Source organism: Sphaerotilus mobilis, from assembly GCF_004216565.1.
Lineage (GTDB): Bacteria > Pseudomonadota > Gammaproteobacteria > Burkholderiales > Burkholderiaceae_C > Sphaerotilus > Sphaerotilus mobilis.
This window is the reverse complement of the sequence record NZ_SGWV01000007.1, coordinates 508879-624221: the sequence shown is the minus strand read 5'-3', so window position 1 is coordinate 624221 and position 115343 is coordinate 508879. Positions and strand designations below refer to the sequence as shown.

The following is a 115343-nucleotide window of genomic DNA, read 5'->3' as shown; positions in this document are numbered from 1 at the left end:
AGCGTCCCTACACGCTGGACTACGTCAACGAGGTTTTCACCGACTTTCAGGAACTGCACGGCGACCGCCACTACGCCGACGACCTGTCCATCGTGGGCGGCCTGGCCCGGTTCAATGGCCAGCCCTGCATGGTGCTGGGCCACCAGAAGGGCCGTGACACCAAGGAGCGCGCCGCGCGCAACTTCGGCATGTCGCGCCCCGAGGGCTACCGCAAGGCCCTGCGCCTGATGAAGCTGGCCGAGAAGTTCGGCCTGCCGGTCTTCACCTTCGTCGACACGCCCGGCGCCTACCCCGGCATCGGTGCCGAAGAGCGCGGCCAGTCCGAGGCCATCGGCCGCAACATCTTCGAGATGGCGCAACTGGAAGTGCCCATCATCACGACCATCATCGGCGAGGGCGGCTCCGGTGGGGCGCTGGCCATCAGCGTGGCCGACCAGGTGCTGATGCTGCAGTTCTCGGTCTACTCGGTGATCTCGCCCGAGGGCTGTGCGTCCATCCTCTGGAAGACCTCCGAGCGCGCCAGCGATGCGGCCGAGGCCCTGGGCATCACCGCGCACCGCCTGAAGGCGCTGTCGCTGGTCGACAAGATCGTCAGCGAGCCGGTCGGGGGCGCACACCGCGACCCGAAGGCCATGGCCGCATCGCTCAAGCGTGCGCTCAACGATGCGCTGCGCCAGGTCTCCGACCTGAAGACCCGCGATCTGCTCAATCAGCGCTATGCGCGCCTGCAGTCCTACGGCCGCTACAACGACACCAAAGCCTGAGCCGCTCGCGCCTCAGCCCACGACGGCCGTCCCGGCATGACCGGGCCGGCCGTTCTGCTTTCCGAGGCCTGCCGCGATGACTGACGCGATGCCCGCCGCGATGCCAGCTGCGCTTGAGCTTGACGACCTGCCGGCGCTGGCGGGCTTGCGGCATGTGGCTGTCGCGTACAGCGGCGGGCGCGACTCCAGCGTGTTGCTGCACATGGCCTGCTGGTGGGCCGCGCGCAGCGGTGTGCAGGTGCATGCGCTGCACGTCCAACACGGCTTGAGCGCCCACGCAGCGGCGTGGGAGGCCCATTGCGCCGCGCAGGTGCAGGCCTGGTCCGACCTCTGTCACGTCGATCTGCGCGTGCGCCGACTGGCCCTGGTCGTGCCACCCGGTGCCAGCCTGGAGGCGCATGCCCGGACGGCGCGCTACCAAGCCCTGGCAGAGATGGCCCGCGAGGCCGGCTGCGACACCGTGCTGCTGGCCCATCACCGCGACGACCAGGTCGAGACCTTCTTGCTGCAGGCGCTGCGTGGCGCCGGTCCGTCAGGCTTGTCGGCCATGCCCGGTGACATCGTGCGTGACGGCTTGCGCTGGGTCCGACCTTGGCTGGATCGGCCACGTGCCGAGCTGGAGGCCCATCGAGTGGCTCATCGCCTGAGCCACGTGGAGGACGACAGCAACGCCGATCCACGCATGGCCCGCAACCGGCTGCGCCTGAAAGTCCTGCCGGCCTTGCGAAGCGCCTTCGCGCAGGCCGACGAGGCTCTTTTGACCAGCGTGCGCATGGCCCAGGACGCCCGGGTCTGCCTGGATGCTTTGGCCCAGGTCGACCTGAGCGCGGTGCGAGATCCGGACGATCCGCAGGCGCTGTCCATCGCCCGCCTGGCGGGACTGGACCCCGCCCGGCGCCGCAACCTGCTGCGGCGTTGGTTGCTCGACCAGGGCGAGCGTGCGCCGGGGCAGTCGCAGCTGATGCGGCTGTCGACCGAACCGTTGCAGGCGCCCGACGGGCGCTGGGCCACGCCAGGCGGTGTGGTCCATGCCTACCGCGCCCGCCTTCGCTGGGTGGCCCAGGGCGATGCCGTGCCGCGTGGCGCGCCGATCTGCCGGGTTCCGCTGCAGGCGGGACGGTATGAGGTACCCGAATGGCTGGGCTCGGTGGTGATCGAGTCGGCCGACACCGGTGGCATCGCGCTGGCCGGCGTCGACGCGGTCGAGTTGCGAGCGCGGCGAGGCGGTGAGCAATTCCAGTCCCACACCGGCGGACCGCCCCGGTCGTTGAAGAAGCAGTTCCAGGCGGCCGGTGTGCCGCCATGGGCGCGCCAGGCGCCCTTGCTGTGGCGAGGCGATGCGCTGGTGCTGGTGCCTGGCCTGGGCGTGGATGCGCGGGCACGCGCGCCGGACGGTCAAGCGCAGTGGAGCTTGAGTTGGGAGCCGTGGCCGGCAGCAGGTCGTTAAAATGTCGGGTTTCCCGCGCGGCAGTCGCGCGGCAGATCTTTATCAGCAACCGACATGGCCTTGATCGTTCACAAGTACGGCGGCACCTCGATGGGCTCACCCGAGCGCATCCGCAACGTCGCCAAGCGCGTCGCCAAGTGGGCGCGTGCCGGCCACCAGATGGTGGTCGTGCCCTCCGCGATGAGCGGTGAAACCAACCGCCTGCTGGGCCTGGCCAAGGAGGTCTCGCCGGCCGTCCAGACGCCGGCCGTGCTGCGCGAACTCGACATGATCGCCTGCACCGGCGAGCAGGTCTCCGTGGGTCTGCTGGCGCTGGCGCTGCAGGCCGAGGGCATGGAGGCCATCAGCTACAACGGCTGGCAGGTGCCCATCAAGACCGACCAGGCCTACACCAAGGCCCGCATCGAGAGCATCGACGACGCTCGTGTGCGCGCCGATCTGGCCGCTGGCCGGGTGGTTGTCATCACCGGCTTCCAGGGCATCGACGGCGACGGCAACGTGACGACGCTGGGCCGTGGCGGCTCGGACACGTCAGCGGTGGCCGTGGCGGCGGCGATGAAGGCCGCCGAGTGCCTGATCTACACCGACGTCGACGGCGTCTACACCACCGACCCGCGCGTTGTGCCTGAGGCGCGTCGGCTGCACACCGTCTCCTTCGAGGAGATGCTGGAGATGGCCAGTCTGGGCTCCAAGGTGCTGCAGATCCGGTCAGTTGAGTTTGCGGGCAAGTACCGCGTGCCGATGCGGGTCCTGTCGAGCTTCACGCCGTGGGACATCGCCATCGAGGAAGAAGCCAAGTCGGGCACGCTGATCACTTTCGAGGAAGACGAGAAGATGGAACAAGCCGTTGTGTCGGGCATCGCGTTCAACCGCGACGAAGCCAAGATCACCGTGATGGGTGTGCCGGACAAGCCGGGCATCGCCTACAGCATCCTGGGCAAGGTCGCGGATGCCAACATCGATGTGGACGTGATCATCCAGAACGTCTCGCACGACGGCCGCACCGATTTTTCGTTCACGGTCCATCGCAACGATTACCAGCGCACCGTTGACTTGCTCAACAAGGATGTCGTGCCGGCACTGGGCGCCAAGGAAGTCCTGGGCGACACGAAGATCTGTAAGGTCTCGATCGTCGGCATCGGCATGCGCTCGCACGCCGGTGTGGCCAGCACGATGTTCCGCGCGCTCAGCGAGGAAGGCATCAACATCCAGATGATCACCACCAGCGAGATCAAGACCTCCGTCGTGATCGACGAGAAGTACATGGAGCTGGCGGTGCGCGCCCTGCACAAGGCTTTTGACCTCGACCAGCCCAACACTTGATGGACGGATCGGGTGGTGCCGCCGAGCGGCGCTGCCTGTGGTTTGAAGCGGCCGGGGCTGGAGCCTGAAGAGATTCAGGCTATACTCTTCCTTCTTCGGAGACGTGACCGAGTGGCCGAAGGTGCTCCCCTGCTAAGGGAGTATGCGCCAAAAGCGCATCGAGGGTTCGAATCCCTCCGTCTCCGCCAAGATCGAAGCCCAAGTGATGGATTCACTTGGGCTTTTTTCTTGCCCGTTATGCCGCCACGGCCCGCAACGCCAAGGCCTTGCTGGCGATGTCCTGCAGGTCCAGGACCGGGACCAGGCGGCGGGGGCCGGTGGCGGGGTTGACCTGGGCCAAGCGGGACGCCGTGATCGGGCTGGGGCTGCGGTGGCGGAGCATGCCGGCGACGGCGGGTTGCCAGCCGGCCGACTCGATGGTCAGCAGGCGTGGGACGACAAAGCCCATGCGGTGGACGCCGCTGCGCACCACGAGGATGCTGGCCTCTGGATCGATCGGGCCGGCGTCGACGCCGCTCCAGCGGCGCAGGCACAGCAGCACGACCGGTCGGTCGCGGTGCATCACCAGACCGAGCCACGGGTTGCAGCCGTCGTCGTCCAGACCGGCACGGTCGGCCCGCCAGGGCAGCACCTCGTCGATCTGGTCGATGGGCGTGCCGGCTTCTGCCGGCAATGCGTAGGTGATCAACGTCAGTGCCGATGTGGCCGCCTCACGCGTGGCGAGCGCGCTGTCCGCATGGCGTGCTTGGCCATGCAGGCTGGCTAAGTTCGACAGCTCCGCGTGCGCCGTCCAGCGCTGCGCATCAAGGGCCAGCACGGGGCTGGCGTCCCGGTCGTCGGACGGTTGTTCCAGCGTCAGCACGCCGGCGAACCATTGCGCTTGTGTGACCCGCCCGCCCGGCATTGCTTGCAGTGCCGTGGCGGGCAGTTGGCGCACGTCCAGCACCGCGCCGATGGCAAGACCCAGCAGGCCGCCGTCGGTGTCGAGCAGCAGGGCCTGACGGGCCTGGCCTTCGGCCAGCGCACCCAGGCCGCTGCGGGCCAGCGGGTCGATGACCGTGATCGGGTGGCTCGGGTGCGGCCACTCGCCCAGGCAGTCGGTGTTGCCGGGCATGCGGCTGAGCACGCTGGGGCGCAGGCCGTCCAGAGGGACGGCCATGCGCACGCGGGCTGAATCGATCGCCAGACGCCAATCGCCGGCCTGGACCAGCAGCCAATGGATCCCGCCCGGGATCGTCGAGCGGCCCGGCCTCGCGCCTTCGGCGGTATCGTCAGGCGGGGTCGCCGTCCGGGGATCGCGACAGCGTGGCACCTGGGGCAGGGCCATCAGGGCCGGGGGATGCAGCACGCTGAGCAGCTCGCCATGGTCCGGTCGGACCAGCGAGCCCCGCACGCAGGGCTCGCTGCCATCGGCCAGCGTGACGGCCTGCACGCGCTCGGCCGAGGCCTGGAAGATGCCGGTGACCGCGTCGGCGCACAGGCCCAGCAGGTGGCCGGCGTGGGCGATGACGATGACCAGCGGGGCGACGTCCTCGGGCCTGTCAGCGGCGGCGGCAGCCGCACCGGCGAGTCGGCGCAGGTCGACCACCGGCAGCATCAGACCGCGCAACTCGATGGCACCGGTGACGCAGGCGGCCGTGCCCGGCCAGACCGACAGGCGACCCGCTGGCACGGCCTCGCGCAGGTGCTCCAGTGGCACCGCGTAGGAGGCGCCGCCGAGGGTGAAGCTGCCCCAGTGGCTCGGCTCAGTCGACGGCGACACGGCTCAGGTCTTCGATCAGCACCGAGACCTCGGCGGCCACCTGGCGCTGCCGTTCGGTCGACAGGGCAATGGCGCTGACATTGCGTCCGGCCTTCTCGATGGCGGCCAGCACGGCCTCGAAGCTGTGCGCCGCCTCGTGGCTGACGGTCGCGCCGTGGGCGATCTGCTGGACCGACTGCTGGATCAAGCGGGTGATCTCGGCGGCGGCCTGGGCGCTGCGCTCGGCGAGCTTGCGGACCTCGATGGCGACGACCGAAAAGCCCACGCCCTGTTCCCCAGCCCGCGCCGCCTCGATCGCGGCGTTGAAGGCCAGCAGATTGGTCTGGGCGGCGATCTCGCTGATCACGCGCACGATCTGCGACATCTGGTCCGAGCTGGTCTCGATCACGCCGATGGCCTGGATCGACTTGGTCAGCGCCTCGTGCCCGGCGGTCGCCGCCCGCACCGCTTCCTGCGAGATTTCCTCGGCCACGCCGGAGTTGGCGGCGATCTGGGTGATGGAGTCCAGCAGCCCGCGCACGCTGCCCGACATCTCGTGGGACTTGCTTTGCACGCGCTGCTCAAGCTGCACCTCGTGGGTGACGTCGTAGGCGTACTTGACGATCTTCATGACCCGGCCGTTGAGGTCCAGCACCGGGTTGTAGGCGGCCTGGATCCAGACATCGCGGCCGAACTTGCCGCGCCGGTGGAAGCGCCCGCTGATGAACTTGCCTTCGCCCAGCTGCAGCCAGAAGTCGCGGTACTCGCGGCTGCGGGTGTAGTCGGGCGGACAGAACAGGCTGTGGTGCTGGCCCTGGATCTCGCGCAGCGTGTAGCCCATGGCGGCCAGGAAGTTGCGATTGGCCGTCAGCACATGGCCGTCGAGGTCGAACTCGATGACGGCCTGGGCCCGGTCGATCGCCGCCACCTTGGCCTCGAACTCGGCGTTGTGCAGCTTGCTGACGGTCACGTCCTGGGCGAACTTGACGACCTTCCACGGCTTGCCGGTGAGGTCGAAAACCGGGTTGTAGGTGGCCTGGATCCAGACCTCACGACCGTCGCGGCCGATGCGCCGGTACTCGCCACTCATGAAGTCGCCCTGGGCGAGCCGGTCCCAGAACACGGTGTAGGCCGTGCTGGCGGCTTCGGCCGGATCGACGAACAGCCGATGGTGCTGGCCCAGCACCTCGCCAGCCTGGTAGCCCAGCAGGCGCAGGAAGTTGTCGTTGGCACGCAGCACGCGCCCGCTCAGGTCGAACTCGATGACGGCCTGCGAGCGCGAGATCGCCGTCGACCAGGCGCGCGACTCGTGCGCCGCCTGGCGCTGCTCGGACACGTCGGCCGCGACCTGGATGACCTTGCGGACCTGGCCCTGGGCATCGGTCAGTGGCAGGTAGGACGACTGGATGTAGAGCGAACGCCCGTCACGGTGCAGGCGGTGGTAGTCGCCGCGCTGGATCAGGCCGGCTCGCAGGCGGGTCCACATGACGATGTCGTCCGAATGCGAGGGCATGCCGACCTCGCACAACACGCTGTGGTGTTGGTCGAGCAGTTCGCCTTCGGGGTAGCCGAACAGGGTCAGGTAGGGCTCGTTGGCCCACAGCAGCACACCGTCGGGCGTGTAGTGCGCCATCGCGTGGCTGGCACCCAGCGCCGCGAAGAAGGCACCGGCATCGTCTTGCGGGTCTGCGACGACGTGGTCGCGGTCGGCAGCGGCCAGCGTGGCGGGATTGAGGGGGACGTTCAAGGGCACAACTCCAGGGCGGTCAGGCGGTGACTGCGCGGAACTGCCGCAGTTCAGGTGATCCAGACCTTAATGGCCGGCGCCGCCCTGGCATCGAAGGAGAAGAGCCCCTGAAGTCGCGCTTCTTGCGCCGTTGTTCAGATCGGCGCGATTGGCGCGATTGGCGCGATCGGCAGCTGCACGTCGCCGCACTGGGCCCGGTGGCGCAGCGCATGGTCCATGACGACCAGGGCCAGCATGGCTTCTGCGATCGGCGTGGCGCGGATGCCCACACACGGGTCGTGACGACCGAAGGTCTCGACGACGGTGGGCTCGCCGGCCCGGTTGATCGACGGCTTGGGACTGCGGATCGAGCTGGTCGGCTTGATCGCCAGCGACACGACCAGCTCCTGCCCGGTCGAGATGCCGCCCAGCACGCCGCCGGCATGGTTGCTGGCGAATCCGGCCGGCGTCAGACCATCACCATGTTCGCTGCCGCGCTGGGCCACGCTGGCAAAGCCGGCGCCGATCTCCACGCCCTTGACCGCGTTGATGCCCATCATCGCGTGGGCGATGTCGGCGTCGAGCTTGTCGTAGAGCGGCTCGCCCAGGCCGACCGGCACGCCGCGCGCGCGCACCTCGATGCGTGCGCCGACCGAGTCGCCAGCCTTGCGCAGCGCGTCCATGTAGGCCTCCAGCCGCTCGACGATGCCGGCGTTGGGGGCGAAGAAGGGGTTGAGCGGGATCTGGGTCTCGTCCTCGTGCGGGATGTCGATCTCGCCGAGTGCGCTCATCCAGCCGGTGAAGGTGGTGCCGTGGGCCTCGTGCAGCCACTTCTTGGCGACCGCACCGGCGGCCACCATCGGCGCGGTCATGCGGGCCGACGACCGGCCGCCGCCGCGCGGGTCGCGCAGGCCGTACTTGCGCCAGTAGGTGTAGTCGGCATGGCCCGGTCGGAAGGTGTCGAGGATGTTGCCGTAGTCCTTGCTGCGCTGGTCGGTGTTGCGGATCAGCAGGGCGATCGGCGTGCCGGTGGTCAGACCCTCGTAGACACCCGACAGGATCTCGACCTGATCGGGCTCGTTGCGCTGGGTGACATGGCGGCTGGTGCCGGGGCGGCGGCGGTCCAGGTCGGGCTGGATGTCGGCCTCGGACAGGGCCATGCCCGGGGGGCAGCCGTCGATCACGCAGCCGATCGCGGGGCCGTGGCTCTCGCCGAAGTTGGTGACGCAGAACAGGTGACCGAAGGTGCTGCCGGACATCGCGCGGACCTGCCAGTGCAGGCGTGGGAAACAGGGGCCGCGATTGTAGGGGGGGCACCCCTGGCCGAACGGGCTCGCAGCCCGGCGGTGGACGGCTTTGCCAGTCCCGGTTGCAGCCCCGGAGAAGGCCGGCAAAACGCCTGTTGCTCAGCGCTTCGGACTGGGGCACGACGCGAACAATCCATCTCCAGCACCCCGCCTTCGGTTCCACCTTCACGGGTCTTCCGGATGGCCAGGGACGGGGTCATGTCAACCCGACCGACCCGCGAACGCACACCGAGGTAACCCATGAGCATGGTTCTTGACTCTCTCCCGGCCACCAGCAGCAATCACGCCAGCAGCGGCGGCAAGGCCGGCCGGTCCGTCAGCGGGGCGGCCCATGGCGCGTCCGGCTCCAACCACCTGGGTGGGGAGTTCCTGACCTTCCGCCTTGGCAGCGAGGAATACGGCATCGAGATCCTGAAGGTTCAGGAGATCCGCTCCTACGAGCCGCCGACCCGCATCGCCAATGCCGCGCCCTTCTTCAAGGGTGTCGTCAACCTGCGCGGCGTGATTGTCCCGATCGTCGACCTGCGCCTGAAGTTCGGCTGCGACAACGCCGACTACAACGGCTTCACCGTCGTGATCGTGCTGAACATCCGCGGCCGCGTCGTTGGTGCGGTGGTCGACTCGGTCTCCGACGTGCTGGAACTGCCCGGCGAGGCCGTGCGTCCCGCACCGGACATCAGCGCCGCCGTCGACACCAGCTACATCACCGGCATCGCCAACGTCGCCGACCGCATGCTGATCCTGATGGACATCGAGGCCCTGATGAGCGGCGCCGAGATGGGCCTGATCGAAGCCGCGATGCACTGACACGGCGCGACGCCACCGGCGCTCGACCCAAACGACGAAGGGCACCTTGCGGTGCCCTTCTTGCGTTGCGAGCCGCGAACCGCGTCAGCCGCCGGTCGCCTGCGCAGCCTTGGCCTGATCGGCCGCCTCTTCCTCGACCGGCCAGTCGCGGATGTAGGCCTTGAGCATGCGGTTCTCGAAGTCCTGGCTGTCGACCACCGCCTTGGCGACGTCGTAGAAGGAGATCACGCCCATCAGCGTGCGCTCGGTCAGCACGGGCATGTAGCGGGCATGGCGCTCCAGCATCATGCGGCGGACTTCATCGATCTCGGTGCCGGGGGTGCAGGTCAGCGGGTGGTCGTCCATCACGCCGCGCACGGTCGACTGGCCGACGCTGCCACCGTTCTTGACCACCGCCTGAATGACCTCGCGGAAGGTCAGCATGCCGACCAGGTCGCCGTGGTGCATGACCACCAGCGAACCGATGTCGTTTTCGCTCATGGCAAGGATGGCGTCCGACAGCGGCTGGTCCGGCGAAACCGTGAACAGCGTGTTGCCCTTGACGCGCAGGATGTCGCTGACTTTCATGGGAACTCTCCTCGTCCTGGATGGCGGGTGCGCAGTGGGCGCTCTGGAATCAATATAGCCCACAATCCCGGCCGCCCCGACACGAGGAGAACCCCATGGCAGGCGTCTCGGACCCTGGTTTTGACACCCTCGCGCTCCATGCTGGCGCAGGCCCTGACAGCGCCACCGGCGCGCGTGCGGTGCCGCTCTACCTGAGCACGTCCTTCGTCTTCGAATCGACCGAACACGCGGCCTCGCTGTTCAACCTGGAACGGCCCGGCCACGTCTACAGCCGGCTGTCCAACCCGACCACCGCCGTGTTCGAGGAACGCATGGCCGCGCTCGACGGCGGCGTTGGCGCGCTGGCCACCGCCAGCGGTCAGGCGGCCCTGACCCTTGCGATCACGACGCTGGCGGGCGCCGGCCACCACATCGTCGCCAGCAGCGCCTTGTACGGCGGCTCGCACAACCTGCTCGCCTACACGCTGCCGCGACTGGGCATCCACACCACCTTCGTGCCGCCGGGCGACCTCGATGCCTGGCGCGCCGCGATCCGGCCCGAGACCCGGCTGCTGTTCGGCGAGACGCTCGGCAACCCCGGCCTGAACGTGCTGGACATCCCCGCGCTGGCCCAGCTCGGCCGTGACCACGGCCTGCCACTGCTGGTCGATGCCACCTTCGCGACGCCCTGGCTGCAGCGTCCGGCCGAACTGGGCGCCGCGCTGGTGATGCATTCGGCGACCAAGTTCCTTTGCGGCCACGGCACGGTGGTGGGCGGCGTGCTGGTCGACGGCGGCAACTTCGACTGGCAGGGCGCGCACGACACACACGGCCGCTGCCCCGAGTTGTGCGAGCCCTACGCCGGCTTCCACGGCATGGTGTTCACGGAGGAAAGCCCCGTCGCTGCCTTTGGCCTGCGGGCCCGCCGCGAAGGCCTGCGCGACTTCGGCGCCTGCATGAGCCCGCACACCGCCTGGCTGATGTTGCAGGGCATCGAGACCCTGTCGCTGCGCATGCAGCGCCACATCGACAACACCCGCCGCGTGGTCGACTTCCTGGCCGGCCATGCGGGCGTCGAACGGGTCGCCTACCCGGAGCTGCCGGGCCACCCGGACCACGCACTGGCGCAGCGGCTGTTGCCACGGGGCTGTGGCGCCGTCTTCAGCTTTGACCTCAAAGGCGGCCGCGCAGCCGGACGCGCCTTCATCGAGGCGCTGGAGATCTTCAGCCACCTGGCCAATGTCGGTGATGCGCGTTCGCTGGTGATCCATCCGGCCTCGACGACCCACTTCCGCATGGACGACGCCGCGCTGGCCGCCGCCGGCATCGGGCCCGGCACGGTGCGCCTGTCGATTGGGCTGGAAAGCGCCGACGACCTGGTCGATGACCTGAAGCGGGCGCTGAAGACCGCTGAGAAGACCGCCGAGAAGGTCGCCGGGAATGCCGCTGCAACACCCGTCGGGAGCCGCTGATGCAGATCATCGACCTTGCCACCCCCGCCGGTCCGGTCGGCCTGTATGCCTACACCGGCGGCAAGCCGTGGTCGGACGACGACAGCCGCCCGGTCGTCGTCTTTGTGCACGGCGCCCTCAACGACCACAGCGTCTGGACCCTGCCGGCGCGCTGGTTCGCACACCATGGCTGGCGCGTGCTGGCGGTCGACCTGCCCGGCCATGGCCGCAGCACCGGCCCGGCGCAGGCCAGCGTGGCCGATCTGGCCGAGACCTTGCTGGCGCTGTTGGCGCGTCTGGGCGTGAACCGCGCCGCGCTGGTCGGCCACAGCATGGGTTCGCTGATCGGACTGGAAGCCGCCGCCCGCTGCGCCGGTGCGGACAGCGCGCGGCAGATCGACCACCTGGTGCTGGTTGGCACCGCCGTGCCGATGCCGGTCTCGCCGGCCTTGCTGCAGACCGCTGCGACCGAGCCACAGAAGGCCATCGACATGGTGGTCAGCTTCGCCCACAGCAGCCTGGCCGCCAAGCCCGGCAACCCCGGTCCGGGCACCTGGCACCACGGCGCCAGCCGGATGTTGATGCGGCGGGTGCTGGCCCGATCCGCCGGCCTGGCGGGCATCGAGCACAACCTCTTTCACCACGACTTCGGCCTGTGCAATGGCTACACCGTCGGGCTCGATGCGGCAGATCGCATCGCCGCGGGTGGCCGCACCCGTTGCGCGGCCATCCTGGGCGAGCGCGACCGCATGACCTTGCCGCGTGCCGCGCGCGACGTCTGCGCCCGGCTGGACGCGGTCGTGCACAGCCTGCCCCACGCGGGCCACGAGTTGATGCAGGAAGACCCAGAGGGCCTGCTCAAGGCACTCAGGGCCGCACTGCAGGCGGGCTGATCGGGCTGCGTCAGCCGCCGGCCCGCACGCCCTTCATCTCGCGCCGCAAGGCCACCGCGTCGGACGCGGGGCGGTGTTCCGAGGCGTTCAGCCGGAACACGTTGACGATCTCGGCGACCGCCTCGCTCTCGCTGCGCACCGCCATCGCGGCGGCGGCCAGTTGCTCGACCAGCGCGGCGTTCTGCTGCGTCAGCGCGTCCATGTGGGCGACCGCCTCGTTGACCTGCGAGATGCCGCTGAGCTGCTCGCCCGCGCCGGTGTCGATCTCGCCGACCAGCGCGGCCATGCGTCGCACCGACTCGAGCGCTTCCTCCATCGAGCTGCGGGCCTGTTCGGTCTGCTGCGCGCCGGCACCGACCTTGGCGGTCGAGTCCTGGATCAGCTGCTTGACCTCGCGTGCCGCGCCGGTCGTGCGCTGGGCCAGCGAGCGCACTTCGGCGGCCACGACCGCAAAGCCACGACCTTGCTCGCCGGCGCGTGCCGCTTCGACGGCCGCGTTCAAGGCCAGGATGTTGGTCTGGAAGGCGATGCCGTCGATCACGCCGATGATCTCGTTGATGCGGGCCGACGAGCGGTTGATCTCCTGCATGGTCTGGCTGACGCCGTCGACCGCCTGCGCCGTGCGCTGCGTCACCGCATTGACCTGGTCGGCAAAGGCGGCGGCCCCACGGGCCGATTCGGCGCTCTGGCGCACCGTGCCGGTGATCTGCTCCATCGAGGCTGCCGTCTGTTCCAGGCTGGAGGCTTGCGACTCCGTGCGGCCCGACAGGTCCTGGTTGCCCTGGGCCAGCTCTCCGGCCGTGTTGCGCAGGTGGTGAACGCCGGAACGGGCATCACCGACGATGGCCAGCAGGTTCACGCCCAGCTGGTTCAAGGCCCGCTCGCACTGGCCGACGACGCCGCGGCTGCGCACGTCCAGGCGCTGCGTCAGGTCACCGGCGGCGATGCGGTTGGCGTAGTCGGTCAGGCGTGCGATCGGGTTGAAGGCCACCCGCCGCGTCCACGCACCATTGGCCAGCGCGATCGGCAACAGCAGCAGCCAGGGCCACATGCCGGCGTCCAGCAACAGAGATAGCTCGATCACGCCAAAGGTCGCGGCGGCGGTCAGCAGGTGCAGGGCCACCACCTGGTGCGCCGCATCGAGCTGGAACAGCCGCCGCAGCCGGCCCGCTGGGCCCTTGCGGCGCAACTCGCCACCGTTGAGCACATGGACCTCGCGGCCGCTGGCCTTCTCCTCGCGCATGGCCGCGTAGAGCGCCTCGGCGGCCTGGATCTGTTCGCGCGTGGCCTCGGTGCGCACGCTCATGTAGCCGACCGGGCGATCGCCCTCCATCAGCGGCGTGACATTGGCCAGCACCCAGTAGTGATCGCCGTCCTTGCGTCGGTTCTTGACCGCGGCTGACCACGGCAGGCCGGCCTGCACGGTGGCCCACAGGTCGCGGTAGGCCTCCTCGGGCATGTCGGGGTGGCGCACCAGGTTGTGCGGCTGGCCGAGCAGTTCCTCGCGTTCATAGCCGCTGACGGTGATGAAGCTCGGGTTGCAGTAGGTGATGCGGCCTTGCAGGTCCGTCGTCGAGACCAACGTGGCACCGCTCGGGAAGGGGAATTCGCGTTGGCTGACAGGCAGGTTGGTGCGCATGTGGGTGGCGTGTTCCAGTTCCGGGTCGGCGGGCTGCCGGGCGATCCGTTGATGCACCCAAGCGTAGGAAATCGCCGGTTCACGAAATTCCGGAAAAAGACCCTCGTCGCCACCCAGTTATGCGGTCAACCGGAACTGTCCAGGACGTCCGCCAGACGCCGCTCCTGCCAGCCAAGCGCGGCAGCCACCGCCCTGTTTTGCCGCTGCGGCGCCAGCAGCAAGGTGTCGCACAAGGGTGCGAGCGACGTGGTTGCCGGGTCGGTCAGCAGCACGATGCGACCGGCGCCTTCCTCGTCCAGCCGGCCGATCCAGTCGAGCGCGGCCAGCTGCTCCAGCACCGGCTCGATCTGCAGGGGGTCGACGTGCAGCTGCTCGGCCAGCTCGGCCAGACTCAGGCCGCGCCGGGGCGATTCGCGCACCTGGGCCAGCGCCCGCAGCAGCGACAGTGCCAGCGTGAAGCGCCAGCCGGGCAGGGCGGCCGAGCGCACCACCCGCATCTGCAGGCTGGGTGCATAGGCGGCAATGACCGCGCCCATCAGCACGATCACCCAGCTGACATAGATCCAGACCAGCAAGATGGGCACGGCCGCAAAGGCGCCATAGATGGTCGAATAAATCGGCGTGGTCTTGAGGTAGACGGCCAGCAGGCGCTTGGCCAGGTCGAAGCCCAACGCCACGAAGACACCGCCCGCCCAGGCATGGGTCCAGCGCACCTGCGTGGCTGGCACGAAGCGGTAGAGCGCGGCCATGCCGCTGGCCATCAGGCTGAACTCGACCACGTCCAGCAGCAAGGCCACACCGCCCGGCAGGTCGTCGACGAAGCCCTTGGAGGCCGACAGCGCATAGGACGTCAGCGACAGGCTGACCCCCGCGATCAGCGGCCCCAGCGTCGCGATCGCCCAGTACACCAGCACCCGCTGGGCGATCGGGCGCTGGCGGCGCACGCGCCAGATGGCGTTGAGCGCGCGGTCGATGGTCAGCAGCAGCGCGATCGCGGTGAAACCCAGGAAGACCAGGCCGACCGAGCCGACCCGGTGGGCCTTGGTCGCGAAGCTGGTCAACTGCAACAGCACCGGCTTGGCGATCTGGTCGGGCACCAGGTTCTGCAGGAAATAGACCTCCAGCGCCTTGCGGAAACTGCCGAACATCGGAAAGGCGGTGAAGACCGCGAACATCACCGTGGCCAGCGGCACCAGCGCGATCAGCGTGGTGAAGGTCAGGCTGCTGGCGGCGACGCCGAGGCGGTCTTCGCGGAAGCGTTGCCGCAGCGTGCGCAGCGTGTCCAGCCAGGGCCAGTTCTGCAACGATCGCCAGGCCAGCCGGGTCGACGCGCGCAGGCGACGCCAGCGCGTGAGGGTCGGATGCGGGTCGGGACGATCGGTCTGATCAAGGCTCAAGGACATGCTGGCTATGATGCCAGCCGCCTTCTGGCACCCTTGCAAGTCACCGGCCTCTGGCCCCAGCTTCTGCCCCTTCCACGACCCATGTCCGACCGCCTGCCCACCGCCCCAGACACGACCGCTGCCGCACCGACGCCGGGCGTGTCGGCCAGCCGCTGGGCCGCGCTGCTGACGGCCCTCGCGCTGGCCGTGCTGGCGCTGGGCTGGGAGCTGGTCTGGGCCCCGACCGGTCGGGGCACGCTCGCGATCAAGGCCTTGCCCTTGCTGCTGGCCTTGCCCGGCCTGTGGCGCATGCGGCTCTACACCTACCGCTGGCTCAGCCTGGCCGTCTGGCTCTATGTGACCGAAGGCTTGGTGCGCGCCACCAGCGAGTCCGGCACCGGCGCCATGCTGGCGCTGGGCGAGGTCCTGCTCGGCGTGGCGTTGTTCACCGCCTGTGCGATGCATGTGCGGCTGCGATTGGCCGCCGGACGCGCCGCCGCGACCGCGGCTGCCCGCGCAGCCTGACCACGCCGGCTTGCCCGTGGCGGCCAACGCCTTGCCCGCCAGCGCGCTGGCCGACTTGCGCGCGGCGATCGGCGCTGACCATGTCCTGACGGGCGACGCGCTCGCCGGCCGTGACGCCGATGGCTGGCAAGTTGACCGCCGTGGCCGCTACCTCGGCCGAGCCGCCGCCGTGCTGCGCCCGGCCAGCACGGCCGAGGTGGCAGCGGTCCTGCGCATCGCCCATGCGCACCGCCTGCCTGTCGTCCCGCAAGGCGGCAACACCGGCCTGGTGGGCGGCTCGACACCCGATGGCAGCGGGCGCGAACTCGTGCTGTCGCTGCGCCGGATCGATCGCATCCGTGCGGTCGACGCCGCCAACCTCACGCTGACGCTCGAAGCCGGCTGCATCCTGCAGACCGCCCAGGACATTGCCGCCGAGCAGGGGCTGCTGCTGCCGCTGAGCCTCGCCGCCGAAGGCAGTTGCACCATCGGCGGCAACCTCGCCAGCAACGCCGGTGGCGTGCAGGTCTTGCGCCACGGCAATGCCCGCGCGCTGTGCCTGGGGCTGGAGGTGGTGACACCTGCCGGCGAGGTCTGGGACGGCCTGCGTGGCCTGCGCAAGGACAACACCGGCTACGACCTGCGCGACCTCTACATCGGCAGCGAAGGCACGCTGGGCGTCATCACCGCCGCCGTCCTGCGCCTGCACCCACAACCCCGCAGCACCGCCACCGCGCTGGCCCGCTGCGCCAGCGCCGAGGCGGCCATCGCGCTGCTGCAGGCCGCCCTTGCTGGAAGCGGCGGGGCGCTGGCGGCGTTCGAGGTCATGAACGCCGCCTCGATCGCCCTGGTCGGCAAGCACCTGCCACAGGCCGTGCCAGCCGACCTTCCGGGCGATCTGGATGCCAGCCAGGCCTGGACCGTCCTGCTCGAAAGCGCCGACGCCAGCGACCCGGACCGTGCCCAGGCCACGCTCGAAGTCGTGCTGGCCGCGGCCATCGACGACGGCATCGTCGACACCGCCTGGGTGGCTCAGTCCTTGAGCCAGTCCGCCGCCTTCTGGCGCCTGCGCGAATCGATCCCCTTGGCCCAGGCGCGCGACGGCCTGAACATCAAGCATGACATCGCCCTGCCGACCTCGCGCATCCCGGCCTTCATCAGTCAAGCCGATGCCGCCGTGCAGGCCCTGGTGCCCGGCGCCCGACACATCGACTTCGGCCACTGGGGCGACGGCAACCTGCACTACAACGTCATGGCCCCCGAAGGCGTTGCGCCTGCCGACTTCCTGGCCCGCTGGGAAGGGCCGATCAACACACGCATCTTCGACCTGCTGGGCAGCCACGGCGGCACGATCTCGGCCGAACATGGCATCGGCCGTCTCAAGCGCGACGAACTCGCCCGCCGCCACGACCCGGTCGCGCTGGCCCTGATGCGGCGACTCAAGCAGGCGCTGGATCCGCTGGGGATCATGAATCCAGGGCGGGTGTTGCCAATGTGACGGGGGCTGCCCGCTGGCACGCGGGGTGGATGCACGGCGATCAGCGGGCTCAGCCATGGGCTCGATCGCCTCGGTCGGCTCGATCGGCTCGGTGATGCCAGCGGTCTGGCGCCATGCAAGGCCGACGAGCGGGTCTGCGCTGCGGATGTGGCGGCAGCCTTCGTGCTGCGCGAAGGCACAATTGACGACCTTCGATGGGCCCGGCGGAGCCTGCGTGCGACCATGACGGTCTCGCCGCCGCCCGGGTCTCGGGCGGCCCCCCATGCGCTTTGATCTCGTCACGCTCAACCTCGTGCTGGCCATCGCCGAAACCCGCAGCATCACGCGCGGCGCGCAACGCGAACACCTCGCGCTGGCCGCCGCCAGCAAGCGCCTGAGCGACCTGGAGTCCCGCCTGGGTGTGCAGCTGTTCGAGCGGCGCGCGCGGGGCATCGAGCCCACGCCGGCGGGTCAGGCGCTGGTGCGCCACATCCGTTCCCTGCACGCCAGCTTGCATGCGCTGGAGGACGAGGTGGCCGACTACGCCCACGGCGTGCGCGGCACCTTGCGGGTGGTGGCGAATTCCTCAGCCATCGCCGAGTGCCTCCCGCCCGATCTTGCGGCCTTCTCAAAGGCCCATCCGGGCGTGCAGATCAGCCTGGAGGACGAGACCAGCACGCAGGTTCAGCGCGCGGTGCTGCAGGGCCAGGCCGATGTCGGCATCTTTGTGCCGCCGGTGATCGAGCCGGGTCTGCGCACCTGGCTCTACCGCCACGGCGAGCTGACCGTGATCGCGCCGGCCGCCCATCCATTGGCCCGCCGCGCCTCGCTCAAGCTGGCCGATCTGCTCGACGTCGACTTCGTGGGCCTGCACGTTGGCGCAGCCGCGCAGGACATCATCTTGGCCGAGGCCGCCGCGCAGGGCCGCAGCCTGAAGGCCAGGCTGCAGGTGCGCGGCTTCGATGCCATCGCGCAGCTCGTCGCCGCCGGCCTGGGCGTGGCGATCCTGCCCACCGGCGTGGCGCAGCGGCTGTCGCAGGCCTACGCCATCGGCCTGGTCGGGCTCGCCGAACCCTGGGCGCGGCGCGACTACCTTGTCGCGGTGCGGGCGCAAGAGGTGCTGCCGGCCGTGACCCGCCGCTTCGTCGAGTTGTTGCGCCAGGACGCACCCACGCCCGTCGAACCGAACCCCTCCGATGACGTGGCGAGCGCCTCGTCGACCCCGATCCAACCTGATTGATCCGCCACCAGGAGTCGCCATGACCGGACGCACCCTCTACGACAAGCTCTGGGACGAACACGTCGTCCACACCGAGGAAGACGGCACCGCCGTGCTCTACATCGACCGCCACCTGGTCCACGAGGTGACCAGCCCGCAGGCCTTCGAGGGACTGCGGTTGGCCGGCCGCAAGGTCTGGCGCGTCAGCTCGGTGGTCGCCACCGCCGACCACAACACGCCGACGACCGGCTGGGAGCAGGGCTACGACGGCATCGCCGACCCGATCAGCAAGCTGCAGATCCAGACCCTGGACAGCAACATCCGCGAGTTCGGCGCGGCGGCTTACTTCCCCTTCATGGACCAGCGCCAGGGCATCGTGCACGTCATCGGCCCGGAGAACGGCGCGACGCTGCCGGGCATGACCGTCGTCTGCGGCGACAGCCACACCAGCACGCACGGCGCGTTTGGGGCACTGGCGCATGGCATCGGCACCAGCGAGGTCGAGCACGTCATGGCGACCCAGACGCTGCTGGCCAAGAAGGCGAAGAACATGCTGGTCAAGGTCGAGGGCAAGCTCACGCCGGGCCTGACCGCCAAGGACATCGTGCTGGCCATCATCGGCCGCATCGGCACCGCCGGCGGCACCGGCTACACGATCGAGTTCGGCGGCAGCGCCATCCGTGCGCTGAGCATGGAAGGCCGCATGACGGTCTGCAACATGGCGATCGAGGCGGGCGCACGCGCCGGCCTGGTTGCCGTCGACGAGACCACGCTGGGCTATGTGAAGGGCCGTCCGTTCGCGCCCAAGGGCGTCGAGTGGGATCAGGCCGTGAGCCACTGGCGCACGCTGCACAGCGATGCCGGTGCGCATTTCGATGCGGTGGTCGAACTCGACGCGAGCCAGATCCGCCCGCAGGTCACCTGGGGCACCAGCCCGGAGATGGTGCTGGCGATCGATGAGCGTGTGCCCGATCCCGACAAGGAGAAGGACGACGTCAAGCGCTCGGCCATCGAGCGCGCGCTGACCTACATGGGCCTGGAGCCGAACAAGGCGATCGCCGATGTGCGCATCGACAAGGTCTTCATCGGTTCGTGCACCAACAGCCGCATCGAGGACATCCGCGAAGCCGCCGCCGTGGTGCGTCGCATCGGCGGGCGCGTGGCCAGCAACGTCAAGCTGGCGCTGGTCGTGCCGGGTTCGGGCCTGGTCAAGGCGCAGGCCGAGGCCGAGGGCCTGCACGAGGTCTTCCGCGCCGCCGGCTTCGAATGGCGCGAGCCGGGCTGCTCGATGTGCCTGGCGATGAACGCCGACCGGCTCGAACCGGGCGAGCGCTGCGCATCGACCAGCAACCGCAACTTTGAAGGCCGTCAGGGCGCCGGTGGTCGCACCCACCTGGTCAGTCCGGCCATGGCCGCCGCCGCCGCCATGAACGGCCACTTCGTCGACATCCGTCGCATCGCTTGACCCAGGGAACCGAGGGAATCACGTCATGCAAGCCTTCACCGTGCTCAAGGGCCTGGTCGCCCCGATGGACCGCGCCAACGTCGACACCGACGCCATCATCCCCAAGCAATTCCTGAAGTCGATCGCCCGCACCGGCTTTGGACCCAACCTGTTCGACGAGTGGCGCTACCTCGACAAGGGCGAGCCCGGCCAGGACCCGGCCAGCCGCAAGCCCAACCCCGACTTCGTGCTGAACCAGCCGCGCTACCAGGGTGCCTCGGTGCTGCTGGCGCGCGAGAACTTCGGCTGCGGTTCGAGCCGCGAACACGCGCCGTGGGCGCTCGACCAGTACGGCTTCCGCGCCGTCATCGCGCCGAGCTATGCCGACATCTTCTTCAACAACTGCTTCAAGAACGGCCTGCTGCCCATCGTGCTGCCGGAGTCGGTCGTCGCACGCCTGTTCGACGAGGTGCATGGCTTCGTCGGCTACCAGCTGACGGTGGACCTGCCGCGCCAGGTGGTGGTCAAGCCCGATGGCACCGAGATCCCCTTCGACGTCCAGCCCTTCCGCAAGTACTGCCTGGTCAACGGCTACGACGACATCGGCCTGACGCTGCGTCACGCCGACAAGATCCGCAGCTACGAGGCCGAGCGGCTGGCGCGCATGCCCTGGCTGGCGCAGCGCTCGCTGTGAACGAACGCGTCCTCATATCCCACGTCTGAAAGCATGCCCATGAAGATTGCCATCCTGCCCGGTGACGGCATCGGCACCGAGATCGTCGCCGAGGCCGTCAAGGTCCTCAACGTGCTCGACCTGTCCTTCGAGACCGAGACCGCGCTGGTCGGCGGCGCCGCCTACGAGGCGCACGGCCATCCGCTGCCCGAGTCGACGCTGAACCTCGCCAAGGCGGCAGATGCCGTGCTGTTCGGCGCGGTCGGCGACTGGAAGTACGACAAGTTGGAGCGCGCGCTCCGTCCTGAGCAGGCCATCCTGGGCCTGCGCAAGAACCTCGGCCTGTTCGCCAACTTCCGTCCGGCGATCTGCTACGAGCAACTCACCCACGCGTCGAGCCTGAAGCCCGAGCTGGTCGCGGGGCTGGACATCCTGATCATCCGCGAGCTGACCGGCGACATCTACTTCGGCCAGCCGCGTGGGCGCCGCACGGCGGTCGACGGCCTGTTTCCGGGTGCCGAAGAAGCCTTCGACACGATGCGCTATAGCCGCCCCGAGGTCGAGCGCATCGCCCACGTCGCCTTCCAGGCCGCACGGCGCCGCAACAAGCGCGTGACCAGCGTCGACAAGGCCAACGTGCTCGAGACCTTCCAGTTCTGGAAGGACATCATGATCGAGGTCGGCCAGCAGTACCCGGACGTGGCGCTGGACCACATGTATGTCGACAACGCGGCGATGCAGCTGGTCAAGGCGCCAAAGAAGTTCGACGTGGTCGTCACCGGCAACATGTTCGGCGACATCCTGTCGGACGAGGCGGCGATGTTGACGGGCTCGATCGGCATGCTGCCGTCGGCCTCGCTGAACGATCGCAACCAGGGCCTGTACGAGCCCAGCCACGGCAGCGCGCCGGACATCGCTGGTCAGGGTGTTGCAAACCCGCTGGCTACAATCCTGTCCGTTGCCATGATGCTGCGCTACTCCCTCAACCAGACCGAAGCCGCCGACCGGATCGAATCCGCCGTCAGCGCGGTGCTGTCTGCCGGTCTGCGCACCGGCGACATCTGGTCCGAGGGCACGAAGCGGGTCGGCACGCGCGAGATGGGTGACGCCGTCGTCGCAGCCCTGGTCGCACAGACCGGCGGCAAAACCATCACCTCGATTACCACGAGCTAGTCAGCTCCGGATCGTCTCGCCCCCAACACCTGGACCCCGGCGAAGCGAGCCGGGGAACACGGGGTCCGGAACACCACTGAAAGGCTGAGGAAATGGCACTCGTAGGATTGGTCGGCTGGCGCGGCATGGTCGGCTCCGTGCTGATGGACCGCATGCAGGCAGAAGGGGATTTCGACCTCTTCGAGCCGATGTTCTTCTCGACCAGCAACGCCGGCGGCGCTGCCCCGGCGATGGCGAAGAACGAGACGAAGCTGCAGGACGCATTCGACATCGCCGCGCTCCAGCGCTGCGACATCATCATCACGGCGCAAGGCGGTGACTACACCTCCGAGGTCTTCCCCAAGCTGCGCGCTGCCGGCTGGAACGGCCACTGGATCGACGCCGCGTCGACCCTGCGCATGAAGGACGACGCCGTCATCATCCTGGACCCGGTCAACCTGCCGGTGATCAAGGACGCGCTGGGCAAGGGTGGCCGCAACTGGGTCGGCGGCAACTGCACCGTCAGCTGCATGCTGATGGGCGTGGGCGCGCTCTACAAGGCCGGGCTGGTCGAGTGGATGAGCACGCAGACCTACCAGGCTGCCTCGGGCGGCGGCGCGCAGCACATGCGCGAGCTGCTGACTCAGTTCGGCACGCTCAATGCCGAGGTCCGTTCGCTGCTGGATGATCCGAAGAGCGCGATCCTCGAGATCGATCGCAAGATCATCGCCAAGCAGCGCGCGCTGAGCGAGGCCGAGACCGCCAACTTCGGCGTGCCGCTGGGCGGTTCGCTGATCCCTTGGATCGACAAGGACCTGGGCAACGGCACCTCCCGCGAAGAGTGGAAGGGCATGGCCGAGACCAACAAGATCCTCGGCCAGGGCGAAGGCTTCAGCGCGCCGGCCGTGCCGGTCGACGGCTTCTGCGTGCGCATCGGCGCGATGCGCTGCCACAGCCAGGCGCTGACCTTCAAGCTCAAGCGTGACGTGCCGCTGGCCGACATCGAGGCCATGATCGCCGCCGACAACGCCTGGGTAAAGGTCGTGCCCAACACCCGCGAGGCCAGCGTCCGTGACCTGACCCCCGTGGCCGTGACCGGCACCCTGACGATTCCGGTGGGCCGTCTGCGCAAGATGGCGATGGGTCCGGAGTATCTCGGTGCCTTCACCATTGGCGACCAGTTGCTCTGGGGCGCCGCCGAACCGCTGCGCCGCATGCTGCGCATCCTGCTGGATGCCTGAGCCCGGGGCTTCGTCGCGGATATACCCGGCCGCTGCAATGGCGCGCCGGTTCCCGAGATTCACCTGAGCTGACGGGATAGAACCGTCGTTGTCGACCGGCAACGACGGTTACAACAACCTTCACATTCCTCGATACCCCGCAGAACATCAGGCAGTGCATGAGCTTGTCTTTGTATCTGCTTGATGTTATTGTGATTTCAGGATTTTTTGAGTGGTTGCGCAGCGTGGCTGGAACCGGGTTGTCGAGGGCATGCCCCCGCGTTGGTCCTGACACCGGATACCGCAGCAATGACGCCGCAGGGCTGCTCGAATCCTGAAACTACGTTCGTTTGACGCACTTTTGCTCGACCTGAAGCGTCGGTTTGTGCGCAAGCCAAGCTGGGGCATGGGAGAAGCCTTGAAAACCGATATGTCTGGCGCTGGTCGCATGGCTCTGAAGCAAGTGGCGGCTGCGGTCGCCTTGTCCGCGTTGCTCGCGGGTGCCCCTTCGGCCTGGGCCCTGAGCCTCGGTCGCCTGACGGTGCAGTCCGCCTTGGGCGAGTCGCTGCGGGCGGAGATTGACGTCACCAGCCTGACGCCGGAAGAGGCGGCCAACCTGCGGGTGCGCATCGCCCCGCCGGACGCTTATCGCATCGCGGGCGTTGACTACAACCCGGTGTTGCCGCAGACCTCGGTCGCGGTGCAGCGTCGTCCCGACGGCTCGGCCTTCTTGCGCATTTCGAGCAACCAGTCCGTGCAGGAACCGTTTGTCGACGTGATCCTGGAACTGTCCTGGTCCAGCGGTCGCCTGCTGCGTGAGTACACGCTGCTTTTCGATCCCCCCGCCACCGCCAAGGCGCCGTCAGCGCCCGCTCCGGCCGTCGCGGCAGCGCCGCCGGTACCTGCTGCGCCGCCCGTGGCCGCTGCGCCGGCGGTTCCGGCTGCGCCGCCCGCCCCCGCGCCGCTGACCGCGGCCGCTTCGGCGCCCGATGTGGCGCCGGCCCCCGCCGCGCAAGTCGCCGAAGCCGCGCCCACCGCGCCAGCCGCTGCGCTCGGCAAGGGTGAACTCGCCGTGCGCGGCAAGGGCAAGGCCCGCGTGGACGCGCCTGCAGCACCTGCTGCACCGGCACCGGCCGAGGCCGCCTCCGATGCGGCAGCGAGCGAGGTGAAGGTCCGCGCTGGCGACACCCTGTCATCGATCGCCCGCAAGGCGCAACCCTCGGGCGTGTCGCTCGACCAGATGCTGGTCGGTCTCTATCAGGGCAACCCGCAGGCCTTCATCGGCAACAACATGAACCGGCTGCGTTCGGGCGTGATCCTGAACGTGCCCGCTGGCGAGCAGCTCTCGGCCATCGATGCGCAGGAAGCCCGTCGCGTCATCGTCGCCCAGAGTGCCGACTTCAATGCCTACCGTCAGCGTCTGGCCAGCGTCGTGCCGGCGCCCGTCAACGATGCTGCACCGGCCCGTCAGGGCGGTGGCAAGGTGACGGCCGAGGTGCAGGATCAGAAGCAACCGGCTGCCACCGCGCAGGACCGCCTGAAGCTCGACAAGGGCAAGCCGGCGGCCGGCAAGACCCAGGTCGCTTCCGCAGAAGACAAGATCGCGGCCGACCGTGCGGCCAAGGAAGCCAGTGATCGTGCCAGCGAGATGGCGCGCAACGTCGAGGAACTGAAGAAGCTCCAGGCGGCTTCCGCATCGACGCCGGCCGCGCCTGCGCCGACCCCGGCCGTGGCCTCCGCGCCTGCCTTGCCTGCACCGACCTTGCCGGTGGCCAAGCCGGCCGAAGCGATGGCTTCTGACGTCGTCGCAGCAGCGTCCGCGCCGATGGTCGACACCGCTGCATCGGCTGCCTCTGCGGCCGACGCAGCGCTCGCTGCCGCCTCGGCCGCGATGTCCGGCGGCGTCGATGCGGCCAGTGCGCCGGCTTCCGCACCGGTGCCGCCGGCACCGGTCGTGGCCGAAGAGCCCTCGCTGCTGGATGGCCTGGCAGAGAACCCCTGGGTGCTGCCCGGCGCGGGCGTGATCCTTGCGCTGCTGGCGGGTCTCGGCTACTACCGTTTGCGTGGCCGCAGCAAGGAAGACGCCGGTGTGACGTCCTTCCTGGAAAGCCGCCTGCAGCCCGACTCGTTCTTCGGTGCCAGCGGTGGCCAGCGCGTCGACACGCGGGACGCCTCCGGCGCGCCGTCGTCGATGAGCTATTCGCTGAGCCAGATCGATGCGATCGGCGATGTCGACCCGGTCGCTGAAGCCGATGTCTACCTGGCCTATGGCCGCGACCTGCAGGCCGAGGAGATCCTGAAGGAGGCGATGCGCGCCAACCCTGATCGCCTGGCCATCCGCACCAAGCTGCTGGAGGTCTACGCCAAGCGCCGCGACACCAAGGGCTATGAGCTGCTGGCGGGCGAACTGTATGGCCTGACCGGCGGTCAAGGCGAGGACTGGATCCGTGCGCAGGAGCTGGGCCGGTCGATCGATCCGGACAATCCCCTGTACGAGCCGGGCGGTCAGCCGGGCTTCGGCAGCACCGCGGAAGCAGGCGGTGGCGAGGCGCTGGGTGCCAGCACCATGCCGCAGTCCATCGTGCCTTCGCCGTCGCGTTTCGAGCACAGTGTTCCGGACCTCGACCTGAGCGCCGACCCGATGGGCACGCCCAGCGCGGCGGTTGATCTCGACATCTCGGTGCCTGCCGTGATGGACGATCCCATGCCTTCGTCGGTGTCCAACACCTTCCCGAGCGTGCCTTCGGGCTTCGGCAGCGCCCCATCGGCCTTCGACAGCCGCCCGTCCAACGGTGACTTCCGGGGCAGCGCCAGCCTTGACTTCGAGCTCGACGACCTGCCGCGGTCTTCATCGGCTTCGGCATCGACGCCGTCGATCGATCTGGCCGACCTGTCGCTGGACCTCGACACGCCGCTGAGCCGCCCGGGCTCGATCCCGGCACCGCTGAACGTCGAGGCCTACGACAGTGGCCTCGGTGACGACGGCTCCGACCCGCTGGCGCGCAAGCTGGAGCTGGCCGAGGAGTTCAACCAGATTGGCGACTTCGAGGGCGCTCGCGACCTGCTGCAGGAAGTGATCGACAACGCCGACGGCACGCTGCGGGCCAAGGCCCAGGCGATGCTCGACAAGCTGGGTTGATTCGCTGATGAGGTCGCCCACGCGATGATCGTCTTCACCAGGGGCTCGGTGCCGTGCGTCTCGCGCTCGGCCTGAGCTACCGGGGCACCGCCTACAAGGGCTGGCAGAGCCAGCCGGGCGGTGGCACGGTGCAGGATGCGCTCGAAGCGGCCCTGGGCCGCTTCGCCGCTTGTGAGGTGCGCACGGTCTGTGCGGGCCGCACCGATGCGGGCGTGCACGCGCTCAACCAGGTCGTGCACCTCGACATCGACCGCGAGCGCGAGAACTACTCCTGGGTGCGCGGCACCAACACCTTCCTGCCCGACGACATCGCGGTGCAGTGGTGCCAGCGTGTGCCTGACCATTTCCATGCCCGCAACGGTGCCAGGGGCCGGCGCTATGCCTACCTGCTGCTGGAGTCGCCGGTGCGTCCGGCACTTGAGTCTGGCCAGCTGGGCTGGACCTTCCGGCCGCTCGACGGCGCGCGGCTGCGGGCCGCCGCCAACGTGCTGATCGGTGAACACGACTACTCGGCCTTCCGCTCCTCCGAATGCCAGGCGCTGTCGCCGGTCAAGCAACTGCGCGAGATCTCGATCCGTCGTCAAGGCGCCGTCTGGCGACTGGAGTTCGAGGGCTCGGCCTTCCTGCACCACATGGTCCGCAACATCATGGGCTGCCTGATCATGGTGGCCAGCGGCCGGCGCGAAAGTGCCTGGTTGGCCGACGTGCTGGCGTCGCGCGACCGCAAGCTTGCGGCGCCGACCTTCATGCCCGACGGGCTGCACTTCCTGGGCCCGCGATACGATGCCGAATGGGCCCTGCCCGAGCGCACGCCGCCCTTCGACGCGCTGCCCGCCGACACCGCTGTCCTCGCCTTCTGATCGATGCCGCCGACGCGGTCGATGCCCATGAACAAGCCCCTTCAAGCCCGCACCCGCATCAAGATCTGCGGCCTGACCCGGCCCGAGGACGTCGATGCCGCCGTGGCCGCTGGCGCTGACGCGATCGGCTTTGTCTTCTATGCCCGCAGCCCGCGTGCGGTGACGCCCTTGCAGGCCGCCGAACTGGCGCGCCGCCTGCCACCTTTCGTGACGCCTGTGGGCCTGTTCGTCAACGCGACGCCGGCCGAAATCGAGGCCGCCTGCGCATGCATTCCCACGTTGCTGCTGCAGTTCCACGGCGACGAGACGGCGGCCCAGTGCGACGCGGCCGGACGCCCCTATCTGCGCGCTGCGCGGGTCGATGCAGACATCGACTTGTTAAACTTCGCACGCGCTTTTCCCGCCGCCCAGGCCCTGCTCCTGGACGCCCATGTCGAGGGCTACGGGGGAGGCGGAAAGGTCTTCGATTGGTCGCTCATTCCCGCCGACGTCCCCGCTCCGGTCGTTTTGTCTGGTGGGTTGAATCCTGCAAACGTGACCGATGGGATCGCACGCGTCCGGCCTGTGGCCGTTGACGTCAGCTCAGGCGTCGAGCTTGCCAAGGGCATCAAGGACGCCGGGCTGATGCGCCGCTTCTGCGACGCCGTCCGAGAGGCTGACGACCGGCTTGCCGCCGGCCTCTGATCGACCCTTCCGGGGATGCGGTTCCACTTCCAGCATCCGACCCCATGCACCTTCGGACCGTGAGCTTCGCGGTCCGGCCGTCTTCGAGAGACACACCATGTTCGACTACCAGCAACCCGATGCCCGCGGGCACTTCGGCATCTACGGCGGCAGCTTTGTCGCCGAGACGCTCAGCCAGGCCATCGAGGAGCTTCGTGCGGCCTACGAGCACTACAAGAACGACCCCGAGTTCCAGGCCGAATACCGGCGCGAGCTGGCCCACTTCGTCGGTCGTCCGAGCCCGGTCTACCACGCCGACCGCCTGAGCCGCGAGATCGGTGGTGCGCAGATCTTCCTGAAGCGCGAGGACCTCAACCACACCGGCGCACACAAGGTCAACAACACCATCGGCCAGGCCCTGCTGGCCAAGCGCATGGGCAAGCCGCGCGTGATCGCCGAGACGGGTGCCGGCCAGCACGGCGTGGCCACCGCGACGATCTGCGCCCGCTATGGCCTCGAATGTGTCGTGTACATGGGCAGCGAGGACGTCAAGCGCCAGAGCCCCAACGTCTACCGCATGCACCTGCTGGGCGCGCGGGTCGTACCGGTCGAGTCGGGCAGCAAGACGCTCAAGGACGCGCTCAACGAGGCCATGCGCGACTGGGTCACGAACGTCGAGAACACGTTCTACATCATCGGCACCGTGGCGGGTCCACACCCGTATCCGGCGATGGTGCGCGACTTTCAGCGCGTCATCGGCGACGAGTGCCTGGTGCAGATGCCCGAGATGATCGGCCGCCAGCCCGATGCCGTGATCGCCTGCGTCGGCGGGGGCAGCAACGCGATGGGCATCTTCTATCCCTACATCCCGCACGAACAGGTCCGCCTGATCGGCGTGGAGGCGGCAGGGGAGGGTCTCGAGTCGGGCAAGCACTCGGCCTCGCTGCAGCGTGGCTCGCCGGGCGTGCTGCATGGCAACCGCACCTATGTGCTTCAGGACGCCGACGGTCAGATCACCGAAACCCACTCGGTCTCGGCCGGTCTGGACTACCCGGGGGTGGGTCCGGAGCACGCCTTCCTCAAGGACATCGGCCGCGCCGAGTACGTTGGCATCACCGACGCCGAGGCGCTTGCCGCCTTCCACCGCCTGTGCCGCACCGAGGGGATCATTCCCGCGCTTGAATCCAGCCACGCCGTCGCCCACGCGATGAAGCTGGCCGCGACGATGCGGCCCGATCAGCATGTGCTGGTCAACCTGTCCGGTCGCGGCGACAAGGACATCGGCACCGTCGCTGACTTGTCCGGCGCCGACTTCTACTGTCGACCCTCGTGTCGCGGCCAGGCCGTCAAGGGCCAGGTGCAGGCCGATCAGGTCATCGAGATCACCCGTGCCACCCAGGGAGCAGCCCGTTGAACCGCATCGCCGCCACCTTCGAGCGCCTGCGCGCGCAAGGCCGCAAGGCCCTGATCCCCTACGTCACCGCCGGTGACCCGTATGCCGACGTGACCGTCGACCTGATGCACGGCATGGCCGCCGCCGGCGCCGACGTGATCGAGCTGGGTGTGCCCTTTTCGGACCCGATGGCCGACGGCCCGGTGATCCAGCGCGCCAGCGAACGGGCGCTGGCCCGTGGCATCACGACGGCCCGGGTGCTGGACATGGTGCGCGAGTTCCGGCGCCGCGACGCCGTCACTCCGGTCGTGCTGATGGGCTATGCCAACCCGATCGAGCGTTATGGCCAAGACCGCTTCGTCGACGACGCCCAGGCTGCAGGTGTCGACGGCGTGCTGGTGGTGGACTACCCGCCGCAGGAGTGCGAGGCCTTCGCGACCCGTCTGCGTGCCGCCGGCATGGACCCGATCTTCCTGCTGGCACCGACCTCGACCGACGCCCGCATGGCCGACGTTGGCCGCATCGCCACCGGCTACGTCTACTACGTCTCGCTCAAGGGCGTGACCGGTGCTGGCAACCTCGACACCGACGCGGTCGCCGCGATGGTGCCGCGCATCCGCCAGCACGTGGGCGTGCCGGTGGGGGTCGGCTTCGGCATCCGCGACGCCCAGACGGCGATCGCCGTCGCCCGGGTTTCGGACGCCGTCGTGATCGGCTCCCGTATCATTCAGCTCATCCAGGACGGCCCGCGCGAGCAGGTCGTGCCAGCCGCCTCCGGCTTCATCGCCGAGATCCGCGCGGCGCTGGACACCCTCCAAACGCCGCAAGGAGCAAGCGCATGAGTTGGCTCGACAAGCTGCTGCCGCCCAAGATCCAGCAGACCAATCCGACCGAGCGCCGCTCGGTTCCCGAAGGCCTCTGGGTCAAGTGCCCGTCCTGCGAGACGGTGCTCTACAACACCGATCTGGAGCAGAACGTCAACGTCTGCCCAAAGTGCTCGCACCACCACCGCATCGACGCCCGGGCTCGCCTGGATGCCTTCCTCGATGCCGAGGGCCGCTACGAGGTTGGCCAGGAGGTCGTGCCGGTCGACCCGCTGAAGTTCAAGGACAGCAAAAAGTACCCCGAGCGCCTCAAGGAGGCGATGGAAGCCACCGGTGAGACCGATGCGCTGATCGTCATGGGTGGCTCGGTCATGAGCATCCCGCTGGTCGTCGCCTGCTTCGAGTTCGACTTCATGGGCGGCTCGATGGGTTCGGTGGTTGGCGAGCGCTTCGTGCGTGGCGTCGAGACCGCGATCGAGCAGAAGGTTCCCTTCGTCTGCTTCACCGCCACCGGCGGTGCACGCATGCAGGAAGGCCTGCTGTCGCTGATGCAGATGGCGAAGACCAATGCCGCGCTGACGCGTCTGGCCAAGGCGAAGCTGCCCTATGTCAGCGTGCTGACCGACCCGACCATGGGCGGTGTCTCGGCCAGCTTCGCCTTCGTGGGCGACGTGGTGATGGCCGAGCCCAAGGCGCTGATCGGATTCGCGGGTCCCCGCGTGATCGAGAACACCGTGCGCGAGAAGCTGCCTGAGGGCTTCCAGCGCAGCGAGTTCTTGGTCGAGAAGGGCGCGCTGGACATGATCGTCGACCGTCGCCAGCTGCGTTCGACCATCGCCCGTGTGCTGGCGATGCTGCAGCGCCAGAGCGCCGACGCGGTCGCCTGAATCTTGCCGAGCCGGCCTCGGCCGGCGCGTACTGGGGGCGTCGCAAGGCGCCCCTGTCCTTTTGGGGCGGCGTGGGCCTGTGCCACCGACCCGGAGTTGCCGTCCTGATGTACCGCACCCTCGCCGAGTGGCTGTCGCACTGCGAACGCCTGCACCCGCGCACCATCGACCTGACGCTCGAACGCGTGGCCACCGTGGCGCGTCGGCTCGACCTGCGCTTCGACGTGCCGGTCTTCACCGTCGCCGGCACCAACGGCAAGGGCTCGACCTGCGCGATGCTCGAAGCCATCCTGACGCAGGCGGGCTACCGGGTCGGTGTCTACACCTCGCCGCACCTGGTGCACTTCGAGGAGCGTCTGCGCGTCAATGGCGACATCGTCCGTGCCGACGCGCTGTTGCCGGATTTCGAGGCCGTCGAGGCCGCCCGCGACGGCGGCGCGCTGACCTACTTCGAGTTCACGACGCTGGCGCTGCTGCGCCACCTGTCGGCCCTGCCGCTTGATGCGGTTGTGCTGGAGGTCGGCCTCGGCGGCCGGCTGGATGCGGTCAACGTGATCGACGCCGACTGCGCCGTCATCACCAGCATCGACCTCGACCACATGGACTTCCTCGGGCCGGACCGCGAGTCCATCGGCCGCGAGAAGGCTGGCGTGATGCGCGCCGGTCGCCCGGCCATCGTGTCAGACCCGCAGCCGCCGGCCAGCCTGCTGGCCCATGCCGCCGACCTGGGGGTCGACCTGTGGTGCTTCGGCCGCGACTTCAACTACGCCGGCGACCGCCAGCAGTGGTCCTGGAGCGGACGCGGCCGGCGCTACAACGCCATGGCCTACCCGGCGCTGCGGGGCGCCAATCAACTGCTGAACGCCACCGGCGTGCTGGCCGCACTGGACGCCATGCGTCAGCAGCTGCCGGTGCCCGCGCAGGCCGTGCGAAACGGCCTGGCCATGGTCGAACTGCCCGGGCGCTTCCAGATCGTGCCGGGCCAGCCGACCCTGGTGCTGGACGTGGCACACAACCCCCACGCTGCCGCCGTGCTGGCGCGCAACCTCGATCAGATGGCCTACCACCCGCGCACCCACGTCGTGCTCGGCGCCATGGCCGACAAGGACATCGCCGGTCTGCTGCAGCCGTTGCTGCCGCTGGTCGACAGCTGGCATTGCACCGACCTGCCGACCGCGCGGGCCGCCCGAGCGGTCCATGTGGCGGCGGCGGTCGAGGCGGCGCGTGCCGCGCATCCGGCCAGCTCCGCGCCGCTGCCGGTGGCCACGATCACCTGCCATCCGGACCCGTCCACCGCGCTGGCTGCGGCCATCGCCGCCGCAGACCCGGTGGATAGAATCGTGGTCTTTGGCTCGTTCTACACCGTTGGTGGCGTGATCGAGGCCGGAGTGCCGCGGCTGGGCAGCGCGCACCTCGGGTGAAACCTCGGTTTTCCCCGTGCCGATCGGCCGACGCGTCGATGCGGCTGACCGCCGCAACGTGGCCGCCCAGCGGTCGCCCATGACGATCAACGCCAGCTCGACGCCAGCCCGTCGCGTCGCCCCACCCGGATCTCCCGCCTGATGCGTCTGCCTTCTTTCCTCCAGCGCCAGCAAGCCGCCCGCTCGGGTGCCACGTCGTCGCGCGGTGCCGTGCCGCAGGACGATGCCGCCATCGAGCAACTCCGCGTGCGGGCGCGCCGCCGCCTGATCGGCGCGGCGGTGCTGGTGGTGCTGGCGGTGGTGGTGCTGCCGATGGTGTTCGAGTCCAAGCCCCGGCCGGTGGGTGGCCCCATCACGATCGAGGGCGTTCGCCCGGACGGCACGTCTGCCGCGCCGATCGCAGCAGCCCCAACGCCGGTTCCCGCTCCAGTCTCGCCGCCCGCGGCCTCGGCGGCGCCCGTCATGTCGTCGCCGGTGGCCGTTGTGCCGCCCGCGGCTGCGGCGCGTCCCGCGTCGGCGGCCGATCCTGTTGCAGCCGATCCTGTGGCTGCGTTGAGCGAGCCCGATCCGCCCAAGGTCGCGCCCAAACCGGCCGAAAAACCGGTCGAAAAACCGGCTGAAAAACCCGCCGCCAAGCCTGTGGTCAAGCCCGAGGCGCCGAAGTCTGAACCGGCCACTGCGACTGTGGGCAAGCCCGACGGCGTCAAGTTCGCCGTCCAGGTTGGCGCCTACGCCGAGGCCAACGCCGTGCGCGAGACCCGGGCGCGGCTGGACAAGCTGGGCCTGCGCTCCAGCGTCCAGCCGGTCACCACCAACGAGGGCACGCGCACCCGCGTCCGGATCGGCCCGTTTGCCACGCGGGAGGAGGCCGAGAAGGCCGCCGCCCAGCTGCGCGCCGCCGGCCTGCCCGGCATGATCGTGCCGCAGTGAGGCGGGCACGATGACGCTCGATGCTTCCTGGGTCGACATCGGCGCGGCGGTGATCCTGCTGCTGTCGGTGGTGCTGGGCCTGCTGCGCGGCCTCGTCCACGAGGTGCTGTCGGTGCTCGGCTGGCTGGTGGCCTGGCTGCTCGCCCGCTCAGCCGCCTTGCCCGTCGGTGACTGGCTGGGTTGGGCGCCGCCCGGATCAAGCCTGCGGGTGGGGATCGGCTTTGTGCTGACCTTTGCGCTGGCGATGCTGGTCTGGCGCATCTTCGCTTGGCTGCTGTCGCAGATCATCAAGGCCAGCGTGCTGGCGCCGGTCGACCGTGTGCTCGGTGGCCTGTTCGGCTTGCTGCGCGGGGCGTTGATCGTCGTGTTGGCCGTGACGTTGGCTGGCTTCACGCCGCTGGCGCGCAAGCCGTTCTGGCGCGAATCGGTCTCGGTGACGGCCGCGCAGGCGGCGCTGGCGCAGCTCGCGCCGGTCTTGCCGGCCGATTGGACACAAAGGTCGAACGGGCGCGTCGTGCCCTGAGCGTGGACAATACGGGTTGTCCCGCAGCAACCGGCCGTCGGCCCTCGACGGTGGTGCGCGGGATCCCTTTTTTCGGAGTGAACGATGTGTGGCATCGTCGGGGTGACGTCGAACTCGCCCGTCAATCAACAGATCTACGACGCCCTGCTGCTGCTGCAGCACCGCGGCCAGGATGCCGCAGGCATCGTGACGGCGGTGGGCACCAAGTTCTTCATGCACAAAGCGCGCGGCATGGTGCGCGACGTCTTCCGCACCCGCAACATGCGGGCGCTGCCCGGCACGATGGGCCTGGGCCAGGTTCGTTACCCGACCGCTGGCAACGCCTACAGCGAGGAAGAGGCCCAGCCCTTCTACGTCAACGCGCCCTTCGGCGTCGTGCTGGTCCACAACGGCAACCTGACCAACGCGCATGCGCTCAAGCAGGAGCTGTTCGACATCGACCGTCGCCACATCAACACCGAGAGCGACACCGAGGTCCTGATCAACATCCTTGCGCACGAGCTGGAGCTGGCCGCGCGTGACCTGCCGCTGTCGCCGGTGGAGGTCTTCAAGGCGGTGGCCGAGGTGCACCGGCGCGTCAAGGGCTCCTATGCCGTGGTCGCGCTGATCGCGGGTTACGGCCTGCTGGCGTTCCGCGATCCCTACGGCATCCGGCCGTTGTGCCTGGGCTCGCAGGACGGCGCCAAGGGCATCGAATGGATGGTGGCCAGCGAGTCGGTCGCACTCGAGGGCTCGGGCTTCAAGATGCTGCGCGACGTCGCGCCCGGCGAGGCCGTGTTCATCGACATGAACGGCCAGATGCACGCCCAGCAGTGCGCCACGTCGCCGTCGCTCAACCCCTGTGTGTTCGAGTTCGTCTACCTCGCGCGGCCGGACTCGGTGATCGACGGCGTGTCGGTCTACCACGCCCGTCTCAACATGGGCGAGACGCTGGCCCAGCGCGTCATCAGCACCATGCCGCCGTCGGACATCGACGTCGTCATCCCGATCCCGGAATCGAGCCGTCCATCGGCCATGCAGCTGGCGCAGAAGCTGGGCAAGCCCTACCGCGAAGGTTTCGTCAAGAACCGCTACGTGGGCCGCACCTTCATCATGCCGGGCCAATCGGTGCGCAAGAAGAGCGTGCGCCAGAAGCTCAACGCGATCGGCATGGAGTTCAAGGGCCGCAACGTGCTGCTGGTCGATGACTCGATCGTGCGCGGCACGACCTCCAAGGAGATCGTGCAGATGGCCCGCGAGGCCGGCGCCAACAAGGTCTACATGGCCTCGGCCGCGCCGCCGGTGCGCTACCCCAACGTCTACGGCATCGACATGCCGACCAGCGAGGAGCTGATCGCGCACAACCGCTCGATGGAGGAGATCCGCGCCTACATCGGTTGCGACGCGCTGATCTACCAAGACGTCGACGCGATGAAGCGTGCGGTCGGGGCGCTGAACCCGAAGCTGGCCGGCTTCGAGGCGTCCTGCTTCGACGGCCGCTACATCACGGGCGACGTCAGCGCGGCCGACTTCGAGGCCATGCAGACCCAGCGCAGCAACCAGCCGCAGGACGAGGAAAGCGCCGCTGATCGCGGCCGGCTCGCCCTCCAGAACGCCAGCGAATAACGCCTGGCCTGACGCCCGGACCGAACACCGCATGACGACCGACACGAACCGATCCAAGACCGAGCCGAAGCGCCTGCCGCGCGTCGACCTGCCCGCCGACGCCCGGCTGGACACGCTGGCCGTGCGCGAGGGCCTGCCAGCGTCGCCCTGGGGCGAGAACTCCGAGGCACTCTTCCTGACCAGCAGCTTCGTGCACCCCGACGCTGCCACCGCCGCTGCACGCTTCGCCAACGAGGAAGAGGCCTTCGTCTACAGCCGCTTCACCAATCCGACCACGATGATGATGGAGCGCCGGCTGGCCGCGCTCGAAGGCACCGAGGCTTGCATCGCCACGTCCAGCGGCATGTCCGCGATCATGCTGCTGGTGATGGGGCTGCTGAAGGCTGGCGACCACGTGGTCTGCTCGCGCAGCGTCTTCGGCTCGACCATCAAGCTGCTGCAGGGCGAGTTCGGCAAGTTCGGCGTGCTGACCACCTTCGTCTCTCAGACCGATGTGGCCGAGTGGCGCGCCGCGATCCGGCCGGAGACAAAGCTGCTGTTCGCCGAGACGCCCAGCAACCCGCTGACCGAGGTCTGCGACATCCGCGCGCTGGCCGACATCGCCCACGCAGCCGGTGCGCTGCTGGCGGTCGACAACTGCTTCTGTTCGCCGGCCCTGCAGCAGCCCGCCAAGCTGGGTGCCGACCTGATCATCCATTCCGGCACCAAGTACCTCGACGGTCAGGGCCGCGTGGTTGCCGGAGCGATCTGCGGACCGGAGGCCATCGTCGAAGGCAAGTTCGTGCCGGTGATGCGCTCGGCTGGCATGTGCCTGTCGCCGTTCAACGCCTGGGTCGTGCTCAAGGGTCTGGAGACGCTGGCCATCCGCATGCGCGCACAGAGCGAATCGGCGCTGGCGCTGGCGCGCTGGCTGGAACAGCAGCCGCAGGTGGCCGCCGTCTGGTACCCGGGCCTGCCGTCGCACCCCCAGCACGAGTTGGCGATGGCGCAGCAAGGCGGTTGTGGCGGCGCGGTCGTCAGCTTCGTCGTGCGCGGCGAGGGCGCATCGGCGGGGCGGACCCACGCCTTCGCGGTGATCGACGCGACGCGCATCTGCTCGATCACAGCCAACCTGGGCGACACCAAGACCACCATCACCCACCCGGCCAGCACCTCGCACGGGCGCCTGAGCGAAGAGCAGCGCCTGGCGGCCGGCATCACGCAGGGCATGATCCGCGTGGCCGTCGGCCTCGAACACATCGACGATCTCAAGGCCGACCTCGCGCGCGGTCTGGCGCTGATCTGAAGACCACGAACGCAAGCCATGACCCAAGTCCGCACCCGCTTCGCGCCGTCACCGACGGGCTTCATCCACCTGGGCAACATCCGTTCGGCGCTCTACCCGTGGGCCTTTGCCCGCGCGACGAAGGGCGTGTTCGTGCTGCGCATCGAGGACACCGATGTCGAGCGTTCGTCGCAGGAGGCGGTCGACGTGATCGTCGAAGGCATGCGCTGGCTGGGACTGGGCCATGACGAAGGTCCGTTCTATCAAATGCAGCGCATGGACCGCTACAAGGAGGTCCTCTCGAACATGCGGTCGCAAGGCCTGGTCTATCCCTGCTACATGAGCACCGCCGAACTGGACGCCCTGCGCGAGCGCCAGATGGCCGCCAAGGAAAAGCCGCGGTATGACGGCACCTGGCGCCCGGAGGACGGCAAGGTCCTGCCGCCGGTGCCCGAGGGCGTTCTGCCGGTGCTGCGCTTTCGGACGCCCAAGGGCGGCTCGGTGGTCTGGGACGACAAGGTCAAGGGCCGCATCGAGATCAGCAACGACGAGCTCGATGACCTGGTCGTTGCAAGACCGGATGGCACGCCGACCTACAACTTCTGCGTCGTGGTCGACGACATCGACATGAAGATCACCCACGTGATCCGCGGCGACGACCATGTCAACAACACGCCGCGCCAGATCCACGTCTTCCGCGCGCTGGGCCAGGAGCCGCCGGTGTACGCCCACCTGCCGACCGTGCTCAACGAGCAGGGCGAGAAGATGAGCAAGCGCCACGGTGCCAAGCCGGTGACGCAGTACCGCGACGAGGGCTACCTCGCCGATGCGGTCGTCAACTACCTGGCCCGACTGGGCTGGAGTCACGGCGACGACGAGATCTTCAGCCGTGAGCAGCTGGTCGAGTGGTTCGATCTCGATCACCTGGGCCGCAGCGCCGGGCAGTTCGACGAGGCCAAGCTGCGCTGGGTCAACGCCCAGCACATGAAGCGTTGCGACAACGCCGAGCTGGCGGGATTGGTGGCCGAGCAACTGGCGCGCATCGGCATCACTGCGGAAGCTGACGGACGTTTGGCGGCACTGTGTGCGCTGTTCAAGGACCGCTGCAGCACGACGGTCGAGCTGGCGGACTGGCTCTCCATCTATTTCCGCGACGTTCAGCCCACTGACGAGGACCGCGCCGCTCACCTGGGTGACGCCGTGCGTCCGGCCTTGGCGTCGCTGGCGCAACGTCTCGAAAGACTGGCGGCCTGGGACACGGCGTCGATCGCGCAGGCACTCAAGGACACGCTGGCCGAGTTCAAGCTCAAGATGCCACAACTGGCGGTGCCGGTCCGTGTCGCGGTGTGCGGTCGTGCACAGACACCGTCGGTCGACGCCGTGTTGTCGCTGTTCGACAAAAAAAGTGCGATCGAACGCTTGCGTCGCGTTTGATTCCACTCCATAATTGCATTCTCGCTTGAACAAGGCGGCGCTTGATGAAGCAAGCAGCAGCGGAAAACAAAAGTCAATTGACTTTGAGTGTTCCAAAGCAGTTTGCGACGTCACCAACGGGGGTATAGCTCAGCTGGGAGAGCGCTTGCATGGCATGCAAGAGGTCAGCGGTTCGATCCCGCTTACCTCCACCAATAGGGTGCCGCCAAGTTTGAACGAAAGGTCTTGACCCCTTCGTCTAGAGGCCTAGGACACGACCCTTTCACGGTTGTAACAGGGGTTCGAATCCCCTAGGGGTCGCCAAGTTTGACGAGACTTGGCGGGAGCTGCCAAAAGCAGTTCTGCTGATCGTCACCGACGCGGAGTGGTAGTTCAGTTGGTTAGAATACCGGCCTGTCACGCCGGGGGTCGCGGGTTCGAGTCCCGTCCACTCCGCCAAGTATTTCGCGGGTCATGCGTCAAACATGGCCCGTTTGTTTTTCAGCGGCTGATTCCGTCGGCCGTGGTTTGATTTCGGTTTTCGACTGTTTCATTTCTGACCCCTTCGTCTAGAGGCCTAGGACACGACCCTTTCACGGTTGTAACAGGGGTTCGAATCCCCTAGGGGTCGCCAAGCTGAGAAGCCTGGCGAAGAATTTGGCGAGAACTGGCCAAGTTCTTTCAGAGTTTGTACGGACGTCGTCCGTTGGTTTGCCACTGCGGAGTGGTAGTTCAGTTGGTTAGAATACCGGCCTGTCACGCCGGGGGTCGCGGGTTCGAGTCCCGTCCACTCCGCCACTCGGTTTGTGCAGCCGGGAACAAAATGCCTTCAAGCCGCTACAGGGTCACCTGCAGCGGCTTTGTTGTTTCTGGTGTGCTGCGGGATTCAGGGGTCAGTCTTCGCCCAGCGCCCTTGCGGCGCCAGCCAGGGCAGGGGACACGCTGGCGTCAATGACGAACACGGGTATCGCGGCGAGGTAGCTTTCGAAGCGTCCCTTGGACTCGAAACGCTGGCGAAACTTCGATCGATCGAAGAAGGCGCCCAGGCGCGGGACGATCCCCCCGCCCAGGTAGACGCCACCGAGCGAGCCCAGCGTCAGCGCCAGGTTGCCGGCGACGTTGCCGAGGAAGGCGCAGAAATGCTCGACCGCCTCGACGCAGGCCGCGTCGCTGCCGTCCAGAGCACGCTGAGTCACGTCGGCCGGACTGAGCGGCTGGGCGGCCGCAGCGTGCAGGTGACAGACCGCGTTGTAGAGGTTGACCAGCCCACTGCCCGACAGCGCCCGCTCAGCCGATACGTGCCCAAAGGCGCGGCGCATCTGTTCGAGCACTGCGGCCTCGCGATCGTCGGTGGCGGCCAGCGTGACGTGACCGCCTTCACCGGCCAGTGCAGTCCAGCCGGCGGCACTGTGGATCAGCCCTGACACGCCCAGCCCGGTGCCGGCCCCCAGCAGCGCGATCGGTGCTTGCGCGCGAGCCATGCCGCCACCCAGCTGGCGGATGTCGTGTGCCTTCAGAGACGGCAAAGCCAGTGCCAGCGCGGTGAAGTCGTTGATGACGACCAGGCGCTGCAGTCCGAGTTCCGTTTGCAGGCCCGACAGCGAGAAGCTCCAGTGGTGATTGGTCATGCGGACCTCGTCACCGGTGATCGGGTTGGCGATGCCAAAGGCCATCGAGCCCGGCTGGCCACGACCGATCCGGGCGAGGTAGGCGCGCGCCGCGTCGGCGAGCTGGGCATGGTCAGCGGTGGGGAGGGTGTGGACGTCGCTGATGAGCGGTTCCTCGCCTGGGGCAGGGGCACTGGCGATCCAGCCGAAGCGGGCATTGGTACCACCGATATCGCCGACGAGTCGGGGATAGGGGGCGTGCGGGGCGGAGGGCTTCATCGGCGTTTTCTGGCAGGGGGCGGTGGGGCTGCGCGCGTGAAGTGCAGGAGTCTCGGCGCAGGCGCCGCGCATCGTAGCGCGGCACCAGCCCGCATCGGCTCTGGGCCAGTTACAAGCGGGGCACCAGGCTGAATGACCGTGGCCGCCGCTTCGTCGGTGCCGGTCCCATGCCTAAGGCGTCTTGGCAGCCATCGCGATCCTGCTGGCCGCTTCTTCGACCGACATCTTGTCGCTGTTCCAGAACAGGCTGACGACGTCCTGGATCGCCACTTGTGCGGCCGGAGCGACGGCCATGCCATGTGCGATCGACGGCACCAGCGCGCCCCCTTTGGCGGTCGAGACGAAGTCGTTGCTGGACAGCTTGGCGCAGTCGTCGAACTTGGCCATGTTCATGTTCAGGCGCACGGGGATCGAGCCCTTGTTGAGGTTGAAAACCTCCTGAAACTCCGTTGACAAGATCGCGGCAGCCAGAACCTTCTGGGCCTTGACCTTGTCAGCGCCCTTGACCTGGAACATCGCGAACGAGTCGACGTTGAAGGTGAAGGCCTTGGCCGTACCCGGCGCAGCGGCGCACAGGAAGTCCTTGCCGGGTGCCTTGCCAGCGGCGACGAACTCGCCCTTGGCCCAGTCGCCCATCAGTTGCATGCCAGCCTCCCCCTTGATGACCATCGCGGTGGCGAGGTTCCAGTCACGGCCCGGGGCGTTCTTGTCGGTGTAGGGCTTGATCTTCTTGAAGGTGGCGAGCACCTTCTTCATCGTGTCGCCCGCCAGCGCGGCCGGATCAAGCTGTACCAGCGCCTTCTTGTAGAAATCGGCGCCACCGACCCCCAGCGCAACGCTCTCGAAGGTGGTGAAGTCCTGCCAGGCCTGGCCACCGTGGGCGACCGGGATGATGCCGGCGGCCTTGAGCTTGTCGGCCACGACAAAGAACTCATCCCAGCTGGACGGCAGCTTGGCACCGGCCTTCTTCAGGGCTTCAGGATTGGCCCACAGCCAATTGACGCGGTGCACGTTGACCGGCACGGCGACGTACTTGCCCTTGTGCTTCATGACATCGGCGACGACCGGCGGCAACAGGCTGTCCCACTTCTCCTGCGCAGCGACCTCGTCGAGGTTGCTCAGCACGCCCTTACGGGCCCATTCCTGGATGGTTGGGCCCTTGATCTGCGCGGCGGCCGGGGCGTTGCCCGACTTCACGCGCGACGTGAGCACCGTCATCGCCGATTCGCCACCGCCGCCCATGACGACAAAGTCCCGCCAGCTGTGGCCCTGCTTCTCCAGCTGCTCCTTCAGCGCAGCGGCCGATCGGGCCTCGCCGCCCGAGGTCCAGTAGTGCAGCACCTCGACTTCGCCCGCCTGGCCTGGGCTGTGTAGCAGCACAGCCGCAGCGGCCAGCAAGGTTCGGGCATGGGTCCGTTGGATCCTGATCACGGTCTCCTCGGCAGGGTGATGCGTACACGCAAACCGCGCGGCTGGAGCGCCTGCATCGCGACCCGCCCATGGTGGCGCTCGACGATTTCCTTGACGATGGCCAGCCCAAGTCCGCAGCCGCTGCCCTCGGTGGTGGCGCGGAAAAAGCGGTCGAAGACCTGGCCCTGCAATGGCGCCGGCACGCCCGGGCCGTTGTCGTCGACCTCGACGGCGATGTCGTGCGGTCCTTCGGCATGACAGCGTACGCTCACTTCCGCGCCCTCGCCAGCGTAGCGGATCGCGTTGTCGATGACGTTGCTGAGCGCCTCGCGGATCAGCAGCGCATTGCCTTCGACCCAGAGCGGCGTGGCGCGTTCGGTGGGCCCGTCCGGCGCGGCACCGGCCTCGTCCACGCCCAGGTCGATGCGGGCCTTGAGCGCGCGCGGCACCAGCTCGGCGGTCAGCTCGTGCGTAAGCCGGCGCAGGTCGAAGCGGCTGCGTGCCTGGGCGGCGGCGGACTCCGGTTCTGCACGGGCGAGCGTCAGCAGCTGTGTCACCAGGTGGGCGCTGCGTGTGGCGCTTTCATGCACCCGGGACAGGCGGGCGTGCAGCGCCGGATCGGTCGCCTCCTTCAAGGCCAGTTCGGTCTGGCTCTTCAGACCGGCCAAGGGCGTTCGCAATTGATGAGCGGCGTCGCTGATGAAGCGGCGTTGGTGCACGACGTTGTCGCGCACGGCCGTCAGCAGGGAATTCAGCGCGGCGGCGAGGTCACGGACCTCTTCGGGTGCGGACTCCAGCTCAACGGGCGCAAGGTCGTCAGGACCGCGTCCGCTGACCGCATCACGCAGACGGGCCAGCGGAGCCAGGCCGGTGCGGATGCCCATCCAGACCAGCGCCCACATCGTCGCCATCAGCAACGACAACGGCAGCGCCGTGTCGGCCAGGATGTTGCGGGTCAGGGCCTCATGGCTGATGCGGCTCTTGGCCACCTGCACCAGCATGCGTTGCGGCTCGCGCGTGTCGCCCCAGTTCAGCGTGATCGCGGCAACCCGCACGGCGGTCTGGATCGGCTGGTCGCTCGGTCCGGTCTCGATCACGGCGTCGTAGAAGACCGGTTGATCGATCAGCTCAGGCGCGTTGGGCGGTGGCAGCGGCAGCTTCAGGTTGCCCAGAATGAACTGGCCCGGCGGCGTGCTGACCATGTAATAGACCTGATCGTCCGGATCGGACTCGATGATGTCCTTGGCCGCGCGAGGGAAGTCGACAAACAGGCCACTGCCGATCGGCTTGACCTGCCGCGCGAGCGCCCGTGAAGACAGATAGAGGCCGCGGTCGTTGGCCTGGTTGGCATGGCGCAGCGCCACGTTGTAGCTGACCCCGGCGGCCGCCAGCCACAGCACGAGCTGGGGCAGCAGCAGCCAGACCATCAGGTGCCGGTGCAGTGAGCTGCGTCCCGGCGACAGCACCGGCAGGCGCTGGAACAGCCGGCTCGACCAGGGACTGGGCGTGGGCATGTCCGGGGCGCTGGGTACGCTAGTCCTGGGTCTCGAGCAGATAGCCCAGGCCGCGCACGGTGCGGATGCCCACGCCCGAGCCCTCGAGCTTGCGGCGCAGGCGATGGATGTAGACCTCCAGCGAACTGGGTCCGCCACTCTCGGACAGGTCGGCAGACCAGGCCAGGCCGATCTGTTCCTTGGTGATGACCTTGCGACGTTGCGTCAGCAGCAGGTCCAGCAGCAGCCACTCGCGTGGCGTGAGCTCCAGCGCCTGCCCGGAGATGGTGGCGCGCCGCAGGTCGCGGTCAAACACCAGCTGGCCGACGGCGGTCGCCGAGGATCCGGTGTCCGAGCCGCTGCCGGTACCCGCATCCCCCGGGCTCGCACGCCGGAGCACCGCGCGGATGCGGGCCTCCAGCTCGGGGAAGTCGAAGGGCTTGGTGAGGTAGTCGTCTGCCCCGGCGTTGAGACCGGCGACGCGGTGCTCCAGGCCGTCCAGCGCCGTCAGGATCAACAGTGGCAGTTGCGGCTTGATCTTGCGCACCCGCTGCACGACGGTCAGTCCGTCGACCAGTGGCAGACCAAGATCGATGATGCCGACCTCGAAGGTCTGGCGTGTCAGCAGGTACTCGGCCACCGCACCGTTGTCGGCCACCTCAACCTGGAAACCGGCCTGACGCAGGTTGGCCGACAGTGCATCGGCCAGGATGGCGTCGTCTTCGGCAAGCAGGGCGCGCATGGCAGCGGTCATCGGCAGGGGGTCCGATCGCGGAGAAGAACGGCGGCGCGGCGTGGGGCCGCGTCGCCGTCCGGGGCGGACGTCAGGCGACGCCTTCGGCGATCCCGCCCATCACTTGGCTGAAGCCGCAGTCGACATACGTGATCTCGGCGGTCACGCCCGAGGCCAGGTCCGACATCATGAAAGCGGCGACGTTGCCGACGTCATCGATCGTCACGTTGCGACGCAGCGGCGCATGGTTCTCGACCACATCGAGGATCTTGCCGAAGCCCTTGATGCCCGAAGCGGCCAGCGTCTTGATCGGACCGGCCGAGATGCCGTTGACGCGGATGCCCTTGGGGCCGAGGCTGGATGCGGTGTAGCGCACGCTCGCCTCCAGAGACGCCTTGGCCAATCCCATCGTGTTGTATGACGGCACGTAGCGCACCGCGCCCAGGTAGCTCAGCGTCAGCAGCGCCGCGTTCGGACGCAGCCGGGAAGCGGCCGCCTTGGCCATCGCCGGGAAGCTGTAGGCCGAGATGTCGTGCGCGATCCGGAACGACTCGCGGCTCAGGCCGTCGAGGAAGTCGCCGGCGATGGCCTCGCGCGGCGCGAAGCCGATCGAGTGCACAAAGCCGTCGAAACCTTCGGGCCAGGCGGTGCCGATGTCGACGAACATCTGCTCGATCTGGGCGTCGTTGCCGACGTCGCAATCGAAGATCAGCTTGGAATCGAATTCGGCGGCGAATTCGGTGATGCGGTCCTTGAAGCGTTCGCCCACGTAGCTGAAGGCCAGCTCGGCGCCTTCACGGTGACAGGCCCGCGCGATGCCATAGGCGATCGAGCGGTTGGACAACAGACCGGTGATCAGGAGGCGCTTGCCAGCGAGAAAACCCATGGAGTCTCCGTTCGAATAAAGCCCAGGATTGTGGCACGCCAAGGCGGCAAAGTTCACGATTGGTTGCCGCTTTGGGCGCTCTGGGCTATCATCGGCGTTTCGCGTAAAAGCTTTGCGAAGCCCGGGTGCGATCAAACTGACAGGGTGACCTGTGAAGGTGAGGGTCGCGCCGGGGCGAAGTTGGCGTCGCCAGTGGTTCTGGTCGTTGGGCAAGTCCAAGCTTGCTGTTCGATTAGATTCCGGTGCCAGGAAACGTGGGCGGAGCTTCCGGCCCATTTTTTTTGCGCGTGTGGTTTGTGTTCCGTTCGTTCCATCGTTCTTTCTGGCGATGTCTGGATCTGGGGCCTGCGCACGGTGGCGGCAATGCAAGGGTGGGTCGCGGCAGACACCGCAGTGGTCTCGTCTGGAGGCCAGGGTCTGGCAGCCGGCTGCATGGCGGGCGAGGCGAAGGTTGCCTTGCGACGCTGCGCGGCCTTGGCTGCCATTGGTCGTGTGGGTGGTTGTGGATGGATTGGCGTGTGACACGGGGTTTGGGACGACGTTGATGAATTGGCTGCAGGCCGTCGAGAAGACAGTGACCGGGATGGGCTATGAGCTCGTGGATTGCGAGCGGGGTGCGCGCGGCCTGCTGCAGGTCAGCATCGACCGCGTCCCCGGTGCCATCTACCCGACTGGGCCGAGCGAGTTCGTGCTGGTCGAGGACTGTGAGATGGTCACCCGCCAGTTGCTCAATGTGCTCGAGGTCGAGAACGTCGACTACGAGCGCCTCGAAGTGGCTTCGCCTGGCCTGGATCGTCCGCTGCGCAAGGCGGCTGACTACGCCCGCTTCGAAGGCCAGGAGATCGAGATCGCGCTGAAGGTCCCGTTCCAGGGGCGCAAGAACTACAAGGGTGCGCTGCGCCTTGTCGCGGCGGCCGAGGCGGCATCGCCCGATGCTGCGGACGTGGCGGCGCCGGTCGCCGCCCCGTCCATGGGTTACGAGCTGATCTTCAAGGTCGGCAAGGAAGACACGGTGCTGGGCTTTGTGCTCGACGAGGTCCGCGACGCACGTCTGGTGCCCGTCGTGGACTTCAAGGGTCGCAAGCGTCGCACCGAGGCAGCGCCTGAGGGTGCGGCCGAGCAGACCGGAGGTCACGAAGAATGAACCGCGAACTGTTGATGCTGGTGGACGCGATCTCTCGCGAGAAGAACGTTGACCGTGATGTGGTGTTTGGCGCCGTCGAGCTGGCGCTGGCATCTGCCACCAAGAAGCTGTACGAGGGCGAGGTCGACATCCGCGTGTCGATCGACCGCGAGACCGGTGTCTACGAGACGTTCCGGCGCTGGCACGTCGTGCCGGACGAGGCTGGCCTGCAACTGCCCGAGGCGGAGATCCTGCATTTCGAGGCCAAGGAACAGATCGGCGAGATCGATGTGGACGACTACATCGAAGAACCGGTCGAGTCCGTGCCGATCGGCCGGATCGGCGCCCAGGCTGCCAAGCAGGTGATCCTGCAGAAGATCCGCGACGCCGAACGTGAGCAGCTGCTCAACGACTTCCTCTCGCGTGGCGAGAAGATCTTCGTGGGGACGGTCAAGCGTCTGGACAAGGGCGACATGATCATCGAGAGCGGTCGCGTCGAAGGGCGCCTGCGCCGCAACGAGCTGATCCCCAAGGAAAACCTGCGCACCGGCGACCGCGTGCGCGCCATGATCATCGAGGTCGACCCGACGCTGCGTGGCCCGCAGATCGTGCTGTCGCGCTCGGCGCCGTCCTTCATGATCGAGCTGTTCCGTCAGGAAGTGCCGGAGATCGAGCAGGGGCTGCTGGAGATCAAGAGCTGCGCCCGGGACTCCGGATCGCGCGCCAAGATCGCCGTGCTCTCGCGTGACAAGCGGGTCGACCCGATCGGCACCTGCGTGGGTGTGCGTGGTTCGCGCGTCAACGCGGTCACCAACGAGTTGGCCGGCGAGCGGGTCGACATCGTGTTGTGGTCGGAAGACCCGGCTCAGTTCGTCATTGGCGCGCTGGCGCCTGCCAACGTGCAGTCCATCGTCGTCGACGAGGAGAAGCACGCGATGGACGTGGTGGTCGACGAGGAGAACCTCGCCATCGCCATCGGCCGCGGTGGCCAGAACGTCCGTTTGGCCTCCGAGCTGACCGGCTGGCGCATCAACATCATGACGGCCGAGGAATCGGCCGCCAAGCAGGCCCAGGAAAGCGACGGCATTCGCGCGCTGTTCGTCGACAAGCTCGATGTGGACGAGGAAGTCGCCGACATCCTCATCGCCGAGGGCTTCACCAGCCTCGAAGAGGTCGCCTACGTCCCGATGCAGGAGATGCTCGAGATCGAGGCCTTCGACGAAGAAACGGTACAGGAGCTGCGCACGCGGGCCAAGGACGCGTTGCTGACCGCCGAGATCGTCCGCGAGGAGAAGGTCGAGGAGGTGTCGCAGGACCTGCGTGACCTCGAGGGCCTGACCGCCGACCTGATCGCCCGCCTGTCTGACGGCGGCGTCCACACCCGTGACGATCTGGCTGACCTGGCCGTCGACGAGCTGACCGAGTTGATCGGCATCGACGACGCCTCCGCCAAGGCCCTGATCCTCAAGGCGCGCGAACACTGGTTCACCACCTGAACCACGTCACCGCTCCGACCCCCACACCGCCGCACACGCACGTTCCCCGAGGAAAGCACCACATGGCAGTGACCACCGTTGCCCAGTTCGCGACCGAGCTCAATCGCCCGGCGTCGACACTGCTCGAGCAACTCCAACACGCGGGCGTGGCCAAGGCTTCGGCGAGCGATCCGCTGACCGAGTCCGACAAGGAAAAGCTGCTGGCTTACCTGCGCAACTCGCATGGCACCAACAGCGCCGACCGCAAGAAGATCACGCTGACGAAGAAGTCGACCAGCGAGATCAAGCAGGCCGATGCGTCCGGCAAGGCCCGCACGATCCAGGTCGAGGTGCGCAAGAAGCGCGTGTTCGTCAAGCGTGACGACGTCGGCGGCGCCGGCGGTGGTGATGCCGTGGCCGAGGCGGACGACCTCGAGGCCGTTCACGCCGAGGAAGAAGCCGCTCGTCAGGCCGAGTTGCAGCGTGAGCAGGAGGCCCTGGAGGCCGCTGCCCGCCAGCGCGAGGCCGAGGAGCAGGCACGCCGCGAACGCGAAGCCCGCGAAGCCGCTGAACGCGAAGCGGCCGAACGCGCTGCTGCCGAAGCCGCTGCCCGTGCCGCCGCCGAGGCTGCTGCCGCCGCCGCTGCTGCTGCCGCTGCTGCCGCATCGAGCGGTGCGCCATCCACGCCTGTTGCCGCTGCTGCTCCGGCCGCTGCGACGCCTGCCCAGGCACCGGCCACGCCGGTCGTTGCTGCTGCGGCACCGATTGTTCCTGCGGCTGCGCCTGCGGCCGCACCGGCCTCTGGTCTGCGCGTCGTCAAGGCGGCCGACATCGCTGCTGGCGAGGCCCAGAAGGCTGCCGAACTCGACAAGCGCCGCAAGGCCGCCGAGGCCGAAGCCGCTGCGATTCGCGCCATGATGTCCGCGCCCAAGAAGGTCCTGACGGCCAAGAAGCCGGAAGAGCCGAAGCCGGCCGTGCCGGCGCCGGGCACGGCGGCTGCGAAGGACGGCATCAAGGGCACGATCCATCGTCCCAAGACCGGTGCGCCGGGCGCTCCGGGCGCTGCTGCCACGGCCAAGCCGGGCGAGAAGAAGTCGGTCAAGTCCGAGAAGCTCTCGTCGAGCTGGGCCGATGACAAGAAGCGCGGCACACCGGCCGCACCGGCCAAGGGCCGCGGTCCGGACACCAGCCGCGGTGGCTGGCGTTCGCCGGCCGGTGGTCGGGGTGGTCGTCGCGGTGACCGCAACGACAGCGGCTCGAACTTCCAGGCTCCGGTCGAGGCTCAGGTCTACGAGGTCCATGTGCCCGAGACCATCTCGGTGGCCGACCTGGCGCACAAGATGAGCGTCAAGGCCTCTGAAGTCATCAAGAAGCTGATGGTCCTGGGCCAGATGGTCACGATCAACCAGCAGCTGGACCAGGAGACCGCGATGATCGTGGTCGAGGAAATGGGCCACAAGGCCTTCCCGGCCAAGCTGGACGATCCGGACGCCTTCCTGGAAGAGGAACACGCAGCCGCCTCCGGCGAAGCGCTGTCCCGCCCGCCGGTGGTCACCGTCATGGGTCACGTCGACCACGGCAAGACCTCGTTGCTGGACTACATCCGCACCACCCGCGTGGCGGCGGGCGAGGCCGGCGGCATCACGCAGCACATCGGCGCTTACCACGTCGAGACGCCGCGTGGCGTCATCACCTTCCTCGACACCCCGGGTCACGAAGCCTTCACGGCCATGCGTGCCCGCGGTGCCAAGGCGACCGACATCGTCATCCTGGTCGTGGCTGCCGACGACGGCGTGATGCCGCAGACCAAGGAAGCGATCGCCCACGCCAAGGCGGCTGGCGTGCCGGTGGTCGTGGCGATCAACAAGATCGACAAGCCCGATTCCAACCTCGAGCGCGTGCGCAGCGAGCTGGTTGCCGAAGGCGTCGTGCCCGAGGAGTTCGGTGGTGAGTCGCCGTTCTGCCCGGTGTCGGCCAAGACCGGCAAGGGCATCGACGAGCTGCTGGAGCAGGTGCTGCTGCAGGCCGAGGTGCTTGAACTGACCTCTCCGGTGGAGGCTCTGGCCAAGGGCTTGGTGATCGAAGCCAAGCTGGACAAGGGCCGCGGCCCGGTCGCGACGGTGCTGGTGCAGTCGGGCACGCTCAAGCGTGGCGACGTGGTGCTGGCCGGCAAGAGCTATGGCCGCGTGCGCGCCATGCTGGACGAGGACGGCAAGGACGCCCAGGAAGCGGGTCCGTCCATCCCGGTCGAGATCCAGGGCCTGACCGAGGTTCCGGCGGCCGGCGACGAGTTCATGGTGCTGTCCGACGAGCGGCGTGCCCGCGAGATCGCGACCTTCCGTCAGGGCAAGTACCGCGAGGTCACGCTCAACAAGCGCCAGGCGGCCAACCTCGAGAACATGTTCGACAGCATGGGTGCGGGCGCCGCGCAGATGCTGCCGCTCATCATCAAGGCTGACGTGCAGGGTTCGCAGGAGGCGTTGGCCACCTCGCTGCTCAAGCTGTCGACCGACGAGGTCAAGGTGCAGATCGTGCACGCGGCCGTGGGTGGCATCAGCGAGTCGGACGTCAACCTGGCGATCGCCTCGAAGGGCGTCATCATCGGCTTCAACGTGCGGGCCGATTCCGGTGCGCGCAAGCTCGCCGAAGGCAATGGCGTCGACCTGCGCTACTACAACATCATCTACGACGCGGTCGATGAGGTGAAGGCAGCGATGGCCGGCATGCTGGCGCCGGAGCAGCGCGAAGAAGCGCTGGGCACTGCCGAGATCCGTCAGGTCTTCGTGGCCTCCAAGATCGGCACCGTCGCGGGTTCGATGGTCACGTCCGGTCTGGTGCGTCGCAATGCGCGCTTCCGCCTGCTGCGCCAGAACATCGTCATCTACACCGGCGAGATCGAGTCGATCCGCCGCCTCAAGGACGATGTCAAGGAAGTCAAGGAAGGCTTCGAGTGCGGCATCAAGCTCAAGAACTACAGCGACATCACCGAAGGTGACATCCTGGAAATCTACGAGATCAAGGAAGTGGCACGAACTCTCTGAGTTCACCCGCTGCTTGCCGTCGGGAGCCCCGCCTTGGCGGGGTTCCTTGTTTGAAGGACCTGAACCATGCGACACAAGAAGGCTGCGCCCAATCGGAGCTTCCGGGTTTCGGACCAGATCCAGCGCGACCTGTCGGAACTCGTGCGGGGGTTGAAGGATCCGCGCATCGGACTGCTGACGATCAACTCGGTGGACATCACGCCGGACTACGCCCACGCACAGGTCTATTTCTCGCTGCTGGTCGGTGACTCGGCCGCCTGCGAGGAGGCCTTGAACGAGGCCGCCGGCTTCCTGCGCAACGGGCTGTTCAAGCGCCTGCAGATCCACACCGTGCCGACGCTGCATTTCCACTTCGACCGCACCACCGAACGGGCGGCCGAGATCAACACCCTGATCCGGCAGGCGAACTCGATGCGCGCGCTCGATTCGGACGACAAGCCGATCTGAGACACGACACCTGCACGCACGCATGACCGACCTGCTGACCGCTCCCGACACCGCACACGCCCCTGCTGGCGTGGGCGCGGGTGCGCCTGCGCCGGTCGCCGCACGGGCGCGCCCGCCGCGTCGTCCGGTGCATGGCGTGCTGCTGCTGGACAAGCCGGTGGGCTGGACCAGCAACGACGCGCTGCAGAAGGTCAAGAACACGCTGCGCGCCGAGAAGGCCGGCCACACCGGTACGCTGGACCCGCTGGCCACCGGCCTGCTGCCGATCTGCCTGGGCGCGGCGACCAAGTTCTCGCAGGTCAGCCTGGAGTCCGACAAGGCCTACCGCGCTACCTTGCACCTGGGTCAGACCACGGTCGGCGGTGACCGCGAAGGTGCGGTGCTGCAGGAGCGCCCGGTGGTCTGCGACCGCGCCGCCATCGAGGCCGCCTGCACGGCGCTGAGCGGCGAGCAGATGCAGCTGCCACCGATGCATTCGGCCCTCAAGGTGCAAGGCAAGGCGCTCTACGAATACGCCCGCGAGGGCATCGTGCTGGAACGCACGCCGCGTGCGGTGACGATTCATCGCATCGACATCGTCGCGTGGGATCCTGCCCGGCCGCACGAACTCGTCATCGACGTGCGCTGCAGCAAGGGCACCTACATCCGCACGCTGGCCGAGGACCTCGGCGAGGGGCTCGGCTGCGGTGCCCATCTGGCCGGCCTGCGTCGCACCGCCAGCGGTCCGCTGATGCTGGACCGCGCGATCGCGCTGGAGACCTTCCTGCAACTTGACGAGGCCGGCCGCGAGGCCTGCCTCCTGCCGCCCGACGCGCTGCTGCGCGACTGGCCGGCCCTCACGCTGGCGGCCGAAGACGCCGCCCGTTTCCTGGCCGGCATGCGCCGCCGCGGTCAGGGCCCCGATCAGCCGGCGGTGCGTGTCTATGGCCCCGACGGCCGCACGCTGCTGGGCAGCGCACACATCACCGCAGGCGAGCTGATTGCTGACCGCCTGCTCAGTCCACCCGAAATCCAGGCCCTGCGGCCCGTCGCCGCAACCTCAACGCCATGACCAAGCAAATCCGCAACATCGCCATCATCGCCCACGTCGACCACGGCAAGACCACCATGGTCGACCAGCTCCTGCGCCAGAGCGGCACCTTCGCCGAACACGAGAAGGTCGTCGACACCGTGATGGACAGCAATGCCATCGAACGCGAGCGTGGCATCACCATCCTGGCCAAGAACTGCGCCGTCAGCTGGCAGGGCATGCACATCAACATCGTCGACACGCCCGGACACGCCGACTTCGGCGGCGAGGTCGAGCGCGCGCTGTCGATGGTCGATGGTGTGGTGCTGCTGATCGACGCCCAGGAAGGCCCGATGCCGCAGACCCGCTTCGTGACCAAGAAGGCGCTGGCGCTGGGCCTCAAGCCCATCGTCGTCGTCAACAAGGTCGACAAGCCGGGCGCCAAGCCGGACGCCGTCATCAACGCCGCCTTCGACCTGTTCGACAAGCTCGGTGCGACCGACGAGCAGCTCGACTTCCCGGTGGTCTACGCCTCGGGCATCAACGGCTGGTCGTCGCTGGAAGAAGGCGCGCCGGGCGAGCAGTGGGGCCCGGACATGTCGGCCCTGTTCGACACCGTGCTCAAGCACGTGCCGGCCCATCAAGGTGATCCGAAGGCGCCGCTGCAACTGCAGATCTCCGCGCTGGACTATTCGACCTTCGTCGGCCGCATCGGCGTGGGCCGCGTCAGCGCCGGCACCATCAAGCCGGGCATGAACGTGGTCGTGATGGAGGGCACCGACGGTGCCACCGTCAACGGCCGCGTCAACCAGGTGCTGACCTTCCAGGGCCTGGACCGTGTGCAGGTCACCGAAGCCGGCCCGGGCGACATCGTGCTGATCAACGGCATCGAGTCGCTGGGCATCGGCGTGACCGTGACCGATCCGGCCAACCCGGCGCCGCTGCCGATGCTCAAGGTCGACGAGCCGACGCTGACGATGAACTTCTGCGTCAACACCAGCCCGCTGGCCGGTCGCGAAGGCAAGTACGTCACCAGCCGCCAGATCTGGGACCGGCTGCAGAAGGAACTGCAGTCCAACGTCGCGCTGCGCGTGTCCGAGACCAGCGAGGACGGCATCTTCGAGGTCATGGGCCGGGGTGAACTGCACCTGACCATCCTGATCGAGAACATGCGCCGCGAGGGCTACGAGCTGGCCGTCAGCAAGCCGCGTGTGGTCTTCCACGACATCAACGGCGTGCGCCACGAGCCGATCGAGCTGGTCACGGCCGACGTCGAGGAAGCCCACCAGGGCGGCGTGATGCAGGCCCTGGGCGAGCGCAAGGGCGAGCTGGTCAACATGGAGCCGGACGGCCGTGGCCGCGTGCGCCTGGAGTACCGCATCCCCGCGCGTGGCCTGATCGGCTTCGCCAACGAGTTCATGAACCTGACCCGCGGTTCGGGCCTGATCGCCAACATCTTTGACGGCTACGAGCCGCACAAGGGCGAGATCGCCGGCCGCAAGAACGGCGTGCTGATTAGCATGGACGCGGGCGAGATCTTCACCTACGCGCTGGGCAAGCTCGATGACCGCGGTCGCATGTTCGTCAAGCCGAACGACCCGGTCTACGAGGGCATGATCGTGGGCATCCACAGCCGCGACAACGACCTGGTCGTCAACGCGACGCGCACCAAGCAGCTGACCAACTTCCGCGTCAGCGGCAAGGAAGACGCCATCAAGATCACGCCCCCGATCGAGCTGACGCTGGAGTACGGCGTCGAGTTCATCGAGGACGACGAACTGGTCGAGATCACGCCCAAGAGCGTGCGCCTGCGCAAGCGTTTCCTGTCCGAGCACGAGCGCAAGCGCGCCTCGCGCGAATCGGCCGTCGCCTGATCGGGCTTGCCGAAGGCTGACCCGCCGGCATGATCGCCCTGACCCATCGACGCGCCGTCGCCACCATGCTGGTGGTGACGCTGCTGTGGAGCATCGCCGGCGTGGTCTCGCGCCACCTCGATTCGGCCCGGTCCTTCGAGGTGACGTTCTGGCGCAGTGCCGCCAATGGCGTCGCCTTGCTCGTGCTGCTGGCGGCGTGGCGCGGCCCGGCGGCGCTCTGGCGCAGCATCCGCGAGGGCGGCCGCACGATGTTCTTCTCGGCGCTGTGCTGGTGCGTGCTGTTCACGTCCTTCATGCTGGCGCTGACCTTGACGAGCGTCGCCAACGTGCTGATCACGATGTCGCTGGCGCCGGTCTTCACCGCGCTGATCGCCCGCTTCGTGCTCGGCCAGCGCCTGCCGCTGCGGACCTGGTTCGCGGTGGCGCTGGCCGGTGTCGGCATCGCCTGGATGTATGGCTCGCAGGTTGGCGCCGGCTCGGCCTCCGACCTGTGGGGCACGCTGGTGGCGCTGACCGTGCCGATGGCCGGCGCGACCATGTGGACGCTGGCCCAGGTCAACGCCCGTGCCCATCCGGACGACCACCGCGACATGACGCCGGCCGTGCTGCTGGGCACGACGCTGTCGAGCCTGCTGATGCTGCCGCTGGCCTGGCCGTTGCAGGCCAGCACCCACAACATCGGCCTGCTGACGATGCTGGGCGTCGTGCAACTCGCGATCCCCTGCGTGCTGGCCGTCGCCGTCGGCACGGTGCTCAAGGCGCCTGAAGCCTCCTTGCTGGGCTTGCTGGAGATCCTCTTCGGCGTGGCCTGGACCTGGCTCGGCTCGGACGAATCGCCCACGCCAGCGGTCATCGGCGGCGGTTCACTGGTGCTGCTGGCGCTGGCCGTCAACGAGGCGCTGGCGCTGTGGGGCTCACGCGATGAGCCAGCGCCCGTCGTTGCAACCACCCAGGCCTGATCGAACAGGAGTCCATCGATGTCTGCCACGCATGCCCAGTCTGACGCGACCCGGCCCGCCGAACCCCGCCTGACCTCGCTCTCGCACGGCGGTGGCTGCGGCTGCAAGATCGCGCCGGGCGTGCTGTCGGAGATCCTGCGTGGCACCGCCGCGATGCCGCTGCCGCCGGAGCTGCTGGTGGGCATCGAGACATCCGACGACGCCGCCGTCTACCGCCTCAACGACGAGCAGGCGCTGGTGGCGACGACCGACTTCTTCATGCCCATCGTCGACGACCCGCATGACTTCGGCCGCATCGCCGCGACCAACGCGATCAGCGATGTCTACGCGATGGGCGGTCGTCCGATCTTCGCCTTGGCGCTGGTGGGCATGCCGATCAACGTGCTGAGCACCGCGACGATTGGCCGCATCCTCGAAGGCGGTGCCAGTGCCTGCCGCGCGGCCGGCATCCCGATCGCGGGCGGTCACACCATCGATTCGGTCGAAGCCATCTACGGTCTGGTGGCCCTCGGCCTGGTCCACCCCGAGCGCATCAAGCGCAACGCCGATGCCCAGCCCGGTGACGTGCTGGTGCTGGGCAAGCCGATCGGCGTGGGTGTGCAGTCGGCCGCCTTGAAGAAGAACCTGCTCGATGCCGCCGGCTATGCCCGCATGCTCGACACGACCACGCGACTGAACACCCCGGGCCCGGACCTGGCCGCGATCGATGGCGTGCACGCGCTGACCGACGTCACCGGCTTCGGCCTGGCTGGCCATGCGCTGGAACTGGCGCGCGGCTCACGCTGCGCGGTGCGCATCGATTGGTCGGCCGTGCCGATGCTTGACGGCGTCCGCAGCCTGGCCGAACAGGGTTGCATCACCGGCGCCTCTGGTCGCAACTGGGCCGGCTATGGCGCCGAGGTCCACCTGCCGTCTGACTTCAACCCGGTCGACCGCGCCCTGCTCACCGACCCGCAGACCAGCGGCGGGCTGCTGGTGGCCTGCGCGCCGGCCGCGCTGGATGCCGTGCTGGCGGTCTTCCGCCGCCACGGCTTCGAGGCCGCATCGGCGGTGGGCGAGGTGCTGTCGGCGAACGACGCACGCCCGGTCGGACTGCACATCGGCTGAACAGATCGACGGCGTCTGGCGGATTGATACCCCTCGGGGTCTGAATCGGCACGATTGGCCGCCGATAAGGCTGACAGAAGGCGCCCTGTCAGCGCCGTGAGATCGGTCGTACCGTCTTGTCATGCCTGCTTGATCCCGCCGCGCCCTGGCCGCTCGCGGCGCAGCAACTGGGCGAAGTTTGCCGCTGGCTGCGGCTGGCCGAACAGCCAGCCTTGTGCCGCCGGACACAGGTGCAGGCGCAGGTGTTCGAGCTGGTCCTCGGTCTCGACGCCCTCGGCGACCACATCCAGCCCCAGGCTCAGGCCCAGCGCTACCACCGCATCGGTGATCGCCACGCTGGTGCGGTCGCGGCCCATGCGGGCGACGAAGCAGCGGTCGATCTTCAGGCGGTTGACCGGGTAGCGGCTGAGGTAGCCGAGCGACGAGTAGCCGGTGCCGAAGTCGTCGATCGCCAGCCGCACGCCCATCGCGCGCAGGCGGCGCATCGTCGGCGCGGCGCGCACCGGATCGAGCAAGGCGCGCTCGACGATCTCGAGTTCCAGCCGGTCGGCGGCCAGGCCCGTCTCGCGCAGCACTTCCGCCACGAAATCGACCAGGTCGGGCCGGGCGAACTGGGCCGCCGACACATTGACCGCCATCAGCGGCGGCGCGATGTCCAGGTCCAGCCACTGCCGCATCTGGTGGCAGGCGGTGCGCAGCGCCCAGGCGTCCAGTTGCAGGATCGCCCCGCTGCGCTCGGCCGCGCCGATGAATTCACCCGGCAGCCGCAAGCCGTGCACCGGGTGTTGCCAGCGCAGCAAGGCCTCCACGCCGATCAGCTGACGGCTGACGCAGTCGAACTGGGCCTGGTAGTACAGCTCGAACTGGCCCATCGACAACGCACGCAACAGCGGCCTGCCTTCGTCTCCGACGTGGCGCTCGTCGCTCGTGGGGCCAGCCAGCTCCATGCGGGGCTCTTCATCCAGGCCCAAGCGCAAGGTCGATGCCTGGAAGTCTGTGTCGGCCGCCTGGCTGCGATCCAGCGCCGCGCGGCGGGGCGACGAGGTCGATCGTTTGGGCGCCGGCGAGGCACCCGTCCAGCGTTGCCAGAGACTGGACGTGATCCGGGATGTGGAGGTCATGGTCGACAGGGTCAGTGGGTTCGGGATGAGCGTCGGGCGGCTCGTCGAAGACAGACCCAGTGTCTTGCCCCAGGCTGCACACGCCCATCGGGCGCGGCTGAAACCCGTCAGGCTTCCCTGATTGATCCCTTGAACGGGGTGTGAGGCAATCATGAATTGGACGATGTCTCCCCACTTGATCCCTATCCCTCGAGGCCCGTCCGTTGCGGGCGGGTCCCTGACCCACCGGGCTGCACACCGGTCTGACAGCGCCGGTTTTCCAATGACTGAACACATTGAACACGATGACCTGACCTGCCTGCCGCTGGTCGATCGCATCGGTCGCCAGATCGATCACCTGCGCGAAGGCCGTTCGCTGGCACGCAGCATCCGGCGCCGCGCCGACGATGGCAGCTCGATCGTGATCGAGGAGCTGCTGCACACCGCCCGCGCCACGCTGCACGCCCAGCATGACGAGCTGACCGGCCTGCGCCTTGCGCTGGCGCGTTGCCAGCAGCGGCTGCAGGCCCGTGCGGGTGAGCCGGTCGATGACCGTGAGGCCGACGACCTGATGTTCTTCGCCCACCCCCAGGCGCTGCTGATCGCCGACGTCGAGACGCGCGAGATCCTGGCCGCCAACCCGGCCGCTTGCGAGCAGTACGGCTGGCGCGGCGAAGGTTGGCGAGGGCAGCTGCTGTCGGACCTGCACACCGGGCCCGAACATGCCCGCATGGACGCCTACCTTGGTCGGCTCGGCCATGGCATGCCCGCCAGCGGAGGCCTGTGGCAGCACCGCCGCGCCGACGGGTCGACCTTCTACGTGCACCTGAACTCGCGTCCGATGCGACACCTGGGCCGCGAGGCCCGGCTGATGCTCGTGCGCGACGTGTCCGAATGGCTGTTGACGGTGTCCGCGCGGGAGCAGGCCTTGCAGGCGCTTGGCCGCTCCGAGTCCAACCTGCAGGCCGCCCAGGCGCTGGCCCGCATCGGCAGCTTCGAACATGACGTGCGCAGCGGCGACTTCCAGTGTTCGCCGCAGCTCTTGCGCATGCTGGGTGGCCGGCCGATCGACGGTCGGCTGACCATGGTCGACATGTTGACCGCGCTCGATCCCTGCGACCGGCCTCAGCTGGTGGCCTTGCGCGATGCCGTGCTGGACGGCCGGTCCGGCCAGATCGTGGTGCGCTGCAGCGGTCGCGGCGGTTCACGCAAGCTGCAGTGGCTGGCCATCCGGGTCGAGCCCGAGACCGACCGCAGCGGCCAGGTGATCCGTGTGCATGGCACGGTCCAGGACGTGACCGAGTCGCAGGTCGCGGCACAGGAACTCTCGGAGCTCAGCGCCCAGTTGCGCGAGCTGTCGGCCCAGAGCGAATCACGTCTGGACCAGCTGCGCAAGCGCATGGCCGCCGACCTGCACGATGGCCTGGGCCAGGTGCTCAGCACGGTCAAGCTGCGGGTCCAGATGCTGGGCCAGGCCACGCCGGCTGCGCCGGAGCCGGCGGCGCTGGCCGACCGGGTCGGCGCCGTCGGCCGTCTGGTTGATGAGGCGCTGGACATGGTGCGCGACGTCAGCACGCTGTTGCGCCCGCCCGCGCTGGAGCTGGGGCTGGTCAGTGCGATCGAGTGGCTGGCCGACGAGTTCCGCTTGCGTGCCGAACTGCCTTGCGAGATCCACATCGACGATGGCGGCGGCCGTTGCACCGGGCTGGACGATGACGCGACGCAGGACCTGTTCCGCATCGTCCAGGAATCGCTGGGCAACGTCACCCGTCATGCAGGGGCTCAGCGGGTGAGCCTGTCCTTGCTGGCCGACCGCGACCTGTTGCGCATCGAGGTGCAGGACGATGGCATCGGCTTCGATCCCGGCCAGCAGCGCCGGCACGGTCACTTCGGCTTGTTCGGGATGCAGGAAAGGGCCTTGCGGCTGGGCGCACGGCTGCAGGTCGACAGCCAGCCCGGTCGCGGTTGCCGCGTCCAGGTCGAGATGCCATGGCCGGCCGCTGCGGCAAACGGCGCTGGAGCGTCGTCATGATCCGGGTCGTGCTGGCCGATGACCACGCCATCCTGCGCGCCGGGCTGGCCGAGCTGTTCGCGGCCCAGCCCGACATGGCCGTGATCGGCCAGGCGGGCAGCGCCGAGACGCTGGTCGAGGTGTTGCGCCGTGAACCGCCGGACGTGCTGCTGCTGGACCTCAACATGCCCGGCGAGAGCGGGCCCGTGCTGCTCGGACGGATCCGGCAGTTGTGGCCGTCCCTGCCGGTGCTGGTGCTGACGATGCACGGTTCGCCGTCGATCGTGCAGCGTTCGCTGGAGCAGGGCGCCCGTGGCTTCCTCAGCAAGGGTTGCGACATCCAGACCTTGATGACCGCCGTGCGCAAGCTCGCCGCCGGTGAACGCTTCGTCGAATCCGCGCTGGCCCAGCGCATGGTGCTCGACGGCCCCGGCGACGACGAGGTCCGGCTGACCCGTCGCGAGCAAGAGGTGCTGGCCTTGATCGTCGCTGGCATGCGGCTGGGCGACATCGCCGACCGCCTGTTCCTGAGCGCCAAGACCGTCAGCACCCACAAGATGAACCTGATGCGCAAGCTCGACGTCGACAACAACGCCGACCTGATCCGGCTGGCGATGCGCCAGGGCCTGGACATGTAGCCGACCCCGGCCTACAAGCCACCCAACCATCCGGGACGCAAGGCCGACCAGAGCACGGTCCTCGCGATGGGCATGACGACAACCAAGGAATCAGGGATGGATGCCATCAGAACATTGCCCGCCGAAGCCGGTCGACGATGTCCGCGCAAACAAGTGCTCGCACGGCTGCGCCAGCTGGTGTGGGCCTGTGTGCCGGTCCTGCTGTGCCTGCTGCCGCTGCGATCGCATGCGCTGGAGTCGGTGTCGGTGCAGCTGAGCTGGTCGCACCAGTTCCAGTTTGCGGGCTACTACGTCGCACTGGCGCGTGGCCACTACCGCGCCGAAGGCTTTGACGTCGAATTGCGAGCGGGCGGTTTCGGCTCGGCTGATCCGAAAGACGCGGTGATGCTCGGTCGTGCGGAGTTCGGCGTCACCAACTCGGACCTCGCGGTCTCGCGCATGGCCGGCAAGCCGCTCGTCGCGCTGGCGGCCGTGCTGCAGGAGTCTGCGCTGGTGTGGATGGCCCAACGTCCGCCTGGCGACGACCGCACCGGCCTGCGGGCGCCGTCCGGCAAGGACCTGGCCCGGCTGGCCCGGGGGCGGGTGGCATGGCGTGGCGATTTGGATCGCCAAGCCGAACTGGTCTTGCCGCTGGACGCGGTCGGCGTCAACCTGAGGCAGTTGTCCCAGTCGATCCCGCCCGATCCGGTCGATCAGTTCGTGGCCGGTCAGATCGACCTGATGGCCGGCTACCGCACCAACGAATTGCTGGACCTGAAACGGCGAGGTCATCCGGTCTCGGTGATCGAACTGGACCGCTCCGTGCCGGGCTTCTACAGCGAGATCCTGTTCACCAGCCAGGCGCTGGCCGAACGGTCGCCGCAACGTATCGAACGCTTCAGACGTGCCACCTTGCGTGGCTGGCAAGAAGCGTTCGACGACATCGAGGGCACGGCCCGGATGATCCAGCGCCTGTATGCGACGCAACACTCGGTCGACCAGCTGGTGGCCGAGGGTCGAGAGATGGAGCGCTTGAGCCGGCGCGACGACATCGAGCTGGGCCACATGAGCCGCTCGCATTGGGAGCGCGTGGCCGCGCAACAGGTCCGCCTGGGCCTGGCGCCGGCCGACGGTCTGGGGCGCATCGACGGCCTGTTGTGGGGGCCGCATTCCGAACCGGTGCAACTCCTGCCCGATCCGATGCGCGTCGCGCTCACTGGCGTCGTCGCCGCGCTCTGGCTGACGGTGTTCGGTCTCTGGCGCATCGCCGCCAAAGGCCGGGCCGAGGTCGAGCGCCTCCAGCAGGCCCAGGCGCGACAAGGTGACGACGACCTCCGGTTCCAGTTCCTGATGGACGTGGCGCCCTTCCCGGTGCTGATGTTCGGCATCCGCGATGGTCAGGTGTCCTACGCCAATGAACGGGCCATCGGGGCGCTGGGCCTGGTCAATGGCACGGCGCAATGGCTCATCCATGACAGCTTGCCTGCCCTGCGCCCGGGTGGCGATCTCATGCAGCGCCTGCAAAGCAGCCGCATCCTGCGCGACGTCGAGCTGGAGCGCCCCGGCGTCGGCGCCGAGGCGGCGCACTGGTCCTTGCTGACCATGCGGGCGGTCGAATACGAGGGCAAGCCCTGCGCCTTCGCCGCCGCCGTCGACATCACGCTGCGCAAGCGCGCCGAGATCGAGCTGACCCTGCTGTCGGCCCAGCGGGGTCGGATCATCGAAGAGGTCGAACAACTGCAGGCCAAGCTGCGTGACGCCAGCGTGCGCGATCCGCTGACGGGGCTGTTCAACCGCCGCTACCTGGATGCGACCCTGCGCCGCGAGTTGCATCGGGCCCATCGTGAGGGCCGGCCGCTGTCCCTGATGGTGGTCGATGCGGACCACTTCAAGCGGGTCAACGACCACTACGGCCACGCCGGTGGCGACGAGGTGCTGCGCCAGATCGCCCGCGTGCTGCAGGACAGCCACCGCAGCGAGGATGTGGTCTGCCGCTTTGGCGGCGAGGAATTTGTCGTGGTCCTGCCCGGCTCGGACCTGACGTTCGCGGCCGAACGCGCCGAGTCCTTGCGCCGGATGGTCGAGTCGCTGGCCATTCCGACGGACGGTGGATTTGCCCACATCACCATCTCCATCGGCGTCACCGCCACCTGGCCCGGCGACGATGCCGACAAGTTGTTCAAGCGGGCTGATGCCGCCGTCTACGAGGCCAAGCGCAGCGGACGCAACCGGGTTGTCGTCTTCAGTGCGGCCGCGCCGGACGAGGCCCCCACACACCTGGCGCCGGCGGGTGGCGCGATGTCAGACCCTGGGCTCGGGGGCGGCACGTGAGCGGGCAGGCCGGTCCTGCAGCCACCGGCGCGTCGTCCTCTGATCCGGTCAGGCAGGTGCCGCTGCCCCTGTTGGCCCTGGCGTGGCTGCTGCTGCCGGTGATGACGATCGGTGCCACGCAGGTGGGGACAGTGCCCGGCGACTTGCCCATGGTGGCCCTGGCGGCCGGCCCGGCAGTGGTCGTGTCGATGCGGGCCCGGCAGGCGACGACCTGGCGGACCTGGCTGGCGCTGTGTGCGGTGCTGGCGGTCAGCGAGTGGCTGGCCCAGTGGATCGGCCAGCCACATGGCCTGAACCCGGCGCAGCGCCTGATCGGTGCGCTGGGCGCAGGGGTGCTGGTGAGTGCGCAAGCCGTGCTCAGCGCCCGTCGTGTCGACCGGGTCTGGGACGAGTTGGTGCTCGACCGTCGCCCACCCGCCTTGCGGCGCGTGGCAGCCATGACGCGCATGATCGCGATGGGCGTGGTGCCCTTGGCGATCGTGGCGGCCGCTGGCTTGAGCCTGCTCCAGGGGCTGCTCCATGCGATGACCAGCGGCGCGGGCTGGGTCGCTGGCTTGAACCCGTGGGCCTTGCCGCTGGCCAACCATGCGCTGGCCAGCAGCCTCTCGGTGCTGGTTCTGGTGCCCATGCTGCGCAGCGATCGGTGGCCCTGGCCGGCATGGCCGGTGGTCGCGGGGGTGTTGTTGGCCGGACCGCTACTGGCGCTGTGTGTGGTCGCCTGGCCGGACTGGCTGGTGGTCCTGCCGGCCTACACATTTCTGGCCGGCTGGCTCGGCGGCCTGTCCGGTGCCGCACTGGCCACGGCGCTTTCGGTGGGCCTGATGGTGCTGCTGGGTGAAGTGCATGCCGGCCACTCGCCCTTCGATGGGCCCGACGGCTACACCGTGCTGCTGGCGACCAGCGTGCGACTCGCGCTGGTTGGCATGTTGGGCATGGTCTGGAACGAACCTCGCGCGCGTCGCCGGCAACGCCGTGAGGGCGCCGACGCACGATCGGGTGCCGCCACCTTCCGCAATGTGATGGCGCTGGAATGGCAACTCGCACGCACGGGCTACGGCCGTGGCCAGAACGTCGATCGCCCGGTCCTGTGGTTGCACATTGACTTGCCGGTCTACCGCCCGCCCGGCAGCCGCAGCGCCTTGTCGCCGCTGTCGATGGCTGACGATGGGTCGATGACCCAAGGCGCCGAGCCCGCCATTCAGCGGATGATGGCCGGACCGATCGGTCGCCTGACCGGCGCACCCGCCACAGCGGCCGGTGACACCGCCACGTCGCCGGCGGGCGATGGTCAGGTACTGGACGACGGCCTCGACAGCACCCTGCCTTCGCCCCGACTGCCGGCCCTGATGCTGGCGCTGGCGCGCGGCCTGCGTGGCCATGACGCGGTGGTGCCGATCGCTGGCGAAGCGCTCATCGTGCTGGTCAACGACATCGACCGCAGCGTGGTCGGCAAGCTCGTCAACCGGCTCGATGTGCTGCTGCTCCAGGAAGGTCGCCGCCACCTGGCGCCGGCCGACATCCGCCAGGCCGCGCTGGTACACGCATCGGCGGCCACGGTGTTGCTGACCTCGGCGCGCTACCTCAGCACAGACCTGTGAGCCGATGACGCGGTAGGACAATCGGGGCTGTCTTCCGCGAGTCCCCTTCTGCACCCATGTCCCTGCCGCCTTCCGCTCCTGGTCCTGTCAGCCCCTGGCGCCTCAGCGTCGCCCCGATGCTGGACTGGACCGATCGCCACTGCCGCCATTTCCACCGCCTGCTGACCCGCCACACGCGGCTCTACACGGAGATGGTCACGACCGGCGCCCTGCTGCATGGCGATCAGCACCGGCACCTCGACTTCGATGACTTCGAGCACCCGGTCGCCCTGCAGCTGGGCGGCAGCGAACCGGCCGATCTGGCGGCCTGCGCGAAGCTGGCGCAGCGCTGGGGCTATGACGAGGTCAACCTCAACTGCGGCTGTCCGAGCGAGCGGGTCCAGCGTGGTGCCTTCGGCGCCTGCCTGATGGCCGAACCGGCGCTGGTGGCCGACGGCGTCAAGGCGATGCGCGACGCGGTCGACCTCCCGGTGACGGTCAAGCACCGCATCGGCATCGACCGCATCGAGCGCTACGACTTCGTGCGCGACTTCGTCGGCACCGTCGCCGAGGCCGGCTGCGAGGTCTTCATCGTGCACGCCCGCAACGCCTGGCTGCAGGGCCTGAGCCCGAAGGAGAACCGCGACGTCCCGCCGCTGCGGCACGAGCTGGTCCACCAGCTCAAGCGCGAATTCCCGCACCTGACCATCGTCATCAACGGCGGCATCCGCGACGACGACGAGATCGCCCACCACCTGCTGCACGTCGACGGCGTGATGGTGGGCCGACAGGCCTACCACGAGCCCTGGCAGTTGGCCGGCTGGGACACACGTTTCTTCGACGCACCGTCGCCGGCGGCCGAGCGCGAGCAGGTCGAGTCCGCCTGGATCGCCTACCTGCAGCGTGGCCATGAGGCCGGACGCCCCTGGACGCAGGGCATGCGCCATGCGCTGGGACTCTGGAACGGCGTGGCCGGCGCCCGCGCCTGGCGCCAGTTCTGGTCCGACGCCCGCCAGCGCGAGGTGGCCCCGGCGACGCTGCACGCCCGTGCGCCAAGGCCGGGCACACGCCTGGGCGTTGCGCCCGGGACACAGGCGAATACACTTTCCCAAGCGACGATGCAGGAACCGGTCTGACTCAGGTCCCTGCGGGCGTCGACCACGGCAGAAGTCCGGAACAACAGGTGGGAGCGGTGGTGTCGGGAGCGGGCGTGAAATGGCGCAGTGTCTGGGCTCGCAACGAGCGCATTGCGGTCCAGGCCTTGCTGGAAAACTTGCGGCGCCTGGTCTGGCTGACAGCGTTGCTGGTGCCCCTGAGCCTGCTGCACGTGGCCAGTTCATGGAACGACCACACCAGCGTCAGCCCGGCTGGCGGCGGCTTGACCTTGCGCTCGCTCGGCCAGGCGCGTCCGGCCCTGTCTTCGGGCCCGTCGACCGGCGCAGAGGCCGACACGGCGCGGCTGGACGGGGCGCGCTGGCGTGAGGCGGTCGTGCTGGTCCATCTGGTCATGGCCGCCAACCTCGCGCTGGTTGGCGCCCTGATCGGCTGGACCCGTCGCCAGCCTCGGCTGCGACGTGGCTGGCAGGAGGTGCTGGAGATCTGGGGCCTGGGCAGTGCGCTGGTCTTCACCATCGCGGTGGCCAGCATCGACCAGTGGATCGGCACCAGCATCACGTCCTTCCTGATCGGTTGTGTGCTGGTGGGGGCGCTGTTCCTGCTGCGCCCGCAACGCGCGGCCGTCATGTACGGGCTGGCCTTCCTCGGGTATGCCTGGGCGCTGGGGCTGACGCAGGTCGACACCGCGCAGCTGACCAGCAACCGGGTCGATGGCCTGATCGCCTGCGGCCTGGGCTTCGTGGTCAGCCTGATGATCTGGCGCAAGCACGTGCTCAAGGAGACCTTGGCGGCCGAGCTGCAGAGCTGTCGCCTGCAGCTGCAGGCGCGCACCACCGAGATGCAGCAGCAGGCGGTGCGCGACCCGCTGACGCAGGTCTGGAACCGCGTCGAGATGCTGCGCCAGGTGCAGCGCGAGCTGATGCGTGCGCAGCGCCAGGGTGGCGAGACCTGTCTGGTGCTGGTCGAGCTTGACGGGCTTCGTTCGGTCCAGGAGCGCTGGGGGGTGGCCGTGACCGAGCGCCTGCTGACGGCGGTCGCCCACCTGCTGATCGAGGGCTTGCGGGCCACCGACGAGGTCGGCCGGATGACCCACGAGTCCTTCGCCATCCTGCTGCCGCAGACCACCCAGGAGGAAGCCCGCGTGTTGGCCGAACGGCTGCTGCTGGCGATCGGGCGCATCAAGCTGGCGATGCCCGAGGGCAGCGCCACGCCGGGCGCCTGCATGGCGGTGTCGGCCCAGCCTGGCCGGGCCCTGGTGCCCGTGCCGCAGCAGTGCGAACGCCTTTACGCGGCGGCCGAACAGGCGCTGGGGCAGGCGCGCCTGCAGGGGCGTGGCGCCGTGGGCGTGGCCCCTCCCAACACCGTGCAGGGCTGACATGGCCTTGCCTGGCACCGCACCGGCGGCATCAACCCCCAACAGCCGCAGCTGGACCGCTCGCCCCTTCGGTCGCGCGCCCACCTCGCGCTGGCCTTACCTGCTGACCGTTGCGCTGGTGCTGGCGCTGGTGCTGGGGCTGGCGGCGATCACCTTGCACCTGGAGCGCGAGCGCCAGCGCGAACGGGCGGCACTGGCCACCCACAACATCGCCCGTCTGCTGGACGCCAATCTGCGCAGCCTGTTCGAGCAGGCCGATGCCAGCCTGATGGTGGTGGCCGCGCGCGAGGCCCGCCGGCCGCAGGGCGAGAGCGCGCTGTCGCCGGCCATGCGCCAGCAGGTCGAGGTGGCCAGCGGTCTGCGTCACCTGCGCATCGCCGATGCCCAAGGCCGCTGGCTGGCCGGCGGTGAACACGATGCGTCGCTGGCCGACGGTGGTGCGCTGGCGCGCCTGTCCCAGTCCCAGACCGCGCGCCTGCTGATCGAGGGCCCGCGCCGCGACGCGCCATCCGGCATCTGGGTGCTGACGCTGATGCGGCCGGTGCTGGACACCGGCGGGCGCTTCCTCGGTGCGGTTGTTGCCGACCTGCCGCTGCGCCGGCTCGACCGGGTCTTCGACGGCCTGGCGCTGGGCGATCACGGCGCCGCCACCGTGCGCACGCAGCGCATGGCGCTGGTCTACCGCAAGCCCTGGCCGGACAACGAGGACAAGGTCATCGCCAGCACCGAGGTGTCGCGCCAGCTGCGCGACGAGATGAGCCGTCCAGGCGTCGACGGCTTCTACACCGCCAGCACCGCCCTCGACGGCATCGAGCGTGTCAACGCCTGGCGTCGCGTGCCGGGCCTGCCGCTGGTGGTGATCGTTGGCCTGGCGGTCGACGACTTCGAGGCCGACTGGCAACGCCAGCTGACCTTGGTCGGCTTGCTGGCCGGCGTGGCCGTGCTGACCGTGGCGGTGCTGGTGTGGCTGCTGTATCGGGCCTCGAAACGACGCATCGGTGCGGCCGAGCAGCGCTTCGAGGCCATCGTGCAGTTCTCGCGCGACGCCATCATCTCCAAGTCGCTGGACAGCCGCGTGACCAGTTGGAATGCGGGTGCCGAAGCGGCCCTGGGTTGGCGTGAGGACGAGATGGTGGGCCACTCGATTTCCCGCGTGCTGCCGGCCGATCGCCAGCAGGAAGAGGTGGACCTCATGGCCCGCATCGTGCGCGGCGAGGTGGTCGAGGCCTTCGACACGGTGCGGCTGCACCGCGACGGCCACCGCGTCGACATGTCGGTCTCGGTGGCGCCGCTCTACGACGACCACGGCCGGGTCATCGGTGCCTCCAGCATCGGCCGCGACGTGACCCGCCAGAAGGCGATGGAAGAGGAGATCCGCAGCCTCGCCTTCCTCGATCCGCTGACCCGCCTGCCCAACCGGCGTCTCTTGCTGGACCGGCTCAACCAAGCGCTGGTGCGGGCGCGTCGCGACCGCTGTCACGGCGCGCTGGTCTTCATCGACCTGGACCACTTCAAGGACCTCAACGACACCCATGGCCACGAGATGGGCGACCGGGTGCTGGTGGAGACCGCCCAGCGCCTGAGCGCACATGTGCGCCTGAGCGACACCGTGGCCCGACTGGGTGGCGACGAGTTCGTGGTGGTCTGCCCGGACCTGGGCGCGGACCCTGAAACGGCCTTGCGTGACGTGCAGAACCTGATGGTCAAGCTCGACCATGCGCTGTCGCAGCCGCTGGCGATCGGCGACTTGCAGCACGGCATCTTGGCCAGCCTCGGCTGGCGCGTGTTCGGACCGCAGGATCACGACCCGGACGAGGTGCTCAAGGACGCCGACCAAGCCATGTACGCCCAGAAGGCCAGCCACCGCGCCCATGAGAACGCGGTCAATGAGTCGCTGTTTGATCGCTCGATCTAGAGGTCGCCAGCAACAGTCCGGTCAGGGCGAGGGCGTAGGCGGCGAGCTGCGGTGTGCTGATGCGTTCGCCAAGCACGCCCACACCGACGGCGGCGGCGGCCAGCGGCAGCATCACGGTGAAGACGCCGGCGCGTGAGGCGCTGACGCGCCGCAGTCCGGTCATCCACAGCCAGACCGTGGCGGTGCTGGCCGCCAGTGCGTAGAAGACCAGCAGGCTCCAGGTGCCCGGCGTGATCACGCCGAAGTCAAAGCGCGTGGCCTGCCAGATCGCCATCGGGCTGACCAGCAGCAGTCCCCAGAGGTTGACGATCGCGCTGATGCGGCGCGCGCCGACATGGCCGGTGAGCTGCTTGCCGATGACGACGTAGCTGGCCTCGCAGAACACGGCACCGATCAGCAGCAGGTGGCCCAGGGTCTGACGCCAGGGCTCGACCGCTGCGCCGGCAGCGGCCGCATCGGCCGCATCGGCCTTCACCAGCGCCACCACCGCGATGCCGCCGACCGCGCAGGCGATGCCGGCCAGTACGCGCGGCGCCAGCCGTTCGCGCAGCACGATGCGCGAGAGCAGCGCGACAGCCGCCGGCAGCGCGGCCATGATCACGCCAGCCGCCAGCGCCGTGCTGAGCGCCACGCCATAGAGCATGCAGATCGAGAACAGGAAGTTGCCCAGCAGGCTTTCCAGGAACAGCAGCCGCCACTGCTGCGGCCCGAGCGGGGGTTCGTCGGCCGGCTTGCGCAGCCAGCTCACCATCGCCACCGCCGCGATCGCGAAGCGCAGGCCCGCCAGCAGGAAGACCGGGAAGACGGCCACCAGGCTCTTGGACAGCCCGACATAGCTGCCCACCAGCGCCATGCTGGCGGCCAGGCAGAGGTAGGACAGCCACGGCGTCGTCGATGGCACTCCCCGCGCCGTCAGCGCCGTCTCAGCGCGCGGCATAGCGGGCCAGTTCCCAGTCGCTGACGTGACGGGCGTAGCGCAGGGCCTCGTCACGCTGCAGCGCCAGCAGCTGGGTGTGCAGGGTCGCGCCCAGTGCATCGGCCAGGACGCTGTCGTCAGCCAGCGCATCAGCGGCTTCGGCCAGGCTCTGCGGCAGCACGGCGATGCCGCGCGCGCGGATCGCGGCGAGGTCGAGCGTGAACAGGTCGTCGCTGACGGCAGGGCCCGGATCGAGCTGGCGCGCGATGCCGTCCAGCCCAGCGGCGATCAGGCCGGCCGCCGCCAGGTAGGGGTTGGCGCTGGCGTCCGGCAAACGCCATTCGAAACGGCCCGGCAAGGTGCGGACCAGTGCGGTGCGGTTGTTGGGCCCGTGCGCCACATAGGCTGGCGCCCAGCTGGTGCCCGACAGGCTCTCTCCGACCACCAGACGCTTGTAGGAGTTGACGGTCGGCGCGGCCAGCGCACACAGCGCCGCGCTGTGGGCCAGCACGCCGGCGACGAAGTGGCGGGCCAGCCGGTCGGACGTGCGAGGTGTTCCGGCGGGATAGGCGGGATCGGCCAGATGCCCGTGTTCATCGAGGTCCTCGAAGACCGGCCGTTCGCCGTCCCACAACGAGACGTGGAAGTGCATGCCGCTGCCGGGCTGGTCGGCCCAGGGCTTGGGCATGAAGGAACAGGTGCAGCCGTGTTGTTCGGCCAGGCGCTGCGCCGCCAACTTGAACAGCATCAGCCGGTCGCAGCTGGTCAGCACATCGGCGTGGCGGAAGTTCAGCTCGTATTGGCCGTGTGCGTCCTCATGGTCGATCTGCTGGACCTGCGCGCCGTCGGCCTCCAGCGCCGCGCGCAGGGCCTGCAGCAGCGGGGTCTGGCGCGGCAGGCTCTGCAGGTCGTAGCTGGGCTTGTCTAAGCGGTCCAGCGGATCGGCCGGTTGCCAGCGGCCAGCGGCGTCGCGCTGCAGCAAGAAGAACTCAGGCTCGATGCCGACCTGCATCTGCCAGCCGTGTGCGGCCAGACGCGCGATCTGGCGGCGCAGCACCTGACGGGGGCAGGCGTCGAACGGTGTACCCGCGACGTGGCCGTCACCGACGATGCGGGCGACACCCGGCCACCAGGGCAGAGGCTTGAGCGTGTCGAGGTCGCCGCGGGCCATGAACTCGGCGCGCGGACCGGTGCGTGGCAGGCCGGTGCCGGCGATCGACGGACCGGCGAAGCCGGCACCGTCGCGCAGCACCGCGTCGAGCTGGTCGAGCGGCACCAGCTTGCCCTTGGGCACGCCGAGCACGTCGGTGAACTGCACCAGCAGCGTGTGCACGCCCTGGCGCGCCAACTCGTCGATCCGGGCCTGGGTCATGCGTGCGCCGCGGGTCAGCCCTTGAGCGCCGCCTGCTGTTCCTTGTAGAGCCGGCGTTCGCGCGCGGCGATCATGTAGCTGGAGACGACCACGAAGACCGCGACCACCGCGATCACCACGGTGGCCAGCGCGTTGACGGTCGGGTCCAGGCCCAGCCGGGCGCGCGAGAAGATCACCAGCGGCAGCGTGGTCGAGCCCGGTCCGGACAGGAAGGCCGACATCACCACGTCGTCCAGCGACAGCGTGAAGGTCAGCAACCAGGCGGCCATCATGCTCTGGGCAATCATCGGCAGCGTGACCAGGAAGAAGACCTGCGCCGGGCGGGCGCCCAGGTCTTGCGCGGCTTCCTCGAACTGAGGATTCAGGTCGCGCAGACGGGCCGAGATGACCACCGTGGCATAGGCCATGCCGACCAGCAGGTGGCCCAGCCAGATCGTCATCAGGCCACGTTCGGGGAAGCCGAAGACCCGCTGCACCGACACCAGCATCAGCAGCAGCGACAGGCCGACGATGACCTCGGGCATCACCAGCGGGGCGTTGACCATGCCGGCGAACAAGGTGCGGCCGCGGAACTTGCCGAAGCGCACCAGCGCGAAGGCCGCCATGGTGCCCAGCACGACCGAGCCGGTCGCCGACGCGGCGGCCACCTGCAGGCTCAGCCACAGCGCGGAACGGATGTCCTCGTCGCCGACCAGCTTCTCGTACCAGCGCAGCGAGAAGCCGCCCCAGACGTTGGGCACTGGCGATTCGGTGAAGCTGAAGACCACCAGCGAGACGATCGGCAGGTAGAGGAAGGCGAAGCCGGCGAACAGCCAGAGCCGGCTGACCCAGCGGGCGGTGGGCGTGGTGATCATCGCTTGTCGGCCTCGCTCTGGGTCCGGTTGAAGATCGCCAGCGGCACCAGGATCAGCATGATCATGATGACCGCCACGCTCGACGCCATCGGCCAGTCGTTGTTGCTGAAGAACTCGTCCCAGAGCACGCGGCCGATCATCAGCGTCTCCGGGCCGCCCAGCAGCTCGGGGATGACGTACTCGCCCACGCACGGGATGAAGACCAGCATTGCGCCGGCGACGATGCCACCGCGCGACAGCGGCACGGTCACGCGCCAGAAGGTCTGCCAGGGCGTCGCACCGAGGTCCTGCGCGGCTTCGAGCAGGCGGATGTCGAGCTTGGAGAGCGTGCCAAACAGCGGCAGCACCATGAAGGGCAGGTAGGTGTAGACCATGCCGATCACCAGCGAGAAGGGGCTGTACATGAACTGCCCCTCAGCGGGGATCGCGCCGATCGCAAACAGCAGGTCGTCGACCTGCAGGGCCTTCAGCGCCGTGCCGACCCAGCCGGTGTCGGCATCCAGCAAGGCCTTCCAGGCATAGACGCGCAGCAGGAAGCTGGTCCAGAACGGCAGCATCACGCCCATCAGCAGCAGCGGCTGCAGCGAGGTCGACGAGCGCGCCATGAAGTAGGCGAAGGGATAGCCGATCAGCAGGCAGACCACCGTGGTGACGCCGGCATAGAGCAGTGACAGGCCGTAGGTCGACCAGTACAGGTCATCGGTGAACAGCAGCTGGTAGGTGCCCAGTCGCACCGTCAGCGTCAGCTCGGTCTCGGTCCAGTGGAACAGGTCGCTGACCAGCGCGCCGTCCATCTGCGCCAGGCTGATGCGCAGCACGATCAGGAAGGGCAGCAGGAAGAAGATCAGCAGCCACAGATAGGGCAGGCCCAGCACGCTGCCACGTCCGCCGAGCGAACGCAGCAAGGCCAGCAGGCGCTGCAGGAGGGGAGGGCGGGCGGCGGGCATCAGGCGCTCGCGCTCATTGGGTCAACACGACCTGGGCGGTCGGTGACCAGTTGGCCCAGACCTCGTCGCCCATGACCGGGTTGCCGCTGTGCAGCCGTTCTTCGTTCTCGACGTTGACCTTGAGCGTCGCGCCGCTGGCGAGCTTGAGGTGATAGAGCGTGTGGCTGCCGAAGTAGGACACCGCATGCACGATGCCGCGAACCTGGTTGTGTGCCTGATCCAGCGGGACTCGGGTCAGGTGGATCTTCTCGGGCCGCACCGCCACGGTGACGGGCATGCCCAGGTAGCCGGTGATGCCGTGGCCGATGTGGTGCACGACGTCCGGGCAGCCGATCTCGGCCCGGTCCGGCTCGTCCAGCGTGATCGTGCCGTCCATCAGGTTGACGTTGCCGATGAAGTCGGCGACGAAGCGGGTGGTCGGGGTCTCGTAGATGTCGGCTGGGCCGCCAACCTGCAGGAAGCGGCCTTCGCTCATGACGGCCAGGCGCGAGGCCATGGTCATCGCTTCTTCCTGGTCGTGCGTGACCATCACGCAGGTCACGCCCACGCTGCGGATGATGTTGACCAGCTCGACCTGGGTCTGCTCGCGCAGCTTCTTGTCCAAGGCGCCCAGCGGCTCGTCCAGCAGCAGCAACTGCGGCTTCTTGGCCAGGCTGCGGGCCAGCGCGACCCGTTGCTGCTGACCGCCTGAGAGCTGGTGCGGCTTGCGCTTGCCGAACTTGCCCAGCTGGGTCAGCCGCAGCATCTCCTCGACACGCTGCTCGACCTCGGCCTTGGGCAGGCCGTCGCGACGCAGGCCGAAGGCGATGTTGTCCCACACGGTCAGGTGCGGGAACAGCGCGTAGGACTGGAACATCATGTTGACCGGCCGCCGGTAGGGCGGCAGGCCCGCCAGATCCTGGCCGTTGAGCACGATGCGGCCGGAGGTCGGCGACTCGAAGCCGGCCAGCATGCGCAGCAGCGTGCTCTTGCCGCAGCCCGACGAGCCCAGCAGGGCGAAGATCTCGCCACGCGCGACGTCCAGGCTGACCTGGTCGACGGCGCGGAATTCACCGAAATCCTTCACCACGGACTCGATCCGCAGGAAGGCGCTGTCGCCCGGTGCTGTGCTCATGTGGCTCCCTCGTGGCTGTGGGGCCGGTCGCGCGAGGCGGCGCGCCGGCCCATCCAGGCTCGGCTCAGCGGCCGGCCTTGAAGTTGGTGAAGGTGCGGGTGATCAGGCGACGCGTCGCGTTGTCGGGCGTGCCCGGGGCGATCATCGTGGCCATGGCCGCCTCGTTCGGGAACACCGCCGGGTCATTGGCGATGGCCGGCTCGACAAACTTCAGCGAGGCCTTGTTCGGGTTGGCATAGAAGACCGAGTTGGTCAGCGATGCATGGACCTCGGCACGCAGGATGAAGTCGATGAACTTGTGCGCGTTGTCCGGGTGCTTGGCGTCCTTGGGGATGGCCATGGTGTCGAAGAACAGCAGGCCGCCCATCTTCGGCAGCAGCACCTCAAGCTTCTGCGGCTTCTTGGCCTTGGCCGACTTGTCCTTGGCGATCAGGATGTCACCGGACCAGCCCACCACCGCGCAGAGCTTGCCGGTGGCCATCTGGTCGATGTAATCCGAGCCCGAGCCGGCGAAGCGCGTCACGTAGGGGCGCACGGTCTTGAGCATCTCGGCCGCCGCCTTGTAGTCGTCCGCGTTCTTGCTGTGCGGGTCCTTGCCGACGTACTTCAGCGCGATCGGGATGATTTCCGAGGCGGTGTCCAGGAAGGACACGCCGCAGCCCTTGAGCTTCTTGGCGTATTCGGGGTTGAACACCAGGTCCCAGGCGTTCTCGGGCATCGGCGTGTCGCCCAGGGCCTTCTTGACGCGCTCGGCGTTGATGCCCACCGTGGTGTAGCCCCACAGCCAGTCGACGATGTGCTCGTTGCCCGGGTCCATCTTGGCCAGCTGGGCCTGAATGGCGGGGTCGAGGTTCTTGTAGTTGGTGAGCTTGCTCTTGTCGAGCTTCATCAGCAGGCCAGCCTCGATCTGCTGCTTGGCGAAGTGCGAACCGGGCACCACGATGTCATAGCCCGACTTGCCCGCGACCAGCTTGGCGTGCAGCGCCTCGTTGCTGTCGAAGTTGTCGTAGCGGACCTTGATGCCGGTTTCCTTCTCGAAGTTCTTGATCGTGTCTTCGGCGATGTAGTCGGCCCAGTTGTAGATGTTCAGGACCTTCTCTTCCTGCGCCTGCACGCCGATGGACGCGGCGAAAGCAAGCGTGGCCACGAGGGTCTTGAGCAGCGACGTGGGGCGGGTCATCTTCGTGTTCATCAGGGCTCCTGCACGGGTGATTGGGTAAGGGTCAGGTCGTCAAGGCACTGCGTCGGCCACCGTTTGCACCCAAGGAGCGGTGCCACCGGTGCGCGTTGCGGCGCGAATTATGGTGCAAGGTTTTCACGCTTTCCGGGCCTGCGGATCAGCGGTCGATGCGCAGCCAGGTGGTCTTCAGCTCGGTGTATTTCTCCAGCGCATGCAGCGACTTGTCGCGGCCGTTGCCGCTTTGCCGATGGCCGCCGAAAGGCACCGTGATGTCGTCCTCGTCGTACTGGTTGACATGCACCGTGCCGGCACGCAAGGCACGTGCCACACGGTGCGCGCGGTTGATGTCATGGCTCCAGACGCTGGCCTGCAGGCCGTAGTCGGTGCCGTTGGCCAGCGCGATGGCCTCGGCCTCGCTCTCGAAGCGCAGCACCGACAGCACCGGGCCGAAGATCTCCTCGCGGGCGATCTTCATCTGCGGGGTCACGCCGTCAAACAGCGTTGGCTCGACATAGGGCCCGCCGCTGTCGGTGCGGACCTGTTCGCCACCGCTGATGCAGCGTGCGCCCTCGGCCTTGCCGGACGCGATGTAGCCCATCACGGTGCGCAGCTGGCCATCGTCGACCAGCGCGCCCATCACGGTCGATGCGTCCAGCGGGTCGCCCGGCCGGTACTTCGGGGCCTCCTCGCGCAGCACGGCCACGAAGTCGTCGGCGATCGACGCGTGCACCAGCACGCGCGAGGGCGCATTGCAGGACTCGCCCTGGTTGAAGTACATCGCGCCGGCCACGGTGCGTGCGGCCAGCGCCGGGTCGTGGTGGTCGGGGAAGACGAGGAAGGCCGACTTGCCGCCCAGTTCGTTCCAGACCCGCTTGAGGTTGGAGCGCGAAGCGTAGTCCAGCATACGACGGCCGGTGCGGGTCGAGCCGGTGAAGCCGATGGCGTCAACGTCCATGTGCAACGCCAGTGCCTCGCCGGCCTCGTGGCCGTAGCCGGGCACGACGTTGAACACACCCGGCGGGATGCCGGCCTGCACCGCCAGTTCGGCCAGCTTCAAGGCGGTCAGGGGCGACTTCTCGCTCGGCTTCATGACCACCGAGTTGCCCGTGGCCAGCGCCGGCCCGAGCTTCCAGGCCGCCATGATCATCGGGTAGTTCCAGGGCACGATGCAGCCGATCACGCCCATCGCCTCGCGGGTGATCAGGGCCAGCGCATTCGAGCCGGTCGGCGCGATCTCGTCGTAGACCTTGTCGATCGCCTCGCCATACCAGGCGATGGTGCGCGCCGTTGCCGGCACGTCCACGCTCAGCGCGTACTGGATCGGTTTGCCCATGTCGAGCGTCTCCAGCAGCGCCAACTCGTCGCGCGCGGCCGTGATCAGCTCGGACCAGCGCTGCAGGATGCGCTTGCGCGCGGCCGGCGCCTTGCGCGACCAGCGGCCATCTTCGAAGGCGGCACGGCCGGCGGCCACGGCGCGGTCGATGTCGACCGCCTCGCCGCGCGCCACCGCCGCCAGCCGCCGGCCATCGACCGGCGAGTGCTTGTCGAAGGTGGCGCCGGAAGCCGCGTCGACCCGCTCGCCGTTGATCCAGGCCCGCCCGTCGATCGTGATCTCGCGGGCACGGGCGTGCCAGTCGGGTTTCTTGCTGTCGGAGGTGGCGGCGGACATGGTCAGAAGCTCACGACGAGCGAGGTGGCGAACAGCCGGTTGGTCTTGACGAAGGTGTTGGACTTGACGTTCTCGAAGACCGTCTTGCTGGCACTGTCAAAGCGGACCTCGGTCTTGAACATGACCGACGGATCGACTGCGTAGTTCAGGCCGAAGGACAGCGCGTAGCGGTTGACACCGGCCTGCGGATCGGAACCGATGATGAGGTCGCCATTTGCGTCTCGACCGATCAGTTCGGGGCCGATGCCATTGACCTCGTCGGACGAGGTGTAGCCGAGCAGACCGCCGCCGTTTTTCTTGTTGAACAGGGCATCCCCGCGGACCACGCCTTCCAGGCGCGGCGACAGCTTGTAGGCGACCAGGGCCGAGACGCCCTTCCATTCGGCATCGCGCAGGTCGGCGGCATCGAAGACCATCGCGCCGGTGGCCGTGCCGATGGCCGCCCGGGACTGCCGGCCCCAGCTGATCTGGCCGTTCAGCGTCAGGTCGCCGCGGGTGTACCAGCCGTCGATCTCGATCAGGTCGACGCGCGAGTTCGGCAGCGCCGCAGCGGTGCCCGTGCCGGTGCCGTCATCGAGGTTCTCGCTGAAGTTCGCCGCCTTGCCATGCAGGCCGGCCATGCCGTAGCCGCTGAACTCGTTGATCTCGTGATCGGCCCGCCAGGCGAACACCGGGGCGCGTTCGCCGCTGGCCTTGATCGCGCTGTTCATGTTGGCCAGCATGCCCTTGAGCACCCAGTTGCCGCGCGACAGCTCCAGGCCGGCGCCGGTGTAGGCGGTTGGCAGGGTGAAGTCGAACAGCAGGTTGTGGGTGATCAGCTTGTTGAGCGTGGGCTGGGCGTACTCATAGCCCGACCAGTCCGGCACATGACCGGCCAGCAGCCGGGTCGTGTCATCGCCGTCGATCGGCACGCTGACCGACGCCTCGTGCACCAGCCGGTTGGCGCCACTCATGATGGCCTGGGTGCCCCGGTCGGGCACCAGCGTCAGGCGCCAGCGCGTGCCGCTGTCGGTCTCCTTGGTGAAGTCCAGCGCGACCGCGCCGAAGGTCGAGTTGGCATAGCCGTAGCCGTCGTCGCCAACGCCGCTGAGGAACTGGAAGCCGGCCCGGTTCTGGTTGCGGTCGATGATGAAGGTCGGGTCCATGTAGCCCGAGACCTTCAGGCCCTTGAAGCCGGATTCGTCGCGGCTGTCCTCCAGCGCCTCGGCCTTGGTGGCGACACGGCTGAGTTCCTGGCTCTGCTCAGGCGTCATGCCCCACTGCCCGGCCGGTGCTGCGGTCGCGGGCGATGCCGTCTTGCCCGCCTGCAGCTGCTGTTCGAGCTGGTTGACGCGGTCCTTGAGCGCACGCAGCTCGCGCAGCAGCTCGTCGTTGGATTGCGCCGCAGCCGGTGCGGCCAGACCGCAGGACAGCAACGCGGCCGCCGCGAGGGCCAGCGGCGTGGGGATGGGGTGAAGATGCTTCATGTCGTGCTCCCGATCAGGGGCCGGTCAGAGACCGGTCTTGAAGGCCGTGTAGGTGCGGGTCATCAGGCGGCGCATGTCGTTGTTCAGCGCGCCTGGCGGCTTCATTTTTGCCATGTCCGCAGCGGACAAGAAGACCGTCGGGTTGTTGGCGACATCGGGCTTGACGAATTTCAGCGACTCCTTGTTCGGGTTGGCGTAGAAGACCTTGTTGGTGATGGCCGCATGCACCTCGGCGCGCAGGATGTAGTTGATGAACTTGTGCGCATTGCCCGGGTGGGCCGCATCGTTGGGGATCACCATCGAGTCGAAGAACAAGATGCCGCCGGTCGTGGGAATCATGGCCTGGATGTTCTGCCCGGTCTTGCCGTCGATGGCGCGCTGGCGCGCGATGTTGATGTCGCCCGACCAGCCCAGCGCGACGCAGATGCCACCCGCGGCCATGTCGTTGATGTAGCCCGATGAGCTGAACAGCGTCACGTTCGAACGCACGCTCTTGAGCAGCGCCGCCGCTTGCGCGTAGTCGCCCGCGACCTTGCTGTAGGGCGCCTTGCCCAGGTAGTGCAGGGCAGCAGGGACGACTTCGGTGGCCGAGTCCAGGAAGGACACGCCGCAGCTCTTGAGCTTGCTGATGTACTCCGGCTTGAAGACCAAGTCCCAGGCGTTCTCCGGCATGGGAAGGTTGCCCAGCGCGGCCTTGACCTTGTCGACGTTGATGCCCACCGTGGTGTAGCCCCAGAGCCAGTTCACCATGTGTTCATTGCCCGGATCCATCGTCGCCAGCTGGGCTTGCAGCGCCGGGTCGAGGTTCTTCAGGTTGGGGATCTGCGCCTTGTCGAGCTTGCGGATCAGGCCAGCGTCGATCTGCAGCTTGGCCCAGTTCGACGACGGCACGACGATGTCGTAGCCGGTCTTGCCTGCCACCAGCTTGGCGTGAACGATCTCGTTGTTGTCGAAGTTGTCGTAGCGCACGCGGATGCCGGTCTCCTTCTCGAAGTTCCGGATCGTGTCCTCGGCGATGTAGTCCGACCAGTTGTAGATGTTGAGGACCTTCTCCTCCTCCTGTGCCTGGGCGGCCAGCGGGCCGAGGGCACAGGCCGCGAGCGCGGCCAGCGCCCAGCGTCGGATCGGTCGATGCGAGAGACGAGGCAAGTTCATGTGAGCGACTCCTGTTTTTCGGACACGACGACAGACGCTGGTGAGGGCGCCATTCAGAACTGGCCGCGCGTTCGCAGCTCGGCCACGGTGAGGTCCAGGCAGCGATGGATCAGGCCCATCAGCTCATCGACCTGGGCACGGGTGATGACCAGGGGTGGCGCGATGATCATGCGGTCGCCGACCGCACGCATCACCAGGCCGTTGGCGAAGCAGTGGCTGCGGCAGACCATGCCGACTTCCAGCGCCGGATCGAACAGTTCGGGACCACCGGCCGCACTCGTCTTGGCCTTGGCCAGCAGCATCGCGCCCATCAGGCCGCAGGTCTGCGTGTCGCCAATCAGCGGGTGATCGCGCAAGGCCTCGAACTTCGCGGCCAGGTAGGGGCCGACGTCGTCGCGCACATGCTCGACCAGGCCTTGTTCGCGGATCAGCTTGATGTTGGCCAGCGCAACGGCGCAGGCCACCGGATGGCCCGAGTAGGTGTAGCCGTGCTCGAACTCGCCGCCCTGCTCGATCAGGGCCTTGGCCACACGCTCGCCCACCAGCACGCCACCGAGCGGCACATAGCCGCTGGTGACGCCCTTGGCAAAGGTGATCAGATCGGGCCGGCTGCCGACGGTCTGGCAGCCGAACCACTGGCCGGTGCGGCCGAAGCCGCAGATCACCTCGTCGCTGACCAGCAAGATGCCGTACTGGTCGCAGATGCGCTGGATCTCGGGCCAGTAGGTTTCGGGCGGCACGATCACACCACCGGCGCCCTGGATGGGCTCGCCGATGAAGGCGGCCACCTTGTCCGGCCCGACCTCAAGGATCTTCTGCTCCAGCCAGCTCGCGGCCAGCTTGCCGAAGTCGGCGCGGTCCATGCCCCGGCCATGTTCGATCCAGTAGGGCTGGTCGATGTGGGTGATGCCGGGGATCGGCAGGCCACCCTGGGCATGCATGTACTTCATGCCGCCGAGCGAGGCGCCCGCCATGGTCGAGCCGTGGTAGGCGTTCCAGCGGCTGATGATGACGTCGCGGCCGGGCTGGCCTTGCAGTTCCCAGTAGCGCCGCACCATGCGCACGACGGTGTCGTTGCCCTCCGAGCCGGAGCCCGAGAAGAAGACATGCTGGAAGCCCGGCGGGGCGACCTCGGCCAGCAGCTCGGCCAGTTCCACGGCCGGCGGCGTGGTGGTCTGGAAGAAGGCGTTGTAGAAGGGCAGTTCCAGCATCTGGCGGGCGGCTGCGTCGACCAGGGACTTCTGGCCATAGCCCACGTTGACGCACCACAGGCCGCTCATCGCGTCGAACAGCTTGTGGCCCTCGCTGTCCCACAGATAGAGGTTGTCGGCCTTGGCGATGACGCGCGAACCCTTGCGGGCCAGCGCCTGGAAGTCGGTGAAGGGGTGCAGGAAATGCGCCGCGTCGGCGGCCTGCCACTCGGCCGTGCTGCGCGTCGAGGCGCTCGTCGAGGTCGTGTTGCTCGTGTTCATCGGGGTTCTCCGGAAGGTGGGTGTCTCGTGGCGGGTCAGACGTGCAGCAACAGGTGCTCGCGTTCCCACGGTGAGATGACCTTCATGAACTCGGCGTACTCGATCTCCTTGACCTCGGTGTAGACGGTGATGAATTCGGCACCCAGCACGTCGGCCAGGTCCTTTTCATTGCGCAGCAGTTCAAGCGCCTCGCCCAGGCTGCGCGGCAGCTGGAAGTCGCCCAGGTAGGCATCGCCCTTGCACTCGGGCGTCGGCTCGATGCGGTTCTTGATGCCCAGGTAGCCGCAGGCCAGCGTCGCCGCTAGCGCGACATAGGGGTTGGCATCGGCGCCGATCACGCGGTTCTCGATCCGGCGCGCGGCCGGGCCGGCCACCGGCGAGCGGATGCCCACGGTGCGGTTGTCGGTGCCCCACTGGATGTTGATGGGCGCGGCCGTGAAGCGCGACAGCCGGCGGTAGCTGTTGACGTAGGGCGCGAACAGCGCCATCGCCGCCGGGATGTACTTCTGCAGGCCGCCGATGTACCAGAAGAACTCGCGGCTCGGGCTGCCATCCTCGTTGCTGAAGATGTTGCGGCCGCTGGCGAGGTCGACGATGGACTGGTGGATGTGCATCGCGCTGCCTGGCTCGCCGGCGATCGGCTTGGCCATGAAGGTCGCGAACATGTCGTGGCGCAGTGCCGCTTCCCGCACGGTGCGCTTGAAGAAGAACACCTCGTCGGCCAGCTGCAGCGGCTGGTCGTGGAAGAAGTTGATCTCCATCTGGCCGGCACCGACCTCGTGGATCAGCGTGTCGACGTTGAGCTCCATCTGCTCGCAGTAGGAGTAGACGTCTTCGAACAGCGGGTCGAACTCGTTGACCGCATCGATCGAATAGGCCTGGCGCGAGGTCTCGGCCCGGCCGCTGCGGCCCTTGGGCGGCTTGAGCGGGATGTCCGGATCGGTGTTGCGCGCGACCAGGTAGAACTCCAGCTCGGGCGCCACGATGGGCTTCCAGCCCTCGGCTTCGTAGCGCTCGCAAATGCGCCGCAGCACCGATCGCGGCGCGAAGGGCACGATGCGGCCTTCCTTGTCGTAGCAGTCGTGGATGACCTGCGCGGTCGGGTCGGTGGCCCACGGCACGATGCGCACGGTGCGCGGGTCGGGGCGCAGGTGCATGTCGCGGTCGGTGGGGTTGATGACGTCGTAGTAAGGCCCTTCTTCAGGGAACTCGCCGGTGACGCCCATCGCGACGACCGCCTCGGGCAGGCGCATGCCGCGGTCTTCGGTGAACTTCTCGCGCGGCAGGATCTTGCCCCGCGCCACGCCGGTCAGGTCCGGCACCAGGCATTCGATTTCGGTGACGCGACGCTCGTTGAGCCAGTTCTCGAGTTCGCTGAAGGTGAAGTTTTCTCTCGTGACCATGTGGTTTCCCGTTGCGCGACGCATTTGCTGCAAGGCCCTGAAGGCCGCTGCGCCGAGGCTGCGACGCCGACACCCGTCCGTGGTGGACAGGTCAACGGTTCGGTGGGCGATGCAGGTCGCGGTAGTCCTGGCAGGCGGCACCGAAGGCCTGCAGCAACTGGATGGAGACGGGGTTGTCGGCGGCGCGCCATTCGGGGTGCCACTGCACGCCGAGCACGAAGCCGGCGTGTGCATCGGCGCTGTCTTCGAGGGTGTAGGCCTCGATCAAACCGTCGGGCGCGCGGGCCTCGACGCGCAGGCCGTCGGCCAGGCGCTTGACGCCCTGACCATGCACGCTGTTGACGGTGATGTCGCCGCCTTCGGCGAGGTCGACCAGCAGGCGTTCGAGCAGCCCACCCGCCGTCACGCGCACCCGGTGCGACGGGCCGTATTGCACGTCGACCGAGGCATCGGCGGGGGCGCGGTGGTCGTGCTGTCCGGGGACCTCCTGCACGGCCTGGTGCAGGCTGCCGCCGAGCGCGACGTTGACCTCCTGGAAGCCGCGACAGATCGCGAACAGCGGCATGTGCCGGGCGAGCACCTTGGGGATCAGCGGCAGCGTCCAGTCGTCGCGCACCGGGTCCAGCGGCAGGCTCGGGTCATGGACCGTCTCGCCGAAATGGCTGGGGTGCACGTTGGACGGCGAGCCGGTCAGCAGCACGCCATCGGCAAGGTCGAGCAGGGCATCGAGCTGCTCGGGGGTGGCCGACGGCACGACCAGCGGCAGCGCGCCGGCCAGTCGCACGGCGTCGACGTATTTCTGTCCGGCGACGTGGAAAGGGTGCGCACCGATCATGCGGTTGCAGGCCGGCACCAGCACGATGGGCTGGCGGGATGCAGGGGGCGCCTGGGGCGCTGGAGAGGGGCTCATTGGGCTTGCTGCGACCGGCTTGTTGACCCGGCAGCACTGGGCTTGCTGAAGGTTGATCGGACGGTTGCGGAACACCGTTGCATTGAGTGTGCCAGAGGCATTCCGTCGTGGCCTGCGGGCTTGTCCCGAGGGCATTCCTTCCAGCTTGTGCCTTCAGGGACCGTCGTTCACAGCAGGTCCATCAGGCGGTACCAGGCCATGCCCAGCACCAGCGAGGGCATGCGCAGCAGGGGTCCACCGGGGAAGGGCCGGTGCTTGAGCCGTGCGAACAGGTCGAAGCGGCTGGCATCGCCGCTGATGGCCTGCGCCACCATCTGGCCGGCCAGACCGGTCAAGGCCAGGCCGTGGCCCGAGAAGCCTTGCAGGTAGTACACGTTCGACGCCGCCTGTCCGGCCACGGGCGCCAGCCGGCCGAAGTCCGGCGCGCGGTTCATGCTGATGTCGACGAAGCCGCCCCAAGCATGGGCGACGCGCACGCCGGCCAGCGCCGGAAAGGTGCGTGCCATGCGGGCCTGCATGGCCTCGCGCAGCCGCGGCGGCGTGACCATGCTGTAGCTGACACGACCGCCGTAGAGGATGCGGCGGTCGGCGGTCGGCCGGAAGTAGTCGAGCACGAAGTTGCTGTCGCAGACCGCCGTGCCGCGCGGCAGCAGCGCGTCAATCTGCGTCTGCGGCAGCGGGTCGGTGCAGACGATGTAGGTGCCCACCGGCATGATGCGGTCGTCCAGTTCGGGGGCAAGCCCCTGCTGGTAGACGTTGCCGGCCAGCAGCAACTGGTCGGCGACGACGCGGCCTTTCGGGGTGTGCAGCGTCGCCGGGCTGCCGCGTTCGAGCCGCGTCACCGGTGTGTGCTCGACGATGCGCACGCCGGCCAGCGACGCGGCACGGGCGATGCCGAGCGCGTACTTCAGCGGGTGCAGGTGGCCGGAAGCCGGGTCGTGCAGGCCGCTGTGATAGCGCGGGCTGCGGATGAAGTCGCCCAGCCGGTCCGGCCCCAGCCAGTCGAAGCGATGGCCGTAGACATCGGCCATGCGCTCGGCCCAGGCCTTCAGCGCGGTGGCCTTGCGGGCGCTGGTGGCGACCCCCAGGTAGCCGTCGCGCCAGTCGCAGTCGATGCTGTGGCGGCGGCTGATGTCGCGGATGCGGGCGACCGCTTCAAGCGACAGCGCCCAGACCTGGCGGGCCGCGTCCAGACCGAGCTGTTCCTCGATCACCGTCTGGTCACAGGCCAGCCCGTGGATCGCCTGTCCGCCGTTGCGGCCCGAGGCACCCCAGCCCACCTGGCGCGCTTCGAGCAGCACGACCTGGTGGCCGCGTTCGGCCAGTTCGAGCGCCGCCGACAGCCCGGCCAGCCCGCCGCCGACCACCGCGACATCGCAGCGCAGGTCGCCGTCCAGCGTCGGCCAGTGGTGGTCTCGCGGCGCGGTGGCCGCGTAGTACGAGTCGCGCGACAGGTTCTTGTCGATCGAGAGCAGGCGTCCCATGGCGTCGATGCTTGCAAGCCTCGTGCGGGCGAGGCGCCTCAGGCCACGCGGCGCAGCGCGGCGCCGATGGTCTCGACGATCTGGCCGATCTGCTGCGCCTCGATGATCAGCGGCGGCGACAGCGCGATCGTGTCGCCGGTGGTGCGGATCAGCACGCCCTGCTCGAAGCAGTTCAGGAAGACCTCGAAGGCGCGCTTGCCGGGTTCGCCCGGACGCGGCGCCAGCTCGATGCCGCCGACCAGGCCGATGTTGCGGATGTCGATCACATGGGGCGCCTCGCGCAGCGTGTGCAGCGCGTCGACGAAGGTCGACTGCATCGTGGCCGCGCGGGTCAGCAGGCCGTCGTCGGCATAGGTGTCCAGTGTGGCGATGCCAGCCGCGCAGGCCAGCGGGTGGGCCGAGTAGGTGTAGCCGTGGAACAGCTCGATGACGTGCTCGGGACCGCCCATGAAGGTGTCGTGGATCTTCTGGCTGGCCAGCACCGCGCCCATCGGCACGCAGCCGTTGGTGATGCCCTTGGCCAGCGTCATCAGGTCGGGCGTGACGCCGAAGGTCTGGGCCGCGAACGGGGCGCCGGTGCGGCCGAAGCCGGTGATGACCTCGTCGAAGATCAGCAAGATGCCGTGCTTGTCGCAAAGCTCGCGCAGGCGCTGCAGGTAGCCCACCGGCGGCACCAGCACACCGGTCGATCCGGCCACCGGCTCGACGATCACCGCCGCGATGGTCGACGCGTCATGCAGGGCCACCAGGCGCTCGATGTCATCGGCCAGGTCGGCGCCGTGGGCCGGCTGGCCGCGCGAGAAGGCGTTGCGCGCCGGGTCGTGGGTGTGGCGGATGTGGTCGACGCCGGCCAGCAGGCTGCCGAACATCTTGCGGTTGGCGACCATGCCGCCGACTGAGATGCCACCGAAGTTGACGCCGTGGTAGCCGCGCTCACGGCCGATCAGGCGGGTCCGCGAGGCCTCGCCGCGCGAGCGGTGGTAGGCGAGCGCGATCTTCAGCGCCGTGTCGACCGACTCGGAGCCCGAGTTGGTGAAGAAGACCCGGTTGAGCCCCGCCGGCGCCAGCGCCGCAACCCGCTCGGCCAGCTCGAAAGCCTTGGGGTGGCCCATCTGGAAGGGCGGCGCGTAGTCCATCTCGGCGGCCTGCTCGGCGATCGCGCGGACGATGCGCGCTCGGGCATGGCCGGCGTTGACGCACCACAGGCCGGCGACGCCGTCGAGGATCTGGCGGCCGTCCGCCGTCCAGTAGTGCATGCCCTCGGCGCGGGCCAGCAGGCGAGGGTTCTTCTTGAACTGCCGGTTGGCGGTGAACGGCATCCAGTAGGCGTCCATCGCGGGCAGGTCGGTGTGCGGGTTCTGGGTCATCGGAGGCTCCAGGCGCCTGGACGGGCCGCACCGCGCGGCGTCGTCGGCACCTCGCCGTCCAGTCTAGGCGACCCGGCCGCCCCGTTCGAGTCAGCTGCCCAGACGGCGCGCGGCAGCGGCCGCAGCGAGTTCGGCCTCGCGCCGTCGCGCTTCAGGGTAGGCCAGTGTTTCCTCGACCCGGATGTGGTCGTGGTAGAGCGCATTGAAGAGTGCCACCGACTCGCGCAGCAGGTCCATGTCGCCACCGACCATGCCTTCGGCGATGGCCGACACATTGGGCGCCAGTTCCAGCCAGTTCTGTTCGAGCCAGCCGTGGTCCTGCACCAGGCGTTCGATCTGCTCGCGCAGACGCTCGTCGGCGCTGTTGAGCAGGCCGGGGAAGACATGCAACTCTTCGAGCGCGTGGTGCTGGCGGGCGTGTTCGCCGAAGAAGGTGTGGACCTCATGCGCCAGCGCGCGGATTTCGGCGTCGGGCAGGTCCAGGTCGGCGTCGACCAGGCGGTCCAGCCGGGCCAGCATCTGGACCATCTGGCGGTGTTCGTCATCAAGCACCTCCAGCGGCGTCAGCGGCACGGTCTCGACGAGACGGGCGTTCAGGGTCTGCAGGGGCAGGCGGGTCTGGCGGGTCATGGCGGCATCCTCGGTGCGTTGATGCGGCCATTGTTCGCAGCCGGGCGGGGGCCGGCTTGCGCCGCGTCAAGCCGGGTGGTTGCCGGTGGCGCCGATGTGATGCGGCTCGTGGTGCGACGCTGGGTGCGACCCTTGGTGCGACCCTTGATGTATGCGCCCGCACAGATAGGTCCACACAAAGGTTGCCGCAGCCAGGCTGGTCAGCTCGGCATGGTCGTAGGCGGGGGCCACTTCGACGCAGTCCATGCCGACCCAGGGCAGGTCGGCCAGTGACTCCAGCAGCGTCAGCACCTGGTTGCTGGTCAGGCCGCCGGGCTCGGGCGTGCCGGTGCCGGGCGCAAAGGCCGGGTCGAGGCAGTCGATGTCCAGGCTGAGGTAGAGCGGCGGCAAGCCGCGCTCATGCCAGCGCTGGCGCATAGCGGCCAGCACGGGCGAGAGCCCGGCGCCGTCCAGCCCGCGCAGGTCGCGGGCGCTGAAGATGTCACCCCCGCAGGCACGCACGTACTCGCGGGCTTCACGCGTACCGGCCGAGCGGATGCCGACCTGCACGCAGGCGGCCGGGTCGACCAGGCCTTCGCGGATTGCCTCGTAGACCCAGGTGCCGTGGCCGCTGGGTTCGCCGAAGTGGTCGGTCCAGGTGTCGCAATGGGCATCGAAGTGCAGCAGACCGAGCGGGCGGCCCAGCCAGGTCCGGTAGGCGCGCAGCAGCGACAGCGTCACCGAGTGGTCGCCACCCAGCCAGGCCATGTGGCGCTGGCGGATCAACGCGGCGGCCTGCGCTTCCAGCGCCTCGCGCATCGTCGCCAGCGAGGTGTTGGGCAGCGCCAGGTCGCCGTGGTCGACCAGGTCAGGCCCGCTGACGCCGGGCTCGCCCAGCGGGCTGTTGTCGAACAGCGGGTGGATGCCGTCGCACAGCATGTGGCTTGCCACGCGGATGGCGCGCGGTCCGAAGCGCGCGCCGGGGCGGTTGGTCACCGCGCCGTCCCAGGCGATGCCGGCAACGCCGTAGCGTGCGCCGGACAGGTTGTCGGCTTGCCCTGCGGGTGCGGCGGAGGGGGCCTTCAGGAAGGTGTCGTTGCTGAGGTAGGCAAAGCTGGTCATGGCGTCGGCGGGTGGGTGCAGTCGGAGCGCAGCGGAAAGGATCGCACAGCCGATGGCGGCCCGCCTGCGGCGCTCTTCGGGCCGAGGACCCGCCCGGGTTTCACGGTGATGAAGTCCCGTTCCGCATCGTGAAAACGACCCATGCTGCGCCGCCGCAAAATCTTCCGTCTAGAGAAAATGCCTTCCGCATCGTAAAAAAACGATCGCAAGCTGTTGATTTTATTGGGTTCTAATTTATATCTTATATAAGACATAAGTCTTGCCGAGGCGAGGTGGTCGTCGCTAAGCTGAGAGCCATCGAGTCACCCGTTTTTCCATCTTCCCGTCACCTGAACCGGAGCATCCGATGAGCCAACCGACCCGCCAGCAACAGATTGACGCACTGATCACCGACTGGGAGCAGAACCCCCGTTGGAAGACCGTCAAGCGCGGCTACAGCGCCGCCGACGTGGTACGCCTGCGTGGCAGCCTGCAGCCTGAGTACACCTTGGCCAAGCGCGGCGCCGAGAAGCTGTGGGACCTCGTCAACGGTGGCGCCAAGAAGGGCTACGTCAACGCCTTCGGCGCGATCACCGCCGGCCAGGCGATGCAGCAGGCCAAGGCTGGCCTGGAAGCGGTCTACCTGTCGGGCTGGCAGGTCGCGGCCGACGGCAACACCTCCGAGACCATGTACCCCGACCAGTCGCTCTATGCGTACGACTCGGTGCCGACGATGGTCCGCCGCATCAACAACACCTTCAAGCGCGCCGACGAGATCCAGTGGTCGCGTGGCATCGAGCCGGGCGGCAAGGACTTCATCGACTACTTCCTGCCGATCGTGGCGGATGCTGAAGCCGGCTTCGGCGGCGTGCTCAACGCCTTCGAGCTGATGAAGAACATGATCGCCTCGGGCGCGGCCGGCGTGCACTTCGAGGACCAGCTTGCGGCGGTCAAGAAGTGCGGCCACATGGGCGGCAAGGTGCTCGTGCCGACGCATGAGGCGGTCGAGAAGCTGATCGCCGCGCGCTTCGCCGCCGACGTCATGGGCGTGCCGACCATCGTGCTGGCCCGCACCGATGCCGAGGCGGCCAACCTGATCACCAGCAACCACGACGCCAACGACCAGCCTTTCCTGACGGGCGAACGCACCCAGGAAGGCTTCTACCGCGTCAAGAACGGCCTGGAGCAGGCCATCAGCCGCGGCGTGGCCTACGCGCCCTATGCCGACCTGGTGTGGTGCGAGACCGGCGTGCCCGACATCGGCTTCGCCCGCGAGTTCGCCCAGGCCGTGCACGCCGCCTGCCCGGGCAAGCTGCTGAGCTACAACTGCTCGCCGTCCTTCAACTGGAAGAAGAACCTCGACGACAAGCAGATCGCCGCCTTCCAGGAAGACCTGTCCGCGCTGGGCTACAAGTACCAGTTCATCACCCTGGCTGGCATCCACATCAACTGGTACAACACCTTCCAGTTTGCCCACGCCTACGCCCGCGGCGAAGGCATGAAGCACTATGTGGAGCAGGTGCAGGAGCAGGAATTCGCCGCGCGCGAAAAGGGCTACACCTTCGTGTCGCACCAGCAGGAAGTCGGCGCGGGCTACTTCGACGATGTCACCACGGTGATCCAGGGCGGCTCGTCCAGCGTCAAGGCGCTGACCGGCTCGACCGAAGAAGAGCAGTTCCACTGATCGCGGCGACCGCGGTGATCGTGTTGTGACCGAAGGCCGCCAACCGGCGGCCCGTCACCCCAGGCCCAGGGCGATCCCCTGGGCTTTCTGCTTAGAATCGCCGGTTTTCGGACATGACAAGGAACGGGGAAAGGCACCATGGTTATGACACCGCGAACGTCGAACACCGGCCCCAACCGGGCCTGATCGCCGGTCGCCGTTCGCCATCCCCTCTCCCCCTCGAGAAAGCGCGGCGACCCCGCGCTTTTTTCTTGTCCCCCACGGAGTTCTGCAGATGGTCGCTATCCAATTGCCCGACGGCTCGCGCCGCGAATTCGAAGGCCCGGTGACGGTGGCCGAGGTGGCCGCGTCCATCGGCGCCGGCCTGGCCAAGGCCGCCCTCGGCGGTCGCATCGGCAGCGGCGAGTCCGCCCGCCTGGTCGACCTGAGTCACCGCATTGAGGCAGATGTGGCGCTTGCCATCGTCACCGCCAAGGACGCCGACGGGCTGGAGCTGATCCGCCATTCGACCGCCCACCTGCTGGCCTATGCGGTCAAGACGTTGTTCCCCGAAGCGCAGGTCACGATCGGACCGACCATCGAGCACGGCTTCTACTACGACTTCTCCTACAAGCGCCCGTTCACGCCGGATGACCTGGCCGCCATCGAGAAGAAGATGAGCGAGCTGGCCGCCAAGGACGAGCCCGTCACCCGCCGCGTGCTGCCGCGCGACGAGGCCGTGGCCTACTTCAAGTCCATCGGTGAGGCCTACAAGGCCGAGATCATCGCCAGCATCCCCGCCGGCGAGGACGTCTCGCTCTACAGCGAGGGCAGCTTCACCGATCTGTGTCGCGGCCCCCACGTGCCCAGCACCGGCAAGCTGAAGTTCTTCAAGCTGATGAAGGTGGCGGGCGCCTACTGGCGCGGCGACCACCGCAACGAGATGCTGCAACGTGTCTACGGCACCGCCTGGGCCAGCAAGGACGACCTGCAGAAGTACCTGACGATGCTCGAAGAGGCCGAGAAGCGCGATCACCGCAAGCTCGGCCGCGAACTGGACCTGTTCCACATCGACGAGCACTCGCCCGGCACCGTGTTCTGGCACCCCAAGGGCTGGACCCTGTGGCAGGAGGTCGAGCAGTACATGCGCCGTGTCTACCGCGACAACGGCTACCTGGAGGTCAAGGGCCCGCAGATCCTTGACCAGGGCCTGTGGGAGAAGACCGGCCACTGGGACAAGTACCGCGAGAACATGTTCGTGACCGAGTCGGAGAAGCGCGACTACGCGCTCAAGCCGATGAACTGCCCCGGCCACATCCTGATCTACAAGCAGGGCATCAAGAGCTATCGCGACCTGCCGCTGCGCTTTGGCGAGTTCGGCCAGTGCCACCGCAACGAGCCGACCGGCGGCCTGCACGGGATCATGCGGGTGCGCGCCTTCACGCAGGACGACGGGCACATCTTCTGCACCGAGGACCAGATCCAGGCCGAGGTGGTGGCCTTCACGACGCTGCTGCAGAAGGTCTACCGCGACTTCGGCTTCACCGACATCATCTACAAGCTCTCGACCCGGCCGGATAAGCGCATCGGCAGCGAGGAAAGCTGGGACCGCGCCGAACACGCGCTGGCTGAAGGCCTGAAGGCTTCGGGCTGTGACTTCGAGTACCTGCCCGGCGAGGGCGCCTTCTATGGTCCGAAGATCGAATACACGCTAAAGGACGCGCTGGGCCGGCCCTGGCAGTGCGGCACGATCCAGGTCGATCCCAACCTGCCGGAGCGGCTCGATGCCGAGTTTGTCGGCGAGGACGGCGCCCGCCATCGGCCGATCATGTTGCACCGCGCGATCGTTGGCAGCCTCGAGCGATTCATTGGCATCCTGATCGAACAGCACGCTGGCGCACTGCCCACTTGGCTGTCGCCGGTGCAGGTCAGCGTCATGAACATCACCGACGGCCAGGCCGATTACGCCCGGGAAGTGGCCAGAACGCTGCAGAAACAAGGGCTTAGGGTCACGCTGGACCTGCGCAACGAAAAGATCACGTATAAAATCCGCGAGCATTCCTTGCAAAAGGTGCCTTACCTGATCGTTGTCGGTGACAAGGAGAGGGAAGCAGGCACCGTTGCAGTGCGCGCCAGAGGCAACCAGGACCTCGGTGTGATGGCCCTGGCGGCCTTCTCCCAGAAGATCTCGGCCGAACTCAACCCGGAGCAGTGACACCGGGTCGGGCCATCGGCTTGGTTGACGGCGCATTCATCAATTTGGGCGCAAGCCCCGAAGGAAACGAACCATCGCTACTTTTCTTGACCGCCGGATGCCCAACGTCGAGCGCAAGCATCGGCTGAACCGCGAGATCACTGCCCTGGAGGTCCGTCTGAACGGACCTGAGAACGAGCCCATGGGCATCGTCAGCATCCAGGAAGCCTTGCGACTGTCGGCTGAGGCCGATGTTGATCTGGTCGAGATTGCCGCCACTGCGAACCCGCCGGTCTGTCGTTTGATGGACTACGGCAAGTTCAAGTACCAAGAGCAGAAGAAAGCGGCCGAGGCCAAGGCGAAGCAGCACGTCATCGACATCAAAGAAGTCAAGTTCCGTCCCGGTACGGACGAGGGCGACTACCAGATCAAGATGCGCAACCTGCGCCGCTTCCTCGAAGAGGGCGACAAGGGCAAGGTCACGCTGCGTTTCCGGGGTCGCGAGATCACGCACCAGGACATCGGCATGCGCCTGCTTGAGCGTATCCGCGACGAGCTGACCGATGTCAGCCTGGTTGAGAACATGCCCAAGCTCGAAGGCCGCCAGATGATCATGGTGCTGGCACCCAAGAGGAAGAAGTAAGCGTTCGAGGTTTTGAAGGATGAGGTCGTTGCGGTTTGGTCGCCGCAGCGTCCCAGTGCCCGTAGGCCACCAAGACCGTGGAGAAGTTTCACGGCGCCTCACGGGAACAACTCAGAAGGAGCAGTCATGCCCAAGATGAAGACCAAGAGCAGCGCGAAGAAGCGTTTTCGCGTTCGTCCGGGTGGCACCGTCAAGCGCGGTCAGGCGTTCAAGCGCCACATCCTGACCAAGAAGACCACCAAGAACAAGCGCCACCTGCGCGGGACCGTCAGCGTTCATGAGACCAACATGGGTCACATGGCGCAGATGCTGCCGTTTGCCGGTCTGTAATCCACCACGCACTGAAGGAGTCAACACATGCCTCGCGTCAAACGTGGTGTTACCGCCCGCGCTCGTCACAAGAAGGTCCTCGCCCTGGCCAAGGGCTATCGCGGTCGTCGGAAGAACGTCTATCGCATCGCCAAACAGGCGGTGATGAAGGCGGGCCAGTACGCCTACCGTGACCGCCGCGCCAAGAAGCGTGAATTCCGCCGCCTCTGGATCGCGCGCATCAACGCCGCCAGCCGTGCCCTGGGCCTGACCTACAGCCGCTTCATGGCGGGTCTGAAGAAGGCGCAGATCGGCATCGACCGCAAGGTCCTGTCGGACATGGCCATCCACGATCCGGCTGCTTTCAGCAGCATCGTCGACAAGGTGAAGGCCCAGCTCGCCTGAGCCTGACAGCGTGACGCCGGCCCGTCCGGTGTCACGTGCCTCGCACCCCAAGGCCGACCCTGTGTTCGGCCTTTTTTGTGTCTGCCGCCGTGTGGTGGTTGCCACAAGACCCATCCAGCTGACCTGTCCGTGATGAACGATCTCGATACCCTGGTCCAGGCCGCCGAGGCGGATTTCGCCGCCGCCGGCACGCCGGCCCAACTCGAAGACGCCAAGGCCCGCTTCCTCGGCAAGACCGGTCGTGTGACCGAACTGCTCAAGGGCATGTCCGCCCTGTCGCCCGAGGAGAAAAAGACCCGCGGCGCCGCCATCAACGAGACCAAGCAGCGCATCGAGGCCGCGCTGACCGCGCGTCGCCAGGCGCTTGCCGACGCCGAGATGCAGGCCCAGCTCAAGGCCGAGTCGCTCGACGTCAGCTTGCCCGGTCGTCAGCGTGGCGGTGGCGGTCTGCACCCGGTCTCGCGCACGATGGAGCGCATCGAGCAGATCTTCGCGTCGATGGGCTTCGACGTCGCCGACGGTCCGGAGATCGAGACCGACTGGCACAGCTTCACCGCGCTGAACAACCCGGAGAACCATCCGGCGCGTTCCATGCAGGACACCTTCTACGTCGACATGAACGACGAGGCCGGCCGCCCGCTGTGTCTGCGCCCGCACACCTCGCCGATGCAGGTGCGCTACTCGCGTCAGCATGCCGCCCGCCATGCCGGCGCCGACCCGATGCCCGAGATCCGCGTGATCGCGCCGGGCCGCACCTACCGGGTCGACAGCGACGCGACCCACTCGCCGATGTTCCACCAGTGCGAAGGCCTGTGGATCGGCGAGAACGTGTCGTTCAAGGACCTCAAGTCCGTCTTCACCGATTTTTTCCGCACCTTCTTCGAGACCGACGACCTCGAGCTGCGCTTCCGGCCGTCTTTCTTCCCCTTCACGGAGCCGTCCGCCGAGGTCGACATCGCCTTCTCAAGCGGCCCGCTCAAGGGGCGCTGGCTCGAGGTCGCCGGCTCCGGCCAGGTCCATCCGAACGTGGTGCGCAACTTCGGCCTCGACCCGGAGCGCTACATCGGCTTCGCCTTTGGCATGGGGCCGGACCGCCTGACCATGCTGCGCTACGGCGTCAACGACCTGCGCCTGTTCTTCGAGGGCGACCTGCGTTTCCTCGCGCAGTTCCAGTGACCCCCTGATGCCCGCGACCCCGTCCGCGCCTCAAGCCGTCGTCCACCCGATCACCGTCGTCTCCTGAAGCCATGCAATTCCCAGAATCCTGGTTGCGCGAGTTCTGCAACCCCGCCCTCGACAGCGACGGCCTGGCCCGCCTGCTGACCATGTCCGGCATGGAGGTCGAGGAGCAGCACCGCGCCGTGCCGCCCTTTAGCCGCATCGTCGTGGCCGAGATCGTCACCGCCGATCAGCATCCCAATGCCGACCGCCTGCGCGTGTGCACCGTCGATGCCGGTCCGCACAGCCAGGACGGCCCGCTGCAGATCGTCTGCGGTGCACCGAACGCCCGCGTGGGCATCCGTGTGCCGCTGGCGCTGGTCGGCGCTGAACTGCCGCCGGGTGACGACGGCAAGCCCTTCGTGATCAAGCTCGGCAAGCTGCGTGGCGTCGAGAGCCAGGGCATGTTGTGCTCGGCGCGGGAACTCAAGTTGTCCGACGACCACGGCGGCCTGCTGGAACTGCCGACCGACACGCCGGTGGGTGCGGACATCCGCCAGATCCTGAACCTGGACGACACGCTGTTCACGCTCAAGCTCACGCCCAACCTGGGCCACGGCCTGAGCGTCTACGGCATCGCCCGCGAGGTGGCCGCGCTGACCGGCTCGGCGCTGGCCCAGCCGACCTTTGCGCCGGTGCCCGTCACTGCGGACGACCGCCTGCCCGTGCGCATCGAGGCCGACGACCTGTGCGGTCGCTTCTCCGGCCGCGTTATCCGCGGCATCAACCCGCAGGCGAAGACGCCGTCGTGGATGGTCGAGCGCCTGGCGCGCTGCGGCCAACGTTCGGTCAGCGCGCTGGTCGACATCTCGAACTACGTCATGTTCGAGTTTGGCCGTCCCAGCCACATCTTCGACCGCGACAAGATCGAGGGCGACCTGGTGGTGCGCTGGGGCCGCGAGGGCGAGACGCTCAAGCTGCTCAACGGCAACACCGTCACGCTGGACGGTCAGGTCGGTGTCATCGCCGATGAATGTGCGGACGTTCAGACCGTCGAATCTCTGGCCGGCATCATGGGTGGCGACGCCACGGCCGTGGGCGACACCACGCGCAACGTCTACGTCGAAGCCGCCTTCTGGTGGCCCGAGGCGGTGGCCGGTCGCTCGCGCCGCTACAACTTCTCGACCGACGCTGGCCATCGCTTCGAGCGTGGCGTCGACCCGGCCCTAACGGTCGAACACATCGAACGCATCACCGCGCTGATCGTTCAGATCTGCGGCACCGCCGACACCCGCATCGGCCCCATCGACGACCAGACCACCCGACTGCCGGAGCGCCGCCCGGTGGCGCTGCGCGTGGCGCGCGCGGCCAAGGTCATTGGCATGCCGGTGTCGCAGGCGCAATGCGTGCAGGTGTTTGAACGGCTCGGCTTGAGCTGCGCGGAAACGGCGCCTGGGGTGCTCAGCGTCACGCCGCCGAGCTGGCGCTTCGACCTGCAGATCGAGGAAGACCTGATCGAGGAGGTCATCCGCGTGATCGGCTTCGACCAGCTCCCGCTGTCGCCGCCCCTCGCGCCGGTGACCGCCCGCGTGCGCACCGAAGACCGCCGCAGCCCGCACGCTGTCCGCCGCGCGGTGGCCGCGCAGGGCTACCAGGAGACGATCAACTTCAGCTTCGTCGAGGCCCGCTGGGAACAGGAGCTGGCCGGCAACGCCGACCCGATCCGCCTGCTCAACCCGATCGCCGCGCCGCTGTCGGTGATGCGTTCCAGCCTGCTGGGCAGCCTCGTTCAGGTGTTGCGCCACAACCTGTCGCGTCGGGCGTCGCGCGTGCGCGTCTTCGAGTTCGGCCGTGTCTTCCGTCGCGATCCGGCGGTGCAGGGCAGTGAACAGGACGTCGCCGGTGTCGACCAGCCGCTGCGCGTGGCCGGTCTGGCCTGGGGTCCGATCGACGAGCTGCAGTGGGGCGTCAAAGAGCGTGCTGTGGACTTCTACGACGTCAAGGGTGACGTCGAGGCGCTGCTGGCGCCGCTGCAGCCGCGCTTCGAGGCAGCTGAACATCCGGCGATGCATCCAGGTCGTTGCGCCCGTGTCGTGCTTGACGGCGTCGTGATCGGCCACGTCGGCGAGTTGCACCCGCGTTGGCGTCAGGCCTATGAGCTGCCGAGTGCGCCGGTGCTGTTCGAGCTGGACGCCGGTGTGTTGTTGCGCCGTCCGGTCCCCGTCTACCAGCCGGTGGCCCGCCAGCAGGCTGTCACGCGCGACCTGGCCCTGATCGCCGGCGAAAGCGTCACCCATGACGCGCTGATCGATGCCATCCTGGCCGCGCCGACCGATGGCCTGGTGCGCGCTGCGAAGCTGTTTGACGTCTACCGCCCGGCGGCTGGCGTGGCAGGTTTTGCCGCCGGCGAGCGCAGCCTGGCCTTCCGCATCGACCTGCTGGATGAATCGGCGCCGCTGACGGACGCGCGCAGCGACGCGGCTGTCCAGGCCGTCGTTGAGGCCGTTGGCCAGCGTCTCGGCGCTCGCCTGCGCGGCGCCTGATCCCTCGATAGCCAACCTGAGCGCACACCAAGATGGCCGACACCCCTGAACCGGCGCTGCCCCTGGACCGCGTGATCTCGCTCGAGACCCCGACCCTGACCAAGGCTGAGCTGGCCGACCTGCTCTTCGAGCGGCTCGGGCTGAACAAGCGCGAGTCCAAGGACATGGTCGAGGCCTATTTCCAGTTCATCCACGATGCGCTGGTCAGCGGCGAGGACGTCAAGCTCTCTGGCTTCGGCAACTTCCAGGTCCGCCGCAAGGCGCCGCGGCCGGGTCGCAACCCGCGCACCGGCGAGGCCATCCCGATCCGAGCCCGCAAGGTGGTCACGTTTCACGCCAGCCACAAACTCAAGGCCATCGTGCAAGGCGAGGCTCCGCCCCCTGGCGAGTTCGAGTAAAGTGTCGAGAGACTCCTGAATCCCATTGATTTCAATGGAAAATTCGCTCCCGGACATCCCGCCAAAACGCTACTTCACCATCGGTGAGGTGAGCGAGCTTTGTGGTGTCAAGCCGTATGTGCTGCGCTACTGGGAGCAGGAGTTCACGCAACTCCGGCCGATGAAGCGACGCGGCAATCGTCGCTATTACCAGCACCACGAGGTGCTGTTGATCCGCCGGATCCGCGACCTGCTCTACGAGCAAGGCTTCACGATCAGCGGTGCCCGCAATCGCTTGATTGAACTGGGGGCTGTCGCTGCACCTGGCGCGTCTCTGCCGATGGGCGCTTCCGGTCCGGCCGACGACCCTTCCCACGACGATCTCGATCTGAATGCGCCCGTCAGCGGCGTGCCGATCCCGGGTTTGACCAACGCCCGCGCCCCGCAATACGCCAGCGCCGCGCTGGCGATGCCACCCGCCGAAGCCGCCACGACCGTCGTCCTGCCCGACGCTCCGCGTCTGTCGGTGCGCGAGGAACTGCTGTCGATCCGCAGCCTGCTCGATCTGGACAGCTGAGCGCCGTCGCGGCGCAGATGACTCTCGCAGCGTCTGGACAGCCCAGACATTTCTGGCATATACTATTTGACTCAGTCGGGGTGTAGCGCAGCCTGGTAGCGCACTTGCATGGGGTGCAAGGGGTCGCGAGTTCGAATCCCGCCACCCCGACCAAAGAAAATCAACGGGTTAGCTCTCACAAGGAGCTAGCCCGTTTTGATTTGTGGCGTCGATATGGGCTCTGGTGCCTGCTTCGGTGCCCATATCCTGCACGCAGCGGGCAGGAGTCCGGTCCGCCAGACAGCGCGGCTTGGCGCAACCACGTCGTTGTCCGCATCCCCTGCCGCGACCCGATGTGGCGTCAACCGGCGGGTGTGCAGAACTACGACGTCACCAGCGGGCCGTCCGATGCGCGTGGCACGAGGTGCACCGGCTCCAGGTAGCCGAGTTGGCCCGGCGCTTCCCCTCCCAGGAGGCGCAACAGCCCTTCGCCGACATGGCGGCCGTTCTCGAAGACCTTGTGCTCGATCGTGGTCAGCGTCGGGTCGCAGAAGGACGCCATTGGTGAGTTGCTGTAGCCCATGATCGACACGTCACGCCCGACGACCAGACCCCGCTGCCGACAGGCGGCAATGGCGCCGAAGGCCATGTTGTCGACGGCGCACAGAAAGGCGGTCGGCGGCGACTTCTGGTTGAGCAGTTCCATCGTCAGGCTATAGCCGCTCTGGATCGACAGGTTGCCTTCCACCACCAGCGCTGGATCGAGCGCCACGCCGGCGGCCGTCAGCGCCTTGTCGTAGCCGCGACGCCGTAGCTGGGCGAAGTAGTAGGCCGATGGGCCGTTCAGCAGCGCGATGCGTCGGTGGCCGAAGCCGAGCTGGCGATGGGCGGCCAGGGCGAAGGCGCCTTCGTTGTCGGTGTCGATCCAGGAGTAGGGCAGGTCGGTCTGCGTGCGACCGTAGGTGACGAAGGGGATGCCGGCCTCCTGCGCGAGCTTGACGCGCGGATCGTCGACCAGCGTGCGCACGATCAGCAGGGCGTCGGCCGAGTTGGCTTCGATCAGGTTGCGGTACAGCGCCATTTCCCGGTCGATGCCGCGTCCGCCCGCGCTGGTGGCCAGCAGGTAGTAGCCCGAGCCGTCCAGCGCGGCTGAAACGCCGGCGAGCAGCCCGGAGTACATCCAGTCGATGAACTCTTCGCCCGTCTCCACCGCCGGCAAGGTGACCGCGACGGCGCGGGTCGATCCCGAGACCAGCTGGCGGGCCGCCGCGTTGGGGCGGTAGTTCAGGGCCTTGGCCTTGGCCAGGACCCGCCGGCGCGTCTCGGGCGCGACGTCGTCGTAGTTGTTCAGCGCCCGCGAGACGGTGGAGATCGACAGGTTGAGCGCCTTGGCCAGGCTGGCGATCGACATGGGGCAAGTCTCCGAGGACAAGAGGGGCGGTGACCGGGCGGGCCGCCAGAAGCGCTTCTGGATTCTAGGCCGAGGGACCTGGGCGTCTGCCCGTCTGGAACGACGCGCCGGTCGGCACCTGATCGGGTTAACTCTGATGTGGCGGTGCGGCCCGTGGCGCTTCAATACGTTCACCAAAAACGTTTTTGGTGACACGTCACCCGCAGGGATTGCACGTGCATCGCCTGGGCTCGCGACCTCGATGTCACCCAACCAAGGAATCCGACCATGACGACCTTCCGCCTCGTTGCCCTGGCCGCGCTGCTCTCGGGCAGTGCGCTGGCCACCGCTCAGACCACCATCGTCTCGACGCAGCTGCGGCCGATCGAAGAGGCCGAGAAGATGCGCAACACCATCCTCAAGGGCGCGCCCGATGCGGTGAACTTCGTGCCCGAGGACGGCAACACCTACCTCACGCGCATGAAGGCCGAGCTGGGTGCCGCGCAGGGCAAGGTGCACGCCACGATGGCGCTGGACGGCGAGCTTGGGCCCGTCAACACGCTGGGCGGCTTGCAGGATCTCGACGACATCGTCGGACGGCTCGGCACGTCGCGCCAGTTCTCGGCCGCGTCGCTGGCGCTGGGCAAGCTGGGCGGTGACAAGCAGCGCTTCATCCCGGTGATGACCAACACCTTCCAGATGGTGGCCAACAAGCAGGCGCTGAAACACCTGCCCGCCGGCGCCGACCTCAACGCGCTGACCTACGCGCAGCTGAAGGCCTGGGCCAAGGCGATGAAGGACGCCACCGGCGAGGCCAAGCTGGGCTTTCCAGCAGGGCCCAAGGGGCTGATGCACCGCTATTTCCAGGGCTCGCTCTACCCGAGCTACACCGGTGGCGTGGTGCGCACCTATGCCAACGCCGATGCGGCCGCGATGTGGGCCGAGTTCAAGGACCTGTGGCAATACGTCAACCCGCGTTCGAGCGCCTACGGCTTCATGGAGGAGCCGCTGACCGCCGGCGAGGTCTGGGTCGCCTTTGACCACACCGCGCGGCTTCTGCCCGCGCTGACCGATAAGCCCAACGACTTCGTGACCTTCCCGGCGCCCTCGGCCGCCAAGGGTCGCGGCTACATGCCGGTGATGGTCGGCATCGCGGTGCCGAAGAACGCACCGGATCGCGCCGCCGCCGAGCGCGTGATCGATCACCTGACCAAGCCCGCCACGCAGGCCACGATCCTGCGCGAGGTCGGCTTCTTCCCGGTCGTCAAGGCTGACCTGGGCACGCTGTCGCCGGGCGTCCAGTTGGCCGCCGATGGCATGAACAAGGTGTTCGCGGCCAAGGACGCCAGGGCCTCGATGCTGCCGGCGGGCCTGGGGGCGAAGAACGGCGAGTTCAACAAGGTCTTCATCGACACCTTCCAGCGCATCGTGCTGCGCAACGAGGACATCAAGACCGTGCTGGCCGATCAGGGCAAGGTGCTGGGGCAGCTGATGAAGGACGCCAATGCGCCGTGCTGGGCGCCGGATGCCAGCTCGGGCAGCAACCCCTGCCCGGTCACGCCCTGATCCAGCCTGACCACCCCTGACGGTGCCGTCACATGAACAGCAACCCGCGCCTGCCCTACCTGCTGATCGCGCCGTCGGCCGCGTTCCTGGCCTTGCTGTTCCTGTGGCCGCTGGTCGAGACGGTGCTGATGGCCTTCATCACGCCGGAAGGCGTGGCGACCACCGAGTACCTGCGCAAGATGGCGGGCGACCTGAACTTCGGCGTCGCGATGCGCAACACGCTGATCCTGGTTGCGATCGTCGTGCCCTTGCAGGTGGGGATCGCGCTGGCGATGGCGGTGATGTTGCAGAAGGTCGAGCGCGGTCGCATGACCCACCTCTACATCTGGACGATCCCGCTGGGCATCTCCGACCTGGCTGCGGGCATCGTCTGGCTGGCCATCCTGACCGATCGGGGCTACCTCAACTCGCTGCTGCAGGCCGTCGGACTGTTGGACGGTCCGACCACGTGGCTGTCGATCCAGGCGCCGGTGGCGCTGTTCGCCTGCGTGATCGTGGCCGAGATCTGGCGCGCCACGGCGATCGTGTTGGTGATCCTCGTGGCCGGTGTGCAGCTGATCCCGAAGGAGTACGACGAGGCCGCCGAGGTCTTCGGCGCCGGGCCTTGGAAGCGCTTCTTCCAGATCACGCTGCCGCTGCTCAAGCCCTCGCTGCAGTCGGCCTTGATCCTGCGCACGGTGCTGGCCTTCGAGGTCTTTGCGGTCGTCTATGCGTTGGCCGGGCGTGACCTGCCGGTGCTGGTCGGCGAGGCCTACAACTGGCAGGCCCAGTACCAGAACACACACGTCGCGTCGGCCTATGCCCTGCTGATCCTGGCGGTCTCGATCGCCTCGACGCTGATCTACCTGCGCGTGCTGCGGGTGCGCAAGGAGACGCTGGCATGAGTGTCGACGTGGCCCGTTCCCCGGCCCCATCCCCCACAGCCACCCCGGCAGCCACCCCGTCGGCGCGCCGGGCGAGCGCCCGCTTCCTGGGCGTCATGGCGGTGGTCATCAGCGTGTGCTGGCTGATCCCGGTGTTGATCATCGCGGTGTCGGCGCTGAGCCCGCGCGACGTTGTCTCGGCCTGGCCCAAGCAACTGATCCCGACCCGTTTCAGCCTCGACACGATGGCGTTCTTCTTCAACGTGTCGGGCGTGTGGACGGCCACGCTCAACAGCTTGATCGTCGCTGCGATGACGATGAGTTTCGCGCTGCTGCTGGGCGCGCCGGCCGGCTATGCGCTGGCGCGCTTCGACTTCAAGGGTCAGGGCGTCTACCGCGTGATGATCATCATGACGCGTGCCTTTCCGCTGGCGATCCTCGCCCTGCCGCTCGTCACCCGCTTCATCGCCATCGGCCTGTACGACACCTTGCTCGGCGTGGCGCTGGTGCACACGGCGCTGGCGTTGCCGTTTGCGATCCTCGTCTCGTCGAGCCTGTTCATGGGCATCCCGCGTGAGCTGGAAGAGGCCGGTTGGACGCTCGGTTGCTCGCGCCTGACGGCCTTCTTCATGATCGTCATGCCGCTGGCGCTGCCGGGTCTGGCGGCCGCCATGATCTTCTCGTTCGTGATCTCGTGGAACGAGGTCTTCGCGGCTTCGGTGCTGACGCTGAACAACCGCACGTTGACGGCCTTCCTGTTCGCCAGCCTGGAAGAGAGCCCGCTGCACTTCCGCTATGCCGGGGGCTTCTTCCTCGTCGTGCCCTCGCTCGTCTTCATCTTCGTCGTGCGCAAGTACCTGTTTGCCATGTGGGGCATCGCCAACCGATAACCGGAAGACACACGACATGTCCGTCATCACCATCGACCGCGTCCGCAAGGAGTTCAAGGGTCACCAGGCCTTGAAGGCCGTGTCGCTCGACATCGAGGACCGCGAGTTCTGCGTGCTGCTCGGGCCCTCGGGCTGCGGCAAGACGACGCTGCTGCGCATCATTGCCGGGCTGGAGACCGAGAGCAGCGGCGACGTCCGCATCGGCGGCCGGCGCGTCAATGGCCTGCCGCCGCGCGAACGCAACATCGCGATGGTGTTCCAGAACTACGCCGTGTTTCCGCACATGACGATCGGCCAGAACATCGGCTTCGGTCTGCGCATGAAGAAGGTCGACGCGGCGGCCATCGAACGACAGGTCAAGCGCAGCGCCGAACTGATGCACATCGAGCAGCTGCTCGATCGTTACGCCGGGCAGCTATCGGGTGGACAGCGCCAGCGCGTCGCGGTTGCACGCGCGCTGGCCGTGCAGCCCGACGTGTTGCTGATGGACGAGCCGCTCAGCAACCTCGATGCGTTGCTGCGCCTGGAGATGCGCAGCGAGCTCAAGGCGCTGCTGCGCGACCTGAAGACGACCACCATCTACGTCACCCACGACCAGACCGAGGCGATGAGCCTGGGCGACCGCATCGCCGTGATGCATGGCGGCGAGATCGTCCAGGTCGCGCCGCCGCCCGAGGTGTATCGCCAACCGGCCACCGAGTTCGTCGGCGGCTTCATCGGCAACCCGCCGATGAACTTCGTCCGGACCCCCGAGGCGCAGCGTGCGCTCGGCGTTTTCGCGCCACCGGGCGCGGCCACGCTCGGCATCCGGCCCGAAGACCTCGACCTGGCCAACGAGGGCCTGAGCTTCGACGCCAAGGTGGTCGAGATGCTCGGCGCCAGCCAGCAGGTGACCACGCGCGTCGGCGACGAGCTGTTGCGCGTGAGTCTGGGCATCGATCCACCCGTGCTCGCTGGCGAGCGTCTGACGGTGCGTGCGCGCGCCGGCTGCGCGCGCTGGTACGACGCACAGGGCAAGCTTCTCCAAGCCGCATGACACCGCAACAACAAGATCAGCTGCGCAGCGCCGCGCAAGCCACGCTGCGAGCCAATGACCGCGGCGGCTATGCCGTGCCGTCGCCCCGGCTCTACCCCTTCCAGTGGAACTGGGACGCGGCGGTCAACGCCGTGGGCTGGCAGACCTTCGACGAGCCACGCGCCTGGCAGGAGATCGAGACGCTGCTGACGGGTCAGTGGGCCAACGGCCTGCTGCCCAGCATCGTCTTCCACCGGCCGGCCGACAGCTACTTTCCCGGTCCGCAGGAATGGGGCTGCGACCACCTCACGCCGCCGACCACCAGCATCTCGCAGCCGCCGCTGCTGGCGACCATGGTGCGGCGCATGCGCGATCACAGCCGCGATCCGCAGGTCGACCAGCGCCTGCGCACCATCGTGCCCAAGATCGTCGACTGGCACCGCTGGTGGTACCGCGACCGCGACCCCGAGCAGACCGGTCTGGTGGTCACCTACCACCCCTGGGAGACCGGCAGCGACAACTCGCCCGCCTGGGACGAGCCACTGGCGCGTGTGCCGGCGACCCCACGCAGCTACCAGCGCCGCGACACCGGCGTCGTCGACGGCAGCATGCGGCCGCACAAGGCCGAATACGACCGCTTCGTCTACCTGTTGGACTTCTTTCGCGACTGCCGCTTTGACCCGCGCCGGATCTATGACGAGTGCCCCTTGCGCATCGTCGATTTCGCGCTCAACGCCATCTTGCTGCGGGCCAACCTCGATCTGGCCCACCTGTGCGAGGCCCTGGGCCTGCACAGCGACGCCGCGCAGCTGCGCGACTGGCACCAGCGCGGCGCCGCTGCGATCGCGACGCTCTGGTCACCCACGCTCAGGCGCCACGTCAGCCTCGACACGCGCAGCGGCAAGCCCCTGCCTTCGCGCACCCACGCCGGCTTCCTGGCCTGGTACGCCCATGTGTTCACCGGCGAGTCCGGGCCACAACGGCAGCTCGACCTGCTCGCTGAACTCGACGAGTTCCTGGGTGCGACCCGCCATGCCCTGGCCTCGACCCACCCGACCGATCCGGGCTATGACCCGCGGCGCTACTGGCGGGGTGCGGTATGGCCGCACATCAACTGGCTGGTCGCCGAAGGCCTGGCCGAACACGGCCATGCCGCGCAGGCGCAGCGTCTGCGCGACGACACGCTCGCGCTGGTCCAAGCGGGCGGACTGTTCGAGTACTTCGCGCCCGACACCGGTGAAGGCCTTGGCGGCCCGGACTTCTCGTGGACGGCGGCGATCACGCTGATCCTGCTTCAGACGCGGTGACGGTCTCGGCGCTGCCAGCCAGCCCGAGCCGTCACAACAGCAGGAACGCCGCTGCGGCCACGGCGGTCGGCGCGGCCGCGCCCAGCAGCAGGCCGACCGCGCCGATCGAGCCGTCGTCGAAGCCGCGCTTGAGCAAGGCGACGCCGGCCGGATTCGGTGCGTTGGCGATCACCGTCAGGCCGCCCCCGGCGACGGCACCGGCGACCAGCATGTACTTCGACGTGTCGTCGATGCCGGTGATCAGCGAGCCGAGGTAGGTCAGGGCCGCGTTGTCCGTCAGCGCCGTCAGACCCAGCGCGCCGAAGAACAGCGCCAGCGGCTCAAGGCTCGACACGATGGGCTGCAGCCACCAGCGCTGCAGGCCGCCGAGCACCACCAGCCCAGCCAGGAAGAAGCCCACCAGCAGGGCCTCCTTGAGGATCAGCGGCGACTGGTGGCGTTCATAGGCCTGCGTGAAACCCAGGAACAGCAGGAACAGCGCCAGGAAGGCCACCGGGTGGTGCGCCAGCATCACCACGCCGGCCAGCAGCCCCAAGTGCACGGCGATCACGGTCCATGGCACGGGTGGGGTCCCTGCATCGGTGCCCGCATCGGTGCCCGCATCGGCCCCGTCGTCGCTGACCTTGGCCTTGACGTTGGCCGTGACCAGATGGGGCCGCAGCAGCAGCGCGGCCAGCGTCGCATTGACCAGCACCGCGAGCGCGGCCTTCCAGCCGAAGGTCGCCAGCATGAAGGCGCTGTCCCATTGCCAGGTGGCCGCGACCATCAGCACCGGCGGCGCGGCGTAAGAGGTCAGCGTGCCGCCGATCGAGACGTTGACGAACAAGACGCCGAGCGCGAAGTACTTGAGCCGCTCCGGCATGCCGGGCCTGAACACCAGCGGCGCGAGCAGCAGCGCGGCCAGCGTCATCGCCGCCGGTTCGGTGATCAGCGAGCCAAGCAGCGGCACGGCCGCCAGGCCCAGCCAGGCGCTGGCCAAGGGCGTCGGCAGGGGCAACAGGCGCGCCGTCGCGGCCACGACCCACAGCACGGCCTGCAGCACCGGGCGCGAGGCCGCCACCACCATCACGACGAAGACGAACAAGGGCTCGGTGTAGTTGCGCGATTCGGCGTAGCCGAGCGCCGCGTCGCCGCCCGCGATCAGGGCCATCACCAGGACCAGCACCATGGCCCAGAAGCCGAACACCACCTCGACCTCGCCGAGCAGGTGCAGCAGCCCGGCATGGCGTGGCGAGCGGTGCGCGAGGCGCTCGAACAGCTTGGCGGCGAAGGTGTGGAGGACCGCGATGCCAAAGAGCAGGGCGGCGATCAGGTCGATCGTGGTGGGGGTCATGGGGCCTGGGCAAGGTGAGGTCCGCGAGGCGGCCCGACCTTCGCGACAACCTGCCCCGACGCTCCCGCGCCTGGGCACCCAAAAACCAGTTTAGCCGCGCCCGGGACGGGCCGCTCGCGGCCCGGTTGATCAGGCCATCACACGTCCGTGGGGCACGTCCAGCCGCTGCAACCAGGGCGCGATGTCATCGAGCGCGAGCTGGGTGTCGGTGCCGCCCAGGCGCACCGCTTCGCGCGGCATGCCGTAGACGATGGACGTGGCCTCGTCCTGGGCGGCGGTGAGGGCACCGGCCTTGCGCATCTCCAGCAGGCCGCGCGCGCCGTCGTCGCCCATGCCGGTCAGCACCAGGCCGACCGCGTTGGCGCCAGCCACCTGGGAGACCGAGCGGAACAGCACGTCCACCGACGGTCGGTGGTGGTTGATCAACGGGCCGTCCAGCACCTCGACCACGTACTGCGCGCCGCTGCGCTTGAGGCGCATGTGGCGCCCGCCCGGTGCGATCAGCACGCGGCCGTTGAAGACGCGCTCGCCGTCGCGCGCTTCCAGCACCTCGACCTGGCAGATGCGGTCCAGCCGGGCGGCGAAGCTGGCGGTGAAGTTGGCCGGCATGTGCTGGACGATGACGATGCCCGGCACCGTGCGGGCCAGCTCGCGCAGGATCTTCTCCAGCGTCTGCACGCCGCCGGTCGACAGGCCCATCGCGATGACGCGGTCGGTGGTGCGAGCCATCGCGCCGGTCGGTGCTGCGGGCGGGGGCGGCGCAGGCCGCGCCGACGCCCGCAGACCTGCCGCTGCAGCCGGGGCCGGTGCGCGTGGCATGGCCGCACGCACCGCCCGCAGATTGGCCTGGGCGGCCGCGCGCACGGCCTCGACCAGGCCGTTGCTGGCGTCTTCCAGGAAGTTGCGCAGGCCGATCCTTGGCTTGGTGACGAAGCCGACCGCGCCGGCGGCCATGGCCTGCAGCGTGGTCTCGCAGCCGGCCTCGGTCAGCGTCGAACACATCACCACCGGGGTGGGCCGTTCGGCCATCAGCTGGCGCAAGAAGCTGATGCCGTCCATGCGCGGCATCTCGACGTCCAGCACCAGAACGTCGGGCCAGTCGGCGCGCATCTTGGGCAGCGCGAAGAGCGGGTCGGAGGCGGTCGCGATGACCTCGATGCCGGCCTGGGTCAGCAGGTCCGACAGGTGTTTGCGGACGACGGCGGAGTCGTCGACGATCATGGTCCGGATGGGGGTCATGCTGGGTACTTCCCTGGTTCCCAAAGCGTGTGAACGAGTGGTCTTGTGACGGTCTTCAACGTTCGGAACGTCTCATCAGCACCTCGCCGCTGCGCATGTCCAGCCGCACGCTGCGCGGCACGTCGTCGCCGACGTCCACGCCCATCAACTGAAAGCCGTGGCGGTCGACCAGCTCCCAGCCGATCTCGATGTTGCGCACGCCGATGTTGGGCTTGTGCGCGAGGTGATCGGGCAAGGTGTCCGCGCCGCCGTAGAGGTGGGCGTGGTACTCGTCCGGGCGAGTGCCGACATGGGCGATCGCCTCCAGCAGCAGCGCCACCGCCTCGGCGGCGTAGCGACCGTCGCGCAACGTGTGTTCGATGCCGCTGCGCTCGGGCAGCAAGTAGTGGCACATGCCGCCGATGTGGCGCAGCGGGTGCCACAGCGTGATCGCCACACACGATCCCAGCAGGGTGCGCAGCGACGCGGGCTGGTTGCCGAAGTAGAGCTGGCCGGGCATCAAGAGCAGGTCCGAGCCGGGCTGGGCGCGCGCCACCACGCCGACGGGCAGGCGGGCGACCGCCTGGGCGCTCAGCGCATGAGACGCCCGGCCCTGCGGGTGGCCCTGCTGATGACCCTGCAGATGGGCACGCCGATGGGCGTGTTCACGTCGCGTGTGCATAGACGGCCGTGGCGACCGATCGGACCGGGACGTCGAGGTTGGCGAGGGATTCAGCATGGCCGGTGTACAGCAGTCCATCAGGCTTGAGCTGGCCCAGCACACGCCGCACGATGGCGGCCTTGGCGGGGGGGTCGAAGTAGATCAGCACGTTGCGCAGGAAGATCACGTCGAAGCGGCCGAGCGTGCGCGGCAGCTCACGCATCAGGTTGGCGGCACCGAAGTTGACGTGCTCACGCAGGTGACGCTGCACCAGCACATGGCCCTCGTACTCACCGGTGCCGCGCAGGCAATGGCGCTTCAGCCGCGCCGGGCTGAGGTTGCGCGCGCGGTCCAGGGTGTAGAGCGCGCGCTTGCCGTGCTGGACCATCTGGGTTGACAGGTCCGTGCCGACGATCTCCCAGCGCGTCTGGTCGCCCAGTTCCTCGTCCAGCAGCATGGCCAGGCTGTAGGCCTCCTCGCCCGACGAGCTGGCCGCGCTCCAGACCCGCAGCGGCTGGCCGGCCAGCAGGTTCAGCAGCGTCGGCAACTGGGCCTTGAGGTGGTCATAGTGCTGCGGTTCGCGGAAGAAGTAGGTCTCGTTGGTGGTCAGCTTGTCGACTACGCGGGTGATCTCCTCGGCCGAGGCGGCGTGCATCAGCTGGTGCACATAGTCGTCCAGACGGGCATGGCCGGCCTGCTGCGCCAGGCGCTGCAGTCGACCTTCGACCAGCGGCTTCTTGGCGGCCACCAGCCGGATGCCCGAGACCTTCTCGAACAGGCCGGCGACCGCGTCGAAGGAACCTTGTGACAGGCTCATGCGGTGAGCCTCGTGGCGTGGGCTTGAGCATGTGCGTGCGCATGTGCGTGCGCATGTGCATGACCCTGCGCGCTCGGCGCCAGGTGAGACTGCGCATGCACCGGCTGTGCATGGGCGCTGATCTCCGCACCGATCGAGGCCTCGTCGAGCACCTGTGCCAGTGCCAGCACGGGCGTGACCTCGCCGCGCAGGCGTGCATAGCCGGCCATGTAGTGGGCGGAGATGGCGGTCCCCAGCGGGGGCACCGCTTCGAGTCCGCCGGCAGGTGCATCGGCCACTTCGTGGACCGCGTCGACCAGCAGGCCCAGGGTCTGCGGCCGCTGGCTCTGCTCGTCATGGCTTTCCACGATCACGACGCAGCTGCGCCGGCTGCGGGTGGCGCGACCCAGGCCCAGCCGGGCCGCCAGGTCGATCACCGGCACGACCGCGCCACGCAGGTTCATCACGCCGCAGACAAAGGCCGGCATCAGGGGCAGGGCGGTCATCGAGGTCAGTTTGAGGATCTCGCGCACCTGTTCGATCGCGACCGCGTAGCGCTGGTCGCCCAGGGCCAGGCGCAGCAGCTGGCCGGTCGGTTCTTGGCCATCGGGGGACATGGTGGCGCTCATGGGCGTCGCTCCGGTCGGGTGGTGTCAGGGATCAAGGCTCGGGATACGGGCTCAGGGCTCAGGGCTCAGGACTTAGAAGCGCGTGAAGGCAGCTTCGTCGATCACGTCGGCCCAGGTGACGGACGAGCCACCGGCCGAGCGTGCGGACGTGCTGGACGACGTGTTGGACGACATGCTCGACGTTGCGCCCGACGCCGCCTTGCGCGGCCGTGCCGAGGCCGGCGGTGCGCTGGCGACCGCTGCCGGGCTGTGCCGGCGGGCCTTGACCGGCGTCGGGGCAACGCCTGCCTGCGCCATGGCATCGGACTGCAGCCGGAAGAAGGCCATCAGCTCCTGCAACTGCGTGGCCTGGGCCGACAGCTCCTCGGCGGTGGCCGACAGCTCTTCGGCCGCCGATGCGTTCTGCTGGGTCGAGCCGTTGACGTGTTCCATCGCGGCGTTGATCTGCGTGACGCTCTCGGCCTGTTCGCCCGAGGCGGCCGCGATCTCCTGCACCAGCTCGCTGGTCTTGTTGATCGAGGGCACCATCTGCGAGAGCAGCGAGCCGGCCTTTTCTGCCATGGTCACGCTGGAGCCGGCCAGCTGGCCGATCTCCTGTGCCGCGACCTGGCTGCGTTCGGCCAGCTTGCGGACCTCGGCGGCAACGACCGCGAAGCCCTTGCCGTGGTCGCCGGCACGGGCGGCCTCGATGGCGGCGTTGAGCGCCAGCAGATTGGTCTGGTAGGCGATGTCGTCGATGATGGAAATGCGCGTGGCGATCGCCTTCATCGCCTCGACCGTGCGGGCCACAGCACTGCCGCCGTCACCGGCCTCACGGGCGGCCTGGGTCGCCATGCCGTCGGTGATGTGGGCGTTGTCGGCGTTCTGCTTGACCGACGACGCCATCTCCTGCAGCGAGGCGCTGGTCTGCTCGATGCTCGCGGCTTGCTCGGAGGCCGACTGCGACAGCGACTGCGAGGTGCTCGACACCTGGTTGGCCGCAGCGGTCAGCGACTGGCTGGCCGCATTGACTTGCGCGATGGTCGTGACCAGCTGCGCAATCATCTGGTTCAGGTCACCCTGCAGGCGTTCGAAGATGCCCTCGAACTCGCCCTCGACTGTGCGGCTCAGGTCGCCATCGGAGATGCGGGTCAGCGCATCGCTGAAGACGTTGAGGTTGGTCTCGGTCGTGCTGACCACCGTGTTGATGCCGTCGCCCAGCGTCTTGTAGAAGCCGGTGGCGCTGGCCGTGTCGATGCGGTTGGCGAAGTCGCCGCGGGCGGCACCTTGCACCACCTGGGTGACGGCCTCTTCGAGCTTGACCTCCTCGGTGCGATCGGTCCATTCGAAGACCGTGCCGACACGCCGTCCGTTCGCATCGGCGATCGGGCTGGTGGCCAGCGCGACCGTGACCTTGCCAACCGTCCACTGGCGGCGCTCGGTGGCCCGCAGGTTCTCGATCAGCCGGCGTTGCGCCACCGGGTCGGCGTGGAAGACGTCGTAGCTCTGGCCGACCAGGCGGCTGGCCTCGAAGTTCGGCAGCTGGCTGCGCAGGTCCGGCTCGATGCGGGCCAGCAGCGAGCGGCCGGCATCGTTGTTGTAGCGGATCACGCCGTCGCCGTCGGCGATCAGCACGGCGCTGGGCACGCCGTCCAGCGCCATGCGGATGCGCAGGTTCTCGGCCGCCGCAGCAGCGGCCTCGCGCAGGCGTTCGCGCACCGGCTCGATGGCCTCGTTGACGAAACGCTTCTTGCCGGGGAAGGTGGCCAGCGGCATGTCGAAGTCACCCTCGCCGAAGGCCTGCACGACACCCAGCGCTTGCAGCTGCGTGCCCAGGTGACCGGCCACCATGCCGTTGATGCCACTGGCCATGCGGGCGTAGTCGCCCTGGTAGCGCTGGGCGTCGATCTTGACGTCGATGTCGCCCGCCTCATGCTCGGCCGCCATGCGGTTCATCTCGCCGATCAGCTGGGTCAGGGTGTGGCGGGCCTGTTCGAAGGATTGCGCGATCTGCGCGAACTCGTCGCGGCCGCTGCTGTGGACCGGCTGGTCCAGCGCACCGACGGCGATGCGGCCGGCGTCCTCACGCAGCAGGCGGGCCGAGCGGCGGATCGAGCCGACCGTCGCGCTGTAGAGGTAGAGCGCGGCCAGCAGGCCAGCGGCCGACAGGCCGATCATGGTCATGCGCTCGCGGCTGATACGCTCGACGCGGCCCTGCAGTTGCTCGTTCAGGCTGGTGACGGCCGCATCGTGGAACGCGAAGATCTTCTCCTGCACCATGTTGCTGGCGTCGAACAGCGCGTTCGGGTCCACCCGCGTCGGCCCGACCACGGCCATCTGCCGGACCTTGGCCTTGAAGCCGTCGACGGCGGTCATCGCTTCGGTCCAGCCCTCGGGGGCGCTCAGGCCGTTGCGCTCGTAGGCGGCCATGGCACGCTTGAGGCCCTCTTCCGTCGTGCTCAGCTCATGGCTGATGGCCTCGATCCGGGCCACGTCGGCGGCATCGACCTGACCGGCGGCGACCGGGTGGATGGCGGCGTCGCGCAGCATGGCCAAGGCGTCCAGGAAGGGCACGATGCGGTTGAAGGCGGCGTCCTGCAGGAAGTAGGGGCCGGCCTCGGGTTCGAGCAGCACGCCCGAACGGTCCAGCACGCCGTGTGTCAACGTCGCCAACTGCCCGGCCAGCGTGTTGTACGCCGCGTCCAGCAGGGTCGGGTCGGTCTGGCCGTTCAGGCGCGTGAACTGCTCGATCTGCGTGCGGGTGTCCTTCCAGAGGCTTGCGAACTCGGGGTGAGCCGCCGCTTCCGAACTGGCCACGGCCTTGTCGATCATGGCCAGGTCGGCCGCGAGCTGCTGGCGACGGCCCTCCACCAGCGTCTCGGCGCCGTCGACCTTGCTGGCCGCCAGCTTGAGGGCCGAGCGGAAGGCCCGAACCGGGTCGGCCGCGTCGATCAACTCATTGGCCAGCGGCGTGGCCGCCAGTTCGCCGCGGGTGTAGTCGAGGTCGGCGTTCTGCTTGACCACCATGGCACCCAGCAGGGCCAGCAAGGGCACGGTCAGCACGGTGGTGACCAGCGCGAACTTGGCGCCCAGCGTCATGCGCTGGAGCAGCGGGGTCACCGGCGCGAACAGGCGCTGGGGGCGGTGGGTGGCGGGGGTCTGGGTCATGGCGGTCTCCCGAGTGGGGTGCGGAATAGGTGTGAACGGTGGCGCGTCGAGCCAGCAGGGCGGCCGTCAGGCACGCACGGCTTGCGGGCTGTGGGTCTGGGATGAAGGGCTGCGGCGTCCGCTGGCGGCGGGGGCCGGTGCGGGCGGTGCGCTCAAGCGGTACTGCGAGATCAGGTGCTGCAGCTGGCTGGCCTCGTCGTCGAGTTCGTCGGCGGTGGCCGACAGCTCCTCGGCGGAGGCGGCGCTGATCTGGGTCGCCTGGCTGACCTGGTCCATCACCGCATGCAGCTGGTGGACCTGATCGGCCTGCGACTGCGAGGCGCGGGCGATGTCCTGCACCAGCGTGGAGGTGCGGGCGATCGAGGGTTGCATCTGCTGCAGCAGCGCGCCGGCCTGTTCGGCCATGCCGACGCTGTCGCTGGCCAGCTCGCCGATCTCGCGGGCGGCGACCTGGCTGCGTTCGGCCAGCTTGCGGACCTCGGCGGCGACGACCGCAAAGCCCTTGCCGTGGTCACCGGCCCGGGCGGCCTCGATGGCGGCGTTGAGCGCCAGCAGATTGGTCTGGTAGGCGATGTCGTCGATGATGGAAATGCGCGTGGCGATCGCCTTCATCGCCTCGACGGTCTGCAACACGGCGCTGCCGCCCTGGGTCGCTTCCTGGGCCGCACGGGTGGCGATCTCATCGGTCTGTCGCGCGCTGCGGGTGTTGTCGGCCACGCTGCCCGACATCTCTTGCAGCGACGCGCTGGTCTCTTCCATGCTGGCGGCCTGCTCCGAGGCCGACTGGGCCAGCGACTGCGAGGTGCCACTGACCTGCGAGGCCGCGATCGACAGCCGCGCAGCGGCCTCGCGCACCTGGCCCAGCGTCAGGCCGACGCCGTCCATCACCCGGTTGAGCATGTCGCCCAGGCTGCGGTAGAAGCCTTCGGCGCGCGTCAGGGTCACGCGGGCCGAGAAGTCGCCAGCGGCGGCGGCTTCTGCGAGCGTCGTCAGGGCCTGTTCGGCGGCCAGCTGGTCGGTCAGGTCTGACCACTGGCCGACGCTGCCCAGCGTCTTGCCGCTGGCATCGCGCACCGGCGTGGTGATGACCTCGTAGGTCCGCCCGCCCAGCACCATGCGGGTCTGGACCCGCTGGGTCAGGCCGCGCAGGCGCGCCACCGCCGCTTGCGGGTCCTTGTAGAACACGCCCACCGAGGCGCCCAGCACGGCCTCCGGGTCGAAGCCGGGCAGGTCCTGGCGGAAGGCGGCGGCGTCGCGGCGCAGGATCTGCCGCAGCGCATCGTTGAGGTAGACGATGGTGCCGTCGGCATCGGCGATGCGCACCGGCATCGCGGCGGCGTCGAGGGCCTGACGGATGCGCAGGCCGGCTTCGCGCTCGGCCTGTTCGGTGGCGGCACGGGCTTGCGACTCAGCCTGTGCGCGCAGGCTGGCCGTCAGGTCGCGGCATTCGCACAGCAGGCCGGCGCGTTGGCCGGCAGCATCGTGCATCGGCGTGAGCGACAGTTCCAGCGTCAGGCCGTGGGCCTCGATGTGCTGGCGCTCCGCGCCCAGGTCGATGCGTGCGCCCGCACCGCCGAACAGCTGGCTCAGTCGCTGACCCACCCAGGTGCCACGTTCAGCGCCGGCATGGGCCGATGCGCTGGGCCGGCGGGCATGCACCTGGTCAAGCAGGGCCTGCAGCGCCGGGCTGACGACCGCCAGCGTGCCGTCGCTGCGGCAGGTGCCCATGGCGCTGCTGCAGCAGGCGATCAGCTGCTGCAGCTGGTCACCACGATCGGCGTGTTCGTCATGCGCGGCCTGCAGCGTGACCAGCTGGTCGGCCTGCGCGGCAGCCTCGGACTGCAGGGCCTCCAGCGTGGCGGCCGAGCGGGCGCCGGACTGTGCGGCCGCCCAGGTCGAGACGCCCGCCAGTGCAGCCGCCGCGACGGCCAGCAGGCCACCACCCAGCGTCGGCGTCAGGACACCGGCATGCCCGGCGGCCAGTGCCGCGATCGGCGCCAGCAAGGCGGTGTAGGTGCTCAGGCGTGACGTTGGTGGGATGCGCATGGTGGGGTCTCGGTGCATGTCGTTGTGGTGGGCGTGTTCGAAGGAATCGGGTTTGCGGCTTCTGCGGCTGTTGCGGCTCTGGCGGCTCTTGTGGTCAAGCGTTCGGGCGATCCGGTGTTCTGGCATTCAGGGGTGGGCGATCGGACGGCCCTGGCTCGTGGCGTGAGCCAGTGCGGCGGCGTGCCCGCCGCGCTGCGGCGTCACATGGGTCATCAGGCTGGGCACGTCGATCACCAGCGCGACCTCGCCGCTGCCCAGGATGGTCGATCCCGCGATACCGGGCAGGTGCTGGAAGATGCGGCCGAGCGGCTTGAGCACGGTCTGGTGCTCGCCCAGCAGTCGGTCGACCATCAGGCCGACCTTGCCGGTGGACGTGCGCACCAGCAGCATGCTCTGGCGTGCCGGACGGTTGCCCGCCACGCCGAAGCAGGTCCTCAGGTCCACCCAGGGCAGCACCTCGCCACGCAGGTCGAAGCAGCCGCTCAGGCGCGAATCGGCGTCGCTGCGGCAGGCCGGCGGGGTCTCGATGCACTCGACCACGGTCTCCAGCGGCAGCACGTAGTGCACGTCGCCGACGCTGGTCAGGAAGCCGTCGATGATGGCCAGCGTCAGCGGCAGGCGGATCTGCATCGTGGTGCCGCGGCCGACCTCGCTGGCGATGTGGATCTGGCCGCGCAGCGCGTCGATGTTGCGCTTGACCACGTCCATGCCGACACCGCGCCCGGAGATGTCGGTGACCTTGTCGGCGGTGGAGAACCCCGGCGCGAAGATCAGCTGGTTGACCTCGGCGGCGCTCATCACGGCGTCCTCGGGGATCAAGCCACGTTCGACCGCCTTGGCGAAGATGCGATCACGCGCCAGGCCACGGCCGTCGTCGCTGACCTCGATGACGATCTGGCCACTCTCGTGGTAGGCGTTCAGGGCCAGCCGGCCGCGGCCGGACTTGCCGCTGGCGATGCGGTCATCGGCCGATTCGATGCCGTGGTCCAGGCTGTTGCGCACCAGGTGCATCAGCGGGTCGGCGATGGACTCGACCATGGCCTTGTCCAGTTCGGTGTCGCCGCCGGTGATCTCCAGGGCGACGTCCTTGCCCAGCGTCTTGCTGACGTCGCGCACGACACGCTGGAAGCGCGCGAAGGTCTCGCCGATGGGCACCATGCGCAGGCTGAGCGCGCCGTCGCGGGCTTCCTGCACCAGGTCGTGGATGCGTTGCGCGGCCTCGGTGAAGCCGGGCGAGTTCTCGCGCTGGGCGACCAGCTGGGCCCCCGAGCCGGCGATCACCAGTTCTCCGATCAGGTCGATCAGGTGGTCGAGCTTGTCGGCCGACACGCGCAGGTAGCGGTTCTCATCGCCGCGCTTGTCGGGCTTCTTGGCCGACGGTGCCTCGTGGCGGCGGTCCGGGCCAGCGTGGCGTCGCTCGGGCTCGTTGGCGCGGCGATCGGCCGTGCCACGGCGCTCGATGTCGATCGCGGCGACGGCCGCCGCAGGGCTGCCAGCCTCGACCGCGTCCATCACGTCCAGCACCTCGGCGAGGTCCAGCGTGCCGGCGCCGTCGGTGCGGCGCAGCGGCAGCACGATGCCGAGCGCCAGCCAGCGCTGCAGCAGCGCGCGGCGGGCCTCGCTCTCGCCGGCGCTGCGCAGGTCCAGCAGGGCGTCATGGGCCTGGGTGTCGGCGTCCGGCGCCAGGATCTCCAGCGAACAGTCGTCCAGCACGAACTCGAAGACCTGCTCGATGGCCTCGCGGCTGGCGGTGCTGGCCAGGCGGATCTCGAAGCCGAGGTGGCAGGACTCCGGGTCCAGCTCGGCCAGGGCCGGCAGGCCGTCGGCGACCGTGTCGATCGCCTCGACCGTGCCGAGCGTGGTCAGGTAGCGGATGAAGGCGAGCGGGTCCAGGCCGTTGCGCAGCACGTCCGCGCCGAAGCGCAGCGACAGCAGCCACAGGCCGTGTCCGGGCCGGTCGGCCAGGGCCAGCGTGGCCGGGTCGGCTGCGTTGGCCGCCGGGCCGGCAGGGGTCGACTCCGGCGTCGCCTCGGACGCCTTCGCGGCCATCACCGCTACACCCGCCACCACCGGACCTTGGCCCATCAGGCGACGCAGCTCGGCGCCGAGCGTCGCGCTGTGCGCCTGCACCTCGGCGTCGCAGTCGGCCAGGCCCTGACGGCCGGCACGCACCTCCAGCAGCAGCCGGCCCATCTGGTCACGCGAGAGCAGCAGGGCGGCGGCGACCTCGTCGCCAAAGGCGAGCGCGTCGCTGCGCAGCGACTCCATCAGCGTCTCCACCTCGTGGGTGAAGGCAACCACGGCCTCGCAGCCGAACAGACCGGCGGTGCCCTTGATGGTGTGTGCGGCGCGGAAGGCGGCGTTGAGCAGCTCGTGGTCGTCGGGCGCGGACTCCAGCCCGAGCAGCGCGTCCTCGAACTGCTGCAGCAGCTGGTCGGCCTCTTCGAGGAAGCCGTCGCGGGCTGCGGCAAGGATCTCGTCGTCGTCGTTCAT

At 68.3% G+C, this 115343-nt stretch carries 91 protein-coding genes and 7 tRNA genes (1 of these 98 running past the window's edge); 61 read left to right on the top strand and 37 right to left on the bottom strand.

Translation table 11 applies throughout. The annotated features are described in order from the left end of the window. The 4 genes from EV685_RS03060 to EV685_RS03045 form a co-directional block, all read left to right on the top strand. Positions 1–764, top strand: the 3' portion of a protein-coding gene (locus EV685_RS03060; protein WP_130480483.1) for an acetyl-CoA carboxylase carboxyltransferase subunit alpha. It extends 205 nt beyond the left edge of the window; 764 of the gene's 969 nt are visible here — the last part of the coding sequence; its start codon lies beyond the left edge, outside the window; it ends in the stop codon at positions 762–764. Between the two features lie 76 nt (positions 765–840). Then, entirely contained in the window at positions 841–2211 is a 1371-nt protein-coding gene (gene tilS / locus EV685_RS03055; protein ID WP_242615389.1) for a tRNA lysidine(34) synthetase TilS, read from the top strand. Positions 2212–2265: 54 nt separating this feature from the next. Next, positions 2266–3534, top strand: a complete 1269-nt coding sequence (locus EV685_RS03050; RefSeq protein ID WP_130480482.1) for an aspartate kinase — start codon at positions 2266–2268, stop codon at positions 3532–3534. 97 nt (positions 3535–3631) lie between these two features. After that, a tRNA-Ser gene (locus EV685_RS03045) sits at positions 3632–3722 on the top strand. Positions 3723–3769: 47 nt separating this feature from the next. Here the strand turns inward: EV685_RS03045 and EV685_RS03040 are convergent. The 3 genes from EV685_RS03040 to aroC form a co-directional block, all read right to left on the bottom strand. Continuing rightward, positions 3770–5296 carry a chemotaxis protein CheW gene (locus tag EV685_RS03040; protein ID WP_130480481.1) on the bottom strand — a complete coding sequence of 509 codons (1527 nt, stop codon included), beginning with the start codon at positions 5294–5296 and terminating at the stop codon, positions 3770–3772. Further along, the gene (locus tag EV685_RS03035; RefSeq protein ID WP_130480480.1) at positions 5280–7022 is read right to left on the bottom strand and encodes a methyl-accepting chemotaxis protein; all 1743 of its coding nucleotides are present in this window, start codon (positions 7020–7022) and stop codon (positions 5280–5282) included. The genes EV685_RS03040 and EV685_RS03035 overlap by 17 nt, the downstream gene beginning before the upstream one ends. A 134-nt stretch (positions 7023–7156) precedes the next feature. Further along, on the bottom strand, positions 7157–8260 hold the full coding sequence (aroC, locus tag EV685_RS03030) for a chorismate synthase (protein ID WP_130480479.1): 1104 nt from the start codon (positions 8258–8260) through the stop codon (positions 7157–7159). A gap of 288 nt (positions 8261–8548) precedes the next feature. Here aroC and EV685_RS03025 point away from each other — a divergent pair, with 288 nt between their 5' ends. Next, the gene (locus EV685_RS03025) at positions 8549–9115 is read left to right on the top strand and encodes a chemotaxis protein CheW (RefSeq protein WP_130480478.1); all 567 of its coding nucleotides are present in this window, start codon (positions 8549–8551) and stop codon (positions 9113–9115) included. An 84-nt stretch (positions 9116–9199) separates the two neighbouring features. On the opposite strand, the gene EV685_RS03020 is transcribed toward EV685_RS03025, so the two are convergent. Further along, entirely contained in the window at positions 9200–9682 is a 483-nt protein-coding gene (locus EV685_RS03020) for a CBS domain-containing protein (RefSeq protein WP_130480477.1), read from the bottom strand. Positions 9683–9777: 95 nt separating this feature from the next. Here EV685_RS03020 and EV685_RS03015 point away from each other — a divergent pair, with 95 nt between their 5' ends. Both EV685_RS03015 and EV685_RS03010 read left to right on the top strand, forming a co-directional pair. Next, a complete protein-coding gene (locus tag EV685_RS03015) occupies positions 9778–11133 on the top strand; it encodes an O-acetylhomoserine aminocarboxypropyltransferase (RefSeq protein ID WP_130480476.1) in 1356 nt (451 codons plus the stop codon). Continuing rightward, the gene (locus EV685_RS03010) at positions 11133–12005 is read left to right on the top strand and encodes an alpha/beta fold hydrolase (protein ID WP_130480475.1); all 873 of its coding nucleotides are present in this window, start codon (positions 11133–11135) and stop codon (positions 12003–12005) included. Before EV685_RS03015 ends, EV685_RS03010 begins: the two co-directional genes overlap by 1 nt. A gap of 10 nt (positions 12006–12015) precedes the next feature. Here EV685_RS03010 and EV685_RS03005 read toward each other — a convergent pair whose 3' ends face one another. After that, positions 12016–13644 (bottom strand): methyl-accepting chemotaxis protein, encoded by a 1629-nt coding sequence (locus EV685_RS03005; RefSeq protein ID WP_130480474.1) that lies wholly within the window; start codon positions 13642–13644, stop codon positions 12016–12018. 125 nt (positions 13645–13769) lie between these two features. After that, positions 13770–15047, bottom strand: coding sequence for a YihY family inner membrane protein (locus EV685_RS03000; protein ID WP_130480473.1), 1278 nt, complete (start codon positions 15045–15047; stop codon positions 13770–13772). A gap of 81 nt (positions 15048–15128) precedes the next feature. On the opposite strand from EV685_RS03000, the gene EV685_RS02995 reads away from it, so the two are divergent. The 24 genes from EV685_RS02995 (at position 15129) to EV685_RS02880 (ending at position 38435) form a co-directional block, all read left to right on the top strand. Beyond that, complete coding sequence (locus tag EV685_RS02995) at positions 15129–15551, top strand: DUF2069 domain-containing protein (RefSeq protein WP_130480472.1); 423 nt, start codon at positions 15129–15131, stop codon at positions 15549–15551. Between the two features lie 16 nt (positions 15552–15567). After that, on the top strand, positions 15568–17028 hold the full coding sequence (locus tag EV685_RS02990; RefSeq protein WP_242615388.1) for an FAD-binding oxidoreductase: 1461 nt from the start codon (positions 15568–15570) through the stop codon (positions 17026–17028). A gap of 262 nt (positions 17029–17290) precedes the next feature. Next, the gene (locus EV685_RS02985; RefSeq protein ID WP_130480470.1) at positions 17291–18247 is read left to right on the top strand and encodes a LysR family transcriptional regulator; all 957 of its coding nucleotides are present in this window, start codon (positions 17291–17293) and stop codon (positions 18245–18247) included. A 19-nt stretch (positions 18248–18266) separates the two neighbouring features. Continuing rightward, entirely contained in the window at positions 18267–19691 is a 1425-nt protein-coding gene (leuC, locus tag EV685_RS02980; protein WP_130480469.1) for a 3-isopropylmalate dehydratase large subunit, read from the top strand. A gap of 25 nt (positions 19692–19716) precedes the next feature. Continuing rightward, positions 19717–20364, top strand: a complete 648-nt coding sequence (leuD, locus tag EV685_RS02975; RefSeq protein WP_130480468.1) for a 3-isopropylmalate dehydratase small subunit — start codon at positions 19717–19719, stop codon at positions 20362–20364. A gap of 39 nt (positions 20365–20403) precedes the next feature. Then, complete coding sequence (leuB, locus tag EV685_RS02970; protein ID WP_130480467.1) at positions 20404–21516, top strand: 3-isopropylmalate dehydrogenase; 1113 nt, start codon at positions 20404–20406, stop codon at positions 21514–21516. Between the two features lie 92 nt (positions 21517–21608). After that, positions 21609–22736 carry an aspartate-semialdehyde dehydrogenase gene (gene asd, locus EV685_RS02965; RefSeq protein ID WP_130480466.1) on the top strand — a complete coding sequence of 376 codons (1128 nt, stop codon included), beginning with the start codon at positions 21609–21611 and terminating at the stop codon, positions 22734–22736. Between the two features lie 427 nt (positions 22737–23163). Further along, complete coding sequence (locus EV685_RS02960; protein ID WP_242615387.1) at positions 23164–25854, top strand: motility hub landmark protein FimV; 2691 nt, start codon at positions 23164–23166, stop codon at positions 25852–25854. A gap of 53 nt (positions 25855–25907) precedes the next feature. Further along, positions 25908–26714 (top strand): tRNA pseudouridine(38-40) synthase TruA, encoded by an 807-nt coding sequence (truA, locus tag EV685_RS02955; protein WP_130480464.1) that lies wholly within the window; start codon positions 25908–25910, stop codon positions 26712–26714. A 27-nt stretch (positions 26715–26741) separates the two neighbouring features. Then, a complete protein-coding gene (locus EV685_RS02950) occupies positions 26742–27398 on the top strand; it encodes a phosphoribosylanthranilate isomerase (RefSeq protein WP_420820799.1) in 657 nt (218 codons plus the stop codon). A 97-nt stretch (positions 27399–27495) separates the two neighbouring features. Further along, positions 27496–28791, top strand: coding sequence for a tryptophan synthase subunit beta (gene trpB / locus EV685_RS02945; RefSeq protein WP_130480462.1), 1296 nt, complete (start codon positions 27496–27498; stop codon positions 28789–28791). After that, entirely contained in the window at positions 28788–29612 is an 825-nt protein-coding gene (gene trpA, locus EV685_RS02940; RefSeq protein ID WP_130480461.1) for a tryptophan synthase subunit alpha, read from the top strand. Before trpB ends, trpA begins: the two co-directional genes overlap by 4 nt. After that, positions 29609–30481 (top strand): acetyl-CoA carboxylase, carboxyltransferase subunit beta, encoded by an 873-nt coding sequence (gene accD, locus EV685_RS02935; RefSeq protein ID WP_130480460.1) that lies wholly within the window; start codon positions 29609–29611, stop codon positions 30479–30481. The genes trpA and accD overlap by 4 nt, the downstream gene beginning before the upstream one ends. 107 nt (positions 30482–30588) lie before the next feature. Further along, complete coding sequence (gene folC, locus EV685_RS02930) at positions 30589–31902, top strand: bifunctional tetrahydrofolate synthase/dihydrofolate synthase (RefSeq protein WP_130480459.1); 1314 nt, start codon at positions 30589–30591, stop codon at positions 31900–31902. A 141-nt stretch (positions 31903–32043) separates the two neighbouring features. Next, positions 32044–32832 (top strand): SPOR domain-containing protein, encoded by a 789-nt coding sequence (locus EV685_RS02925; RefSeq protein WP_130480458.1) that lies wholly within the window; start codon positions 32044–32046, stop codon positions 32830–32832. Between the two features lie 10 nt (positions 32833–32842). Beyond that, positions 32843–33355, top strand: a complete 513-nt coding sequence (locus EV685_RS02920; RefSeq protein WP_130480457.1) for a CvpA family protein — start codon at positions 32843–32845, stop codon at positions 33353–33355. Positions 33356–33439: 84 nt separating this feature from the next. Next, positions 33440–34960, top strand: coding sequence for an amidophosphoribosyltransferase (gene purF, locus EV685_RS02915; protein ID WP_130480456.1), 1521 nt, complete (start codon positions 33440–33442; stop codon positions 34958–34960). Positions 34961–34991: 31 nt separating this feature from the next. Further along, positions 34992–36245, top strand: coding sequence for an O-succinylhomoserine sulfhydrylase (locus EV685_RS02910; RefSeq protein ID WP_130480455.1), 1254 nt, complete (start codon positions 34992–34994; stop codon positions 36243–36245). A gap of 18 nt (positions 36246–36263) precedes the next feature. Next, positions 36264–37658, top strand: coding sequence for a glutamate--tRNA ligase (gene gltX, locus EV685_RS02905; RefSeq protein ID WP_130480454.1), 1395 nt, complete (start codon positions 36264–36266; stop codon positions 37656–37658). Positions 37659–37776: 118 nt separating this feature from the next. Continuing rightward, positions 37777–37852, top strand: a tRNA-Ala gene (locus tag EV685_RS02900). Positions 37853–37885: 33 nt separating this feature from the next. Next, a tRNA-Glu gene (locus EV685_RS02895) sits at positions 37886–37961 on the top strand. A gap of 58 nt (positions 37962–38019) precedes the next feature. Beyond that, positions 38020–38096, top strand: a tRNA-Asp gene (locus EV685_RS02890). Positions 38097–38195: 99 nt separating this feature from the next. Beyond that, positions 38196–38271: transfer RNA gene (locus EV685_RS02885), tRNA-Glu, on the top strand. An 87-nt stretch (positions 38272–38358) separates the two neighbouring features. Beyond that, a tRNA-Asp gene (locus tag EV685_RS02880) sits at positions 38359–38435 on the top strand. 95 nt (positions 38436–38530) lie between these two features. Here the strand turns inward: EV685_RS02880 and EV685_RS02875 are convergent. From EV685_RS02875 to fabI, 5 genes are all read right to left on the bottom strand, one after another. Then, complete coding sequence (locus EV685_RS02875) at positions 38531–39523, bottom strand: glucokinase (RefSeq protein ID WP_130480453.1); 993 nt, start codon at positions 39521–39523, stop codon at positions 38531–38533. A 171-nt stretch (positions 39524–39694) separates the two neighbouring features. Next, the gene (locus tag EV685_RS02870; protein ID WP_207224752.1) at positions 39695–40954 is read right to left on the bottom strand and encodes an ABC transporter substrate-binding protein; all 1260 of its coding nucleotides are present in this window, start codon (positions 40952–40954) and stop codon (positions 39695–39697) included. Beyond that, positions 40951–42447, bottom strand: a complete 1497-nt coding sequence (locus EV685_RS02865) for a sensor histidine kinase (protein WP_130480452.1) — start codon at positions 42445–42447, stop codon at positions 40951–40953. Before EV685_RS02865 ends, EV685_RS02870 begins: the two co-directional genes overlap by 4 nt. A 19-nt stretch (positions 42448–42466) precedes the next feature. Then, a complete protein-coding gene (locus EV685_RS02860) occupies positions 42467–43168 on the bottom strand; it encodes a response regulator transcription factor (RefSeq protein WP_130480451.1) in 702 nt (233 codons plus the stop codon). Positions 43169–43250: 82 nt separating this feature from the next. Beyond that, complete coding sequence (gene fabI, locus EV685_RS02855) at positions 43251–44045, bottom strand: enoyl-ACP reductase FabI (RefSeq protein WP_130480956.1); 795 nt, start codon at positions 44043–44045, stop codon at positions 43251–43253. Positions 44046–44589: 544 nt separating this feature from the next. Here fabI and rimP point away from each other — a divergent pair. The 8 genes from rimP (at position 44590) to selD (ending at position 55080) form a co-directional block, all read left to right on the top strand. After that, positions 44590–45189, top strand: a complete 600-nt coding sequence (gene rimP / locus EV685_RS02850; protein ID WP_130480450.1) for a ribosome maturation factor RimP — start codon at positions 44590–44592, stop codon at positions 45187–45189. Further along, on the top strand, positions 45186–46664 hold the full coding sequence (gene nusA, locus EV685_RS02845; protein ID WP_130480449.1) for a transcription termination factor NusA: 1479 nt from the start codon (positions 45186–45188) through the stop codon (positions 46662–46664). Before rimP ends, nusA begins: the two co-directional genes overlap by 4 nt. A gap of 62 nt (positions 46665–46726) precedes the next feature. Beyond that, positions 46727–49684: a translation initiation factor IF-2 gene (gene infB / locus EV685_RS02840; protein ID WP_130480448.1), complete on the top strand. Its 2958-nt coding sequence runs from the start codon at positions 46727–46729 to the stop codon at positions 49682–49684. A 66-nt stretch (positions 49685–49750) separates the two neighbouring features. Then, complete coding sequence (rbfA, locus tag EV685_RS02835) at positions 49751–50131, top strand: 30S ribosome-binding factor RbfA (protein ID WP_130480447.1); 381 nt, start codon at positions 49751–49753, stop codon at positions 50129–50131. 22 nt (positions 50132–50153) lie between these two features. Then, positions 50154–51182: a tRNA pseudouridine(55) synthase TruB gene (truB, locus tag EV685_RS02830; protein ID WP_130480446.1), complete on the top strand. Its 1029-nt coding sequence runs from the start codon at positions 50154–50156 to the stop codon at positions 51180–51182. Next, a complete protein-coding gene (gene typA / locus EV685_RS02825; RefSeq protein WP_130480445.1) occupies positions 51179–53014 on the top strand; it encodes a translational GTPase TypA in 1836 nt (611 codons plus the stop codon). Before truB ends, typA begins: the two co-directional genes overlap by 4 nt. Before the next feature lie 29 nt (positions 53015–53043). Next, positions 53044–53973: a DMT family transporter gene (locus EV685_RS02820; RefSeq protein WP_338054424.1), complete on the top strand. Its 930-nt coding sequence runs from the start codon at positions 53044–53046 to the stop codon at positions 53971–53973. An 18-nt stretch (positions 53974–53991) separates the two neighbouring features. Beyond that, positions 53992–55080 (top strand): selenide, water dikinase SelD, encoded by a 1089-nt coding sequence (gene selD / locus EV685_RS02815; protein ID WP_130480444.1) that lies wholly within the window; start codon positions 53992–53994, stop codon positions 55078–55080. A gap of 119 nt (positions 55081–55199) precedes the next feature. Here selD and EV685_RS02810 read toward each other — a convergent pair whose 3' ends face one another. Then, the gene (locus tag EV685_RS02810) at positions 55200–56201 is read right to left on the bottom strand and encodes a putative bifunctional diguanylate cyclase/phosphodiesterase (RefSeq protein WP_165396698.1); all 1002 of its coding nucleotides are present in this window, start codon (positions 56199–56201) and stop codon (positions 55200–55202) included. 262 nt (positions 56202–56463) lie between these two features. Here EV685_RS02810 and EV685_RS02805 point away from each other — a divergent pair, with 262 nt between their 5' ends. From EV685_RS02805 to EV685_RS02775, 7 genes are all read left to right on the top strand, one after another. Next, the gene (locus EV685_RS02805; protein WP_165396697.1) at positions 56464–58212 is read left to right on the top strand and encodes a PAS domain-containing sensor histidine kinase; all 1749 of its coding nucleotides are present in this window, start codon (positions 56464–56466) and stop codon (positions 58210–58212) included. Then, positions 58209–58829, top strand: coding sequence for a response regulator (locus EV685_RS02800; RefSeq protein ID WP_165396696.1), 621 nt, complete (start codon positions 58209–58211; stop codon positions 58827–58829). The genes EV685_RS02805 and EV685_RS02800 overlap by 4 nt, the downstream gene beginning before the upstream one ends. 96 nt (positions 58830–58925) lie before the next feature. Then, positions 58926–61139 (top strand): GGDEF domain-containing protein, encoded by a 2214-nt coding sequence (locus EV685_RS02795; RefSeq protein WP_165396695.1) that lies wholly within the window; start codon positions 58926–58928, stop codon positions 61137–61139. A 56-nt stretch (positions 61140–61195) separates the two neighbouring features. Continuing rightward, on the top strand, positions 61196–62737 hold the full coding sequence (locus tag EV685_RS02790; protein WP_130480439.1) for a hypothetical protein: 1542 nt from the start codon (positions 61196–61198) through the stop codon (positions 62735–62737). A gap of 116 nt (positions 62738–62853) precedes the next feature. Next, positions 62854–63852 (top strand): tRNA dihydrouridine(20/20a) synthase DusA, encoded by a 999-nt coding sequence (gene dusA / locus EV685_RS02785; RefSeq protein WP_242615386.1) that lies wholly within the window; start codon positions 62854–62856, stop codon positions 63850–63852. A gap of 74 nt (positions 63853–63926) precedes the next feature. Then, positions 63927–65207, top strand: a complete 1281-nt coding sequence (locus tag EV685_RS02780) for a GGDEF domain-containing protein (RefSeq protein ID WP_130480437.1) — start codon at positions 63927–63929, stop codon at positions 65205–65207. A 1-nt stretch (position 65208) separates the two neighbouring features. Continuing rightward, complete coding sequence (locus tag EV685_RS02775) at positions 65209–67122, top strand: diguanylate cyclase domain-containing protein (RefSeq protein WP_130480436.1); 1914 nt, start codon at positions 65209–65211, stop codon at positions 67120–67122. On the opposite strand, the gene EV685_RS02770 is transcribed toward EV685_RS02775, so the two are convergent. The 16 genes from EV685_RS02770 to EV685_RS02695 all read right to left on the bottom strand — a co-directional run bounded on the left by EV685_RS02770 (position 67091) and on the right by EV685_RS02695 (position 86162). Continuing rightward, positions 67091–68059: a DMT family transporter gene (locus EV685_RS02770; RefSeq protein WP_130480435.1), complete on the bottom strand. Its 969-nt coding sequence runs from the start codon at positions 68057–68059 to the stop codon at positions 67091–67093. The two genes, EV685_RS02775 and EV685_RS02770, sit on opposite strands and share 32 nt — an antisense overlap. Then, complete coding sequence (glnT, locus tag EV685_RS02765; protein ID WP_130480434.1) at positions 68046–69410, bottom strand: type III glutamate--ammonia ligase; 1365 nt, start codon at positions 69408–69410, stop codon at positions 68046–68048. The genes EV685_RS02770 and glnT overlap by 14 nt, the downstream gene beginning before the upstream one ends. Positions 69411–69424: 14 nt before the next feature. Next, entirely contained in the window at positions 69425–70264 is an 840-nt protein-coding gene (locus EV685_RS02760; RefSeq protein WP_130480433.1) for an ABC transporter permease, read from the bottom strand. Next, positions 70261–71211 (bottom strand): ABC transporter permease, encoded by a 951-nt coding sequence (locus EV685_RS02755; RefSeq protein ID WP_130480432.1) that lies wholly within the window; start codon positions 71209–71211, stop codon positions 70261–70263. Before EV685_RS02755 ends, EV685_RS02760 begins: the two co-directional genes overlap by 4 nt. A gap of 13 nt (positions 71212–71224) precedes the next feature. Beyond that, positions 71225–72325, bottom strand: a complete 1101-nt coding sequence (locus tag EV685_RS02750; protein WP_130480431.1) for an ABC transporter ATP-binding protein — start codon at positions 72323–72325, stop codon at positions 71225–71227. A 64-nt stretch (positions 72326–72389) separates the two neighbouring features. Further along, a complete protein-coding gene (locus tag EV685_RS02745) occupies positions 72390–73517 on the bottom strand; it encodes a polyamine ABC transporter substrate-binding protein (protein ID WP_130480430.1) in 1128 nt (375 codons plus the stop codon). Positions 73518–73662: 145 nt separating this feature from the next. Continuing rightward, positions 73663–75174 (bottom strand): aldehyde dehydrogenase, encoded by a 1512-nt coding sequence (locus EV685_RS02740; RefSeq protein WP_130480429.1) that lies wholly within the window; start codon positions 75172–75174, stop codon positions 73663–73665. Positions 75175–75176: 2 nt separating this feature from the next. Then, on the bottom strand, positions 75177–76640 hold the full coding sequence (locus tag EV685_RS02735) for a DUF3138 family protein (RefSeq protein WP_130480428.1): 1464 nt from the start codon (positions 76638–76640) through the stop codon (positions 75177–75179). Between the two features lie 24 nt (positions 76641–76664). After that, a complete protein-coding gene (locus EV685_RS02730; protein ID WP_130480427.1) occupies positions 76665–77795 on the bottom strand; it encodes a polyamine ABC transporter substrate-binding protein in 1131 nt (376 codons plus the stop codon). 53 nt (positions 77796–77848) lie between these two features. Then, a complete protein-coding gene (locus EV685_RS02725) occupies positions 77849–79267 on the bottom strand; it encodes an aspartate aminotransferase family protein (RefSeq protein WP_130480426.1) in 1419 nt (472 codons plus the stop codon). 35 nt (positions 79268–79302) lie between these two features. After that, a complete protein-coding gene (locus EV685_RS02720) occupies positions 79303–80670 on the bottom strand; it encodes a glutamine synthetase family protein (RefSeq protein WP_130480425.1) in 1368 nt (455 codons plus the stop codon). Positions 80671–80761: 91 nt separating this feature from the next. Then, complete coding sequence (locus tag EV685_RS02715) at positions 80762–81580, bottom strand: gamma-glutamyl-gamma-aminobutyrate hydrolase family protein (RefSeq protein WP_130480424.1); 819 nt, start codon at positions 81578–81580, stop codon at positions 80762–80764. Positions 81581–81747: 167 nt separating this feature from the next. Next, complete coding sequence (locus EV685_RS02710) at positions 81748–83064, bottom strand: NAD(P)/FAD-dependent oxidoreductase (RefSeq protein ID WP_130480423.1); 1317 nt, start codon at positions 83062–83064, stop codon at positions 81748–81750. 38 nt (positions 83065–83102) lie between these two features. After that, a complete protein-coding gene (gene aptA, locus EV685_RS02705) occupies positions 83103–84431 on the bottom strand; it encodes an omega-aminotransferase AptA (RefSeq protein WP_130480422.1) in 1329 nt (442 codons plus the stop codon). A gap of 90 nt (positions 84432–84521) precedes the next feature. Further along, positions 84522–85061 (bottom strand): hemerythrin domain-containing protein, encoded by a 540-nt coding sequence (locus EV685_RS02700; RefSeq protein ID WP_130480421.1) that lies wholly within the window; start codon positions 85059–85061, stop codon positions 84522–84524. 66 nt (positions 85062–85127) lie between these two features. After that, positions 85128–86162, bottom strand: coding sequence for an agmatinase (locus EV685_RS02695; protein WP_130480420.1), 1035 nt, complete (start codon positions 86160–86162; stop codon positions 85128–85130). A 346-nt stretch (positions 86163–86508) separates the two neighbouring features. Between EV685_RS02695 and aceA the strand changes: the two genes are divergently transcribed. From aceA to EV685_RS02645, 10 genes are all read left to right on the top strand, one after another. Then, positions 86509–87825, top strand: coding sequence for an isocitrate lyase (gene aceA / locus EV685_RS02690; protein WP_130480419.1), 1317 nt, complete (start codon positions 86509–86511; stop codon positions 87823–87825). 274 nt (positions 87826–88099) lie between these two features. After that, positions 88100–90019, top strand: a complete 1920-nt coding sequence (thrS, locus tag EV685_RS02685) for a threonine--tRNA ligase (protein ID WP_130480418.1) — start codon at positions 88100–88102, stop codon at positions 90017–90019. 97 nt (positions 90020–90116) lie between these two features. After that, on the top strand, positions 90117–90641 hold the full coding sequence (infC, locus tag EV685_RS02680; protein ID WP_130480417.1) for a translation initiation factor IF-3: 525 nt from the start codon (positions 90117–90119) through the stop codon (positions 90639–90641). Between the two features lie 126 nt (positions 90642–90767). After that, positions 90768–90971: a 50S ribosomal protein L35 gene (rpmI, locus tag EV685_RS02675; protein WP_130480416.1), complete on the top strand. Its 204-nt coding sequence runs from the start codon at positions 90768–90770 to the stop codon at positions 90969–90971. A 27-nt stretch (positions 90972–90998) separates the two neighbouring features. Beyond that, positions 90999–91355: a 50S ribosomal protein L20 gene (rplT, locus tag EV685_RS02670; RefSeq protein WP_130480415.1), complete on the top strand. Its 357-nt coding sequence runs from the start codon at positions 90999–91001 to the stop codon at positions 91353–91355. Positions 91356–91487: 132 nt separating this feature from the next. Next, positions 91488–92531 carry a phenylalanine--tRNA ligase subunit alpha gene (pheS, locus tag EV685_RS02665; RefSeq protein WP_130480414.1) on the top strand — a complete coding sequence of 348 codons (1044 nt, stop codon included), beginning with the start codon at positions 91488–91490 and terminating at the stop codon, positions 92529–92531. Between the two features lie 71 nt (positions 92532–92602). Beyond that, complete coding sequence (gene pheT, locus EV685_RS02660; RefSeq protein ID WP_130480413.1) at positions 92603–95056, top strand: phenylalanine--tRNA ligase subunit beta; 2454 nt, start codon at positions 92603–92605, stop codon at positions 95054–95056. Between the two features lie 32 nt (positions 95057–95088). Beyond that, the gene (locus EV685_RS02655; RefSeq protein ID WP_130480412.1) at positions 95089–95454 is read left to right on the top strand and encodes an integration host factor subunit alpha; all 366 of its coding nucleotides are present in this window, start codon (positions 95089–95091) and stop codon (positions 95452–95454) included. A gap of 34 nt (positions 95455–95488) precedes the next feature. Then, on the top strand, positions 95489–96010 hold the full coding sequence (locus EV685_RS02650; RefSeq protein WP_130480954.1) for a MerR family transcriptional regulator: 522 nt from the start codon (positions 95489–95491) through the stop codon (positions 96008–96010). A 76-nt stretch (positions 96011–96086) separates the two neighbouring features. Beyond that, a tRNA-Pro gene (locus EV685_RS02645) sits at positions 96087–96163 on the top strand. 208 nt (positions 96164–96371) lie between these two features. Here the strand turns inward: EV685_RS02645 and EV685_RS02640 are convergent. Next, complete coding sequence (locus EV685_RS02640) at positions 96372–97400, bottom strand: LacI family DNA-binding transcriptional regulator (protein WP_130480411.1); 1029 nt, start codon at positions 97398–97400, stop codon at positions 96372–96374. 267 nt (positions 97401–97667) lie between these two features. Between EV685_RS02640 and EV685_RS02635 the strand changes: the two genes are divergently transcribed. From EV685_RS02635 to EV685_RS02615, 5 genes are read left to right on the top strand one after another with little or no spacing between them, the layout of a single operon-like run. Beyond that, complete coding sequence (locus EV685_RS02635) at positions 97668–98945, top strand: ABC transporter substrate-binding protein (protein WP_130480410.1); 1278 nt, start codon at positions 97668–97670, stop codon at positions 98943–98945. Between the two features lie 32 nt (positions 98946–98977). Further along, positions 98978–99829, top strand: a complete 852-nt coding sequence (locus tag EV685_RS02630; RefSeq protein ID WP_130480409.1) for a carbohydrate ABC transporter permease — start codon at positions 98978–98980, stop codon at positions 99827–99829. Then, entirely contained in the window at positions 99826–100698 is an 873-nt protein-coding gene (locus EV685_RS02625; RefSeq protein ID WP_130480408.1) for a carbohydrate ABC transporter permease, read from the top strand. Before EV685_RS02630 ends, EV685_RS02625 begins: the two co-directional genes overlap by 4 nt. A gap of 16 nt (positions 100699–100714) precedes the next feature. Continuing rightward, the gene (locus EV685_RS02620) at positions 100715–101734 is read left to right on the top strand and encodes an ABC transporter ATP-binding protein (RefSeq protein WP_130480407.1); all 1020 of its coding nucleotides are present in this window, start codon (positions 100715–100717) and stop codon (positions 101732–101734) included. Continuing rightward, positions 101731–103020 (top strand): MGH1-like glycoside hydrolase domain-containing protein, encoded by a 1290-nt coding sequence (locus tag EV685_RS02615; RefSeq protein WP_130480406.1) that lies wholly within the window; start codon positions 101731–101733, stop codon positions 103018–103020. The genes EV685_RS02620 and EV685_RS02615 overlap by 4 nt, the downstream gene beginning before the upstream one ends. A 31-nt stretch (positions 103021–103051) precedes the next feature. Here EV685_RS02615 and EV685_RS02610 read toward each other — a convergent pair whose 3' ends face one another. From EV685_RS02610 to EV685_RS02575, 8 genes are all read right to left on the bottom strand, one after another. Further along, positions 103052–104353, bottom strand: coding sequence for a putative Na+/H+ antiporter (locus EV685_RS02610; protein ID WP_130480405.1), 1302 nt, complete (start codon positions 104351–104353; stop codon positions 103052–103054). A 129-nt stretch (positions 104354–104482) separates the two neighbouring features. Continuing rightward, complete coding sequence (locus tag EV685_RS02605; protein ID WP_130480404.1) at positions 104483–105592, bottom strand: protein-glutamate methylesterase/protein-glutamine glutaminase; 1110 nt, start codon at positions 105590–105592, stop codon at positions 104483–104485. 55 nt (positions 105593–105647) lie between these two features. Further along, positions 105648–106253 (bottom strand): chemotaxis protein CheD, encoded by a 606-nt coding sequence (locus tag EV685_RS02600; RefSeq protein WP_242615385.1) that lies wholly within the window; start codon positions 106251–106253, stop codon positions 105648–105650. Next, complete coding sequence (locus tag EV685_RS02595) at positions 106237–107049, bottom strand: CheR family methyltransferase (protein WP_130480403.1); 813 nt, start codon at positions 107047–107049, stop codon at positions 106237–106239. The genes EV685_RS02600 and EV685_RS02595 overlap by 17 nt, the downstream gene beginning before the upstream one ends. Then, positions 107046–107657, bottom strand: a complete 612-nt coding sequence (locus tag EV685_RS02590) for a chemotaxis protein CheW (RefSeq protein WP_130480402.1) — start codon at positions 107655–107657, stop codon at positions 107046–107048. The genes EV685_RS02595 and EV685_RS02590 overlap by 4 nt, the downstream gene beginning before the upstream one ends. A 72-nt stretch (positions 107658–107729) precedes the next feature. Beyond that, positions 107730–110804 (bottom strand): methyl-accepting chemotaxis protein, encoded by a 3075-nt coding sequence (locus tag EV685_RS02585; RefSeq protein ID WP_130480401.1) that lies wholly within the window; start codon positions 110802–110804, stop codon positions 107730–107732. A gap of 66 nt (positions 110805–110870) precedes the next feature. Then, complete coding sequence (locus tag EV685_RS20895) at positions 110871–112850, bottom strand: methyl-accepting chemotaxis protein (protein WP_242615384.1); 1980 nt, start codon at positions 112848–112850, stop codon at positions 110871–110873. A gap of 126 nt (positions 112851–112976) precedes the next feature. Then, a complete protein-coding gene (locus EV685_RS02575) occupies positions 112977–115343 on the bottom strand; it encodes a chemotaxis protein CheA (protein WP_130480399.1) in 2367 nt (788 codons plus the stop codon).

Bases quoted from the DNA above. Each gene is read 5' to 3' on its own strand.
- EV685_RS03050 (WP_130480482.1), top strand. From the start codon at position 2,266: ATGGCCTTGATCGTTCACAAGTACGGCGGCACCTCGATGGGCTCACCC.
- rplT (WP_130480415.1), top strand. From the start codon at position 90,999: ATGCCTCGCGTCAAACGTGGTGTTACCGCCCGCGCTCGTCACAAGAAG.
- aptA (WP_130480422.1), bottom strand. From the start codon at position 84,431: ATGACCCAGAACCCGCACACCGACCTGCCCGCGATGGACGCCTACTGG.
- EV685_RS02920 (WP_130480457.1), top strand. From the start codon at position 32,843: ATGACGCTCGATGCTTCCTGGGTCGACATCGGCGCGGCGGTGATCCTG.
- pheS (WP_130480414.1), top strand. From the start codon at position 91,488: ATGAACGATCTCGATACCCTGGTCCAGGCCGCCGAGGCGGATTTCGCC.
- EV685_RS03000 (WP_130480473.1), bottom strand. From the start codon at position 15,047: ATGTCCTTGAGCCTTGATCAGACCGATCGTCCCGACCCGCATCCGACC.
- rbfA (WP_130480447.1), top strand. From the start codon at position 49,751: ATGCGACACAAGAAGGCTGCGCCCAATCGGAGCTTCCGGGTTTCGGAC.
- infC (WP_130480417.1), top strand. From the start codon at position 90,117: ATGCCCAACGTCGAGCGCAAGCATCGGCTGAACCGCGAGATCACTGCC.
- EV685_RS02800 (WP_165396696.1), top strand. From the start codon at position 58,209: ATGATCCGGGTCGTGCTGGCCGATGACCACGCCATCCTGCGCGCCGGG.
- pheT (WP_130480413.1), top strand. From the start codon at position 92,603: ATGCAATTCCCAGAATCCTGGTTGCGCGAGTTCTGCAACCCCGCCCTC.
- EV685_RS02590 (WP_130480402.1), bottom strand. From the start codon at position 107,657: ATGAGCGCCACCATGTCCCCCGATGGCCAAGAACCGACCGGCCAGCTG.
- asd (WP_130480466.1), top strand. From the start codon at position 21,609: ATGGCACTCGTAGGATTGGTCGGCTGGCGCGGCATGGTCGGCTCCGTG.
- glnT (WP_130480434.1), bottom strand. From the start codon at position 69,410: ATGACCCAGGCCCGGATCGACGAGTTGGCGCGCCAGGGCGTGCACACG.
- EV685_RS02985 (WP_130480470.1), top strand. From the start codon at position 17,291: ATGCGCTTTGATCTCGTCACGCTCAACCTCGTGCTGGCCATCGCCGAA.
- leuC (WP_130480469.1), top strand. From the start codon at position 18,267: ATGACCGGACGCACCCTCTACGACAAGCTCTGGGACGAACACGTCGTC.
- EV685_RS02725 (WP_130480426.1), bottom strand. From the start codon at position 79,267: ATGAACACGAGCAACACGACCTCGACGAGCGCCTCGACGCGCAGCACG.
- EV685_RS02865 (WP_130480452.1), bottom strand. From the start codon at position 42,447: ATGCCCACGCCCAGTCCCTGGTCGAGCCGGCTGTTCCAGCGCCTGCCG.
- EV685_RS02635 (WP_130480410.1), top strand. From the start codon at position 97,668: ATGACGACCTTCCGCCTCGTTGCCCTGGCCGCGCTGCTCTCGGGCAGT.
- leuD (WP_130480468.1), top strand. From the start codon at position 19,717: ATGCAAGCCTTCACCGTGCTCAAGGGCCTGGTCGCCCCGATGGACCGC.
- EV685_RS02805 (WP_165396697.1), top strand. From the start codon at position 56,464: ATGACTGAACACATTGAACACGATGACCTGACCTGCCTGCCGCTGGTC.
- purF (WP_130480456.1), top strand. From the start codon at position 33,440: ATGTGTGGCATCGTCGGGGTGACGTCGAACTCGCCCGTCAATCAACAG.
- trpB (WP_130480462.1), top strand. From the start codon at position 27,496: ATGTTCGACTACCAGCAACCCGATGCCCGCGGGCACTTCGGCATCTAC.
- EV685_RS02615 (WP_130480406.1), top strand. From the start codon at position 101,731: ATGACACCGCAACAACAAGATCAGCTGCGCAGCGCCGCGCAAGCCACG.
- EV685_RS02650 (WP_130480954.1), top strand. From the start codon at position 95,489: ATGGAAAATTCGCTCCCGGACATCCCGCCAAAACGCTACTTCACCATC.
- EV685_RS02810 (WP_165396698.1), bottom strand. From the start codon at position 56,201: ATGACCTCCACATCCCGGATCACGTCCAGTCTCTGGCAACGCTGGACG.
- EV685_RS02760 (WP_130480433.1), bottom strand. From the start codon at position 70,264: ATGATCACCACGCCCACCGCCCGCTGGGTCAGCCGGCTCTGGCTGTTC.
- EV685_RS02755 (WP_130480432.1), bottom strand. From the start codon at position 71,211: ATGCCCGCCGCCCGCCCTCCCCTCCTGCAGCGCCTGCTGGCCTTGCTG.
- EV685_RS02585 (WP_130480401.1), bottom strand. From the start codon at position 110,804: ATGACCCAGACCCCCGCCACCCACCGCCCCCAGCGCCTGTTCGCGCCG.
- thrS (WP_130480418.1), top strand. From the start codon at position 88,100: ATGGTCGCTATCCAATTGCCCGACGGCTCGCGCCGCGAATTCGAAGGC.
- accD (WP_130480460.1), top strand. From the start codon at position 29,609: ATGAGTTGGCTCGACAAGCTGCTGCCGCCCAAGATCCAGCAGACCAAT.
- rimP (WP_130480450.1), top strand. From the start codon at position 44,590: ATGAATTGGCTGCAGGCCGTCGAGAAGACAGTGACCGGGATGGGCTAT.
- EV685_RS02745 (WP_130480430.1), bottom strand. From the start codon at position 73,517: ATGAACACGAAGATGACCCGCCCCACGTCGCTGCTCAAGACCCTCGTG.
- rpmI (WP_130480416.1), top strand. From the start codon at position 90,768: ATGCCCAAGATGAAGACCAAGAGCAGCGCGAAGAAGCGTTTTCGCGTT.
- EV685_RS02820 (WP_338054424.1), top strand. From the start codon at position 53,044: ATGATCGCCCTGACCCATCGACGCGCCGTCGCCACCATGCTGGTGGTG.
- EV685_RS02625 (WP_130480408.1), top strand. From the start codon at position 99,826: ATGAGTGTCGACGTGGCCCGTTCCCCGGCCCCATCCCCCACAGCCACC.
- EV685_RS02950 (WP_420820799.1), top strand. From the start codon at position 26,742: ATGAACAAGCCCCTTCAAGCCCGCACCCGCATCAAGATCTGCGGCCTG.
- truB (WP_130480446.1), top strand. From the start codon at position 50,154: ATGACCGACCTGCTGACCGCTCCCGACACCGCACACGCCCCTGCTGGC.
- EV685_RS02875 (WP_130480453.1), bottom strand. From the start codon at position 39,523: ATGAAGCCCTCCGCCCCGCACGCCCCCTATCCCCGACTCGTCGGCGAT.
- EV685_RS02995 (WP_130480472.1), top strand. From the start codon at position 15,129: ATGTCCGACCGCCTGCCCACCGCCCCAGACACGACCGCTGCCGCACCG.
- EV685_RS02605 (WP_130480404.1), bottom strand. From the start codon at position 105,592: ATGACCCCCATCCGGACCATGATCGTCGACGACTCCGCCGTCGTCCGC.
- EV685_RS02640 (WP_130480411.1), bottom strand. From the start codon at position 97,400: ATGTCGATCGCCAGCCTGGCCAAGGCGCTCAACCTGTCGATCTCCACC.
- EV685_RS02610 (WP_130480405.1), bottom strand. From the start codon at position 104,353: ATGACCCCCACCACGATCGACCTGATCGCCGCCCTGCTCTTTGGCATC.
- infB (WP_130480448.1), top strand. From the start codon at position 46,727: ATGGCAGTGACCACCGTTGCCCAGTTCGCGACCGAGCTCAATCGCCCG.
- selD (WP_130480444.1), top strand. From the start codon at position 53,992: ATGTCTGCCACGCATGCCCAGTCTGACGCGACCCGGCCCGCCGAACCC.
- folC (WP_130480459.1), top strand. From the start codon at position 30,589: ATGTACCGCACCCTCGCCGAGTGGCTGTCGCACTGCGAACGCCTGCAC.
- EV685_RS02740 (WP_130480429.1), bottom strand. From the start codon at position 75,174: ATGTCCGCCGCCACCTCCGACAGCAAGAAACCCGACTGGCACGCCCGT.
- EV685_RS03010 (WP_130480475.1), top strand. From the start codon at position 11,133: ATGCAGATCATCGACCTTGCCACCCCCGCCGGTCCGGTCGGCCTGTAT.
- dusA (WP_242615386.1), top strand. From the start codon at position 62,854: ATGCTGGACTGGACCGATCGCCACTGCCGCCATTTCCACCGCCTGCTG.
- EV685_RS03020 (WP_130480477.1), bottom strand. From the start codon at position 9,682: ATGAAAGTCAGCGACATCCTGCGCGTCAAGGGCAACACGCTGTTCACG.
- aroC (WP_130480479.1), bottom strand. From the start codon at position 8,260: ATGTCCGGCAGCACCTTCGGTCACCTGTTCTGCGTCACCAACTTCGGC.
- EV685_RS02750 (WP_130480431.1), bottom strand. From the start codon at position 72,325: ATGAGCACAGCACCGGGCGACAGCGCCTTCCTGCGGATCGAGTCCGTG.
- aceA (WP_130480419.1), top strand. From the start codon at position 86,509: ATGAGCCAACCGACCCGCCAGCAACAGATTGACGCACTGATCACCGAC.
- EV685_RS03005 (WP_130480474.1), bottom strand. From the start codon at position 13,644: ATGCGCACCAACCTGCCTGTCAGCCAACGCGAATTCCCCTTCCCGAGC.
- EV685_RS03025 (WP_130480478.1), top strand. From the start codon at position 8,549: ATGAGCATGGTTCTTGACTCTCTCCCGGCCACCAGCAGCAATCACGCC.
- EV685_RS02720 (WP_130480425.1), bottom strand. From the start codon at position 80,670: ATGGTCACGAGAGAAAACTTCACCTTCAGCGAACTCGAGAACTGGCTC.
- EV685_RS02770 (WP_130480435.1), bottom strand. From the start codon at position 68,059: ATGCCGCGCGCTGAGACGGCGCTGACGGCGCGGGGAGTGCCATCGACG.
- EV685_RS02575 (WP_130480399.1), bottom strand. From the start codon at position 115,343: ATGAACGACGACGACGAGATCCTTGCCGCAGCCCGCGACGGCTTCCTC.
- EV685_RS02655 (WP_130480412.1), top strand. From the start codon at position 95,089: ATGGCCGACACCCCTGAACCGGCGCTGCCCCTGGACCGCGTGATCTCG.
- fabI (WP_130480956.1), bottom strand. From the start codon at position 44,045: ATGGGTTTTCTCGCTGGCAAGCGCCTCCTGATCACCGGTCTGTTGTCC.
- EV685_RS02860 (WP_130480451.1), bottom strand. From the start codon at position 43,168: ATGCGCGCCCTGCTTGCCGAAGACGACGCCATCCTGGCCGATGCACTG.
- EV685_RS02695 (WP_130480420.1), bottom strand. From the start codon at position 86,162: ATGACCAGCTTTGCCTACCTCAGCAACGACACCTTCCTGAAGGCCCCC.
- EV685_RS02630 (WP_130480409.1), top strand. From the start codon at position 98,978: ATGAACAGCAACCCGCGCCTGCCCTACCTGCTGATCGCGCCGTCGGCC.
- EV685_RS02710 (WP_130480423.1), bottom strand. From the start codon at position 83,064: ATGGGACGCCTGCTCTCGATCGACAAGAACCTGTCGCGCGACTCGTAC.
- EV685_RS02620 (WP_130480407.1), top strand. From the start codon at position 100,715: ATGTCCGTCATCACCATCGACCGCGTCCGCAAGGAGTTCAAGGGTCAC.
- EV685_RS02730 (WP_130480427.1), bottom strand. From the start codon at position 77,795: ATGAACTTGCCTCGTCTCTCGCATCGACCGATCCGACGCTGGGCGCTG.
- tilS (WP_242615389.1), top strand. From the start codon at position 841: ATGACTGACGCGATGCCCGCCGCGATGCCAGCTGCGCTTGAGCTTGAC.
- typA (WP_130480445.1), top strand. From the start codon at position 51,179: ATGACCAAGCAAATCCGCAACATCGCCATCATCGCCCACGTCGACCAC.
- EV685_RS02925 (WP_130480458.1), top strand. From the start codon at position 32,044: ATGCGTCTGCCTTCTTTCCTCCAGCGCCAGCAAGCCGCCCGCTCGGGT.
- nusA (WP_130480449.1), top strand. From the start codon at position 45,186: ATGAACCGCGAACTGTTGATGCTGGTGGACGCGATCTCTCGCGAGAAG.
- EV685_RS02715 (WP_130480424.1), bottom strand. From the start codon at position 81,580: ATGAGCCCCTCTCCAGCGCCCCAGGCGCCCCCTGCATCCCGCCAGCCC.
- EV685_RS02595 (WP_130480403.1), bottom strand. From the start codon at position 107,049: ATGAGCCTGTCACAAGGTTCCTTCGACGCGGTCGCCGGCCTGTTCGAG.
- EV685_RS02735 (WP_130480428.1), bottom strand. From the start codon at position 76,640: ATGAAGCATCTTCACCCCATCCCCACGCCGCTGGCCCTCGCGGCGGCC.
- EV685_RS02700 (WP_130480421.1), bottom strand. From the start codon at position 85,061: ATGACCCGCCAGACCCGCCTGCCCCTGCAGACCCTGAACGCCCGTCTC.
- EV685_RS02600 (WP_242615385.1), bottom strand. From the start codon at position 106,253: ATGCACACGCGACGTGAACACGCCCATCGGCGTGCCCATCTGCAGGGT.
- gltX (WP_130480454.1), top strand. From the start codon at position 36,264: ATGACCCAAGTCCGCACCCGCTTCGCGCCGTCACCGACGGGCTTCATC.
- EV685_RS20895 (WP_242615384.1), bottom strand. From the start codon at position 112,850: ATGCGCATCCCACCAACGTCACGCCTGAGCACCTACACCGCCTTGCTG.
- EV685_RS02795 (WP_165396695.1), top strand. From the start codon at position 58,926: ATGGATGCCATCAGAACATTGCCCGCCGAAGCCGGTCGACGATGTCCG.
- EV685_RS02910 (WP_130480455.1), top strand. From the start codon at position 34,992: ATGACGACCGACACGAACCGATCCAAGACCGAGCCGAAGCGCCTGCCG.
- EV685_RS02775 (WP_130480436.1), top strand. From the start codon at position 65,209: ATGGCCTTGCCTGGCACCGCACCGGCGGCATCAACCCCCAACAGCCGC.
- leuB (WP_130480467.1), top strand. From the start codon at position 20,404: ATGAAGATTGCCATCCTGCCCGGTGACGGCATCGGCACCGAGATCGTC.
- EV685_RS02960 (WP_242615387.1), top strand. From the start codon at position 23,164: ATGGCTCTGAAGCAAGTGGCGGCTGCGGTCGCCTTGTCCGCGTTGCTC.
- EV685_RS03015 (WP_130480476.1), top strand. From the start codon at position 9,778: ATGGCAGGCGTCTCGGACCCTGGTTTTGACACCCTCGCGCTCCATGCT.